Annotated in this window: 114 protein-coding genes and 1 pseudogene (1 of these 115 only partly in view); 75 read left to right on the plus strand and 40 right to left on the minus strand. The window is 65.1% G+C overall.

The features are described 5' to 3' along the window. Positions 1-273: 273 nt before the first annotated feature. Entirely contained in the window at positions 274-1,836 is a 1,563-nt protein-coding gene (locus GB927_RS29395; RefSeq protein WP_256120909.1) for a helicase HerA-like C-terminal domain-containing protein, read from the minus strand. 237 nt (positions 1,837-2,073) lie between these two features. Here GB927_RS29395 and GB927_RS29400 point away from each other — a divergent pair, with 237 nt between their 5' ends. After that, entirely contained in the window at positions 2,074-2,466 is a 393-nt protein-coding gene (locus tag GB927_RS29400; protein WP_256120779.1) for a hypothetical protein, read from the plus strand. 6 nt (positions 2,467-2,472) lie between these two features. On the opposite strand, the gene GB927_RS29405 is transcribed toward GB927_RS29400, so the two are convergent. From GB927_RS29405 to GB927_RS29420, 4 genes are all read right to left on the minus strand, one after another. After that, the gene (locus GB927_RS29405) at positions 2,473-3,633 is read right to left on the minus strand and encodes an MFS transporter (protein WP_256120780.1); all 1,161 of its coding nucleotides are present in this window, start codon (positions 3,631-3,633) and stop codon (positions 2,473-2,475) included. 73 nt (positions 3,634-3,706) lie between these two features. Continuing rightward, positions 3,707-4,594 (minus strand): serine hydrolase domain-containing protein, encoded by an 888-nt coding sequence (locus GB927_RS29410; RefSeq protein WP_256120781.1) that lies wholly within the window; start codon positions 4,592-4,594, stop codon positions 3,707-3,709. 98 nt (positions 4,595-4,692) lie between these two features. Beyond that, complete coding sequence (locus GB927_RS29415) at positions 4,693-5,526, minus strand: aldo/keto reductase (protein WP_256120782.1); 834 nt, start codon at positions 5,524-5,526, stop codon at positions 4,693-4,695. A gap of 29 nt (positions 5,527-5,555) precedes the next feature. Beyond that, entirely contained in the window at positions 5,556-6,749 is a 1,194-nt protein-coding gene (locus GB927_RS29420) for an MFS transporter (RefSeq protein ID WP_256120783.1), read from the minus strand. Between the two features lie 143 nt (positions 6,750-6,892). Here GB927_RS29420 and GB927_RS29425 point away from each other — a divergent pair, with 143 nt between their 5' ends. Next, positions 6,893-7,786: a LysR family transcriptional regulator gene (locus GB927_RS29425; RefSeq protein ID WP_256120784.1), complete on the plus strand. Its 894-nt coding sequence runs from the start codon at positions 6,893-6,895 to the stop codon at positions 7,784-7,786. 196 nt (positions 7,787-7,982) lie between these two features. On the opposite strand, the gene tam is transcribed toward GB927_RS29425, so the two are convergent. The 3 genes from tam to GB927_RS29440 all read right to left on the minus strand — a co-directional run bounded on the left by tam (position 7,983) and on the right by GB927_RS29440 (position 10,708). Next, positions 7,983-8,756, minus strand: a complete 774-nt coding sequence (tam, locus tag GB927_RS29430) for a trans-aconitate 2-methyltransferase (RefSeq protein ID WP_256120785.1) — start codon at positions 8,754-8,756, stop codon at positions 7,983-7,985. After that, entirely contained in the window at positions 8,757-9,407 is a 651-nt protein-coding gene (locus GB927_RS29435; protein ID WP_256120786.1) for a haloacid dehalogenase type II, read from the minus strand. Positions 9,408-9,667: 260 nt separating this feature from the next. Next, a complete protein-coding gene (locus GB927_RS29440) occupies positions 9,668-10,708 on the minus strand; it encodes a zinc-dependent alcohol dehydrogenase family protein (protein WP_256120787.1) in 1,041 nt (346 codons plus the stop codon). A gap of 183 nt (positions 10,709-10,891) precedes the next feature. Here GB927_RS29440 and GB927_RS29445 point away from each other — a divergent pair, with 183 nt between their 5' ends. After that, positions 10,892-11,776 carry a branched-chain amino acid aminotransferase gene (locus GB927_RS29445; protein ID WP_256120788.1) on the plus strand — a complete coding sequence of 295 codons (885 nt, stop codon included), beginning with the start codon at positions 10,892-10,894 and terminating at the stop codon, positions 11,774-11,776. Positions 11,777-11,793: 17 nt separating this feature from the next. On the opposite strand, the gene GB927_RS29450 is transcribed toward GB927_RS29445, so the two are convergent. Then, the gene (locus GB927_RS29450; protein ID WP_256120789.1) at positions 11,794-12,186 is read right to left on the minus strand and encodes a hypothetical protein; all 393 of its coding nucleotides are present in this window, start codon (positions 12,184-12,186) and stop codon (positions 11,794-11,796) included. Between the two features lie 269 nt (positions 12,187-12,455). Here GB927_RS29450 and GB927_RS29455 point away from each other — a divergent pair, with 269 nt between their 5' ends. The 3 genes from GB927_RS29455 (at position 12,456) to GB927_RS29465 (ending at position 13,728) form a co-directional block, all read left to right on the plus strand. Beyond that, positions 12,456-13,058 carry a superoxide dismutase gene (locus GB927_RS29455; protein WP_256120790.1) on the plus strand — a complete coding sequence of 201 codons (603 nt, stop codon included), beginning with the start codon at positions 12,456-12,458 and terminating at the stop codon, positions 13,056-13,058. A 107-nt stretch (positions 13,059-13,165) separates the two neighbouring features. Next, the gene (locus GB927_RS29460; protein ID WP_256120791.1) at positions 13,166-13,423 is read left to right on the plus strand and encodes a CopG family ribbon-helix-helix protein; all 258 of its coding nucleotides are present in this window, start codon (positions 13,166-13,168) and stop codon (positions 13,421-13,423) included. After that, positions 13,420-13,728, plus strand: a complete 309-nt coding sequence (locus GB927_RS29465; protein WP_256120792.1) for a type II toxin-antitoxin system RelE/ParE family toxin — start codon at positions 13,420-13,422, stop codon at positions 13,726-13,728. The genes GB927_RS29460 and GB927_RS29465 overlap by 4 nt, the downstream gene beginning before the upstream one ends. A 4-nt stretch (positions 13,729-13,732) precedes the next feature. On the opposite strand, the gene GB927_RS29470 is transcribed toward GB927_RS29465, so the two are convergent. After that, positions 13,733-14,431 (minus strand): helix-turn-helix transcriptional regulator, encoded by a 699-nt coding sequence (locus GB927_RS29470; RefSeq protein WP_256120793.1) that lies wholly within the window; start codon positions 14,429-14,431, stop codon positions 13,733-13,735. Between the two features lie 121 nt (positions 14,432-14,552). Between GB927_RS29470 and GB927_RS29475 the strand changes: the two genes are divergently transcribed. Then, on the plus strand, positions 14,553-15,188 hold the full coding sequence (locus GB927_RS29475) for a LysE family translocator (protein ID WP_256120794.1): 636 nt from the start codon (positions 14,553-14,555) through the stop codon (positions 15,186-15,188). Here GB927_RS29475 and GB927_RS29480 read toward each other — a convergent pair. After that, complete coding sequence (locus GB927_RS29480; RefSeq protein ID WP_256120795.1) at positions 15,157-16,329, minus strand: glycosyltransferase family 87 protein; 1,173 nt, start codon at positions 16,327-16,329, stop codon at positions 15,157-15,159. The genes GB927_RS29475 and GB927_RS29480 overlap by 32 nt on opposite strands. Positions 16,330-16,535: 206 nt before the next feature. On the opposite strand from GB927_RS29480, the gene GB927_RS29485 reads away from it, so the two are divergent. Beyond that, a complete protein-coding gene (locus GB927_RS29485; RefSeq protein ID WP_256120796.1) occupies positions 16,536-16,979 on the plus strand; it encodes a c-type cytochrome in 444 nt (147 codons plus the stop codon). 120 nt (positions 16,980-17,099) lie between these two features. Beyond that, on the plus strand, positions 17,100-18,008 hold the full coding sequence (locus tag GB927_RS29490; RefSeq protein ID WP_256120797.1) for a c-type cytochrome: 909 nt from the start codon (positions 17,100-17,102) through the stop codon (positions 18,006-18,008). Positions 18,009-18,040: 32 nt separating this feature from the next. On the opposite strand, the gene GB927_RS29495 is transcribed toward GB927_RS29490, so the two are convergent. From GB927_RS29495 to GB927_RS29520, 6 genes are all read right to left on the minus strand, one after another. Next, positions 18,041-18,625: a DJ-1/PfpI family protein gene (locus GB927_RS29495; protein WP_256120798.1), complete on the minus strand. Its 585-nt coding sequence runs from the start codon at positions 18,623-18,625 to the stop codon at positions 18,041-18,043. Positions 18,626-18,650: 25 nt separating this feature from the next. Further along, positions 18,651-19,151 carry a GNAT family N-acetyltransferase gene (locus GB927_RS29500; protein ID WP_256120799.1) on the minus strand — a complete coding sequence of 167 codons (501 nt, stop codon included), beginning with the start codon at positions 19,149-19,151 and terminating at the stop codon, positions 18,651-18,653. Between the two features lie 231 nt (positions 19,152-19,382). Beyond that, the gene (locus GB927_RS29505; RefSeq protein ID WP_256120800.1) at positions 19,383-19,838 is read right to left on the minus strand and encodes a hypothetical protein; all 456 of its coding nucleotides are present in this window, start codon (positions 19,836-19,838) and stop codon (positions 19,383-19,385) included. A gap of 68 nt (positions 19,839-19,906) precedes the next feature. Continuing rightward, positions 19,907-21,583 (minus strand): ABC transporter ATP-binding protein, encoded by a 1,677-nt coding sequence (locus GB927_RS29510; protein WP_256120801.1) that lies wholly within the window; start codon positions 21,581-21,583, stop codon positions 19,907-19,909. Positions 21,584-21,660: 77 nt separating this feature from the next. Then, a complete protein-coding gene (locus GB927_RS29515) occupies positions 21,661-23,994 on the minus strand; it encodes a glucose/quinate/shikimate family membrane-bound PQQ-dependent dehydrogenase (protein ID WP_256120802.1) in 2,334 nt (777 codons plus the stop codon). A gap of 151 nt (positions 23,995-24,145) precedes the next feature. Further along, complete coding sequence (locus tag GB927_RS29520) at positions 24,146-25,651, minus strand: protein adenylyltransferase SelO (RefSeq protein WP_256120803.1); 1,506 nt, start codon at positions 25,649-25,651, stop codon at positions 24,146-24,148. A gap of 147 nt (positions 25,652-25,798) precedes the next feature. Between GB927_RS29520 and GB927_RS29525 the strand changes: the two genes are divergently transcribed. Together GB927_RS29525 and GB927_RS29530 are read left to right on the plus strand one after the other, a co-directional pair. Continuing rightward, positions 25,799-26,275, plus strand: a complete 477-nt coding sequence (locus tag GB927_RS29525) for an invasion associated locus B family protein (RefSeq protein WP_256120804.1) — start codon at positions 25,799-25,801, stop codon at positions 26,273-26,275. 176 nt (positions 26,276-26,451) lie between these two features. Continuing rightward, positions 26,452-28,521, plus strand: coding sequence for a caspase family protein (locus GB927_RS29530; protein WP_256120805.1), 2,070 nt, complete (start codon positions 26,452-26,454; stop codon positions 28,519-28,521). A gap of 452 nt (positions 28,522-28,973) precedes the next feature. On the opposite strand, the gene GB927_RS29535 is transcribed toward GB927_RS29530, so the two are convergent. Together GB927_RS29535 and GB927_RS29540 are read right to left on the minus strand one after the other, a co-directional pair. After that, the gene (locus tag GB927_RS29535; RefSeq protein WP_256120806.1) at positions 28,974-31,067 is read right to left on the minus strand and encodes a S9 family peptidase; all 2,094 of its coding nucleotides are present in this window, start codon (positions 31,065-31,067) and stop codon (positions 28,974-28,976) included. An 86-nt stretch (positions 31,068-31,153) separates the two neighbouring features. After that, the gene (locus tag GB927_RS29540) at positions 31,154-32,284 is read right to left on the minus strand and encodes an AI-2E family transporter (RefSeq protein ID WP_256120807.1); all 1,131 of its coding nucleotides are present in this window, start codon (positions 32,282-32,284) and stop codon (positions 31,154-31,156) included. Positions 32,285-32,505: 221 nt separating this feature from the next. Between GB927_RS29540 and GB927_RS29545 the strand changes: the two genes are divergently transcribed. Next, positions 32,506-32,859, plus strand: coding sequence for a DUF930 domain-containing protein (locus tag GB927_RS29545; protein ID WP_256120910.1), 354 nt, complete (start codon positions 32,506-32,508; stop codon positions 32,857-32,859). On the opposite strand, the gene GB927_RS29550 is transcribed toward GB927_RS29545, so the two are convergent. Both GB927_RS29550 and GB927_RS29555 read right to left on the minus strand, forming a co-directional pair. Then, complete coding sequence (locus tag GB927_RS29550) at positions 32,850-33,494, minus strand: glutathione S-transferase family protein (protein ID WP_256120808.1); 645 nt, start codon at positions 33,492-33,494, stop codon at positions 32,850-32,852. The genes GB927_RS29545 and GB927_RS29550 overlap by 10 nt on opposite strands. A gap of 103 nt (positions 33,495-33,597) precedes the next feature. Next, complete coding sequence (locus GB927_RS29555; protein ID WP_256120911.1) at positions 33,598-34,467, minus strand: VOC family protein; 870 nt, start codon at positions 34,465-34,467, stop codon at positions 33,598-33,600. A 304-nt stretch (positions 34,468-34,771) separates the two neighbouring features. Here GB927_RS29555 and GB927_RS29560 point away from each other — a divergent pair, with 304 nt between their 5' ends. Continuing rightward, positions 34,772-35,092 carry a TraR/DksA family transcriptional regulator gene (locus GB927_RS29560; protein WP_256120912.1) on the plus strand — a complete coding sequence of 107 codons (321 nt, stop codon included), beginning with the start codon at positions 34,772-34,774 and terminating at the stop codon, positions 35,090-35,092. A 96-nt stretch (positions 35,093-35,188) separates the two neighbouring features. Beyond that, a complete protein-coding gene (gene trhA / locus GB927_RS29565) occupies positions 35,189-35,866 on the plus strand; it encodes a PAQR family membrane homeostasis protein TrhA (protein WP_256120809.1) in 678 nt (225 codons plus the stop codon). On the opposite strand, the gene GB927_RS29570 is transcribed toward trhA, so the two are convergent. Next, positions 35,867-36,367, minus strand: coding sequence for a hypothetical protein (locus GB927_RS29570; protein WP_256120810.1), 501 nt, complete (start codon positions 36,365-36,367; stop codon positions 35,867-35,869). A gap of 129 nt (positions 36,368-36,496) precedes the next feature. On the opposite strand from GB927_RS29570, the gene GB927_RS29575 reads away from it, so the two are divergent. Then, positions 36,497-37,000, plus strand: a complete 504-nt coding sequence (locus GB927_RS29575; protein ID WP_256120811.1) for a GNAT family N-acetyltransferase — start codon at positions 36,497-36,499, stop codon at positions 36,998-37,000. Here GB927_RS29575 and msrB read toward each other — a convergent pair whose 3' ends face one another. Then, positions 37,001-37,408, minus strand: a complete 408-nt coding sequence (gene msrB / locus GB927_RS29580) for a peptide-methionine (R)-S-oxide reductase MsrB (protein ID WP_256120812.1) — start codon at positions 37,406-37,408, stop codon at positions 37,001-37,003. A 117-nt stretch (positions 37,409-37,525) separates the two neighbouring features. Here msrB and GB927_RS29585 point away from each other — a divergent pair, with 117 nt between their 5' ends. The 12 genes from GB927_RS29585 to GB927_RS29640 all read left to right on the plus strand — a co-directional run bounded on the left by GB927_RS29585 (position 37,526) and on the right by GB927_RS29640 (position 46,633). Beyond that, positions 37,526-37,777: a type II toxin-antitoxin system VapB family antitoxin gene (locus GB927_RS29585; protein WP_256120813.1), complete on the plus strand. Its 252-nt coding sequence runs from the start codon at positions 37,526-37,528 to the stop codon at positions 37,775-37,777. Then, complete coding sequence (locus GB927_RS29590) at positions 37,774-38,169, plus strand: type II toxin-antitoxin system VapC family toxin (RefSeq protein ID WP_305112881.1); 396 nt, start codon at positions 37,774-37,776, stop codon at positions 38,167-38,169. Before GB927_RS29585 ends, GB927_RS29590 begins: the two co-directional genes overlap by 4 nt. Before the next feature lie 46 nt (positions 38,170-38,215). Continuing rightward, positions 38,216-40,540 (plus strand): putative monovalent cation/H+ antiporter subunit A, encoded by a 2,325-nt coding sequence (locus GB927_RS29595; RefSeq protein ID WP_256120814.1) that lies wholly within the window; start codon positions 38,216-38,218, stop codon positions 40,538-40,540. A gap of 208 nt (positions 40,541-40,748) precedes the next feature. After that, positions 40,749-41,168, plus strand: a complete 420-nt coding sequence (locus GB927_RS29600; protein ID WP_256120815.1) for a Na(+)/H(+) antiporter subunit B — start codon at positions 40,749-40,751, stop codon at positions 41,166-41,168. Further along, on the plus strand, positions 41,168-41,545 hold the full coding sequence (locus GB927_RS29605; RefSeq protein ID WP_256120816.1) for a Na+/H+ antiporter subunit C: 378 nt from the start codon (positions 41,168-41,170) through the stop codon (positions 41,543-41,545). Before GB927_RS29600 ends, GB927_RS29605 begins: the two co-directional genes overlap by 1 nt. Positions 41,546-41,562: 17 nt before the next feature. Beyond that, positions 41,563-43,104 (plus strand): Na+/H+ antiporter subunit D, encoded by a 1,542-nt coding sequence (locus tag GB927_RS29610; protein ID WP_256120817.1) that lies wholly within the window; start codon positions 41,563-41,565, stop codon positions 43,102-43,104. Next, positions 43,105-43,578, plus strand: a complete 474-nt coding sequence (locus GB927_RS29615) for a Na+/H+ antiporter subunit E (protein WP_256120818.1) — start codon at positions 43,105-43,107, stop codon at positions 43,576-43,578. Further along, positions 43,578-43,943, plus strand: coding sequence for a cation:proton antiporter (locus GB927_RS29620; RefSeq protein ID WP_256120819.1), 366 nt, complete (start codon positions 43,578-43,580; stop codon positions 43,941-43,943). The genes GB927_RS29615 and GB927_RS29620 overlap by 1 nt, the downstream gene beginning before the upstream one ends. Further along, entirely contained in the window at positions 43,943-44,299 is a 357-nt protein-coding gene (gene mnhG / locus GB927_RS29625; protein WP_256120820.1) for a monovalent cation/H(+) antiporter subunit G, read from the plus strand. Before GB927_RS29620 ends, mnhG begins: the two co-directional genes overlap by 1 nt. Positions 44,300-44,713: 414 nt before the next feature. Next, entirely contained in the window at positions 44,714-45,148 is a 435-nt protein-coding gene (locus GB927_RS29630) for a Ros/MucR family transcriptional regulator (protein ID WP_256120821.1), read from the plus strand. A 224-nt stretch (positions 45,149-45,372) separates the two neighbouring features. Continuing rightward, positions 45,373-45,843, plus strand: coding sequence for a helix-turn-helix domain-containing protein (locus tag GB927_RS29635; RefSeq protein ID WP_256120822.1), 471 nt, complete (start codon positions 45,373-45,375; stop codon positions 45,841-45,843). Further along, a complete protein-coding gene (locus GB927_RS29640) occupies positions 45,836-46,633 on the plus strand; it encodes a DUF6456 domain-containing protein (RefSeq protein ID WP_256120823.1) in 798 nt (265 codons plus the stop codon). Before GB927_RS29635 ends, GB927_RS29640 begins: the two co-directional genes overlap by 8 nt. A 98-nt stretch (positions 46,634-46,731) precedes the next feature. Here GB927_RS29640 and GB927_RS29645 read toward each other — a convergent pair whose 3' ends face one another. Further along, complete coding sequence (locus GB927_RS29645) at positions 46,732-47,151, minus strand: SufE family protein (protein WP_256120824.1); 420 nt, start codon at positions 47,149-47,151, stop codon at positions 46,732-46,734. Positions 47,152-47,305: 154 nt separating this feature from the next. Beyond that, positions 47,306-47,731 (minus strand): DUF5330 domain-containing protein, encoded by a 426-nt coding sequence (locus GB927_RS29650; RefSeq protein ID WP_256120825.1) that lies wholly within the window; start codon positions 47,729-47,731, stop codon positions 47,306-47,308. 508 nt (positions 47,732-48,239) lie between these two features. On the opposite strand from GB927_RS29650, the gene GB927_RS29655 reads away from it, so the two are divergent. The 6 genes from GB927_RS29655 to GB927_RS29680 all read left to right on the plus strand — a co-directional run bounded on the left by GB927_RS29655 (position 48,240) and on the right by GB927_RS29680 (position 54,433). Beyond that, positions 48,240-49,772 (plus strand): sensor histidine kinase, encoded by a 1,533-nt coding sequence (locus tag GB927_RS29655; protein WP_256120826.1) that lies wholly within the window; start codon positions 48,240-48,242, stop codon positions 49,770-49,772. Further along, the gene (locus tag GB927_RS29660) at positions 49,744-50,460 is read left to right on the plus strand and encodes a peptidoglycan-binding domain-containing protein (RefSeq protein ID WP_256120827.1); all 717 of its coding nucleotides are present in this window, start codon (positions 49,744-49,746) and stop codon (positions 50,458-50,460) included. Before GB927_RS29655 ends, GB927_RS29660 begins: the two co-directional genes overlap by 29 nt. A gap of 174 nt (positions 50,461-50,634) precedes the next feature. Continuing rightward, positions 50,635-52,038: a methyl-accepting chemotaxis protein gene (locus GB927_RS29665; RefSeq protein WP_305112913.1), complete on the plus strand. Its 1,404-nt coding sequence runs from the start codon at positions 50,635-50,637 to the stop codon at positions 52,036-52,038. A 44-nt stretch (positions 52,039-52,082) separates the two neighbouring features. Further along, positions 52,083-52,454, plus strand: coding sequence for a DUF1491 family protein (locus tag GB927_RS29670; protein ID WP_256120828.1), 372 nt, complete (start codon positions 52,083-52,085; stop codon positions 52,452-52,454). A 101-nt stretch (positions 52,455-52,555) separates the two neighbouring features. After that, the gene (locus GB927_RS29675; protein WP_256120829.1) at positions 52,556-54,202 is read left to right on the plus strand and encodes a calcium-binding protein; all 1,647 of its coding nucleotides are present in this window, start codon (positions 52,556-52,558) and stop codon (positions 54,200-54,202) included. A 99-nt stretch (positions 54,203-54,301) separates the two neighbouring features. Beyond that, positions 54,302-54,433, plus strand: a complete 132-nt coding sequence (locus tag GB927_RS29680; protein ID WP_256120830.1) for a hypothetical protein — start codon at positions 54,302-54,304, stop codon at positions 54,431-54,433. A gap of 8 nt (positions 54,434-54,441) precedes the next feature. Here GB927_RS29680 and GB927_RS29685 read toward each other — a convergent pair whose 3' ends face one another. Next, the gene (locus GB927_RS29685; RefSeq protein ID WP_256120831.1) at positions 54,442-55,356 is read right to left on the minus strand and encodes a hypothetical protein; all 915 of its coding nucleotides are present in this window, start codon (positions 55,354-55,356) and stop codon (positions 54,442-54,444) included. Between the two features lie 212 nt (positions 55,357-55,568). On the opposite strand from GB927_RS29685, the gene GB927_RS29690 reads away from it, so the two are divergent. The 3 genes from GB927_RS29690 (at position 55,569) to GB927_RS29700 (ending at position 57,312) form a co-directional block, all read left to right on the plus strand. Next, complete coding sequence (locus tag GB927_RS29690; protein ID WP_256120832.1) at positions 55,569-56,045, plus strand: YkgJ family cysteine cluster protein; 477 nt, start codon at positions 55,569-55,571, stop codon at positions 56,043-56,045. Positions 56,046-56,116: 71 nt separating this feature from the next. Next, on the plus strand, positions 56,117-56,650 hold the full coding sequence (locus GB927_RS29695) for a hypothetical protein (protein WP_256120833.1): 534 nt from the start codon (positions 56,117-56,119) through the stop codon (positions 56,648-56,650). Between the two features lie 473 nt (positions 56,651-57,123). Beyond that, entirely contained in the window at positions 57,124-57,312 is a 189-nt protein-coding gene (locus GB927_RS29700; RefSeq protein ID WP_256120834.1) for a hypothetical protein, read from the plus strand. 107 nt (positions 57,313-57,419) lie between these two features. On the opposite strand, the gene GB927_RS29705 is transcribed toward GB927_RS29700, so the two are convergent. From GB927_RS29705 to GB927_RS29715, 3 genes are all read right to left on the minus strand, one after another. Beyond that, a complete protein-coding gene (locus GB927_RS29705; RefSeq protein WP_256120835.1) occupies positions 57,420-57,971 on the minus strand; it encodes a DUF1254 domain-containing protein in 552 nt (183 codons plus the stop codon). Beyond that, positions 57,964-58,557, minus strand: a complete 594-nt coding sequence (locus tag GB927_RS29710; RefSeq protein WP_256120836.1) for a DUF1214 domain-containing protein — start codon at positions 58,555-58,557, stop codon at positions 57,964-57,966. Before GB927_RS29710 ends, GB927_RS29705 begins: the two co-directional genes overlap by 8 nt. Positions 58,558-58,646: 89 nt before the next feature. Further along, complete coding sequence (locus tag GB927_RS29715) at positions 58,647-60,818, minus strand: transglycosylase domain-containing protein (protein ID WP_256120837.1); 2,172 nt, start codon at positions 60,816-60,818, stop codon at positions 58,647-58,649. A 190-nt stretch (positions 60,819-61,008) separates the two neighbouring features. Here GB927_RS29715 and GB927_RS29720 point away from each other — a divergent pair, with 190 nt between their 5' ends. Further along, the gene (locus tag GB927_RS29720; protein ID WP_256120915.1) at positions 61,009-61,512 is read left to right on the plus strand and encodes a YcgN family cysteine cluster protein; all 504 of its coding nucleotides are present in this window, start codon (positions 61,009-61,011) and stop codon (positions 61,510-61,512) included. A 4-nt stretch (positions 61,513-61,516) separates the two neighbouring features. Here GB927_RS29720 and GB927_RS29725 read toward each other — a convergent pair whose 3' ends face one another. Continuing rightward, positions 61,517-61,849, minus strand: a complete 333-nt coding sequence (locus GB927_RS29725) for an MmcQ/YjbR family DNA-binding protein (protein ID WP_256120838.1) — start codon at positions 61,847-61,849, stop codon at positions 61,517-61,519. A 246-nt stretch (positions 61,850-62,095) separates the two neighbouring features. Between GB927_RS29725 and GB927_RS29730 the strand changes: the two genes are divergently transcribed. The 31 genes and pseudogenes from GB927_RS29730 (at position 62,096) to GB927_RS29880 (ending at position 92,011) form a co-directional block, all read left to right on the plus strand. After that, positions 62,096-62,647 (plus strand): hypothetical protein, encoded by a 552-nt coding sequence (locus tag GB927_RS29730; protein ID WP_256120839.1) that lies wholly within the window; start codon positions 62,096-62,098, stop codon positions 62,645-62,647. A 319-nt stretch (positions 62,648-62,966) separates the two neighbouring features. Then, a pseudogene (locus GB927_RS29735) lies at positions 62,967-64,166 on the plus strand (DNA-packaging protein); the annotation flags it as partial. Position 64,167: 1 nt separating this feature from the next. Further along, a complete protein-coding gene (locus GB927_RS29740; RefSeq protein ID WP_256120841.1) occupies positions 64,168-64,779 on the plus strand; it encodes a glycoside hydrolase family 19 protein in 612 nt (203 codons plus the stop codon). Positions 64,780-64,980: 201 nt separating this feature from the next. Next, entirely contained in the window at positions 64,981-66,120 is a 1,140-nt protein-coding gene (locus GB927_RS29745; protein WP_256120842.1) for a phage portal protein, read from the plus strand. Positions 66,121-66,540: 420 nt separating this feature from the next. Further along, positions 66,541-66,855, plus strand: a complete 315-nt coding sequence (locus GB927_RS29750) for a DUF6107 family protein (protein ID WP_256120843.1) — start codon at positions 66,541-66,543, stop codon at positions 66,853-66,855. A 120-nt stretch (positions 66,856-66,975) separates the two neighbouring features. Further along, the gene (locus tag GB927_RS29755) at positions 66,976-67,533 is read left to right on the plus strand and encodes an HK97 family phage prohead protease (RefSeq protein WP_256120844.1); all 558 of its coding nucleotides are present in this window, start codon (positions 66,976-66,978) and stop codon (positions 67,531-67,533) included. Between the two features lie 17 nt (positions 67,534-67,550). Continuing rightward, a complete protein-coding gene (locus GB927_RS29760) occupies positions 67,551-68,801 on the plus strand; it encodes a phage major capsid protein (protein ID WP_256120845.1) in 1,251 nt (416 codons plus the stop codon). Between the two features lie 195 nt (positions 68,802-68,996). Beyond that, positions 68,997-69,566: a head-tail connector protein gene (locus GB927_RS29765; protein ID WP_256120846.1), complete on the plus strand. Its 570-nt coding sequence runs from the start codon at positions 68,997-68,999 to the stop codon at positions 69,564-69,566. Further along, the gene (locus GB927_RS29770) at positions 69,566-69,904 is read left to right on the plus strand and encodes a phage head closure protein (protein WP_256120847.1); all 339 of its coding nucleotides are present in this window, start codon (positions 69,566-69,568) and stop codon (positions 69,902-69,904) included. The genes GB927_RS29765 and GB927_RS29770 overlap by 1 nt, the downstream gene beginning before the upstream one ends. Beyond that, entirely contained in the window at positions 69,901-70,308 is a 408-nt protein-coding gene (locus GB927_RS29775) for a DUF3168 domain-containing protein (RefSeq protein WP_256120848.1), read from the plus strand. Before GB927_RS29770 ends, GB927_RS29775 begins: the two co-directional genes overlap by 4 nt. Before the next feature lie 27 nt (positions 70,309-70,335). Continuing rightward, a complete protein-coding gene (locus tag GB927_RS29780; protein WP_256120849.1) occupies positions 70,336-70,743 on the plus strand; it encodes a phage major tail protein, TP901-1 family in 408 nt (135 codons plus the stop codon). After that, entirely contained in the window at positions 70,743-71,093 is a 351-nt protein-coding gene (locus GB927_RS29785; protein ID WP_256120850.1) for a gene transfer agent family protein, read from the plus strand. The genes GB927_RS29780 and GB927_RS29785 overlap by 1 nt, the downstream gene beginning before the upstream one ends. Continuing rightward, complete coding sequence (locus tag GB927_RS29790; protein ID WP_256120851.1) at positions 71,090-71,293, plus strand: rcc01693 family protein; 204 nt, start codon at positions 71,090-71,092, stop codon at positions 71,291-71,293. Before GB927_RS29785 ends, GB927_RS29790 begins: the two co-directional genes overlap by 4 nt. Before the next feature lie 3 nt (positions 71,294-71,296). Continuing rightward, positions 71,297-71,827: a phage tail tape measure protein gene (locus GB927_RS29795; RefSeq protein WP_256120852.1), complete on the plus strand. Its 531-nt coding sequence runs from the start codon at positions 71,297-71,299 to the stop codon at positions 71,825-71,827. A 40-nt stretch (positions 71,828-71,867) separates the two neighbouring features. Further along, the gene (locus tag GB927_RS29800) at positions 71,868-72,503 is read left to right on the plus strand and encodes a DUF2460 domain-containing protein (RefSeq protein ID WP_256120853.1); all 636 of its coding nucleotides are present in this window, start codon (positions 71,868-71,870) and stop codon (positions 72,501-72,503) included. Then, positions 72,500-73,384, plus strand: a complete 885-nt coding sequence (locus GB927_RS29805; RefSeq protein ID WP_256120854.1) for a phage/gene transfer agent baseplate hub protein — start codon at positions 72,500-72,502, stop codon at positions 73,382-73,384. The genes GB927_RS29800 and GB927_RS29805 overlap by 4 nt, the downstream gene beginning before the upstream one ends. Then, positions 73,377-73,817, plus strand: coding sequence for an NlpC/P60 family protein (locus GB927_RS29810; RefSeq protein ID WP_256120855.1), 441 nt, complete (start codon positions 73,377-73,379; stop codon positions 73,815-73,817). The genes GB927_RS29805 and GB927_RS29810 overlap by 8 nt, the downstream gene beginning before the upstream one ends. A gap of 3 nt (positions 73,818-73,820) precedes the next feature. Beyond that, on the plus strand, positions 73,821-77,660 hold the full coding sequence (locus GB927_RS29815) for a baseplate multidomain protein megatron (protein ID WP_256120856.1): 3,840 nt from the start codon (positions 73,821-73,823) through the stop codon (positions 77,658-77,660). Between the two features lie 16 nt (positions 77,661-77,676). Beyond that, complete coding sequence (locus GB927_RS29820) at positions 77,677-77,886, plus strand: hypothetical protein (protein ID WP_256120857.1); 210 nt, start codon at positions 77,677-77,679, stop codon at positions 77,884-77,886. A gap of 93 nt (positions 77,887-77,979) precedes the next feature. Then, positions 77,980-78,231: a hypothetical protein gene (locus GB927_RS29825; protein ID WP_256120858.1), complete on the plus strand. Its 252-nt coding sequence runs from the start codon at positions 77,980-77,982 to the stop codon at positions 78,229-78,231. A 47-nt stretch (positions 78,232-78,278) separates the two neighbouring features. Beyond that, complete coding sequence (locus GB927_RS29830) at positions 78,279-78,950, plus strand: response regulator transcription factor (protein WP_256120859.1); 672 nt, start codon at positions 78,279-78,281, stop codon at positions 78,948-78,950. After that, on the plus strand, positions 78,940-80,358 hold the full coding sequence (locus GB927_RS29835; protein ID WP_256120860.1) for an ATP-binding protein: 1,419 nt from the start codon (positions 78,940-78,942) through the stop codon (positions 80,356-80,358). The genes GB927_RS29830 and GB927_RS29835 overlap by 11 nt, the downstream gene beginning before the upstream one ends. Before the next feature lie 109 nt (positions 80,359-80,467). Next, the gene (locus tag GB927_RS29840) at positions 80,468-80,893 is read left to right on the plus strand and encodes an RT0821/Lpp0805 family surface protein (protein WP_256120916.1); all 426 of its coding nucleotides are present in this window, start codon (positions 80,468-80,470) and stop codon (positions 80,891-80,893) included. Between the two features lie 94 nt (positions 80,894-80,987). Continuing rightward, on the plus strand, positions 80,988-82,106 hold the full coding sequence (gene ccmI / locus GB927_RS29845) for a c-type cytochrome biogenesis protein CcmI (RefSeq protein WP_256120861.1): 1,119 nt from the start codon (positions 80,988-80,990) through the stop codon (positions 82,104-82,106). Further along, a complete protein-coding gene (ccmE, locus tag GB927_RS29850; RefSeq protein ID WP_256120862.1) occupies positions 82,103-82,552 on the plus strand; it encodes a cytochrome c maturation protein CcmE in 450 nt (149 codons plus the stop codon). The genes ccmI and ccmE overlap by 4 nt, the downstream gene beginning before the upstream one ends. Then, positions 82,549-84,534 carry a heme lyase CcmF/NrfE family subunit gene (locus GB927_RS29855; protein WP_256120863.1) on the plus strand — a complete coding sequence of 662 codons (1,986 nt, stop codon included), beginning with the start codon at positions 82,549-82,551 and terminating at the stop codon, positions 84,532-84,534. Before ccmE ends, GB927_RS29855 begins: the two co-directional genes overlap by 4 nt. Then, positions 84,531-84,989 (plus strand): cytochrome c-type biogenesis protein, encoded by a 459-nt coding sequence (locus GB927_RS29860; protein ID WP_256120864.1) that lies wholly within the window; start codon positions 84,531-84,533, stop codon positions 84,987-84,989. Before GB927_RS29855 ends, GB927_RS29860 begins: the two co-directional genes overlap by 4 nt. 226 nt (positions 84,990-85,215) lie before the next feature. Beyond that, complete coding sequence (locus tag GB927_RS29865; RefSeq protein WP_256120865.1) at positions 85,216-86,784, plus strand: Do family serine endopeptidase; 1,569 nt, start codon at positions 85,216-85,218, stop codon at positions 86,782-86,784. A 116-nt stretch (positions 86,785-86,900) separates the two neighbouring features. Then, positions 86,901-87,584: a response regulator transcription factor gene (locus GB927_RS29870; RefSeq protein WP_256120866.1), complete on the plus strand. Its 684-nt coding sequence runs from the start codon at positions 86,901-86,903 to the stop codon at positions 87,582-87,584. Positions 87,585-87,597: 13 nt separating this feature from the next. After that, positions 87,598-89,013, plus strand: a complete 1,416-nt coding sequence (locus GB927_RS29875; protein ID WP_256120917.1) for a sensor histidine kinase — start codon at positions 87,598-87,600, stop codon at positions 89,011-89,013. 49 nt (positions 89,014-89,062) lie between these two features. Then, positions 89,063-92,011 (plus strand): bifunctional [glutamine synthetase] adenylyltransferase/[glutamine synthetase]-adenylyl-L-tyrosine phosphorylase, encoded by a 2,949-nt coding sequence (locus GB927_RS29880; RefSeq protein ID WP_256120867.1) that lies wholly within the window; start codon positions 89,063-89,065, stop codon positions 92,009-92,011. Positions 92,012-92,023: 12 nt separating this feature from the next. Here GB927_RS29880 and GB927_RS29885 read toward each other — a convergent pair whose 3' ends face one another. Both GB927_RS29885 and GB927_RS29890 read right to left on the minus strand, forming a co-directional pair. Then, a complete protein-coding gene (locus GB927_RS29885; RefSeq protein ID WP_256120868.1) occupies positions 92,024-94,372 on the minus strand; it encodes a PAS domain-containing sensor histidine kinase in 2,349 nt (782 codons plus the stop codon). Between the two features lie 117 nt (positions 94,373-94,489). Further along, on the minus strand, positions 94,490-95,236 hold the full coding sequence (locus GB927_RS29890) for a helix-turn-helix transcriptional regulator (RefSeq protein ID WP_256120869.1): 747 nt from the start codon (positions 95,234-95,236) through the stop codon (positions 94,490-94,492). 75 nt (positions 95,237-95,311) lie between these two features. On the opposite strand from GB927_RS29890, the gene GB927_RS29895 reads away from it, so the two are divergent. After that, entirely contained in the window at positions 95,312-95,680 is a 369-nt protein-coding gene (locus GB927_RS29895) for a VOC family protein (RefSeq protein ID WP_256120870.1), read from the plus strand. A 102-nt stretch (positions 95,681-95,782) separates the two neighbouring features. On the opposite strand, the gene pepN is transcribed toward GB927_RS29895, so the two are convergent. Continuing rightward, entirely contained in the window at positions 95,783-98,428 is a 2,646-nt protein-coding gene (gene pepN, locus GB927_RS29900) for an aminopeptidase N (protein WP_256120871.1), read from the minus strand. Between the two features lie 331 nt (positions 98,429-98,759). Here pepN and GB927_RS29905 point away from each other — a divergent pair, with 331 nt between their 5' ends. Beyond that, positions 98,760-99,698, plus strand: coding sequence for a DMT family transporter (locus tag GB927_RS29905; protein ID WP_256120872.1), 939 nt, complete (start codon positions 98,760-98,762; stop codon positions 99,696-99,698). Here the strand turns inward: GB927_RS29905 and GB927_RS29910 are convergent. From GB927_RS29910 to GB927_RS29940, 7 genes are all read right to left on the minus strand, one after another. Beyond that, positions 99,689-100,975, minus strand: a complete 1,287-nt coding sequence (locus tag GB927_RS29910; RefSeq protein ID WP_256120873.1) for an MFS transporter — start codon at positions 100,973-100,975, stop codon at positions 99,689-99,691. The genes GB927_RS29905 and GB927_RS29910 overlap by 10 nt on opposite strands. Before the next feature lie 389 nt (positions 100,976-101,364). Next, positions 101,365-101,508, minus strand: a complete 144-nt coding sequence (locus GB927_RS29915) for a hypothetical protein (protein WP_256120874.1) — start codon at positions 101,506-101,508, stop codon at positions 101,365-101,367. 58 nt (positions 101,509-101,566) lie between these two features. Further along, positions 101,567-101,746, minus strand: a complete 180-nt coding sequence (locus GB927_RS29920) for a hypothetical protein (protein ID WP_256120875.1) — start codon at positions 101,744-101,746, stop codon at positions 101,567-101,569. A 210-nt stretch (positions 101,747-101,956) separates the two neighbouring features. Further along, positions 101,957-102,814 (minus strand): uracil-DNA glycosylase, encoded by an 858-nt coding sequence (locus tag GB927_RS29925; RefSeq protein WP_256120876.1) that lies wholly within the window; start codon positions 102,812-102,814, stop codon positions 101,957-101,959. Positions 102,815-102,859: 45 nt separating this feature from the next. Further along, on the minus strand, positions 102,860-104,152 hold the full coding sequence (locus GB927_RS29930; protein WP_256120878.1) for an Hsp70 family protein: 1,293 nt from the start codon (positions 104,150-104,152) through the stop codon (positions 102,860-102,862). 277 nt (positions 104,153-104,429) lie between these two features. Beyond that, entirely contained in the window at positions 104,430-105,218 is a 789-nt protein-coding gene (locus tag GB927_RS29935) for an SDR family oxidoreductase (RefSeq protein ID WP_256120879.1), read from the minus strand. Between the two features lie 24 nt (positions 105,219-105,242). Beyond that, positions 105,243-106,646, minus strand: coding sequence for an FAD-binding oxidoreductase (locus GB927_RS29940; RefSeq protein ID WP_256120880.1), 1,404 nt, complete (start codon positions 106,644-106,646; stop codon positions 105,243-105,245). Positions 106,647-106,924: 278 nt separating this feature from the next. On the opposite strand from GB927_RS29940, the gene GB927_RS29945 reads away from it, so the two are divergent. The 5 genes from GB927_RS29945 to GB927_RS29965 form a co-directional block, all read left to right on the plus strand. Beyond that, on the plus strand, positions 106,925-108,589 hold the full coding sequence (locus tag GB927_RS29945) for an electron transfer flavoprotein-ubiquinone oxidoreductase (protein ID WP_256120881.1): 1,665 nt from the start codon (positions 106,925-106,927) through the stop codon (positions 108,587-108,589). A gap of 86 nt (positions 108,590-108,675) precedes the next feature. Further along, positions 108,676-109,239, plus strand: coding sequence for a hypothetical protein (locus GB927_RS29950; RefSeq protein WP_256120882.1), 564 nt, complete (start codon positions 108,676-108,678; stop codon positions 109,237-109,239). 145 nt (positions 109,240-109,384) lie between these two features. Further along, a complete protein-coding gene (locus GB927_RS29955; protein ID WP_256120883.1) occupies positions 109,385-110,014 on the plus strand; it encodes a L,D-transpeptidase in 630 nt (209 codons plus the stop codon). A gap of 348 nt (positions 110,015-110,362) precedes the next feature. Next, positions 110,363-111,361 carry an ABC transporter substrate-binding protein gene (locus GB927_RS29960; RefSeq protein WP_256120884.1) on the plus strand — a complete coding sequence of 333 codons (999 nt, stop codon included), beginning with the start codon at positions 110,363-110,365 and terminating at the stop codon, positions 111,359-111,361. A gap of 148 nt (positions 111,362-111,509) precedes the next feature. Then, positions 111,510-111,639 carry the 5' portion of an ABC transporter permease gene (locus tag GB927_RS29965; RefSeq protein WP_256120885.1) on the plus strand. The gene runs 758 nt beyond the window's last position, so 130 of the gene's 888 nt are visible here — the first part of the coding sequence; the start codon lies at positions 111,510-111,512; its stop codon lies beyond the right edge, outside the window.

Here is a 111,639-nt window from a genome sequence, read left to right on the forward strand (position 1 = left end):
CCGCGACATGCTGGCCCGCTTCAACCGGAAAACAAAGCGCGCATCAAAGACACTCGAAATGCTCCAGATCACACTCGACATCTTCCTCGCAAGAAAACGCCTCGCGAGTCCAACATGAACACTCCCCTCAAGGGGGGGAGATCGGCAAGGGGCGGGAACATTGCCCAAATAACACCGTCGATGATGAGCGAAACGGTGCTCCATCCGATCTCCCCCCTTGAGGGGGAGATGCCCGGCAGGGCAGAGGGGGGTAACCTGGGCTCCAACCCAACCTTACCGCCGCAAACTCCCCAAAATCCCGCGCACCAGCGCCCGTCCAAGCGACGACGCCACAGTACGCGCGACGGACTTCATCGCCGCCTCCGCCACCGTCTCGCGCTGGTAGCCGGTGCGGCCCTTTGGCTGCTTCGGCGCGGACTGCGCCGCCGGTTCCTCGTCGCCGAAGCCGGGCAATGTCCAGCGGCTGCCGCCGGCGGGTTTTTCCTCGGGCTGGGCGTCCGCCTGTTCCTGTGCGGCAGCCGAATCGGCCGCCTTCTTGGCGCGGGCCATCAGGATTTCGTAGGCCGATTCGCGGTCGAAATCCTCGTCATAGAGGCCGGCGACGGGGCTGACCTTCATGATGTCCTGCCGCTCGGCCTCCGTCACCGGGCCAAGGCGCGAGGCCGGCGGGCGGATGAGCGTGCGCTCGACCATCGAGGGCGCGCCCTTGCCTTCGAGCGTCGAGACCAGCGCCTCGCCGGTGCCGAGATTGGTGATGACCTCGGCGCAGTTGAAATCGGGGTTCGGACGGAAGGTGTAGGCGGCGGTCTTCACTGCCTTCTGCTCGCGCGGCGTATAGGCGCGCAGCGCGTGCTGCACGCGGTTGCCGAGCTGGGCGAGCACCGTTTCCGGCACATCGAGCGGGTTCTGCGTGACGAAATAGACGCCCACGCCCTTGGAGCGGATGAGGCGCACGACCTGCTCGACACGCTCGGTCAGCACCTTCGGCGCATCGTTGAACAGCAGGTGCGCCTCGTCGAAGAAGAAGACGAGCTTGGGCTTGTCCGGATCGCCCACTTCCGGCAGCACCTCGAAGAGCTCCGACAGCATCCAGAGCAGGAAGGTGCCGTAGAGGCGCGGGTTCATCATCAGCTTGTCGGCGGCCAGCACCGAGATCGCGCCGCGCCCGTCATTGGTGGTGCGCATGATGTCGGAAATCTTCAGCGCCGGCTCGCCGAAGAACTGTTCGGCGCCCTGCTGCTCTAGGATCAGCAATTCGCGCTGGATCGAGCCGACGGAGGCCTTGGAGATGAAGCCGAACTGGTTGGAGAGCGTTGAGGCATTTTCGCCCATATAGTTGAGCAGCGCCTGGAAATCCTTGAGGTCGAGCAGCGGCAGGCCGCCCTGGTCGGCGATCTTGAAGGCGATGTTGATGACGCCTTCCTGCGCATCCGTGGCGTTCATCAGGCGCGAGAGCAAAAGCGGTCCCATCTCGGAGATGGTCGTGCGCACGCGGTGGCCCTTCTCGCCGTAGAGATCCCAGAAGATCACCGGGAATTCCTGGAACTCGTAAGGTGTCAGCCCGATCTGGTCGGCGCGCTTCTGGAGAAAATCCTTGGGCTCGCCGATCGCGCCGATGCCGGAAAGGTCACCCTTCACGTCGGCGCAGAACACCGGCACGCCGGCATTGGAAAAGCCTTCCGCGAGGATCTGCAAGGTCACCGTCTTGCCGGTGCCGGTGGCGCCCGTCACGAGGCCGTGGCGGTTGCCGAACTTCAGGTCAAGATATTCCGGCTTGTTGTTCGTATCGTCCGGCTTGCGGCTGGTGCCGATATAGAGCTTTCCGTCCTGAAGAATCGATTCCGTCACGTTGAAACTCCCTGAAGCCGTTCGACCCGGGTGGGGGCGGATTACCGCGCCATCCCAAGTTTTCATTGAATCGTCTCAGGCAGGTTATAAGGATAGTCCGGCACGGGAACAACACGCTTTCAAAGGGCTCCCCGCCTTGCCGTTGAAGGCCCGCGCGCCCGGCTTGAGTTTGCCGGAGAATTCATTTACCTTGACGTCAACGTCAATTCCCTCGGAGGGTTTTCCATGAACGAACTCGTCACCCGCGTTGCCGATGCCGTCGGCATCGATGCGGCTCTCGCTGAAAAGGCCATCGGCATGATGCTTGGCTTCCTGCAGCGCGAAGCGGCCGACGGCCCGGTCGCCCGCATGATCGAAAGCATTCCCGGCGCCTCCGAGCTCGTCGCCCAGTATAATGGCGAAGGCACCGGCGGCGGTGGCCTGCTCGGCGGGCTGATGAGCGCGATCGGCGGCGGCGGCGTCATGGGCCTCGGCCAGCAGCTGATGAGCGAAGGCCTGGGCATGGGCGAAATCACCGGCCTTGCCAAGGAAACCATGGCCGTTGCCCGCGAGCACGCCGGCGCCGACGTGGTCGACGAAGTCGTCGCCTCCGTGCCGGGCCTCAGCCAGTTCGTCTAAGAATTTCTAGAGCGAACGCCGCCGCGCGAACATCAGCGCGGCGGTGAACACCACGAGGATGAGGCCGACCGAGAGCGGTCCGGCCTTCGGGCCGCCGGCCTCCATGATCGCGCCGGTCATGCTCGATCCGGCACCGCTGCCGGCCGCATAGGCGAGCGCAAAGGCCGCACTTCCCGCCACCAGCATCGCGCCATTGTAGCGCTCCCCGAGCATGGTGAGCGCGCAGGTATAGAGCGAGAAGGCCGCCGTTCCCATCAGCGCGAAGACCGACAGGATAGCGAGTTCCGATTCCATCGACGGCAGGATGAGATAGCTCCCCGCCGCCACGCTGACGGCGACCATGGCGACACGCTCGCGCGGCAGGCGATCGAGCAGCATGCCGATGAAGGGCTGGGCGATCGCCGTCGGCAGCGCCAGCACGGTCACGCTGATCGCGGCAAACGCTTCCGTGTGCCCCATCTTCACGAAATAGACCGGCATGGCGGAGATCGCCGCGATATCGGCAAAGCCGAAGACGAAGACCATGCCGACCAGCAGCGGTGCGGCCCGGAAGAAGCGGAAGACGTCGCCGGTCGATGACGGCTCCGGCACCGTGCGGGTGGAGAACATCAGCATGGCGGTGGCGAAGGCGACGATCGCCAGATAGACGGCCGTCAGCGCGAAGCCGAAGCCGCCCTCGCTGCCGAGCAGCGGAATGGCAAGCGGCCCTGCGGCAAAACCGGCGCACATGCCGGCGCCATAGATGCCGGAGACGCGGCCGCGCAGCCGGTCCGGGCAGGCGGCGTTCAGCCACGCCTCGCCGAGCATGAAGATGAGGCTCGCGAAGAAGCCGAGCAGGAAGCGCGCGACGAACCACACCGCAAAGGAATCGAAGGCGGCAAAGGTTGCGAGGCAGAACGAGCAGCCGATAAGGCTTGCGACGATCAGCCGGTCGGCCCGCCAGCGCGCGGTGAGGCTGCCGAGCAGCAGCGTCGAGGCGGCGAGGCCGCCGGCAAAGGCGAGCGCATTGACACCGATCAGCGCCGGCGAAAAGCCGCGCGCCTCCAGCGTCAGCGAGATCAGTGGATAGGTGAGCCCCTGCGCCACGGAAAAGGCGGTGACGCCGAGAATGACGGCGGCAATGGCCGGCCAATCCGGCGCGAAGACGGTGGGGGACGAGGACGACATGGAGGGCTCCCTGCGCCACATTTCGGCGCGCACTCTCCATATCGGATCGGACCCCTGATTGGGAAGGGGTGGCTCAGCCGATCACGCGCAGCAGCGCGCGCAGGATTTCGCCCATGCGGGCATGGATGATGCCGTTGCGCACATCCGCCGCGCGGTGCACCACGACGAGATCGAGCGCCGCGATGACGATGATATATTGCCCGCCGGCACCGCTGGCGTAGAAGATCGGGACGTCGATGCTGAGGCTGTCACCCAGCGCATTCGCCTCCGCCGTCCACCAGAGATAACCGTAGCCGCGCCCGCCGCCGAGGGCGCTCCACGCCGTGGTGCTGTCCTCTACCCATTGTTCGGGCACGATCCGGCGCTGTTCCCAGAGGCCGCGCTTGAGGAAGAGGTGGCCGATGCGGGCAAGGTCGCGGTCCGACAGGCGCATCTTGTAGACCGGATGAAGCGATTCCGGGCCGGGAACATCGAAAATGTCCTCCGCCGCAAAATCCTGCATCTCCAGCGGTTCAGCGACGAGTTTTTGGAAGGCCTCGGCAAGCGTGCGGCCGGTCTCCTGCCGGTAGATCGTGCCGAGCACGTTGAAATCCCAGTTGTTGTAGTACCAGAACGTGCCGGGTGGGTGGCTGCCGCGCGCGGGCCTTCCCGGCTCCATGCCGTAGACGCAAGGGTGGTAGATGCCGGAGCGAGATTTCAGCAGGTCCGCGATTGTCGCCTGTTTCTCCTCCGGCGTCAGCGGCGAGAGGTCGTCGATGCCGAGGTCTTCGAGCGTGGCATCGAGGTCGATTTCGCCCGCTTCGATGGCGATGCCGTATAGGATGCCGATCAGCGATTTGCGGACCGAAGCGACGCTGGAGCGGTGGGCATGATGGCCGCGCTCGAAGACCACGCGGCCATTGCGGACGGCAAGCAGCGCCGTCGAGCCGCCCGCGGCGAGCAGGGCATCGAGATCGTCCAACAGGGCCTCCTCGCGGGTGGAGAATCGGAGGCCAAGTCTGGCATTTCCGGGCATGAAAATCTCCCGCGGCCTGAACCGCGGGAGAGGGTTTTGGGCGATCAGGCCGCCTGGTCCCAGGCAGGCGCAAGGCCATCCGGGCTGACGATGCGGCCGTCCGGGCGGGCGAGCCCGTGGATGCGCGCCATCTCGTCGGGCGTCAGCGCGAAGTCGAAGATCGCGAGGTTCTCGGCAAGCCGGCCTTCCGTCGCGGTCTTGGTCAGTGCCACGACATCAGGCTGCTGGATCAGCCAGCGCAGCACGACCTGCGCCGCCGATTTGTGATGCGCCGCGCCGATCTCCTTCAGCACCGCCTCCTTCGGCACCTTGCCGTCCGCCATGGCGTAATAGGCGGTCAGCGCCATGCTGTTGGTCGCGGCCGCCTCCAGCACCTTCGTCTGGTCGAGATAAGGATGGTACTCGACCTGATTGGTGGCGAGCGGTGCGGCACTGAGGCGAACGGCATCGGCCATCAGCGTGCTGTTGAAGTTGCTGACGCCGATATGTTTCGCCAGGCCACGTTCGCGCACGGCATTCAGTTCGCCGATCTGGTCTGCGAGCGGCACGGCATCGTTCGGCCAGTGCAGCAGCAGGAGGTCGACATGGTCGGTCCTGAGCTTGGCGAGGCTTTCCTCAACGGAGGCGGCGAACTTGTCCTTGCCGTAATTCGCCACCCAGACCTTGGTGGTGAGGAAGATTTCGGAGCGGGCGACGCCGGATGTCTGGATGGCCTCGCCGACGGCCGCCTCGTTTTCATAGATCTGCGCGGTATCGACATGGCGGAAGCCGGTGGCGAGCGCCTTCGGCAGGATGGAGAGGACTTCGGCTTCCGGCATGCGGAAGGTGCCGAAGCCGAGCTGGGGAATATTTGCGCCATGGGCGTTGACGGTTTTCATGGAGATTTCCTTTCGAGTGGGCAAAAATTTCAGGCCGGCTGGCAGGCGGCGTCGGGTTGGCGGCTTTCGCGCCGGTCGAGTGCGCCGCTGGCAAGCGTCAGGCCGAGAGCGGCGGCGACCAGGATGGCGCCGACCCAGGGCGTGGCGCCGAGGCCGAGCGACGAGGCGACGACCAGCCCGCCGATCCAGGCACCGGCGGCGATGCCGAGGTTGAAGGCGGCGATGTTGAGCGCCGAGGCGACGTCGACGGCGGCCGGGCGGTGACGCTTGGCGATATCGACCACGTAGAGCTGGAGGCCCGGCACGGTGGCGAAGGACAGGAAGCCGAGCGCGGCAAGCGTGACCAGCGCCAGCACCGGCGAGGGCGCGGTGAAGGTGAGCGCTACCAGCACGATGGCCTGGGCCACGAAGAGCACGGCGAGCGCCTTCACCGGATCACGGTCCGCCACCTTGCCGCCGACGATATTGCCGAAGGCGATGGCCGCGCCATAGAGCACGAGCACGAGGCTGACCGTGTTGGCGCTGAAGCCTGTGATGTCCTGAAGCAGCGGCGAGAGGAAGGTGAAGGTGACGAAGGTGCCGCCATAACCGAGCGCCGTCATGGCGAAGACGATGAGCAGGCGGCCGGAGCCGAGCACCCGCACCTGTTCCAGAAGGCCCGCCGGCTTTTCCCGGCGAAGGTTCGAGGGCAGCAGCAGCGCGATGGCGGCAAAGGCGACGAGGCCAAGGGCGGCAACGGCCCAGAAGGTGGCGCGCCAGCCAAAAGTCTGGCCGATGAAGGTGCCGAGCGGCACGCCGGTGACGATGGCGACGGTCAGGCCCATGAACATCATGGCGATGGCGGAAGCCCGGCGGTCCGGCGCGACGAGATCGGCGGCAATGGTGGCGCCGACGGAGAAGAACACGCCGTGCGCGAAGGCGGAGAGCACGCGGCCGGCAAGCAGCATGCCGTAGCTCGGCGCGAGTGCTGCCAGCACGTTGCCGGCGATGAACAGGCCCATGAGGCCGATCAGCAGTGGCTTGCGGCCGAGTTTTCCGGTGAGCGCTGTCAGGATCGGTGCGCCAAAAGTGACGCCGAGCGCGTAGACGGAGACGATGAGGCCGGCGAGCGGCAGGGTGATGTCGAGGTCGGTCGCGACCGTCGGCAGGAGGCCGACGATGACGAATTCGGTGGTGCCGATCGCGTAGGCCGCGACGGTCAGGGCAAAGAGGGCGAGTGGCATGGCGGTTCCCTGCGCGCGGTCTTGGGTCCGCGCGGCTTGGCTGGGTTGCGATGTTGGTTCGGGGAGGAATATGGGGCAAAGCCACTTGCCCGTTAATGAGGCATAGTGGATAAGCATATGTGAATTGGATTCAAAGGCGGGACATGGACAACCGGGCCGGCGAAATGGAGGTCTTCGTGCTGGCGGCGGAGCTGAAAAGCTTTTCCGCCGCGGGGCGAAAACTGCGCCTGTCGCCCTCGGCGATCAGCAAGCTCGTCACCCGAATCGAGGATCGGCTCGGCGCGCGCCTCATCGTGCGCACGACGCGGCGGCTGGAGCTGACGCCGGAAGGCGAGGTCTATCTCGGACGCGCACGCGCCATCCTCGCGGAGATCGCCGAGACGGAGCGCATCGTGGCGGAAGGGGCACGCGTGGTGCCGCGCGGCGCGCTGCGGGTGAATGCCTCGGTCGGCTTCGGTGAGCGTTACATCCTGCCGCTGGTGCCGGATTTCCTGGCGCTCTATCCGGAAATCGAGCTCGACCTGACGCTGACCGACGGCGTCATTGACGTGATCGGCGAACGCACCGACGTCGCCATCCGCTCCGGCCCGTTGCGCGATTCCTCGCTGAAGGCGCGAAAACTGCTGGAAAGCGGCAAGGCCGTCATCGCCGCCCCGGCGTACCTCGAAAAGTATGGCACGCCGCAGCACCCCGCCGATCTCGCGTCCCACAATTGCCTGCGCTTCAACTTCCGCCGCAGCATGGACGACTGGCCCTTCCTGTCGGCGGATGGCCAGACCGTGGAGGCCTACGACATTACCGGCAACATGCTGGTCTCCAGCGGCGCCATCCAGCGCGAGCTCTGCCTCGACGGCGTCGGTCTCGCCCGCATCGGCCGCTTCCATATCGAGCCGGATATCGTGTCCGGCCGTCTGGTGCCGGTGCTCGAAGCTTTCAACCCCGGCGACATCGAGGTCGTCCACGCCGTCTTCGCCGGCCACGAGCACCTCGCGGCGCGCATAAGGGCGTTCATCGATTTTCTGGTGGAGAAGATTTGAGGGGGCAGCGCCGTCGCACCCCCCTCTGCCCTGCCGGGCATCTCCCCCTCAAGGGGGGAGATTGGCAAGAGGCAAGCACATTGCACACCTTGCAACGTCACTGATGAGCGAAACGATGCTCCATCCGATCTCCCCCCTTGAGGGGGAGATGCCCGGCAGGGCAGAGGGGGGTGTTTCTGGCGCAGACGCCAGACGGTTACTTCTTCACCGCCACAATAAAAAGCCGCGGAAACCGCAACAGTCGCCGGCCGTCTGCCATTGGCGCATAGGCCTTGGCGATGCGACCCTCGTAGTCGGCGAGGAAGCCGTTGCGCTCCTCGGCGGGGATGTAGTCGAGATAGGGGCGCAGGCCCGTGCTCTTGACCCATTCGACGATCGCGCCCGCATCCGCCATCGGGTGGTTGTAGGCAGTGTGCCAGACGTCGACGCGGGCCGCCTTGGGGCCGAGCGCATCCATATAGGCGGCGGGGGCGGGGAGCGGGTTTCGCCGTGGCGTGCCGCCGGCGAAATGGCTGCGCCAGGGGTCGGAAAACGCACTTTCCTCCATCAGCATATGCGACGGTTCGGAAAGATTGTCCGGCATCTGCACGGCGAGCACGCCGCCGGGGCGCAGCCCGTCCATCAGGGTCGTCAGGACCGCCACATGATCGGGCAGCCACTGGAACACGGCATTGGCGAAGAGCAGGGCGGCCGGTTCGGGCGGCCGCCATTTCGCGAGGTCGCATTCGACGAAATCGACGCCCGGCAACCGCTCGCGCGCCGCCCGCAACATGTCCGCCGCATTGTCGACGCCGCGCACGCCGCGGCCGCGAAAGCGCTCCACCAGCAGCTCCGTCGAATTGCCAGGGCCGCAGCCGAGGTCGTAGACCGTGCCGGCGACGAGATCGGCCGGCACCTGGTTGAGGAGGTCGCGGGCGGGCCGCGTGCGTTCGTCTTCGAATTTCAGGTATTGTGCCGCGGACCAGGCCATTCAGAGACTTTCGAGCGAGCGCAGGATCAGCGCCGGGCCGAGGTCGAAATACTCGTCCGGCATGTCGTTGCGGTTGATCCAGACGGTGCGGAAGCCGAATTTCGTGGCGCCGGCAATGTCCCAGCGGTTGGAGGACTGGAAGGAGACGGCATCCGGATAGAGCCGGTAATTCGTCGTCACGAGATCGTAGACGGCGGGCGCCGTCTTGTAGGTCTTCAGCGCGTCGACGGAAAAGATGTCGTCGATGACGGTGTCGAGCGCGGCATTCTTCACCGCGGAGGCCAGCATGGCGGGCGAACCGTTGGAGAGGATGGCGATATGCGCGCCGCGGCTTTTCAGCGCCTTCAGCACGGCCGGCACTTCCGGGTAGCAGTCGAGTTTCCAGTAGGCATCGAGCAGCTTCTGACGCAGCGCCGGATCGACGCCGCCGATGCGCTTGAACGTGAAGTCGAGTGCCTGTTCGGTGAGCTGCCAGAAATCGGCGTAAGAGCCCATCAGCGCCCGCGTCCAGGAATATTCGAGCTGCTTGGCGCGCCAGACCTCGGAAAAGCTCTGGTAGTTCGGCCCCACATCGCCCGCATGGCGGCGCACCGCCGCATGCACGTCGAACAACGTGCCATAGGCGTCGAAGACATAGGCGGCATGGGCCATGGGCGGCGATTCCTTGTCAGCATTCTCACCGGCGATTGGCTGTCATCCGCTGGTGAATGTCAATTGTGCAGCTTGCCCCTCATCCGCCTGCCGGCACCTTCTCCCCGCAAGCGGGGCGAAGGGAAGGATGCGCCGTTTTCCCCAAACGGCAAGCGCCAGACTTGGGGAGAAGCCTATCCACATGTCCCTTCGCCCCGCTTGCGGGGAGAAGGTCGCGGCAGCGGGATGAGGGGCTTTGCGAGGCCCGGCCGCACAATCCCTCAAAACCGCGTAATCACGCTGATCCCCAGATCCGTCGCCTTGTCCATCGCCATCAGCGCCGGCACCGCTTCGTCGAGGTTGATATGGCGGCCGATGAGTTTTTGCGGGGCGAGCTTGCCGCCGGCGATCATCGCCAGCATGGCGTCGTAGCGCCAGGCCTGCATGCCGTGGCTGCCGTAGATCTCCAGCTCGTGGCCGATGACCTGCGCCATCGGGATCTGCGGCGTCGCATGGTCGGCCAGCATCAGGCCGACCTGCACATGCCGCCCGCGCCGGCGCAGGTTCTTGATCGAATTGAAGCAGGTAACGGGCGAGCCCAGCGCATCGACCGAGGCATGTGCACCCCCGCCGGTGATCTCGCGCACCGCCTCCGCCACGTCGGCGACGTCACGCGCATTGACGGTCGCGACGGCGCCCATCTGGCGCGCGAATGCCAGCTTCTCGTCGGAAATGTCGATGGCGATGGGGTTGGCGCCGAGGGCTGCGGCAATCATGATCGCCGAGAGCCCCACGCCGCCGCAGCCATGCACCGCCACCCATTCGCCGCCCGTCACCCGCGCCTGGTCGACGATGGCGCGAAACGAGGTGGCGAAGCGGCAGCCGAGGCTTGCGGCCGTCGCATAGTCGATGGTTTCGGGCAGGTGCACGAGATTGTGGTCGGCATAGTCGATCGCGACATATTCGGCAAAGGAGCCCCAATGGGTGAAGCCCGGCTGGAATTGCTCCTCGCAGATCTGCTGGTTGCCCGAGCGGCACTCGCCGCAATGCCCGCAGCCGGAAACGAAGGGCACCGTGACCCGCTCGCCCGCGCGAAACCGGCTGACCGCGCTCCCCTTCGCCACCACGCGGCCCGCAAGCTCGTGGCCCGGCACATGCGGCAGGCGGATATCCGGATCGTGCCCCATCCAGCCATGCCAGTCGCTGCGGCAAAGCCCGGTCGCCTCCACCTGGATCACCACGCCGCCCGGAGTCGGCGTCGGATCCGGCAGGGTGCGGATCTCCGGTGTCGCCTCGAAGGCCTCGTAATACATCGCGCGCATGTCTGTTCTCCCTTTATGTTTGTATCGCACGCGTCCCGCGGGCTCTCAACCGGGTGACCCATGACAAGCCCTGATACATTCATTCAACATCTTGAATGGACAAGTGCCGCGCGCTGTCGGAAGGCATTTGCGACTTGACCGGCCCGCCCGGTCGGGCCTTGATGGGCGAAAAGGAGTAGAAAAATGCCAGTCGATACCGCACCCCGCTCGACGACCTGGACCTTCGTGGATGGCGAATGGATTTCGGGCAACCCGCCGCTCATCGGCCCCACCTCGCATGCCATGTGGCTCGGCTCGACCGTCTTCGACGGCGCGCGCTGGTTCGACGACATCGCGCCGGACCTTGATCTCCATTGCCAGCGCGTCAACCGCTCCGCCGAAGCGCTCGGCCTCAGGGCCGCCGTCGGCGCCGATGAGATCGAGGCGCTCGCCTGGGAGGGCGTGCAAAAATTCGACGGCAAGACGGCGATCTACATCAAGCCGATGTACTGGGCCGAGCACGGCTCCCCGACCAGCGTCGTGGCGCCGGATCCGGACTCGACCCGCTTCGCGCTCTGCCTGTTCGAAGCCTCGATGGGCGACCCGAAGGCGGCGTCCTCGCTCACGCTCTCGCCCTTCCGCCGCCCGACGGTCGAATGCATGCCGACGGATGCCAAGGCCGGCTGCCTCTATCCCAACAATGCCCGCATGCTGGTGGAGGCCCGCAAGCGCGGCTTCGACAATGCGCTGGTGCGCGACATGCTGGGCAATGTCGCCGAAACCGCCTCGTCCAACATCTTCATGGTGCGCGACGGCGTCGTCTTCACGCCGGCCGCCAACCGCACCTTCCTTGCCGGCATCACGCGCAGCCGCGTCATTGGCCTCCTGAAGGACGCAGGCTTCGAGGTGGTGGAAACCACGCTGACGCTCGCGGACTTCGAGACGGCCGACGAGATCTTCACCTCCGGCAACTATTCCAAGGTGGTGCCGGTGACGCGGCTCGACGACCGCAATCTCCAGCCCGGCCCGATCACCGCCAAGGCCCGCGACCTCTATTTCGACTGGGCGCATTCGAACGGCGACGCATAATGGAGTGAAGGGACAGGCTATTCCTGTCCCGTCTCGTCCACGGTCTTGTTGTCGCCCGTCGCCGCGCGTTCCGCCGCGGCGGCCTCGCGCTCGCTCTCGCGCACCACGTGCAGGAACTCGGCGGCGATGGCGGGTGTCACCTGCACCGTCTTCTTCTGCTTGTCATAGACGCAGACATAGGTGACCTGGCTCTTCGATTCCGGCGACAGGCCCTCGATCGCGGCGATGCCGAAGGATTCGGTGCCCGTCGGCTCGACGAAGACCGTCGGCGTGCCGAGCGCTTCCGGCAGGCTCGCCACGCAGCTCTTCTCCACATCGGCGCGGAATTCCTCCCAGGCATCCGGGGACGAGGCGTGGGCGGCGGACGCGGCGAGCGAGAGGACGAGGGCGGTAAGCGGAAGGACGCGCATGGGATGCTCCGGATTGGTGGGTGTCGGACAAAATGTCCCGAATCGGTTTTCGTTCCGCTTCGTCATTGATCTGACACGGAAAACCGGAAGGATTTTGTCCGATGTCAGGAAAATTTGGAACTTGGGCGGTTGCCTCTGCCGATTGCCGCTCCTATGTTCCGCTCACGGATTTCATTGAAAAAAATTTCCGTCGCCAGAGCAGTTCCAGCAAAAGTGCGGAACGCGGTTTTGCGTTCGGAATTGCGTCTAAACAAAGAGGAGACACCACGATGGCTTTCGAACTTCCGCCGCTTCCCTATGATTACGATGCGCTTGCGCCCTTCATGTCGCGCGAGACGCTCGAATATCACCATGACAAGCACCACAAGGCCTATGTCGACAACGGCAACAAGCTGGCGGAGGAAGCGGGCCTCGCGGACCTCTCCCTCGAAGAGATCGTCAAGAAGTCCTACGGCACCAACCAGGGCCTCTTCAACAATGCCGGCCAGCACTACAACCACGTCCATTTCTGGAAGTGGCTGAAGAAGGGCGGCGGCGGCAAGAGCCTGCCGGGCGCGCTGCAGACCGCGATCGACACCGATCTTGGCGGCTATGACAAGTTCAAGGCCGATTTCATCGCCGCCGGCACCACGCAATTCGGCTCCGGCTGGGCCTGGCTCTCCGTCAAGGACGGCAAGCTCGCCATCTCCAAGACCCCGAACGGCGAAAACCCGCTGGTTCACGGCGCAGAGCCGATCCTCGGCGTCGATGTCTGGGAACACTCCTATTACATCGACTACCGCAACGCCCGCCCGAAATACCTCGAAGCCTTCGTCGACAGCCTGATCAACTGGGACTACGTCCTGGAGCGCTACGAAGCCGCGACGAAGTAAGCCGCTTCGGCTTTTTCGAGTTTGTGGAAACCCCGGTCGGAAGCGGCCGGGGTTTTTCTTTGGAAGGCAATGTGCTAGCTTGTACACAACCAAGCACAGGTGATTACATGAGTAGCACGACGATGACGATCCGCGTCAGCGCGGACCTCAAGGAAAAGCTCGACAGGTTGGCGAAGGATACACGGCGCAGCCGATCCTTCCTCGCGGCCGAGGCGGTCTCCGCCTATGTTGCCCGCGAGCTTGCGATTGTCGATGGCGTCAATCAAGGCCTGGAGGACGTGCGCAGCGGGCGGACGGTTTCGCATGAAGACGCCATGTCCGATCTCAATTCCATCATCGATGCAGCTGAGCGCGATCGCCCGTGAAACGACCCGTTCGTTGGTCGCATTCCGCCATTGAAGACCTCAAGGAGCAGGTTCGCCATATCGCCCGGGATGATCCTGCAGCAGCCCGCGCCGTCGCAGGCCGGATCGACTCGGCCGCCATTCTCCTGGGGGAGCGGCCGATCGGGCGGCTCGGCCGGGTTGGCGGGACATATGAGAAGTCGGTGAGCGGGCTTCCCTATGTCATCGCCTATTGTATCGAGGTTGTGGATGGACGCGAGGCGCTCTTCATCCTTCGCGTCATTCACACGGCGCGTGATTGGCCTGCCGAAAAGTGGCCGGAATAGCCCCTTACCCCACCCCCCGCTGGTTCTCTGCCCAGCCTGAAATCCACGCCTGCCTCAGCCTGTCGCCCTCGCCGGGGAAATGCGCGCCCGTTGCCTCGCAGGCTTCCACGCGGTCGGCGCGGAAGTTGCGGATGGCTTTGCGCAATTCGCACCAGGCGACGATGTTGGCCGTCTCGGAATAGTAGATGAGCGCGATGGGGCGGATCGTGCGTTCGGTGGCGCGGGCATATTCGTCGCGATAGTCGATCACCAGCTTTTCCTCGTCGCGGATGGCGCGGCGCACGGTGGCGAGGTCGATGCCCTCCGGCTGGGGCCGCGTCGTGCCCCAGGCGTGCAGCGCGCGGGCCGAAAGCGTCTGGCGCAGCGGCGGCGGCACGGCACCGGCGATCTTGTCGCCGACGCGGCGGGCGGCGGCGCGCAGCTCCGTATCGCCGGTACGCTCCAGCAGTGCCAGCGCCAGCACCACCGCCTCCGTCTCCTCGATGGAGAACATCAGCGGCGGCAGGTCGAAGCCGGGGCGCAGGATATAGCCGATGCCGCGCTCGCCCTCGACCGGCACGCGCATGGCCTGAAGGGCGGCGATATCGCGGTAGATCGAGCGCACCGTCACCTCCAGCCGCTCGGCGATCTCGGCTCCGGTAACGGGCTTGCGGGCAAGCCGCAGGATCTGGATGATCTCGAAGAGCCGCGAGGCCTTGCGCATGGTCGTCTCCATTACAACTGACACATCCCTGTCAGTTGGCCTTCGTTATAGCACGCTTCAAGCGCTTGAAACAAAAGGAAGCACGGCGCTTCCGAGCGGTTTATGATAACGGACAACTGACATGACCTACAGCGAAAACCTCTGGCTCTTCTTCCTGCTCGTCTCCGGCATCATCATCGTGCCGGGCATGGACATGGTCTTCGTGCTCGCAAGCTCGCTTTCCGGCGGGCGCAAGGCCGGCTTGTCGGCGACCTTCGGCATCATGGCCGGCGGGCTCGTGCACACGCTCTATGCGGCGCTCGGCGTCGGCATGCTGCTGCATTTCGCGCCGAACCTGTTCAATATCCTGCTGGTGCTGGGTGCCGCCTATGTCGCCTGGATCGGCTGGCAGCTCTTCCGATCGTCGATCACCATCGATGCCGTCGACAGCCTCGACCGGCGGGGCATGCTGACCCGCTTCCGCCAGGGCGCGCTGACGAGCCTGATGAACCCGAAGGCTTATCTCTTCATGCTCGCCGTCTTCCCGCAGTTCCTGCGCCCGGAATTCGGCCCGCTGTGGCGGCAGGCGACGGTCATGCTGCTGATGATCTGGGTGACGCAGCTGGCGGTCTATGGCGGGCTGGCGCTTGCCGCGGCCCGCAGCCGCGACGCACTGATCGGCAGCCCTGCGGCCACCCGCTTCATTGGCCGTGCGGCGGGCGTGCTGCTGGTGGCGATCGCGGCATTCACATTGTGGCGGGGCTGGGGCGCCTTGTGAGACGCGGCAGCGCGCCGTCACGGCCGAGAAGGCCGAGCCAGGTCGCGAGGATGACGACGGGCGCGACCGGCCAGCCGAGGAGGCTGAGGAGGGGCATGACCAGCGGCACGCAGGCGAGGCAAAACAAGGCGAAACGCAAGGCGAGGGACGACGGCCTGAGATCCATCCAGAGCACGGCGGCTGCGACGAGCGCCACAAGATCGTAGCTCGCCAGATAGGGCATGACCATCGCCGTGGCAAAGACCGTGCTCGCCGCGCGCGCCTCCGGCTGGTCGAGCCGCAGAAGGCTGTAACCGAAGAGGACGAGCGCCAGCACCGCGAAGGGCAGGTGGACCGCGAAGGCCATCGACGCGTCAAAATCCAGGCTGCGGATCGCACCGAAGACGGTGGGCATCATATGGAGGAACAGGCCCGTCAGTTCCTTCATCACATGCACTTGGTAAGGCGTGACATAGTGGAAGAACCCCGCCCAGGCCTCGATGCCGAACAGGGAGACCGAGAGCAGGAAGAGGGCCAGCGCCGTCACGACGGCGCTGGCAATGGCTGGCCACCGGCGCTCCCACAGCAAGAGCAGGGGAAGCAGCACGCCGAGCTGCGGCTTCACCGTCAAAAGCCCGAAGCAGATGCCCGCCAGCACCGGCCGGCTGTCGCGCAGCGCAAGCCCGGCGATCAGCAGCGCGCCGAGCAGGAAGCCGTTCTGCACAACGAAGGCGTTCGTAAGCGCGACCGGCAGCAAAAGGAGAAGCTGCCATCCTTTCATCTGCCGGGCGGCAAGGTGCAGTGCGCCGCACAGCAGGAGAAAGGTTACGAGGAGGAAGAGGATGAGGGCGAACTTGTAGGTGAAAAGCCCCAGCGGCAGCATCAGCAGCAGGTAATGCGGCGGATAGCTCCAGGCGCGCCAGGGATAATCGGCGCCAAAAAACGAGCGCAGATGCGCGAGATAGCTCTCATGCGGGCCGAAGACGTCGAGCGCGCGGCCTTCCAGCGCCAGCCGCGCCGCCATCCAGTAATTGGCGAAATCCTTGTCCGTCCATTGCAATGTCAGCGTGCCGGGGTCGATTGCCAGCATCACGACAAAGACCGCGCCGACGATCGTGGCGAGAAGGGCGACGGAAAACAGGGGGGAGGCGGCTTTTCGCATGCGGGACCCCTCGGGGCGACACTTGCGAAAAACCTGCCATGCCGAGGTTAAGGAACGCTTCATGTAGCAGCGGCAGGCGGGCGCTTTCGCGACAGGTTCCATCAAAAAGATTTTACTGTCTGGAATCGTTCAAAATGCAATCATGCTCATGCATCGTTAAACCGGCGGCGCGGAAACAACCGGCCGCCAGCAATCGGGAGAACTTGATGAAGTTCAGGACATTGGCGGCCGCGGCCGTGCTTGCGGCCATCGGCGCCGGCGCGGTCATCGCGGCGGACGAACCGCAGGTCGTGCGCCAGGGCATGATGAAGAGTGTGGGCGGTGCCATGGGCGCGCTCGCCGGCATTGCCAAGGGCGAGAAGCCCTATGACGCGGAGATCGTCAAGGCATCGCTGACCACGATCAGCGAAGTCGGCAAGGCTTTCCCGGACCAGTTCCCGGCCGGCTCCGAGACGGGCCATGAAACCGAAGCCAGCCCGAAGATCTGGGAAGCGATGGACGACTTCAAGGCCAAGTCGCTGAAGCTCGGAACGGATGCCGACACGGTGCTCGCCAGCATGCCTGCCGACCAGGCGGGCGTGGGTGCCGCCCTCGGCACGATCGGTCCGAATTGCGGCGGCTGTCATGAGGTCTACCGCGTTAAGAAATAGGCGCGGTAGGCCGGCTCCACCCCAGAAAAACAAGCACTGTCCCGGCCTCCGTCCGGGGCGGTGCGTTGACGTTTCGATCCGCAAGGACAGGATCGCGCAGGCGGCGAGAGGGAATGGCTCATGGCACTGAAAAAACTCCTCGGCGGGATCGTCGTGCTGGGCGCGCTCGGCGCGGGCGCCTTTGTCTTCCTCACGGCGCCCGAGCGGCTGCCGGCGGAGACCTGGGCTGCGGCGGGCGAACCGGATCTCGCGAACGGTGAGCGCATCTTCCATGCCGGCGGCTGTTCGAGCTGTCATGCGGCACCGGGGGCGGCGGACGACCAGAAGCTGGTGCTGGCCGGCGGGCTGGCGCTGAAGAGCCCCTTCGGCACCTTCCACGCGCCGAACATTTCACCGGACGAGACGGCAGGCATCGGGGCGTGGACGCTCTCGGAATTCGGCGACGCCATGAAGCGCGGCACCGGCCGCGACGGCGAACATCTCTATCCGTCCTTCCCCTACGCCTCCTATGCGCGCATGACGGTGAAGGACATCAACGACCTCTATGGCTACCTCAAGACCCTGCCGAAGAGCACGAATGTCGCGCCCGGGCATGAGCTGCCGTTCCCGTTCAACATCCGCCTGGCGCTCGGCGGCTGGAAGTTCCTCTACCTGAACGAGGCGCCGCGCGTCGAACTGGCGAATGCCGACGAGACGGTCAAGCGCGGCCAGTATCTCGTCGAAGGCCCCGGCCATTGCGGCGAATGCCACACTCCGCGCGACATGCTGGGCGGGCTGAAGACCGACCAGTGGCTGGCGGGCGGGCCGAACCCGGAAGGCGAGGGGCGCGTGCCCAACATCACGCCGGCCGAGGGCGGCTTCGGCAGCTGGAGCGCCGGCGACATCGCCAACTACCTCGAAACCGGCTTCACCCCCGACTTCGACAGTGTCGGCGGCGCCATGGTTTCGGTGCAGAAGAACATGGCGCAACTGCCCAAGGAAGACCGCGACGCCATCGCCGCCTATCTGAAGGCGATCCCCGTGCGGTGAGGGCAGAGGGGGGAGCGGCGAGGTTCGTCGGATCAGGCCGGTGCCTTTTTATGTTCATCGCCGTACATGCCGAGATAGCCGAACAGTTCGTCCGAGCCGAGGCCGATGGCGTTGAGGATTTCGCGGGCAAAGCTGACGGGTGCGGCACCCGAGGCGGTGATGACGCCGCGGTCGCGCACGGCCTGCGGCTGGTTGCGGTAGAGCGCTTCGCCCCGATAGGCGGGGCCGACCTGCTTCATCTGCCCGGAAAAATTGCCGGTATGGGCACGATCGTCGAGCAGGCCGAGGCGGGCGAGTTCCAGCGTGGCGTCGCAGATCCCGGCGACGGGCTTGCCGGCGGCCATGAAACGCCCGACCGGAGCCGATAGGTCGGGCGCGGCATCCGATTGCCAGATCGTGCCGCCGCAGAGCACCAGCACGTCGAAACCGTCGGGCGAAACCGCTTCTACCGCCCCGGCTGAACTGATGGAGACGCCGCCGAGCGAGGTGACGCCGGCGCCGCCGGGCGTCAGCACCACGGTTTCCGCCCCGCAGTCGCCGCGCGCCGTCGCCATCAGCAGCCCGCATTCCCAGTCGGCGTAACCCTCCGTCAGAACGATTGCCAGTCGCTTCGCCATGATGGCCTCCTCTTGTTTCGGCGCTTCAGCCCAGCGCCTGTACGTAGCGCATGCCGGTGACCGGGCCGGCGCGGAAATTCATCTGCTCGTAGAAGCGGTGCGCGCCGAAATTGCCGGTCGCGGCGCTCACGGAAAGGTAGCCGCAGCCGGCAATGCGGGCGTGCTCGCGGGCGCGGGAAACGAGGTGGCGGCCGATGCCGTGGCCGCGATTGTCCTTGCGCACGAAGATCTGGTGCAGCTCCATGCCGCGCAGGCCTTCCAGCGCGCGGTAGAGCGGAACGAGCAGTGCGTAGCCGATCAGCCGTCCGCCGGCTTCGGCCACAAGGGCCGTGACCCAGGGATTGTTGCCGAACAGGTCGCGGTCGAGATCGGCGGCGGAGATCCTGGCGGTGTCGCCGTGGCATTCGGCATGCAGCGCGATCATGTCGAGGATCTGCTGCAGGTCGCCCGGGCGCGCGGCGCGGATGGTCAGCATCGGCGGGCGTTCGAGGGCATTCGGTTCAAGCTTGATGACGGTATTGTGCATTTCGGGCTCCTTCGGTTTTCTGCCATCAGGTGCCTTAGAAACAACAAAGCCGCCTGACGGCGGCTTGTTGACATGATCAATCAGCCGCTCCTTATCGGAACAGCCAAAAATACGTTGCGGCGATGTGCGTGCTCTTGATCATGGACGCGATATTCTCCGTTTCGCGCCGTTTGTCAATTGGTCCACTGCAAGAAACATGCGGGACAAAATGGGGATGAAAGCGGAGACTGGTCAGGCCTCCGCTTCCTCCGTGCCGGCGGCGGCTTGCCCTGCCGCCGTGCCTGCCTGCGGGTTCTCGTCGATGCCGAGCTGTTGCTTCATGGCGCGGCGGATCTCTTCCTCGATCGCGTCGCGCGCTTCCGGCGGAAGGGCCGCGAGGCTCTCTTCCGTCAGGCCCATCTCCTCCAGCATTTCCTTGCGCAGGCGCTCGGCCGGCGTCATTTTGGAAAGCTCCATGAATTCGGCGACGAGGCCGTCGCTGCCGTCCTCGGCCTTGTCGAGCTTCGCCTGCGTCAGCCACAGAGCATTGGCAAAGCCGGAAGAGATCGGCGCGGTGGGGCTGACGGTGGGGATATTGCGGGCCGAGGAACCGCCGCCACCCATGCCGCTGTAGAGGCTGTCGTCGCTCGTCGGGGTGCGCGGCTTGCCGAGCGTGTAGGCGGAAAGCATGCTGCCGTCGATCTTCATGCAAATGGTTCCCTGAAACAACTTTAGGGAACCCTAGCGGTTGCAGCTTTTGCGAGACTTGCCGGTCCTTACACCTCACTCTCGACGCGGCCCGCGCCGAGCCGCACGACATGATCGGCAGGCGCGATGACGTTTTTGCGGTGGGTGACGGCAAGGATGGTGACGTCGCCGGCAAGGCCCCGGATATGCTGCATGATTCCCGCCTCCGTCGCCTCGTCCAGCGCCGAACTCGCCTCGTCGAGGAACAGGAATTCCGGATCGGCATAGAGCGCGCGGGCAATGGCGATGCGCTGCCGCTCGCCGCCCGAAAGCTTCATGCCGCGCTCGCCGACCATCGTCGCAAAACCCTCCGGCAGGCCCTCGATGAAGGGCAGAATCGCCGCTTTTTCGGCGGCGCGCTTCAGCCGCGTCTCGTCCATCGCGCGGCCGAGCACGATGTTGACGGCGAGCGTATCGTTGAGCAGCACCGCCTCCTGCGGCACGATGCCGACCGCGCCATACCAGTCGCGCTGGGAGACACGGTCGAGATCGACGCCATCGACGGTGATGCGGCCAGAGGCGGGGCGGATCGATTTCAGGACGAGGCGCAGCAGCGTCGATTTGCCGGAGCCGGTCTCGCCGACGAGATAGGTGATGCGGCCGCGCTCGGCGGCAAAGCTGATATTCTCGACGCCGCGGCCGTTTTCATGGGCGTAGGAGACGTCCTCGAAGGCGAGTCGGCCCTCGCCGGACGAGAAGCCGCCGGTGGTCGCCGCATCCGGTTCCTCGGGTGCTGCCCAGATGCGGGCGAGTGGCAGCAGGTTGGCGCGGGCGCGCACCACGTCGTCGATTGCATGGCCGATCATCTCGAAGGGCTGGTTGAGCTGCAAAAGCAGCGTGTTGAACAGCACGACGTCGCCGACGCTGAACTCGCCGGCCCGGTAGCGCGGCAGGAGCAGCAGGAAGGTGACGACGAACTGCACGGCAAGCCCCGCGCCCATCAGCGACGAATAGCCGATGCGCCGGCGGCAGAAGGTGATCCAGTTGTCGCGCTCCTCTCCGGCCTTTTCGGAAAACCGCGCCCGCATCCAGCCATGGCTGCCGAAATGGCGCAGCGTCTCCATCGCCGTCATGGCATTGCCGACGAATTTCGCGTTCTCCTGGGCGGCCTTGATCGCCTCGTCGAGATATTTGCGCGTGCGGTGGTTGGCAACGGCGGTGAGCGTGATGAAGGCGCCGCCATAGGCGAGAACGATCAGCACGACTTCGAGGTTGATCGTCGCGCCAAGCATGACGAGGGCGAGCGCAATCTGGGTGGCGCCGGGAATGAACACGATGAGGGCGAGCTGCACGAGCGTCATCATCGCGCCTTCGCCGCGCTGCCCGGCGCTCTCGATCTCGGCGGGATTGTGCTCGGTGAAGAAGGCGGCGCTCTTCTTCAGCAGCCGTTCGAAGAGGCTCGTGCTGGCGATGAAGCTGAGGTTCTGCGCGCTCATGAAGGAGAGGTACTGCACCATGTTCTGAAGCGCGGCGGATGCGCCGATCAGCAAGGCATAGAGCACGAATCCCGCCGCCAGCATCTCGGCGAAGCGGTCGGCCGTCAAGGTGTCGACGAGGCGGGAGAACAGATAGGGCGCGGCGACGGAAGAGATCGCCGAGAGGAAGACGATCGCCGCGACGAGCGCCAGCAGGCCGCGCGAGGAACGCCAGTAATTGACCAGAACATGTTTCACCGGCGCGGCGATCAGCCGCCAGTCGTCCTTCATGGGCGAACCTCCAGGGGAGCGTAGAAAGGCCGGCGCGGGGAGGCAACCCGCGCCTGCTGAAGCAGACCGACAGGTTGTTACGGCAGCGTATAGGCGATGACGTAGTCGCCGGGCTTGGTGCCGACGGAGCCGTGGCCGCCGGCGACGATCAGGACATATTGCTTCTGGCCGACCGTGTAGGTCATCGGCGTCGCCTGGCCGCCGGCGGGAAGCCGGGCTTCCCAGAGCTGGTTGCCGCTCGTCACGTCATAGGCGCGCAGATAGTCGTCGACCGCGGCACCGAGGAAGGCGATGCCGCCCTTGGTGATGATCGGGCCGCCGATGCCGGGCACGCCGACCTTGAAGGGCAGCGGCAGCGGCGTCATGTCCATGACCGTGCCGTTCTTGTGCTTGTAGGCGATCTTGCCGGTGGCAAGGTCGGCACCCGCGACATAGCCCCATGGCGGCGCCTGGCAGGGAATGCCGAGCGGCCCGAGGAACGGCCCCATGAAGACGCCGTAGGGGGCGCCGTCATTGCGGTTGAGGCCCTGTTCGGAACCTTTCTCGTCCTGTCCCTTCGGCGGGATCTGGTCACGCGGAACGAGGCGGGAGGTGAAGGCGAGGTAGGTCGGCATGCCGAACATCACCTGCCGCTCCGGATCCACCGCGACGGAGCCCCAGTTGAACGTGCCGAAATTGCCGGGATAGACGATCGTGCCTTCCAGCGACGGCGGCGTGTAGCGGCCTTCGTATTTCATCGACAGGAAGTCGATGCGGCACGCCAACTGGTCGAACATGGTGATGCCCCACATGTTCTTCTCGGTCAGCGGCGGGGGCGAGAAGGTGAGGTCGGAGATCGGCTGGGTGGGCGCGGTGAAATCCTCCGGGATGGCGCCGGTGGGCGCCGGAATTTCCTTGACCCCGATGATCGGCTCGCCGGTGCGCCGGTCGAGCACGTAGATGTCGCCCTGCTTGGTCGGGCCGACGAGGGCGGGGATGGTGGCGCCCTCGCGGGTGATGTCGATCAGCGCCGGCTGGGCCGGCACGTCCATGTCCCAGAGGTCGTGGTGCACCGTCTGGCGCACCCAGCGAACGGCCCCGCTCTTGATGTCGAGCGCGACGATGGAGGACGAATACTTCTCGACATGCTCGCTGCGGCCCATGCCGAGCTGGTCGGGCACGCGGTTGCCGAGCGGGATATAGACCAGGCCGAGCGCCTCGTCATAGCTGAAGACCGACCAGGAATTCGGCGAGTTGACGGTATAGACCTGGCCTTCCGGCAGCGGCGTCGTGACGTCCGGATTGCCGGAATCCCAGTTCCAGACGAGCGCGCCGGAATTGACGTCGAAGGCGCGGATCACGCCTGATTGCGACTGGGTCGAATAGTTGTCGTTGACCGCGCCGCCGATGATGATCTTGCCGTCGGTGATCACCGGTGGCGAGGTGGAATAGTAGTAGCCGGCCGGGTTGAAGGGCATGCCCTGTTCGAGCTGCAGCACGCCGTTCTGGGCGAAGCTGGTGCAGACATCGCCGGTGGCCGCGTCGAGCGCGATCAGGCGGGCGTCCGAGGTGGGCAGGTAGACGCGGGTGGCGCAGGTCGTGCCGGCGGTGGCGGCGGGGTCGGCATAATAGGTCACGCCGCGGCAGGTCTGGTGCTGGCGGTCCGGGTTCATGCCGGAGTTGGAATCATATTTCCACTTCTCCTTGCCGGTCGCGGCATCGAGCGCGATCGCCCAATTGTGCGGCGTGCACATGTACAGCGTGTCGCCCACCTTCAGCGGCGTCACCTGGTAGGTCGTCTCGCCGACGTCGTCGGGCAGCTTCACGTCGCCGGTCTGGTATTGCCAGGCGACCTTGAGCGTCGAAACATTGTCCGTGTTGATCTGGTCGAGCGGCGAATAGCGCTGACCATATTGCGTGCGGCCATACTGGTGCCATTCGCCGGCCGGCACGTTGCCGCCGAGTGCGGGCGTGGCGTTGACGATATCGGTCGGCAGGTCGCCGGCCATGTCATGCGGGTCCTGCGTCAGCGAAAAGCCGGCAACGCCGATCGCGACGAGCACGGCGACCGCGAGCGGCAGGGCGGAGGCGGCATAGCTTGTGCCGGTGGGGCTGGCAAAACCGAGCGGCCGGCGGATGGCGGGCAGCATCAGCCACAGGCCGAGCAGCACGATGACGCCGCCGCGCGGCCCAAGCTGCCACCAGTCGAAGCCGACTTCCCAGATGCCCCAGCCGAGCGAGCCGAGAATGATCAGCGCATAGAGCCACAGCGCCGCACTGGAGCGGCGCACAAGCAGGATGGCAGTGACGATGAAGGCAATGCCGGTGACGAGGTAATAGGGGCTGCCGCCGAGCGACAGCAGCCACCCGCCTCCGCCCGTCAGCACCAATCCGATGATGGCGAAGAGGGCGGCGGTCAGCGTGAGCAACATGGCAGTCTCCGTTAGCGATGCCGGCCGGGGGAGGAGGGGGCCGACATGACGTCCGGCTCAAGGAGGGACGTGGGAGAAATTAGGGCGGAGCCGGGATGCTTCAATGCTGCCGCATTTCTAGTTTTTGCGCAATCTCTACTTGTAAAGCGCCTCACGTTCCGCAGAAGGTTGCCGTGATCTCCTCGCCGGGCCTTGGCGGCTCGGCATAGGCGGCGAAGGCCGGCTGGTCCTCGTAGGGCCTGGCAAGCAGGTCGTTCAGCGCCTCGAACAGCGAGAAATCGCCATGGTCGATCGCCGCATTCAGCGCCTCCTCGACCTTGTGGTTGCGCGGAATGAAGGCCGGGTTGAGCTTGCGCATGGCGGCTGCGCGGGTCTGCGGCGCGGTGGCATCCTGCGACAACCGGTCGCGCCAGGCGGCAAGCCAGGGCGTCAGCGCATTCGGATCTTCGAAGAGTTCGCCGAGTGCGGCATCCGCCGCACTGTCCTCGGCCGCATCGGCGAGGCGCCGGAAGGCGAGCGTATAGTCGGCCTTCTGTTCGTAGAGGATCACGAGAAGGTCGCGGATCAGCGCCTGGTCGACATCCTGCTCCTCGCTGCCGAGGCCGGTCTTGGCGCGGATCACCGCCTTCCAGTGCTCCTGGAACCGCTCCATGAAGCGGGTAACGGCGGCGTTTGCCGCTTCCAGCGCCTTGTCCTCGTTCTCGTCGAGGATCGCCAGCATCGCTTCGGCGAGCCGTGCGATGTTCCACTGGCCGATCGCCGGCTGGTTGCCGAAGGCGTAGCGCCCGTGCTGGTCGATCGAGGAGTAGACGGTGCGCGGATCGTAGCGGTCCATGAAGGCGCAGGGGCCAAAGTCGATCGTCTCGCCCGAAATCGTCATGTTGTCCGTGTTCATCACGCCATGGATGAAGCCGACGCCGAGCCATTTGGCGATCAGCGCCGCCTGCCGGTCCGCCACCGCATCGAGCAGCGCGAGATAGGGTTTTTCGGCGCCCTTCAGGTCCGGATAGTGCCGGTCGATGACATGGTCGGCGAGCACGCGCACGTTCTCGGTCTCGCCGCGCGCCGCAAAGAACTGGAAGGTGCCGACGCGGATATGGCTGGCGGCCACACGGGTGAAGACGGCGCCCGGCAGCACCCGGTCACGATAGACCGCCTGGCCGGTGGCGACGGCGGCGAGCGCCCGCGTCGTCGGGATGCCGAGCGCATGCATGGCCTCGCTGATGATATATTCGCGCAGCACCGGCCCGAGCGCGGCCCGCCCGTCGCCGCGGCGCGAATAGGGCGTCTGGCCGGCGCCCTTCAGCTGAATATCGCGGCGCCTGCCGTTGCGGTCGATCACCTCGGCAAGCAGGATGGCACGGCCATCGCCGAGCCGCGGCACGAACCGGCCGAACTGGTGGCCGGCATAGGCCATGGCGAGCGGCAGCCCGCCGGGCAGGGGCACGTTGCCGGAGAAATAGCCCGCGCCATGCCGCTCCAGCGCATCGGCGTCAAGGCCGAGTTCCTGGGCCAGCGCCCGGTTGAACTTGATCACCTGCGGCGCTTCCACCGGTGTCGGATCGACGGGCGCGAAAAAGATGTCCGGTAGGCGCGCATAGCTGTTGTCGAAGGCGAATGCCTTGCCCATGGGCTTTGGGTTGCTTGCCTCGTTCATGACATCCTCGTCCGGCTTTTTTCTCGTTTTCTATAGGTAGCGACTGGCGACAGGAATGAAAGGGTCTGTCCGCTTGTCGCCCTTTGGGCGGGGTGCTACCGTCGCGGGTGGAATTTGCCCGTCCGCCAATTTGGGGGTTTTGACAGGATGCGTTATCTCGCTCTCGTTTTCCTCTTCCCGTCGCTCGCCTTCGCCCAAACCTGCGACCCCTGGAGCGCCGGCATGTCGGAGGAGGAAGAGGGGCGCATCATGATGGCCTCCGTCTGCCAGGCGGCCGGCGGCGAGACCTATGATCTCTTCCTGAAATGCGGCGCGGAAAGCGAGCTTTCTCTGCGCTTCCTCGTGCAGGCGGCGGATTTTCCGCCGGGCGACGGGCCGGAGTTTCTAAGCCCGCTGCGCCTCACCGTCGATGGCGAGGCCTTCGACGGTGAGGCGCACCACGAGGCGATGGACAACGCCATGGTCAGCGATTTCCCGATCAAGGGGCCGCTCGTCGCGCGCCTCAAGGCCGGCAAGACGCTCACTGTCGCCTATCCCGAAACGAAACTGCCGCCGGTCGACTTCCCGCTCAAGGGATCGAAGGCGGCGATCGACACGCTGGTGGCCGCCTGCACCGGCTCCTGACGGCACATCCCCGTTTTGTCCCGCCGGGCTCTTGCGGGCCGGGCGAAGATCGAATTTCATAACCCACTGAATAAGCAGGCGGTGTCGTCCGTCCCTTTCTTCAGCATGTAATGGGTGAGCGAATTTCCGGTTGCCGGCGTACCGGCCGCCTCGGTCATGTCCTCAGGGAGGGTATCGTGCAGCGGACTATCCATCGGTTGATCGGGGCGCTTGCCGCCTGTCTCTTTCTCCTCGCAGCGCCTGCGGCCTTCGCCGCCGAACGCTACGCGCTCATCATCGGCAATGCGGAATACGAGGATGCCGAGCCGCTGGAAAACCCGCTGAACGACGTCGACCTTGTCGGCGAGGCGCTGGAGCGGGCGGATTTCTCCGTGACGCGCGTCACCGATGCCGATCATCTCGGCATGCTCTCGGCGCTCAACAACTTCACCCGGGTGGCCGAGAAGGTCGAAAACCCGGTGCTCTTCGTCTATTTCTCCGGTTATGCCGTGCAGATCGACGGCGACAACTACCTGCTGCCGACCGACGCCTCGGGCCGCACGCTGACGGGCCTGCGCAATCGCTCGCTCGTCGTCTCCGAGGTCACCGCGACGCTGCGCAAGCTCGGCACCGGCCTCAAGGTCGTGCTGTTCGACGCCGCGCATGACAACCCCTTCGTGCTGCTGCGCGACATCCAGGACGGCCTTGCCGAGCCGAAGAATGCCGACGGCATCCACTATGCCTATGCGTCGGCGCCCGGCACGACCTACGACTACGAGGGCACGCCGATCAGCCCCTTCGCCTCCGCCTTCGTCGATGCGATCAGCATTCCCGGCATCGTGCTGGAGGACGCCTTCCGCAAGGTCGGCGAGATCGTCAAGGAGCGCAGCAAGGGCAAGCAGGAGACCTGGCAGAGCGACGCCGACTACGGCAAGTTCGCGCTGAGCGCCAAGGACGCCAAGGTCGACGAGGCGGAAATCGCCTTCTACGAATTCGCTTCGCTCGCCGACAACCGCGAGGCCTATGACCGCTACCTCAGCCGCTATCCGGAAGGCGCCTTCGCCTATATCGCCCAGCGCAAGATCGACCTGCTCGGCCGCCGCTTCGAAGGCGACCACGAGGATACCGGCGAGATGCCCATCCTCTCGGTGTCCAACGACCGGCACGATCCCTGCGGCCGGCTCGAATTCGGCGGCAACCAGCGCGACCGCCGCCTGTCCGACGTCTACAAGGACGGCCAGCTGGTGCTGATCGATTTCAGCTTCTGGTATCCGCCGGAAAAATGCGACTACCTCTCCTTTTTCTCCACCGTCTATTCGCATGAGCGCCTGCGCAACATCATCACCTCGGCCAGCATTCCCGAGCGCCAGATCTATGTGGCGACCGAGGATGACCTGAGCCCTAGCGAGGAGCGCGCGATCTACGACTATTTCGACGAGGACCGCCGCGGCTATTCGCAGTCGCTGATGTTCCGTGCGATCAACGAGGAGCGCCGCCACGGGCTCGGCATTGCAGTGAAGACGCCGGACGACAACGCCCGTGAATATGTCGACGAGGTGGAATGCGGCGACGGCTGCCTGCGCTTCCGCGGCCTCGTTCGCTTCCGTGACAACAGCGTGCGCTCGCTGGAGGACTACGAGTTCGAATTCGTCGACGTGCGCCGCCTCGGCTTCTACGACAAGTACCGCGATGCGCTGCGCGACTTCCCGCACGACGAACACGCGTCGAACGACAGCGCAAGCCACGACACCAAGACGGACAGCTACGACAGCGCCTCGAGCCACGAGACGAAGACGGATGCCTATGGCGAAAGCTCTTCGTCGAGCCACGACGACGGCTACGGTTCGGATGCCGACCCGTACCGGTCGTCGCGTTCGGTCGGCGGCTGGGACATCGTCGCGGACTTCTCCGACGATCGCCGCTTCCTGAACTGCCGCGCCATCCGCCGCAGCGGCGATGACCGCTACGCCGCCTTCCGCTGGTACGACGACGGCCACGTCACCTTCGGCTTCCAGGACACGTCCTACGACTATGCCGACGACTACACGAAGGACGCCAAATACTGGATCGACGACGGCCAGGGCTATGACATCCATGGCAAATCCTACGGCCAACGCGAAATCGCCTACGACCTCGGCAAGGACCGCTCGGTCATCGACGCCCTGAAACGCGGCAACCACATCCGGATCGGGGATGTGGAGACAAGCCTGAAGGGTTCGAGCGCGATGCTGAACGACTTGCAGGAATGTGTGGGGGCGTTCCGGTAGGCGCGCTCAGTGCAGCAGCGCAAAGGCAGAGAAAAAGCCGGCACTAAGGCCGGCTCAAAAGTCTCGATGGTGCCACCGACTATTGGCGTTTAACGGCCGCCTGCTCTAATCTATTCCGGTTACGCGGTACTCAAGCGTATCCGGTGTCTTGAAGCGCTATCCACAATCTCTTTGTTCTCGTCCAGTGCAACAGCGGTAAGATAGGCAAGCAATGACATGCCATCTTGGCGCGAAAGATGCTGAACGAGTTCAAGAAGATAGCGGATTTGGTCTTGGTGACGACGCATTTTCTATCCCTTGTGGTGTGCGACGCAACGACCATCCAGAGTTTTAAAAGCGCTTTCAATCCCCAATTCTACTATGTCTTTTTACATAACCGCAGAGTCTCCCGCCGTGACAGGAGGGCAATGACGCCTGAGTTGTGCCTCGGGTAATTCAGGGAAAAACGAATCCTACATCTTCCCCGCAACCTTGATCGCAAACGCATACTCGAACGCGATCTCCTCCAGTCGCTGGAAGCGACCCGACGCGCCGCCGTGGCCCGCGCCCATGTTGGTCTTGAGGAGGATGGGCTCGCTGCCGGTGGTCTTTTCGCGCAGCTTGGCGACCCATTTGGTGGGCTCCCAATAGGTGACGCGGGGGTCGGTGAGGCCGGAGAGCGCGAGTATAGCGGGGTAGGGTTTCGCCTCGACATTGTCGTAGGGCGAGTAGCTGGCCATCAGCTGGTAGAAATCCCTGCTGTCGATCGGGTTGCCCCATTCGGGCCATTCCGGCGGCGTCAGCGGCAGGGTGTCGTCGAGCATGGTGTTGAGCACGTCGACGAAGGGCACGGCGGCGATGATGCCGCCGAATTTTTCCGGCGCCATGTTGGCGATGGCCCCCATCAGCATGCCGCCGGCCGAGCCGCCCTCGGCGACGATCTTCGCGTAGGACGTGAACTTCTCTTGATTCAGATAGTCGGCAGCGGCGATGAAGTCCTTGAACGTATTGGTCTTCCTGTCCATCTTGCCGTTTTCGTACCAGGCGAAACCCTTGTCCTTGCCGCCGCGGATATGGGCGATGGCATAGACGAAGCCGCGGTCGACGAGCGACAGGCAATTGGTGTTGAAGGACGCCGGGATGGTGATACCGTAGGCGCCGTAGCCGTAGAGCAGGCAGGGCGCGGAGCCGTCGAGCGGCGTATCCTTGCGGTAGAGCAGGGTGACCGGCACCTGCTCACCGTCGAAGGCTGGGGCGAAGACGCGGCGGGTAATATAGTCGTCCGGATTGTGGCCGGAGGGCACTTCCTGGGTCTTCAGAAGCGTGCGCTCGCGCGTCGCCATATTGTAGTCGAAGAGCTGCGAGGGCGTCGTCATCGAGGAATAGGAGAAGCGGATGACATCCGTGTCATATTCCGCAGCTCCCGAAAGGCCGAGCGAATAGGCTTCCTCCGCAAAGGCGATGGCGTGTTCCTCGCCGGTCTTACGGTCGCGCACGACGATGCGCGGCAGGCCTTCGTGACGCTCCAGCCAAATGAGGTGGCGGGCATAGGCCATGTGGTTGAGGATCAGCGTGCCGGCGCGATGCGGCACGACCTCGCTCCAGTTCTCGCGGCCCGGCGCCGTCACCGGCGTCTGCATGATCTTGAAGTCCTTGGCGCCGTCGGCATTGGTCAGGATGTAGAAGACGTCCCCGCCCTCCGTCATCGAATATTCGAGCCCCGTCTGGCGCGGCGTCACGATGACGGGCGTCGCGAGCAGATCCTTGGTCGAGAGCAGGCGGTATTCGCTCGTCTCGTGGTCATGGATGTCGATATAGATGTAATCGTCGATCAGCGAGCCGCCGACCGACATGAAGAAGCCCGCATCCTTCTCCTCGTAGACCAGCCGGTCGTTCTCCTGGCGCTCGCCGAGGATGTGGTGGAAGATCTTCGAGGGGCGGTGGTTCTCGTCGAGCGCGGTATAGAAGAAGCTCTTCGCATCCGGCGCCCAGACGCCGTCGCCGCCGGTGTTGTCGAGCGTGTCGGAACGGTCCTCGCCGGTCGCAAGATCGCGCACGCGCAGCGTGAAATATTCCGAGCCCTTGTCGTCATAACCCCAGATGCCGAGCGAATGGTCGGTCGAATGGCTGATGCCGGCAAGCCGGAAATAGTCCTTGCCGGAGGCCTCCTTGTCGCCGTCGAGCAGGAGCTTGCGGTCGCCGCCCTCGCGCGGTTCGCGGAAGTAGCGCGGCTGCTCGCCGCCGGTGACGTAGGACGTTCCATAGGCGAAGGGACCGTCCTTCATCGGCACGGAACTGTCGTCCTCCTTGATGCGGCCGCGCATCTCGGCAAACAGCACCTTTTGCAGCGCTTCCGTGTCGGCCATCGCCGCCGTCATATAGGCGTTCTCCGCTTCCAGATGGGTGCGGATCTCCGGCTGGAGGATCGTGGGATCCTTGAACATCGCCTGCCAGTTCTCGTCGCGGAACCAGGCATAATCGTCGGTGCGGGTGATGCCGTGACGGGTATCGGAGAGCGGCTTCTTGGCGGCGACGGGGGCGGCGGGCAGGTTTTGGAAGACGGACACGGTTTCACTCCGGCAAATCGCTAGGCGGGATCAAACAGATAGAGACCCCCGGCGCCGGCATCAATGCGGCTGGCGGAACTTTCTGGTCAACCCGGCAGGTTGCGCTTGTTCGCCTTGCGCTTGGCGGGGCGCAGTTCGTCGGCGATGGTCATGCCGATGATCGAGAGCGGCAGGGCCAGCATGGCGCCGGCGGCGCCCCACATCCAGGTCCAGAAGATGATGGCGGTGAAGATGATGAAGGCGTTGACCTCCAGCCGCTTGCCCATCACCGCCGGCATGACGAGGTTTTCCATGGCGAGGTGCACCAGGAAGAAGGCCAGCGCCGGCATCAGGCCCATCATCAACGTCTCGTGCGTCAGCACGCCGGCTGTGGCGAGCGCGATGGTCATCAGCGTCACGCCGAGGAAGGGCACGAAGGAGGACAGGAACGCGAAAAGCCCCCACAGCGCCGGCATGGCGAGCCCGCCGCCCCAGGTGATCAGCGCGGTGACCACGCCGAGTGCGCCATAGACGAGGGCGGCGGTCGCGAAATAATAGCCGAGCGCGCTGTCGATGGCGTTCATGATGCGAATGGTGGTGAGCCGCTGGCCGCGGCGCGGGAAGGCCATGATGATCATCTGCCGAAGCTTCAGGCGTGCCGAGAGGAAGAGCACGAGGGCGGCAAAGAAGATCATGCCCTGCAGGAGGGCGGGGGTGAGGCTTGAGGACAGGATGCCGAGAATGCTGCCGGTGTTCTCCAGCACCTTCTCCATCGTCATTCCGCCGCTCTGAAAGGTTTCGTGGCTGATGTTCAGCCAGCCAAGGCGGGAAAACAGCGGCGTGATGCGGTCATAAGCGCCGCGCACGAGATCCGGCGCATTGGCGGCGAGCTGGGTGATCGGGTCGGCGAGTAGACCCACCAGGAAGAACAGGCCAAGCCCGAACAGGCCGGCCAGCAGCAGCGCGGTCGGCAGCGGCGGGATGCCGAACTCGTTCAACTTTTCCGCGGCGACGCCGAAGATGAGACCAGTCACCACGGCGAGACACAGCGGAATGAGGATCGGCGCCATCAGATAGACGACGGCCATCGCCATGATCGCGAAGATGCCGATCGCCGCCCAGGCGGCGGCAATGTCGAGGCCGTAACGGCGCGGGGCGTCTTCCCGAAGGTTCTTTTCGAGATCGATGCTGCCCCGCAAGAGCCGCCGTTCAGCCGGTTTTCCTAGAATTTCGTGCATGGTGCGTTCCCCGATCCGCGCCTGAAACGCCCGGGCAAGGTGGAAGTTCCATAAGAGGTCGCTTGAAACCGCTGGTGGGTTGTCATGTGTCGTGAAATGGCCATATTGCCCGCCGACCCCGAATTGAAGCGTCGCAAATGACGAGACCAAGAGGAGGCAGACAGGTGAAACGGCAGGCAATCGGGCTTCAAATCGCCCTTTGCACCCTGGTTCTTGCGCCGATGGCGGCATCGCCGGCTTTGGCGATCGATGCCCGGCTGCGCAGCCAGCTCGAAAAGCTGACGCCGGAAGAGCGGCTGGAACAGCGCTGCGACATGGAGGCGATGGACCAGATCGGCGACGGGAAGGGCGGCTTTCGCCCGGACAAGGTGATCGCTTACGCGTTCGGCGACCCGAAGCTCGACGGCACCACCATCAAGACGCGCGGCGCGGTGTTCCGCAGCAAGGGCGAGTGGTATCGGCTGTCCTACAAATGCGAGGCGAGCGCCGACCGGCTGGAGGTCCACGCCTTCAAGTACAAGGTCGGCGACGTGGTGCCGCACGAGGACTGGGCGGCGCATTATCTCTACGACTGAGGGTCGGCCTGCGCGAAATGCGCCATCTGGCCGTCATGGGCGCGCTTGAAGGCAGGGCGCGCGCAGATCCGCTCGACATAGGATTTCAGCGCGGGGAAATCGCCGGCCGCCTTGACCTTCGGCACGCGAAGCACGTCGGCCATCAGCAGATCGGCGACGGTAAACCGTCCGGCGGCGAGCCATTCGCGCTCCGCCAGCACCGCCTCCAGATGTGTCAGGCGCTGGAGCACCCAGCCTTCGAGCGGGTTTTCCGCGCCCTTGGAAAGGCCGATGAACCACCAGGGCACCGTCACCATCTCGATGGAATTGAGCGCCGCAATCGTCCATTCCAGCGTTTCCGCCTCGCCCTTGCGGTCGCGGGGCATCAGTGTTTCGCTTTTCCGGGCGAGATAGAGAAGACAGGCGCCGCTTTCGAAGACATTGATATCGCCGTCCTCCAGGAACGGCACCTGGCCGAACGGCTGGCGGGCAAAATGCTCCGCGCCGCGGTGGTGGAACGAGACGGAGCGGACGTCATAGTCGAGGCCCGCTTCTTCGCAGGCCCAGCGCAGCCGGAGGTCGCGAACAAAACCGCGCGGACCGGATTTGCCGCCCGGCACCCAGTCATATGTCCAGATCGTCAATGGCTCGGTCATGCTGCCTCTCCCTTAGCTGTGCCCAAAATCGACGAAAACGGCGTTTAAAGCAAAACACCGTTTTCACCGATCTGGTTCCGGAAAGGCAAGGCTATGCTGTCGTTCAGGCCGAGAGCTTGAGGCCGATGCCCCAGGGATCGACGAGAGAAACCGTGTCGCCGGAGCGCGTGGTGGCGATCGCCAGTTCGTCGAGCTTCTTCAGGGCACCGCCCAGTTTCGCCGGATCGTTGAAGCGGATCGTGTAGTCGGCAAGGCCGGTCATGCCCGCCTGGCGCTTCGGCTGGCCGCTCGAATTCCAGACATTTGCCGCGACATGATGGTGATACTTGCCGGTGGCGAAGAAGCTCGCGCCCGGATAGGTCGTCATGATGTCGAGGCCCAGCACGTCGTGGAAGAAGGCGTTCGCTTCGGGGATGTTCGAGACCTGGAGGTGGATATGGCCGATCACCGTGCCGTTTTCCTGGCCCGTCCAGCCATCCTTCGGCGCCTCGTCGTAGAGCGCCTGCAAGTCGAGCCGGTGCGTCGCCATCTTCACCGTGCCATCGGCAATGTAGGTCCATTCGGCGCGATCACGGTCGCGGTAGATCTCGATGCCGTTGCCTTCGGGATCGTCGAGATAGATCGCCTCGCTGACGAGGTGGTCCGAGGCGCCGGTGAGCGGCACGTTGTTTTGCGCAGCATGCGCCAGCCAGCGGCCGAGCTCCTTGCGGTTCGGCACGAGGAAGGCGGTGTGGAAGAGGCCCGGCGCATTGCGCGGCGCGCGCGCGGCATTGCTGCCCGTCGTCAGCGTCAGGAGCGGCCGGCCGGCGACGCCGAGCGTTTCGCCCGAGGCGGATGTTTCGAGAACCGTCAGGCCCATCGCCTGCTGGTAGAAGGCCGACACCATCGGCAGGTCGATGACCGTCAGGTGCGAATGGTCGACGAAGGCCGGCATGGCGACGGCGTGGTTCGGCTGGGTGGTGGTGTCGGTCATGGTGGCGGTCTCCGCGCGAATGGGGCCGGCCTTGCTTGCGGCGATGCCCGCGGCGGCAGCGCCGAGGAATGTCCGTCTGTCGAGGTCCGTCATGGTCTGTTTCCCGTTTCGGTTTCCCCTGGAAACCGTTCTGTTGGAGCGGACTATGACGGAAGGACTGCGTTCACGAAAGCCGGCGGTTCGGCAATTTACTGTCAACGTGGCGTTGACGATGCCGTTCGGGAATTTGATTCCGATCAATGCCGTTTCCCCGGCGCGATGCCAATTTCGGCACCGGTTGAAACCAACGGAGACCGGTATCGTGATGGACCTGGCGCAGTACAAGGACATTCTTCTCACCCGCAAGCGCGAGCTCCAGGGCCGGCTCGACAGGATCGAGAAGGACCTCGACACGCTGAAGAGCGGCGACAGCGCCGACCGTGCCATCGAACGCGAGAACGACGAGGTGCTGGAGGAATTCGGCACGAACGGCCTCAGGGAAATCGGCGCGATCGATGCAGCGCTCGACCGCTTTGCCGCCGGCACGTTCGGCACCTGCGCCAAATGCGGCGCGCCGATTTCGCCCGCGCGCTTGGCGGCGGTGCCGCATGCGGCGCTGTGCGAGGCCTGCATCGCCGAGCGGTGAAAAGGGCCTCCCCGTCACGCGGCAAAGTCACGCGGCAAATTTTTGTGATCCGCAGGCGCTTGCCCGTCCGTGCCAAACCCGCCACCATGGCGGAGGATGAATGCAGGACCAGCCGCAGTGGAAATCAAGGGCGTCAAGTGGAACTATGACCGGTACGAGGTGATCGCCGACGGCATCGTGCATGGTGTCGGCGTGGTCTTCGCGCTGATCGGCGTGACAGCCCTGATCTTCTATGCGACGGTCTGGGCCTCCAGCGGGCAACTTGCGGCGGCCTGGGTCTACGGCGTCGGCCTCGTGCTCGCGCTCGCCACGTCCTTCGCCTACAATCTCTGGCCCGTCTCGAAGGTGAAGTGGCACCTGCGCCGCTTCGACCATTCGGCGATCTTCGTGCTGATCGCCGCCACCTATACGCCCTTCCTCCAGCGTGGCATCGACGAACCGTTTCTCGCCGGCATGCTCGTCTTCATGTGGGTCATGGCGGTGGCGGGCGTGGTGCTGAAATTCTTCTTTCCCGGCCGCTACGACCGGCTGGCGATCCTCATCTATCTCGGCATGGGCTGGAGCGGCGTCTTCGCCGCCGGTCCGCTCACGACGCACCTCTCGGCCGCCACGCTGATCCTGATCGTCGTCGGCGGCGTGCTCTATTCGGCCGGCGTCGTCTTCCACGTCTGGGAAAAGCTGCGCTTCCAGAACGCCATCTGGCACGGCTTCGTCGTGGCCGCCGCCGCCGTGCACTATTCGGCCGTCGTCACCAGCGTCGTCTCCGGCATCTGATCACTGCGCCGCAGGGGCCGTCCCTTGCGCATTCGTGCAGCCTTCCGCCGGATGCAGCGATTTCACCAGTCGCCCGACGAGCGGCGAAATCTCCGCCTTCATCGACTGCGGATAGTCCAGCACGAAGGTGGCGACCGCGTCGTCGCAGAGCGCAATGACCCGGTGGTAAAGGATGGAATCGACGAGCGTGCCGGATAGGCTTGCCCAGCCCGCCGTCTGCCGGTCGTAGCTGAGATCCCAGCCTTCCTGCTGGTAGGTGGTGCGCCGGTCGGCGACCTCCTCCTCGAACGGGCCGGCCGTCAGGTAATGCGCCCAGACGCGCAGCTCCGCATCGCCATTCTTGTAGGTCCGCCCATCGCCATTGTCGGCCTCCTGGACGAGCGTGAAGCCCGGCGGGATTTCGACCGCAAAGCCGTAGCGCGCATTGACATAGGGCTCCCATTCCGCGGCAAGGGCGGAGGCGGGCAGGAGCAGAAGGAAGAGAAAGAGGAAGCGTTGCACGTTCGATTACTCGCTGTGGACGTGATAAGCATAACGGACAAAGGCGGGCGTTTCATCGCCGAGCCGGCAATCAGGCTGGACAGGTTTCCCGCTCCTCCTGTAAGCCATGCAGGCAAAGCCGGGGGGACTATGGACATTACGATACGCGACGCCGCGGAGGCTGACCTCCCCGGCATTCTGGATATCTACAACGATGCCGTCGCCAACACCACGGCGATCTGGAACGAGGCCGAGGTCGACCTCGCCAATCGCAAGGCGTGGTTTGCCGCGCGGCGCGAGCAGGGCTTCCCGATCCTCGTCGCCGTGCGCGGCCGGCAGGTCGTCGGCTACGCCTCCTACGGCGACTGGCGTGCCTTCGACGGCTTCCGCCACACGGTCGAACATTCCGTCTATGTGCGCGGCGACGCACGCGGCACGGGCACCGGAAAACGCCTGATGAAGGCGCTGGTCGACCGGGCGAGCTTCAACGGCATCCATGTCATGGTGGGCTGTATCGAGGCGGAGAACGCCGCCTCGATCAAACTGCACGAAAAGCTCGGTTTCCGCACCGTCGGGCGCTTCAGCGAGGTCGGCATCAAGTTCGGCCGCTGGCTGGACCTGACCTGTATGGAACTGAAAGTCCCCAAGCGTTAATTAATCGGGATCAAAGCTGAGCGCGACCCCGTTCATGCAATAGCGCAGGCCCGTCGGCGGCGGACCGTCCGGGAAGACGTGGCCGAGATGGGCGTCGCAATCCGTGCAGCGGATTTCCGTGCGCGTCATGCCATAGGAATGGTCCGAATGGTCGGCGACCGCGCCGGGCTCGATCGGCTGGTAGAAACTCGGCCAGCCGGTGCCGGAGTTGTATTTCGTTTCCGACCGGTAGAGCGCCCTGTTGCAACAGATGCAGCGATAGGTGCCCTTCTTCGACAGATCGAAATCGGGGCTGGAAAAGGCCCGCTCCGTGCCGTGTTCGCGCGTGATGCGGAACTGTTCCGGCGTCAGGATCTGCCGCCACTCTTCCTTCGTCTTGTTGACCTTCAATGTCGTCGTGTCGCTCATGGCGTCCTCCTGTTGCCCCATAGATAGGACGCGAATTGCGGCAAGACAATTGGGGACGCCACTTGAATCAGATCGACTTTCCTCCTATCCTCCTTCTCAAAAGGAATGGAGGAAAGTATGCCTTTGAATATCAAGGACGAGGAGGCGCATGCACTCGCCCGCAAGCTCGCCGAAGCGACGGGTGAAAGCCTGACGCAGGCGGTCAAGACCTCCCTTGAGGAACGGTTGGCGCGTGTGCGCCATCTCAACGTGCCGCGGCTCGCCGACCAGCTCGACCGCATCGCGCTCGACTGCGCAAGCCTGCCGTTGCTCGACCCGCGCACGCCGGACGAAATCCTAGGCTACGATGAAAGCGGCCTGCCGCGATGATCGTTCTGGATACCTCGGCGCTGGTCGCCATCCTGAACGACGAACCGGAGCGGCGGGCCTTCAACGAGGCGATCGAGCGCGCATCCGCCCGCATCATGAGCGCCGCAACGCTGCTCGAAGCCAAAATGGTGCTGTTCGCCCGCTATGGCGCCAGCGGTGCCAATGCACTCGACGCCTTCCTGCTGCGCGCCGGCGTGCGCATCGAGCCGGTCACGGCGCAACAGGCTGAGCTTGCCTTCGATGCGTTTCGGCGCTTCGGTCGCGGCACCGGCCATGCCGCGCACCTGAACTATGGTGATTGCTTTTCCTATGCGTTGGCGCGTGAAAACGCCGCGCCCTTGCTGTTCAAGGGTGGTGATTTCGCCCATACCGACGTAGAAACGGCGCTGTGACATATTTTGACAACGACGGGCGAAGCCCGCGCAGGAAGGACGGGGGATGACACCAGACACGATGGGCCTGACCTTCCTTGCCTTCTGTCTGCCGTTTCTCGGCGCGCTCGTCGCGCCGGCCCTGACAAGGGTGCTCGGCCACAATGCCGCCTGGCCGCTGGCGCTCATCCCGCTCGCCATATTCTTCCATTTCCTAGGCTTCAATGTGGAGGTCGCGCGCGGAGAGGTGGTGACCGGCGGTTATGCCTGGGTGCCGGCCTACAATGTCAGCTTCTCCTGGCTGATCGACGGCCTGTCGCTCGCCTTCCTGCTGTTGATCTCCGGCATCGGCACGCTGATCGTGCTCTATTCCGGCGGTTATCTGAAGGGCCATAGACACCAGGGCCGGTTCTTCTCCTTCATCTTGATGTTCATGGGCTCGATGCTCGGCCTCGTCGCCTCCGACAGCTTTCTGATGCTCTTCATCTTCTGGGAGCTGACCTCGATCACCTCCTTCCTGCTGATCGGCTTCGATCATGCGCGCGAGGCCTCGCGCCGTGCCGCCTTGCAGGCGCTGATCGTGACGGGCGGCGGCGGGCTGTTCTTGCTGGCGGGGCTGCTGCTCATCTGGAACGTCACGGATGTGACGCAGCTCTCGCTGCTGATGTCCTTCGGCGCGGAGGTGCGGGCGAGCCCGTTCTACCTGTCGATCCTGTTCCTCATTCTCGGCGGCGCCTTCACCAAGTCGGCGCAGTTCCCGTTCCATTTCTGGCTGCCGAACGCCATGGAGGCGCCGACCCCGGTCTCCGCCTACCTGCATTCCGCCACCATGGTGAAGGCCGGCGTCTATCTCCTGATGCGGCTCAATCCCGTCATGGGCGATACCGCCGCCTGGGAGACGATCCTGCCGGCTTTCGGCGGGCTCACCCTGCTGGTCGGCGCCGTGCTCGCCATCCGCCAGACAGACCTCAAGCTGATGCTCGCCTATACGACGGTCGCCTCGCTCGGCCTGCTGGTCATGCTGACGGGTTTCGGCTCTGAGCATGCGGTGGCCGCTGCCGCGCTCTATCTGGTGGCGCATTCGCTGTTCAAGGGCGCTCTCTTCATGGTCGCCGGCCTGGTCGACCACGAGACCGGCACGCGCGACATCACCAAGCTCGGCGGTCTGCGGCGCGCCATGCCCGTCACCTTCCTTGCGGCCGTGCTGGCAGCGCTCTCGATGGGCGGCCTGCCGCCGTTCTTCGGCTTCCTCGCCAAGGAAGAAGTCTATGCCGCGCTCGCCGGCGGTAATATCCGGGCGATCGCCTACACGGCCGCCGCCATCATCGGCAACGGCCTGATGTTCGCCATTGCCTTCGCGGTGGCGCTGAAACCCTTCCTCGGGCCGCCCGTCGAGACGCCGAAACATGCCCATGAGGGACCGGTGCTGCTATGGATCGGCCCGATGCTGCTGGCGGTCAAAGGGCTGGTCATCGGCCTCTTCTCGGCCACCGCCCATGTGTTGCTGACCTCGCCGCTTGCCTCCGCCATTGCCGGCAAGCCGGAGACGATCACCATTTCCGCCATGCCGCATTTCGGCGTGGCCTTCGTGCTGTCGCTCGTCACTATCGCGGTCGGTACTCTGGTCTTCCTCTCGTTGGACAAGGTGCGAACGGCGGTGGACGGCCTCATCGAGGATATCGGCTGGGGGCCGGACAAAGGCTTCGACCAGGCGATGCGCGGCCTCGTGCGCCTGTCGTCCGCCGTCAGCCGCCTGACCCAGCCGGGGCTCATGGAAATCTACATGACGGCGACCTTTGTCGTCATTGCGCTGGCGCTGCTGGTGCCGCCATTCGTCTATGGCGAATGGCCGCGCCTGCCGGTCTGGCCGGCCAATTTGCCCTTCCATGAACTGGCCGTCATGGTGCTCGCGGTCGTCGGCATCGGCGCGGTGCTGGCGGCGGAAAACCGCCTGACGGCCATCGTCGCGCTCGGCATCCAGGGCTTTTGCGTCGCCGTGCTCTTCCTGCTCTTCGGCGCGCCGGACCTCGCCTTCACCCAGTTCATGATCGAGACTCTGTCGGTCGTCATCCTCGCGCTGGTCATGACCCGGTTGAAGCTGACGCCGCGCGACCACCGGCCGCTGCGCGAAAAAATCCCGGATGCCGTGATCGCCATCGCCTGCGGCCTCGGCTTCTCGCTCTATCTTTTGAAGGTCACGCAGGGTCGTTTCGACACCGCGCTCACCGATTTCTTCAACCTCTATTCCAAGACGATTGCGCACGGTGCCAATGTGGTGAACGTCATCATCGTCGATTTCCGCGGCACGGATACGCTGGGCGAGATTGCGGTTGTGATGGTGACGGGGCTGGCGATCCTTTCGATCGTGCGCATTCGCAAAGGGAGGGCATGATGTTGGGAGAGTGTGGCCACCCCCCTCTGGCCTGCTGGCCATCTCCCCCTCAGGGGGGGAGATCGGCAAGCGGAACGGACATTGCTCCTATCCAAACGCTTGTGCTTGGCGGGACGGCGCTCCATCGATCTCCCCCCTTGAGGGGGAGATGGCCGGCAGGCCAGAGGGGGGTATACAGCCCTTCGGCGCCCACTGCGGAGCGATGCCCATGAACACCCTCATCTTCCGCACCGTCGCCCCCTTCCTCACCGCTCTCATGGTGCTCTTCTCGCTCTTCGTGCTGCTGCGCGGTCATAACGAGCCGGGCGGCGGCTTCATCGGCGGGCTGATCGCGGTGTCGGCCTTCGCGATCTACGGCATCGCCAACGGTGTCGCGGCGGTGCGCCAGGCGCTGTGGTTCCACCCGATGGCGATTGCGGCCTTCGGGCTGTTCATTGCCTGTATCGCCGGCCTGCTGTCCTTCGTCTTCGCCGTGCCCTTCATGACCGGGCTGTGGGTCTATCCGACGATCCTCGGCGTCGAGATCCCGTTGTCCAGCGTCATGCTGTTCGATGCCGGTGTTTACCTCGTCGTGGTCGGCTCAATCACCTCGATCGCACTGGCGCTTGAAGCGGAGGATGATGTCTGATGGAGCTCCTGTTCGTCATCCTGATCGGCCTGTTCTTCGCCGCCGCCGTTTACCTGATGCTGTCGAAATTCCTGGTGCGCGTGCTGCTCGGCGTCGTGCTGCTCGGCAATGCCGTCAACCTCTCGCTCTTCACCAATGGCCGTATCCTGCGCGACGTGCCGCCGATCATTCCGGCTGGCCACGACGTGCCGGCGACGCTCACCGCCAATCCGCTGCCGCAGGCGCTCATCCTGACGGCGATCGTCATTTCCTTCTCCTTCTTCGCCTTCCTGCTGGTGCTCGTCTACCGCGCCTATCAGGATCTCGGCACGGACAACGCCAACGAGATGCGTGTCGCCGAGCCGGAAAATGATCCCCTCCCGCCTGCCGGCTACTGACAGGAACCGCCCCGCCAATGGCCGTAAGCCCCGCCGATCTCTCCGCAGCCTTCGTCATGACCCCGGTCGCGCCCGCCGACTGGCTGGTCGTGCTGCCGCCCGCCTGGTGCATCCTGGCCGGCGCCGTGCTCCTGATGCTGCGCAAATCCGTCCGCCTGCAGGCGATGATCGCCATTCCGGCACTCGCCATTCTGGTCCTTGTCGATGCGCTGCTGCTGGTGCATGTCTCGCAGAACGGTCCCGTCACCATGGTGATGGGCCGCTGGCTGCCGCCCTTCGGCATCGCGTTCACCGCAGATCTGACGGGCGTGCTCTTCGCGTTGGCTGGTGCCGTCGTGGCGCTGGCCGGCAGCGTGCACGCGCTCTCCGATATCGACGGCACGGGCCGGCGCTATGGCTTCTACCCGTTCCTGCTCCTGCTGATGGCGGGCGTCTCCGGCGCGTTCCTGACGGGCGACATCTTCAATCTCTATGTCTGGTTCGAGGTGCTGCTGATCTCGTCCTTCGGCCTCATCGTGCTCGGCTCGGAAGCCCGCCAGATCGACGGCGCGATCAAATACGCCTTCCTCAATCTCGTCGCGACGACGCTCTTCCTCATCGCCACCGGCTATCTCTACGGCATCTTCGGCACGCTCAACATGGCGGATATCGCCGTGAAAGCCGCCGCCGGCCGCGCCGACCTGCCGCTGATGACGCTTGCCACCCTTTATCTCGTCGCCTTCGGCATGAAAGCCGCCGCCTTCCCGGTGAATTTCTGGCTGCCGGCCTCCTACCACACGCCGCGCGTCGTGGTGTCGGCGCTGTTTGCCGGCCTTTTGACCAAGGTCGGCATTTATGCGCTGCTGCGCACGCTGATCATGCTGTTTCCGATCGAGCGCGAGGAGCTGAGCGTTGTCATCGCGCTTGCCGGTGTCGCGACCATGCTTGTCGGCGCGCTCGGCGCCCTCGGCCAGAGCGATATCCGCCGGCTGCTCGGTTATGTCGTCATTTCCGGCATCGGCGTCATGCTGGTGGGGCTTTCGCTCGGCAGCCCCGGCGGCGTCGGCGGCGCGATCTTCTATGCGCTGCATTCCATGGTGGTGATGACGGCGCTCTACATGGTGGCGGGCCTTGCCGGGCGCCTTGCCGGCACGTTCGATCTCAACCGGCTCGGCGGGCTGCACACCCGCTCTGCGCTGTTTTCCACGCTGTCGCTGGTACTGTTCTTCGCCGTCTCCGGCCTGCCGCCGTTTTCAGGGTTCTGGCCGAAGGTCATGGTGGCGAAGGCGGCCATGGATATTGGTGCCTGGTGGCTGGTGGCCGCGGTCTTCCTCACCGGCTTCCTCACCACCATCGCGCTCGGCCGCGTCTTCGCGCTCGCCTATTGGCGCCCGGCGGGCGAGGCGCTGCCGGACGCGGCCATCCCGGCCAGCGCGCTGCTGCCGCTCGTGGCGCTCACGGCGCTGACGGTCGGATTCGGCCTGTTCCCGAACGCGCTGCTCGCGACCATCCAGCACGCCGCGCAGGGCCTTGCCGATCCGCGCGCCTATATCGGTTCCGTCTTTCCGGGGGTGAACTAGATGCGGCCCGCTGTCATTATTGCCGTGTTCACCGCCTTCTGGCTCGCCGTTTCCGGCAGTTTCACGATCCCGAACCTGTTGCTCGGCATCGCCGCCAGCGCGCTCTCGCTGGTGCTCATACGCGGCCGCGCCCGCTCCGAAGGCCGGCGTCTCCGGCCCTTGAAAGTCCTGTCGCTGCTGGTGCTGTTCATCAAGGAACTGGCGTTGTCCGCCTGGAAGGTCGCCATCTTGGTGGCCAGCCCGAAGATGGCGCTGAAGCCCGGCATCTTCGCCTTTCCGCTGACGGTGGACCGGGATTTCGAGATCACGCTGCTCGCCAACCTCATCACGCTGACGCCGGGCACGCTGTCCGTCGATGTTTCAGAGGACCGGCGCGTGCTCTATGTACATGCGCTCGACTGCTCCGATCCGGTCGGCACGCGGCGCGATATTGCCAACGGCTTCGAGAAGAAGATCATGGAGGCCTTCCGCTGATGGGCACCGAGACCGTCATCTCCATCGCATCCACTATCGCGCTGTTTCTGATGTGCGCCGCCTTCTTCCTGACCGCCTGGCGCATCATCAAGGGGCCGACGCTGCCGGACCGGATCATCGCGCTCGACATGCTGGTGGCGATCGCCATCGGCTTCATCGCCGTCATCGCCATCCGTACCGGCTTCAACCTTTATATCGACATCGCCATCGCGCTAGGCCTCGTCGGTTTTCTCGCCACCGTCGCCTTCGCGCGCTTCATCCTGAGTCAGGGCATGCAGCCGGGCGAGGCGGGCTCACCGGATGGCGAGGTTTCGCGCAAGGGCTTGCGGCACGCCAAGCCCGGCAAGGCGAGGAGGGCGCGCTGATGCTGGATCTCGTTCTCGCCCTCATCGTCGCCGTCATGCTGGTCGCCGGCGGTATCTTCACCTTCCTGGCGGCCCTCGGCCTCGTGCGCCTGCCGGATGTCTACACGCGCATGCACGCCGCCTCGAAGGCGGGCACCGTCGGCTCGGGGCTCATGCTGCTCGCGGCCGGCATGCATTCGCTCGATGTGGCGATCTTCACGCGGGCGCTGGCGGGCTTCGTGTTCTTCGTGCTGACGGCGCCGGTCGCCGCCCATCTCGTCGCCAAGGCAGCGCATGGCGCAGGCTATCGCCTGACGCGCCACACGGTGATCGATGAAATGCGCGACGCACGCGAGCGGGCGGGAAAGAAGCGTTGACAAACGGTTGAAAGGACGACCCTTAAAATTTGTAGTATCTGCTAATTTTCTTGGGGATGATTTCTATATTAAAAGCTCTCGTTTTATTTCTGCAAAATAATACTGGACATTGAATTGAAGAATGATATCTCAGACCAAGTAAAGTATTCGGGTTGATTTAGCTTGCGCATGGTTTTCCTGTCTAGGTTGAGTTCGTGCGGTATTCATGCCGATTCGGTATATGCGCCGGCAAGAGCTTCTGCGTGATGGATGGCCGCCGTAGTAGAAAGTTATATTGACGGAAATGTCCCGTTTTCGGCGGGGTGAGCATTATTCTGCCATATGATCGCCCGACAAGCACGCTTTGCCGCAAATTTGATGTCCAGGCCGATGGATAGGGCCATCGACCTTCGTTTTGTCCGACAGGAGAAAGAAATGACCGAAACAACCCTTGGCGCCGGCTCCAATCTGCTCGTGGAACTGACTGCCGATATCGTCGCCGCCTATGTCGGCAACCATGTCGTGCCGGTTTCCGAGCTGCCGGGCCTGATCGCCGACGTGCATGCTGCGCTCAACAACACGACGCAGCCGGTTGCCGCCGTCGAAGCGCCTGTGGTCGCCGAAAAGCCGAAGCCGCCGGTGCCGGTGCGCAAGTCCGTGCAGAACGACTACATCATCTGCCTGGAAGACGGCCAGAAGTTCAAGTCGCTGAAGCGCCACCTGATGACCCACTACGGCATGACCCCGGAAGAATACCGCGAAAAGTGGGACCTGCCGGCCGATTACCCGATGGTCGCCCCGGCCTATGCCGAAGCGCGCTCGCGCCTCGCCAAGGAAATGGGCCTCGGCCAGCGCCGCAAGGGCAAATAAGCACCGCATTGTCGATGAGATTGCAAAGCCGGAGCCGCGAGGCCCCGGCTTTTTGCGTATTGGAGCCTCGTCGCCCCATCGCGGAGGAATAAATCCCTAGATCGGGGATGTATGTCGCAAATTTATTAAGAAATTCAATGCGTGGTTGTGGCTGAAGGCTTCATTCATCCCCGCCTGTCCTCTAGGGTGTATGAATAAATTCCTATAAACAGGAGTGGCCAGTCATGCACCAGTTCATCGTTCCCCAGCGGCGCCCGTCTCCCGAGACGCAATCCTTCCCCGGTCCGGCACCGGAAAACAAGAGTACAGGCGCTGGTCAGGGGGTGCCGCGCGCCCGAAAGGCCCTGCGTGAGCCGACGGTTCCCGCCGTGCCGCCCGGTATCGCCTGCCGGATCGTGCGCCAACTGGTGCTGGAGATGACCGCCGTTGCCAGCGACCGGCCGCTCTGGCGCCGCGACAGCCGGCGCTCCACCTGCCATGTGCGCCAGATCGCCATGTATGTCTGCCACGTCGTGCTCAGCCTCTCGCTCTCCGATATCGGCGCCGCCTATGGCCGCGACCGCACGACGGTCGGCCATGCCTGCAACGTGGTGGAGGATCGCCGCGACGACATGGCCTTCGACGCCTTCGTCTCGGCGATCGAACGCGTCGTGCTTTCGGTCTTCGGTCCGGCGGGGATCGGCAGCCATGAGTGAGGGGGCACGGAAGGTTGCCGATGATCTCGCGAGGCTCCTCCGCTTCGTGCTGGCGGCGGGTGACGTGGCCGTCGCCGACGGCGACGTGCTGGTGGCCGGCGACGGGCGCAGGCAGCCGCTGTCGCCGACCGTGCTGGCGCAAGCGCTGCGGCTCGGCCTCGTCAGCCGTACCGGCGACAAGCTTACGGCGATGCCAGAGGCGCGCGCCCACTTGAAACGTCGGCTCTGCGATGCGGAGACGCCCTTTGCCGGCCAGCACCGCGACATGGAGGCGGTGGTGGTGATGCGCGACGGGGCGCGGGAGAAGGCCTTTGCCAACCGGCTCGAATCGCCGCTCGCGTCTCTCGCACGGCTGAAGGAGAAGACCGGCGATGCCTACCTGCCGGAAAATGCCATCGCCGCCGGCGAGCGGCTGCACGCCGATTTCACCCGCGGCGGCCTCCAGCCGCGTTTGACCATGTCCTGGGAGCCCCGCGTCGCCAGCCGCCAGAAGGGCGAGGCGGGCGCCGGGCGCGAACTGACCGACACGGCGCTCGCCGCCCGCCTGCGCGTCGCCCGCGCCATCGAGGCGATCGGTCCGGAGCTTTCCGGCGTGGCGCTGGATGTCTGCTGCTTCATGAAGGGGCTGGAGATGGTGGAGCGCGAACGGCAATGGCCGGCCCGCTCGGCCAAGCTGATGCTGCGGGCTTCGCTGATGGCGCTTGCGCGGCATTATGCGCCTGCGGCACCCGCTGCGCGGCGGGCGCATATGTGGGGGGCGGAGGGGTATCGGCCGGAGATTTCGGGGTGAGGGTATCTATTGGGGAATGAGACGTTCCAGCAATTCAATCTCCCCCTTGTGGGGGAGATCAGTGGGAGTTTGCCGCGCCGTTTCGAAGATGACGGCCGTTAAGCCGCCACCCGCACCGCCGCCTCTTCGCGGATGCGCTTCACCATCGAGCGCAGCCCATTCGCCCGCTGCGACGACAGGTGCTCCACCAGCCCGATCTCGTTGAACGTATCGATCGCATCCAGCGCCGCGATCTCCGAGGCGTGTTTGCCGGAATAGATGGCGAGCACGATGGCGACGAGGCCGCGCACGATATGGGCGTCCGAATCGCCCTCGAAGGTCATCACCGGATCGGCGCCGTCGTCCGTATGGCTGACGAGCCAGACCTGGCTGGCGCAGCCCTGCACCTTGTTGACGGCCGTGCGCTTCTCCTCCGCAAGGTCCGGCAGCGCCTTGCCGAGTTCGATGACATAGCGGTAGCGGTCCTCCCATTCCTCAAGGTAGGCGAAGTCGTCGATGATCTGTTGAAGCGTGGCCATGTCGGTTCCGTTCGCGGCTTTGGCTTTCATATAGGGGAGGTGGCTGCTAATTTGAACCGGAATCGATCCGCACAAAAAGAAACGCCGCATGGAACGGGTCCATACGGCGGTTGCAGGGGCAACGAGTCAGGCAGGCAGAAACGTAAAAGGCGCGTCAGCTCTTGTGGTCGGGGCGGCGCGTCGGGATGGCGATGGTGCCGGTGATCACCTCGTCGTCGGCGTCGATGGCGGCGACATCCGGCAGCGGCTGGTCGAGTGCTTCCTTGGCGACCGGATCGGCCTTGGCGGTCGCGGTGCCCTCTTCGGCAAACTGGGTATCGAGGAACTGGTAGGCGATGCGGGCGCCTTCGCGGGCCCGGTGGCCGAGGGCGACGAAGGTTTCAGCACCCTTCTCGCAGACGTCCGGCTTTTCCAGGCACATGGCGGTGACATAGTGCAGCGCCTCGCTTGCGGCATTGAAGGTATCGCCGATCTCGACGCTCGGACCCTTCTCCAGCTTCGCGGAGGATTCCGCGTCGATGAAGGGGAGCAGGACGAGAACCATGGAGAACCAGAACGTTCCCTTGATCAGAAACCACATCGCTTGCCATCCTTGTTATAGGGCCTCGGCTCTTTGCGGCCTTCGGCTTTCGTGTTGGTCCTTGGCGAACCGTTGATGCGAGAATAGGGGCCGGAAGGAAATTCCCCTTTTCAGGAATCACTCAGGTTTTGCCCAGATTTAAGTAAAATGCGACCTATCGGCAGCTTTACCGGCATTTGAGGCAGATTTTAGCGATTGCCGTTAAGGATGATGGCGGAGAGTACTGGCGGTGCGCCCCGGAATGCCGGGAAGGGGCGTTCCGCGATCTTGCCCCAGAGGTTAATACGAACAGAAAAATGCCGCAAAATGAGGCGCTTACGCCCCGTTAACCACGCCGGACGAATGGCCGGTGGATTGCCCCGAAATGGGACTTTTCGGGCTTTTCGGACCCTTTCAGGCCCCTGTCGTTTATTCTTTCCTTAAGTCGCCGATGCGATTTTGGGCTCACACAAAAGAACATAAACGGCAGGGTTTTGCATTGCGCCAATTGATCACCATCGCTGACAGAATGGCCGCCCGCCTGGGCGCCGTTGCGGGCGTTGCTGGCGTGCATGCCGCCGATGAACGCCCGTCCGCTTCCCTGCGCGCGACGACGCTCGCCCTTCTGGCCGCCGTCCCCGGCCTGCCGCTCGCCTTTTCCGCCGTCATGCCCGCCTCCACGGCGCTGCCGGCCGGCGTGGCGCTGGTGGGTGCCGGCGCGCTGCTTGCCGCCGCCGCGACCTCCGCCTGGCCGGTGAAGCCGATCCAGCCGAAGGTAACGCAGATTGACGACGCGCCTGTTACAGAGCCGGCGCCGACCTCTCCTTATGATCTCTTCGCCGGCCTCGTGACGCTGCACGATGCGCGCGGTTTCGTCACCGCCGTGCATGGCCGCGACCGCGCCGACATGCTGGCCTGGATGCGCGACCCGATGGGCCGCGGCTATCTCGACCAGATCCACGTTTCCGACCGCCTCGGCTTCATCGCCGCCATCGACCGACTTCGCCAGGGCGGCGTGCGCGAGACGGTGGACGTGCGCATCGACCGCCCGCGCATGCAGGCGGATGCCGAACAGTTCACGCATATGCGCGTGGAAATGACGGCGCTGTGCGGCGCGGATGGCGCGCTTGCCGCCGTCGTCGCCCAGTCGCGCGATGTGTCCGACGAGGCCGTGCTGCGCACCGAAAGCGCGCGCAAGACGGCGCAGGCCGAATCGGCGAACGATGCCAAGACCCGCTTCCTGGCGGCTGTCAGCCATGAGCTGCGCACGCCGCTCAACGCCATCCTCGGCTTCTCCGACATCCTGACCGGCGAATATTTCGGCAAGCTGGAAAACGACCGCCAGCGCGAATATGTGGCGCTGATCCACCAGTCGGGTTCGCACCTGCTGTCGGTGGTCAACACCATGCTGGACGTCTCGAAGATCGAGGCCGGCCGCTACGAGCTGCTGACGGAACCTTTCATCGTCGCCGATAGCGTCAAGGCGTGTGAGCAGATGCTCGGCCTCCAGGCGCGCGAAAAGGGCATCAAGCTGACGAGCCGCGTGCCGCGCGCCATCGGCGAGGCGGTGGCCGACCAGCGGGCGATCCAGCAGATCCTCATCAACCTTGTCGGCAATGCGATCAAGTTCACCGATCGCGGCGGCGTCGTCACCATCGATGCGGCGCGCGAGGGCAAGGACCTGCTCTTGACCGTCAGCGATACCGGCATCGGCATTCCGGCCGACAAGCTCGCGCTGATCGGCCAGCCCTTCATGCAGGTGCAGAACGAGTATACCCGCAAATACGAGGGCACCGGCCTCGGCCTTTCGCTGGTCAAGGGTCTGGTCGCACTGCATGGCGGCAGCTTTATCATCCAGAGCCGGCCGGGCGAGGGCACGGTCATCACCATCCGCGTGCCGGCGGACGGCTCCGGCGTGGCGCGCGAAGGCGACCCGCGGCCGACCACGGCATCCACCGTCGATTTCCCGCCGCGCCTTGCGGCTGCCATTGAGACCGTTTACGAGCCGTCGCTGGATGGCAAGGACACGAACGATGAACGCGCACGTCAGAAGACAGCCTGAGCGGCGGCCGCAAGGCCAGGCCCGCAAGGGCCGATCCGGCACCCGCGCCGAGCCGCAGCGCAGGCCCAATATCGTCATCACCGGGCTCGCAGCACTCGGCGGCCTTGCCGCGCGCCATCCCAGCACCGTGGGCGGCACCTGCGCCTTCCTCGTGGTCTTCTCCTTCGTGGCGGCCAATGCGCTGTGGTATCAGCCGGGTGGCCATCCGGCACCTTTCCTGAAGATGCGCTCCGCCGACAATTCGCTGGGCTTCACCGCCACCAAGCCGGAACCACACGACGTGACGACCTTCGTCATCGAGCGCGAGGGCGAAGAGCAGGACCTGCCGGAGGTCACCGACGTGACGCCCGCCGAGCGGCCGTTCGACGAGGTGGCGAAGGTCATCGAGAACAAGCCCGTGCGCACGCAGGCCGAGGAAGAGGTCGACCCGGTCGCCGCCGCGATCATGGAGGCGGAAGCCGATCCGGGCGTCACCTCCGCGGTGGCAAAGCCGGTGCCGAGCGAACTGGTGATGAAGATCCAGAAGGGTCTCAGCAACATCGCCTATACGGATATCGCCGTGGACGGGCTGATCGGCGAGAAGACGCGCACGGCCATCCGCCACTTCGAGAAGCATTACCGACTGCCAGTGACCGGCGAGCCTAACGAGCAGGTGCTCGCCAAGCTGAAAGACATCGGCGCGCTCTGAGCTTTCTTGTTTTTCGCAATGCGGGAATGCGACCAAAGTCGTACGCCTACGACAGGCTTTCCCGTAAAGCATCTATTAACCATGTCTGCCGGATGATCCTTCGATAATCTGGAGGATCGTCGAGCCATGTCCAACGCTGCCCTGCGTGAGACTGCGCATAACCTGGAAGAGGACATGCCGGAGCCGCAGGCGGATGCCAAAGTGCTGCGGCGCGTCGTGGGGGCGCTCGCCGCCGAGGCGTCGGACCTCGGCCTGCACCTCGTCGATATTGCCGGCTCCATTCAGGACACGGCTACGCAATCGCGCGAGCACGCGACGCTCTTCACGCGGCTGACACAATCGGCAACGGCGATCGCCAGCGCCAATGGCGGCATCGCCCGCGCGCTGGGCGAGACGGACCAGTTGGCCGCCAGCGCCCGAAAGGTGCTGGGCGAGCAGGCGGTGCAGCTTGACGGCTCGATTGCCGCCATCGACCATATGGTGACGGCCTCCAACGAGATCGGCACGGAGATTTCCGCCTTTGCCGTGGCGCTCGCCGATGTCGGGCGGCTGGCGGATGCGATCGGCACGATTGCGCGGCAGACCAACCTTTTGGCGCTCAATGCGGCCATCGAGGCGGCGCGGGCGGGCGATGCCGGCAAGGGTTTTGCCGTGGTGGCGGCGGAGGTGCGGGCGCTGTCGCTCGAAACATCGAATACGACCGCCTCCATCCAGAAGACATTGCAGGAACTGCGCGCGCGCATCGACCGGCTGGAAGCGGCCGGCGAGGGCGCGCGTGTTTCCGCCGAGGGCGTCAAGGCGACGGCCTCCGACGTGCAGGGCTCGTTTGCCGGCGTGGAAGAGGTGATGTCGAAGATCCTCGACAGCGCCTCCTCGCTTGCGGCGACGACCGGCGCGGTGGACAAGGAATGCAGTGAGTTCGCCCGGTCGATCGGCGCGGCGTCGGCGGAGATCATCCGCTCGAACGCCGTACTGCAGGGCGCCTCCGGCAAGGTCGGCGAGGTGGTGACGATCTCCGAGCGCATCATCCAGGCGACGGCGAGTGCCGGCATCGAGACGCCGGACAGTCCCTATATCAACCTCGTGCAGACGCTTGCCGACGAGGTCTCCGCACGCTTTTCCGCGGCCGTGCTGAGCGGCGAGATCGGCATGGAGGCGCTGTTCGACCGGCAGTACAGGCCGATTGCCGGCAGCGACCCGGTGCAGATGATGACGCGCTTTACCGATTTCACCGATCGCGTGCTGCCGGCCATCCAGGAACCCGCGGTGGCGACGGACGAGCGCATCGCCTTCTGCGCGGCGATCGACGACCAGGGCTACCTGCCGACGCACAACCGAAAATTCTCCGAGCCGCAGCGCCCGGGCGATCCCGCCTGGAACACCGCCAACTGCCGAAACCGCCGCATCTTCAACGACCGCGTCGGCCTCGCCGCCGGCCGCAACAAGGAACCTTTCCTCGTCCAGACCTACCGCCGCGACATGGGCGGCGGACAATTCGTGCTGATGAAGGACATTTCCGCGCCCATCACGGTCAATGGGCGGCACTGGGGCGGGTTGCGGTTGGCGATCCGGGTTTAGATCTCGCGATTGCCCCGCGGCTTCGCGCCGTGTAAGCCGCCACCATGCGTCTTCGCTCCGACATCTTCGTTTCCGCCCTGATGCGCCGCGTCTTTGCCCGTGGTGATTTTGCGGCTGTCGAGGTGAAGGGGGCGGAGGAGGCGGGCGCTGTGTTCGTGCGGCAGATGTTTCGCGACGGGCGGGAAAGCCTGCATGCGCCGGCGCCGCAGAGTTTCTTCGAGGCGGACGAGACGGGAATGCGGCTGTTCGAGACGCGGCTGGCGGGGGTCGAGGCGCAGGTCGTGGCCAAGGCGATTGCGCGGGAGCGGCGTTTCGATGGCGATCTTTGGGTGATTTCGATCGAGACGGACACGCTTGGCGACCTGATCGATTTTGCGGCGGCCGTGCCGAAGGATGACGGGTTCTTCCGGCGTTAACCCTGTGGCCATGGGACGCGCGCAATTGCCCTGTTTTAAACGGATTTTTCGCCGAAGAGGCGCTAGGACGAGACCACGTCAATGATGGACGCCTGATTGCCATGAGCAAATACGACATTCTGGTCGACATGACGTCGGCGCTCACCGCCCGCGAGGCCAACAGCCAGTGGATCGTTGCGCCCGGCGTTTCGATTTCCACGACTGCCACGGCAGTCGATGCCGGCGGGGCCTTTGCCGGGCGCACGCTGGTGGTCGATGGCACGGTGAATTCTTCTGCGGGCAATGCGGTGGTGTTTGGTGCGGCCGCGCTTGGCGCCAATGCCGGCACCGTGGCGATCAAGGCGGATGGGGTGATCTCGGCGGCACTCGTCGGGCTGAGTGCGGCCGGCGGCGGGTTCGTGTTTTCCAACCAGGGCACGCTTTCGGGCGGCACGGCGGCGGGCGTTTTCAGCGGGGCGGGGCTCAACCTCACCAATCGCGGCTCGGTGCTGTCGTCCGGTGGCACGGGTATCAAGGCGACCGGCAGCGATGCGCTCGTCACCAACCATGGCACGGTGAAGAGTGCGGGCGATGCGGTGACCGTGTCGGGCACCAAGGCGATCATCACCAATTACGGTTTCATCCAGTCGACGGCGGATGACGGGATCAGGAGCATTAGCGCGACGGCGATCGTCACCAACAGCGGCACCATCGATGCCAGGCTCGACGCGGTGACCGTGACGGGCGCCGGCGGGGTCGTGACCAACAACGGCAAGATCGTCTCGCGCGCCGACGAGGGCGTGGTGATCACCGGTTCGGGCGCTGTGATGGCGAACAACGGTACGATCTCGGCCGTCAAGGATGGCGTGCGGCTCGATGGCGCGAAGGTCAATTTCGCCAATCACAAAGCGATCACTTCGACCTCGGGCGACGCCATCGATGTCGGCGGCGCCTATGCGCAGGTGATGAACAACGGCACGCTGAAGGGTGCCTCGGGCATCCATATCGATGGTGCCGGTGCGACGCTGACGAACAATGGCTCGGTGACGGCGACCACCGGGATTGCGGTCGCACTTCTCGGCAAGGGCACGAACAGTTTCGGCAACAACGGCACGCTGAAGGCGGGCGACCTGGCGCTGAAGGGCGGTAACGGCGTCGAGGTCGTCATCAACAACGGCACGATCCGCGGCGATGTCGATCTCGGCGCGGGCAACGACACGTTTGATACGCGTGGCGGCAAGGTTTTTGGCACGGTTGCGGGCGGCAAGGGCAACGACACCTATCTCGTAGCCGATGCCAAGCTGAAGCTCGTCGAGAAGGTGGGCGGCGGCACGGACACGGTGCAGTCCACCGTGAGCTATACGCTGGGCGCCAATCTCGAAAAGCTCATCCTGCTCGGCACGGCGGGCATCAGCGGCACGGGCAACGCTCTATCGAACGTCATCATCGGCAACAGCGGCGGCAACACGCTCTCCGGCGGGGCCGGCAACGATATTCTCGACGGCGGCAAGGGCAATGACGCGCTGACCGGCGGGTCCGGGGCGGATGTCTTCATCTTCTCCAAGGGCCGCGACACGGTGACGGATTTCAAGCCGGGCACCGACCGCGTCGATCTCTCGCATGTCGCCGCCATCACCGGCTTTTCCGACCTGATGAAGAGCCATGCCGTGCAGAGCGGCGACGACGTTACGATCCGCGCGGGCAGTGACGTGCTGGTGCTGAAACATGTCGATCTGTCGGATCTCCACAAGGGCGATTTCCTGTTCTGAGATCCTGTTCCCGCGGGAACATCGCGCGCGGCTCCATCATGGGAAAAGGGAGACACACAGGCAGCGGCCTGTGCCGAACCCCCTCAGGAGGAACGCCCCATGTTTATCGTGCTGCCTGCCCTTGCACTGCTGATTTCGGGAATGTTCGTCGCGACCACGCTGGCCGCCCTCTCCGCCGAGCGCAACGAAAGTGCTGCGGTCCGCGTGCCGGCCAAGCGCCGGGTATTTTAATCTATTGATCAGCCGGCGGCGCGCTGCCGACCGGTTTCGGAGGACCTGTCATGGTGATCCTGCCCGTTCGACTGCGCGTCGTCAACGTTGGCCGCCTTCGGCACGCCATCGCCATTCGTATAGCTGTCCGCCCGCTGCCAGCTCTCGACCCTGAGGGTCGCCTCGGCCGGATCTAGCGCCCAGAGCATCAGTTCGGCGCTGCCGCTCGCCAGGTGCGGGTAAATGCATGTGAGCACGAAAACGGTATCCGCGCTGGGCATGTCCAGCGCCACCAGCGTTTCGGCAAGCTGCCGCCCGGAGACATCGAGAAGGATGCGCTCGGAGAGCCACTGGCTGGAGCCGAGCGCGTCGGCGAGCGTCACGGCCAGCATGCCGACTTCGCCGGCGCGGGCAAAACGCACGAGAAGCGCCTGGTGCACCTCGCTTGCCGGCTCAAGCCTGGCGGGCGCCTCGACCGCGGGCGTCGCGGCGCGCACGAGGGCGCGCAACTCTTCCCGGATCCGCTCTTCCCGGCCCAGCCTTGCGGCCTCTTCCAGCGAAGCCTCGCGGTCTTCGCCGGTACGGCGGCTGGCATGGTCCTGGTGGCTTCCGACCAGCGCCTCGATCATGACGGGCGAAAGATTGTCGCGCCGGCCGATGGCGCGGGCATGTTCCGGGCCCGTCGCGCGCAGGATGCGCATCAGCGTGACGTCGGGAATGGCTTTTGCGCCCATGAGGAAGATCGCTGCCACGCCGATCGGCTGCGACGCGATGAAGAGGGCGGTCTCGTCGGGGATCTGCGGGCAGCGCGAAAGGGCGGCGACGGCCTGGCGGCGCGCCTCCTCCGTGGAAGCATTATAGAGCGGCTCGAACAGCTCGCCGAACTGGTGCAGATCGGAGCGCGACGGAAAACGCAGGCTCTCGAAGCTGGAAACCGTGGCCATCAGAACGATGTCCTTCGGCCGCCCTGCCTGCGGTCTCTCCAGTTCGCGAAACCTGTCCGCCACAAAACACCTGCTAAAGTCCCCGGAACGGCAGCCCCTTGCCGTCTCCACAATCGTTCATGAAAAGTAGAGGAAAAGCGTTAGCAACGCGTTAACCTTGCTCGCGCGGAAACCGCAATGTTTACAAGAGACTGCCGTCTGGGTTGCCGTTGGTGCCGCGGCGTTTGCGTGCCGGATCGGGACGCGCCCTTCTGGTCGGGCCGGCGGCGTGCTATCGCTCGGCCATGACCACCTCCACGCCAATCGTCGCCGGTCGATCCTGCGGAACCTGCACGCTCTGTTGCCGCCTGCCGGAGATCGATGAATTCGACAAGCCGGCGGATGCCTGGTGCAAACATTGCGTCGCGGGGCAAGGCTGTTCGATCTATGCCGCGCGACCCTCGGTCTGCCGGGATTTTCTCTGTCTGTGGATGACGAGGGAGGATCTCGGCGCGGAGTGGGAGCCGGCGCGCTCCCACCTGATGATCTACGGGCAGGGGCCGCAGATCACGGTGCTCGCCGATCCCGACCAGCCGGACCTTTGGCGGCGCGAGCCCTATCATGGGCAATTGAAGGCGTGGGCGGGGGAAATGGCGCCGGCGGGCGGCTATGTCATCGTGTTCTGGCGCGATGAAGTGCACAAGATCTGACGGCGAGATTCCATTCGATATCGGGCATGGACATGGTATCGTCCGCACCTCGGCGACGAGGGGCTGGCGCTATGAAGATCTGGCAATGCGCGATGTTTTCGACCCTGTTCGCATGGTCCCCGCAGCCGTGCCTGGCCGAGGCGTGGGAACTGGCCCAGGTCGATACGGCGCCGGTCGACACTCTGCACAAGAACCGCACGCCCGGAGGCAGCCCGCCGACCGGCAGCGCTTTGCCCGAAGCCGGCGCGAAAACGGTCGACGCGGCCGACATGCCACGCACGGTCGACGAGATGCTGTTGCGGCTTTTGGCGATGAACATCACCTATAGCGTGCCGGAAAGCCAGCTACGGGAATGGCTGGCGAACGCGGAATACACGCCCTATCCGGCGGTCGCGGCGGGGCTGGTCAGCCTATTGCAGGGGCGGCGGCTGAAAAACCCGCTCGACCTGGATGTCATTGTTTATGATTATGAAAGTTCGCCGGGCGCGCAGTCCCCGCGCAGGAACGAGGATGTCGATCAGGCCATCCTGACCGCCGCCGTTCTCAAGGGCTACAACGCCCGCCACGCCACCTCGGCGACCGCGCTTTCCGAGATCATCGAATAAGCAGGTCCGCCCGGCCGTTTCTCTTCACAGGTGCAGCCGGTTTTTTACGACGGGACCGGCCGATTTGGGAACAGGGGTCACGCTGTTCCATGCGGAACAGCACGATGCAGGGCGATGGCATAGGATTAACAGCATGTTAACCCGATAGTCGCTAGTTTTAGGGACATGGATCGGCTCGTCTATTGCGATGGACGTGTTATGATTCGATCATGTGAACGGTGGATACCCCGAAGGTGCCACCGTTCCGCGAGGGAAAGGTGCGATGGTCCGGATACCGGGCGGTCACCAGACAAATTCCCGTGAATGGGAAACTTCTGGACCCGTATCGCCGTTTTCTTCCCGTAAGCGACAGGGACGACATCGACTCATGTCGCAGCCGGGGTGACGGAACCGGATGCACCGGCCCGTAAAACGGGCAGGGTGAGAATGTAGAAGTGCTTCATCCGTCTCGGTTCTTCTTTTTGGAGGCGAGAATGGCAGACGTAGTACGATTGAAGGAATGGCTCGCGCGAACACCAAGACGCGACACCATTCGCCGCGAGGCTCCGGCCCAGATACTGCTTTTTACCGGCGTGCGTTATGAGCGCCTGACACCGGCCATGCTCGCTGCGCGCAGCAAGGCGGGCAAACACGGCGCCCCTGACACGGCCCGCCGGCCCTAAACCTTTCCCGTCGCCGCTGGAGCGGCGACTGGCGTGCGCGTGCGGCCGCAGCGCATTGTCTATCGCGGGTAAACCGCGTCCCGTCGCTCGTCGTCGAGCGCGCTTTCCTATTGTTCCGCCGTGAAGGGTTCGCAGCTTGCATCCGCGAGGAAGGCGGTTGCTGCTTCCTGCCGGCTTTCGGTGGGCACGAAGATGCGCAGCACGGCGTAACCTTCCTCACCGCGCATTTCCACCAGGATCGACTGTTCCAGCTCGGCCGGCACGGCCTTGCGGATGGCGATGAGCTGGATGGGGGTGGCGATCAGCGTGTCGAGCGCGCCCGAGACCGAGGTGCGGTCGTTCATGCTGAACACCTCGTTGGACGCCCCGTCATAGACCGCGAGCGACCAGAAGGGCACGTCACCATCGGCAAACAGCCGGATGGGACCGTTTTCGACGGAAAAGGCGCAGACGGCGGTCTTCATGGCCGGGTCGTCGTTGATCGGCGCCAGCGTATCGCCGGAATTCGCCAGCGGGAAGAAGCGGTTCGGTTCGCCAAAGGTCTGCACGCGCGTATAGGCATCGCGGCCGGTGAAGCTCGGCAGCGAAAGGATGATGACGATGTGCAGCAGCGCAGCACCCACCAGGCCGATGGCGATGGCATAGACGAAACTACGCATCGGCGCAGTCCAGCCGGGTGATGCCCGGCATGGCAAGGTCGATGACGCCGGAGCTGCCGGCGGTCGGCGTGTCGAGCAGCGTCATGACCAGCAGGAACGGTGCCTTGCCCTCCGGAACCGCCAGCCAGTTGCCGGGTGTCGCCGCGGAGGCGATGCGGATGGCGAAACTGCTGTCGGGCGTGCGCAGCACCGACCAGGCGTTGATGCCGACCGGCAGGCCGGGGCGGCTGCCGGCGAGCGGGTTGCCGTTGGTATCGGCCGCATGCAGCGTCCACAGGCGGGCGGGGGGCGTGATGCCCTCTATTTCGTAGCGGCAGTTTTCGACCAGCGTGCGCCCGCCGCTATCGGTGGCGGCGGTGAAGGTGAGGCCTTCCGCGCCGCCGAGCAGCAGCTTGCCGTCGCGGGCGCGGTGCGCCTTGGCATAGGGGTCGGCATCGACCGTCTGGGCGGTCGGGAAGGCCGTCCACGGCCCGAGCGCGATGGCGCCGAAGCCGACGGTCGCGCGCAGCGCATAGATCGAACTCAGGATGCCGAGCCCGAAGGCGACGGCGAGCGCTGTGGCGATGACGAGGGGCGTGCGGAACAAGGGCGAAGCGGCTTTGCGTCCGGAATTGCGTCGAAACGAAGAGATAGAGCGTTTTTGCGATTCGGAGAAACGCGGAAACGCTCTATCCGTTACTCTGTCCGGTTGGCGCCGGTGCCGTCAAGCGCGGCCACGCGGCCATCGGCCTTCAGGGGCTTGGCCTCGTTGAACTGGCGGGCGACATCCTTCAGGAGCTTTGTGACGTCGGTGGAGAGCGAACGCGGGCGAACGAGGGCGGGAAGCGCGTTCTCATCGGTCGAGGTGGCGGCGACTTCGCTTGCCTTCTTGCCATCCGGCAGCGGGTTCTCAATGCCGGGGATGGGACGCAGCTCGATGCCCTGGTGGGCATAGTCCATCAGGCGCTTGAAGGTCATGGCGGGGAGCGAGCCGCCGGTCATGTTGTTGGTCGAGGTATAGTCGTCGTTGCCGAACCAGACGGCGGTCGTGTAATTGCCGGTGAAGCCGACATACCAGGCGTCGCGATAGGCCTGCGTCGTGCCCGTCTTGCCGCCCGAAACGATGCCGCGGTCGAGCGCGCCGCGCCGCGCCGTGCCGCTCACTGGAATGGTGACGAGGATGCGGTTCATCGACGAATCCGCCTGTTCGGAAAGGACGTGTTTTGCCGGCGGTTCGTCGCGGCCGAAATCGTAAAGGATGTCGCCGTCGTAATTGATCATCTGGCTGATGCCGTGGCGGCGCGACTGGAGGCCGCCGGCGGGGAAGACCGCATAGGCCGTCGCCTGGTCGAGCACGGTCACTTCCGAGGTGCCGAGCGGCATGGTCTTGTCGGTCCGGATCGGCGTCTCGACGCCCATTGCCTTCGCCATTTCCGCGATGCGCTTGGTGCCGAGCTTGTCCTTGGCAAGGCGGACGGGAACGGTGTTGATGGACTTCGCCATGGCGGTCATCAGCGTCATGCGGCCGGCATAGGAGCGGCCATAGTTCTGCGGCGACCAGCCGCCCCAGCTGATCGGCGCGTCGACGATGGTCGTTTCCGGCGTCATGCCGGATTCCATCGCGGCGGCGTAGGTATAGGCCTTGAAGGACGAACCCGGCTGGCGCAATGCCCTCGTGGCGCGGTTGAACTGGCTTTCGCCATAGTCCCGGCCGCCGACCATGGCGCGCACGGCGCCGCCGTTCTCGATCATCACCATGGCGCCCTGCTTGACGCGGTAGCTCTCGCCGTACTGGCGCAGCCCGCTTTCCACAGCCTCTTCGGCGGCGGCCTGCAGGCCCATGTCGATGGTGGTGCGCACGATCAGCGAATGCTGGGCGAAGGGTTTTGCGATGCGCTGCACCTCCTCGAAGGCCCAGTCGAGGAAGAAATCGGGCGCCGTCTTCTCGTTGCGGTCGATGATGGTGGCGGGGTTGCGCCGCGCGGCGATCACCTGGCCCTCGGTCATCAATCCACCCTGCACGAGGTTGGTCAGCACCTCGTTGGCGCGCGCACGGGCGGCCGGCAGGTTGATATGCGGGGCGTAGCGGGCGGGCGCCTTGAACAGGCCGGCGAGCATGGCGGACTCGGCGAGGTTCACGTCGGTGACGTTCTTGCCGAAATAGAACTGTGCCGCCGCGGCCGCGCCAAACGTGCCGCCGCCCATATAGGCGCGGTCGAGATAGAGGCGCAGGATTTCCTTCTTGGAGAGGTTGGCTTCCAGCCACAGGGCGAGGAAGGCCTCCTTGATCTTGCGCTCGATGGTGCGCTCGTTCGAGAGGAACAGGTTTTTCGCCAGCTGCTGGGTGAGCGTCGAGCCGCCCTGCACGACGCCGCCGGCGCGCGCGTTCTCGTTCATGGCGCGGGCGAGGCCCAGGAAATCGATGCCGAAATGGCTGAAGAAGCGGCGGTCTTCCGTCGCCAGCACCGCCTTGATCAGGTGGTCCGGCAATTCGTCGATGGGTACGGAATCCTCGTGGATGATGCCGCGATGGCCGATCTCGTTGCCGTAGCGGTCGAGGAAGGTGACGGCGAAGTCGCTTTGCGCGCGCCAGTTGCCCGTCGTCTCCTCGAAGGCGGGCAGCGCCAGGGCGAGAAGCAGCACGAAGCCGGCCGTGCCGAGGTTCATGCCTTCGCCGGCGACCTCGAAGACCGCCTTCTTCCAGCCCTTGGCGTGGAAGCGGCGGGAGAAGATGGTGATCTCCTCCCAGATTTCGGCCAGGCGAAAACCGGCGTTCCAGACCGTGGAATCGATCCAGGAATCAAGGCGCAGGAAGAAGTGCCGCTTGCGGCGGCGCGATTTTGGGGGCTTCTGGCTGTCGTCTTCCACGTTTCGCTTACCTTTGCCGGCGGATGCGGGCCGCAGCCTGCCCGCCTCTGGTTAACGTCCTGTGACCACCGGTTTATTCAGGCACGATAGCAGTCTTTTGAGGCGAGCAGAACGGGATTTGCGCGAAAGGGTTAGCAGCCGCGCTCTTGACCTTTGGCCGCAAGGGGTTCAGGGGTCGGGCATGACGAAGATGAAGCACAGGGGCGCCGCCGCGCCGGCCGAGGCCGGAAATGCGGACGTGCTGCCGTTCTGGAAGACGAAGACGCTCGCCGAAATGAACGACGTGGAGTGGGAAAGCCTCTGCGACGGCTGCGGCCTCTGTTGTCTCAACAAGCTAGAAGACTGGGAAACAGCCGAGATTGCCTGGACCTCGATCCGCTGCGTGCTGCTCGATGGCGAAAGCTGTCGCTGCTCGGACTACGAGAACCGGCAGGCGACCGTGCCCGACTGCATCCGCCTGACGGTGGAGAGCGTCTCGGAAATCTCGTGGTTGCCGCCGACCTGCGGCTACCGCCTCGTGCGCGACGGCGAAGACCTTTATTGGTGGCACCCGCTGGTCTCCGGCGATCCCGAGACCGTGCACCAGGCCGGCATTTCCGCCCGCGGCCGCACGGTGAGCGAGGAGGGCCTCGATGTCGAGGACTACGAGGACTACCTCGTGACCTGGCCGCTGGAAGTGGGCAGGGGGAACTAGTCTCTCAGCTCAGGCTTGCCGCGACGAGCTTCTTCGGCGCCACGTTGCGCCAGGCAGTGCCGATCAAGTCGCGAACCCGCTCGTCATCCGCGCCGTCGAAATAGACCGACGTCCAGCCCTTGAGCCCCCAGCCGCCCGGCACCGGCGCGCAAAGCCCCGGATCGGTCTCGACCACCATCGCCTGCTGGCCCGGCGTGAGCTTCAAGACGGCCCGGCCGGCCTGCGGCAGCGACATGAAGATCTTCTCGCCCACCCGGAAGTCCCGCTTCCCGAAATGAGCACTCTCCCGCGCCTCCGGCATGCCGAGCGCGATAGCGATGAGATCGTCGGATGTCATGGGGGGAGGGTAGCATTGTTTGAGGGCGCGTAAAAGTTTTTGGATAAAATAGGAAAATAGTCCTTGACGGCGTCACGGTGGTTTGATAGGGTTATGGCATAGTCGGAAAGGTGCGGGCGGAGAGTTCGCAGGGCTTTTCGGAGGCTGGATGGTTTGGCGGTTTTCGCCCGCGGCCGGCTTGATGGGAATTTATTGACAGGCGCTCGTTCCAATCGGACCGGGCGCCTTTTCATTTTCGGGTGTGCGATGGACAGCGGTTTGACGGTGGATCTCGGGCTTTTCGGCATCGCGCCGGAGATGGCGGTTTATGACGGGCTGGCGGGGCGGCGGGCGGATCTTGCGGGCGGCGCGGCGCCGGTGCTCGATATCAAGGCGGAAGCGCCGCTCGATCCGTTTCTCGACATGCAGGCAATGCTTCTGGAAATGACGAAGGAGCTGCGCGAGCGGTTCCAGCGCTTCCAGAGCCAGCGGGCCTTTGCCGAGCGGGATGCCGATGCCGCCGAGGACGAGGCTTCGCGCAAGCTGGCGCAGACCGATGCCAAGGCGGCGATCGAGGCCGTGTCGCTGATCGTGCGCACCCTAGAAAAGATAGACAGCCTGCAGCGCACGCTCATCAACGAGCGGGCCGAGGCGGAAGCGGCGCTGGGTGAGCCGGATGACGGCGAGGCGCTGGCGGCGGAGTTCGACCGGCTGGTGGAAGAGCGCGTGAAGGACCGGTTGAATGCCGCAAGGGAAGACTGGATGCGGGAAAGCGGGGCTGGCGGCGATGCTCCCGCGCGGGCGGAAAGCGGGCCGTAGGGACCGGCTCGCCCTTCGGGCGGCCGGGCGGAAGATCGATGCGGATATGACGGCGGCGGCAGCGGACTTGCGGATGATCGAGGAAGAACGGGCGCGGATGGCTTTTCGGATTGCTGCCGATGGGCTGGATGCGGGGCTTGGGCGGCGGGGCGAGACGGTCGAGACTGTGCATTGCCCCTCATCCCCCTGCCGGGACCTTCTCCCCGCAGGCGGGGAGAAGGGGGGCGAGGAAGCGCCTTGTTTCCAAGCTGCTACCGATGGGGATGCTGGCGGGCCGGATGGCGATCGCCAGCCCCGGTTTCGCAGCCGGGAGGAATCCCGAAAATGGTACTTTCAATCGCGCCTGGCCCAGATGCCGCCCAAGGGCGACTGGCGGGTCTGGCTGCTGATGGGCGGGCGTGGCTCCGGCAAGACGCGGGCGGGTGCGGAATGGGTGCATGCGATGGCTTTGGCGCGGCCGGACAGCCGCATCGCGCTGGTGGCCGAAACGCTCGGCGATGCGCGCGAGGTGATGATCGACGGCGTCTCCGGCATCTGCCGGATCGCCGGGCGGTCGCGGCCGGAATTCGAGGCCTCGCGCCGGCGGCTCGTCTGGCCGAACGGGTCGATCGGGCAGATCTTTTCGTCGGAAGACCCGGAAAGCCTGCGCGGGCCGCAGTTTCATCTCGCCTGGTGCGACGAGCTCGGCAAATGGAAACATGCGCAGGAGACCTGGGACATGCTGCAATTCGGCCTGCGTCTCGGCGACGATCCGCGCGTGCTGGTGACGACGACGCCGCGGCCGGTGCCGCTTTTGCGGGCGCTGGCGGCTGACCCAAAGACGGCGGTCCGGCGCATCCGTACGGAAGACAATGCCAGAAATCTTTCGCCGCGCTTTCTCGATGCCATGGCCGACCGCTATGGCGGCACGCGGCTTGGGCGTCAGGAACTGGATGGCGAACTAATCACCGACCGCGCGGATGCGCTGTGGAGCCGGGCGCGGCTGGAGGCGATCCGGCTGCGCAATCCGGGGCCGCTGTCGCGCATCGTCGTGGCGGTGGATCCGCCGGCGACAGCGTCTGCGGCGTCGGTCTGCGGCATTGTGGTTGCGGGCCTGGATGGCAGCGGGCGGGCGGTGGTGCTGGCGGATTGTTCGGTGACGGGCGCAAGCCCGGCGGGCTGGGCGGTCGCGGTGGTGCGGGCCTTTCGGCGCTTCGATGCGGACCGGGTGGTTGCGGAAGTCAACCAAGGCGGCGACATGGTGACGGCGATGCTGCGAAGCGTTGACGCCAACCTTCCGGTCGCGACGGTGCGGGCGACGCGCGGCAAATTTTTGCGGGCGGAGCCGGTGGCAGCGCTCTACGAGCAGGGGCGAGTGGCGCATGCGGGTGCCTTTGGGGAGCTGGAAGACCAGATGTGTGATTTCGGGCCGGACGGCTTGTCCGCCGGCCGCTCGCCGGATCGGCTGGATGCGCTTGTCTGGGCGCTGACGGCGCTGGTGCTCGACCGGCTGGGCGAACCGCGGGTGCGAGGGGTTTGAGATGGTGATCGATCGCAAGGCGTTTTTCGACCATGTGCGTGGGCCGCTTTATGGCGGCCGGCTGGGGCATGGGCAGGTCGCGGGTCTGACGGCGCTGCTCGACCGGTTCGAGCAGGGCGGCGAGACGCGCGACCGGCGGTTTCTCGCCTATATGCTCGCGACCGCGCATCACGAGACGGGCGGGCGCCTGCAGCCGGTGCGCGAGACCTTTGCCGCGACGGACGCCGCGGCGATCGGCGTGCTCGACCGGGCCTATGCTGACGGGCGGCTGCCGCAGGTCTCAGCACTCTATTGGCGGCGGGACGCGGACGGGAAAAGCTGGCTCGGGCGCGGGCTCGTGCAGATCACGCACCGGCGCAACTATGAGCGCCTGGCGGAACTGACCGGCATCGACCTCGTCGCGCGGCCGGAGCGTGCGATGGAGATGGCGACCTCCGTCGAAATCCTCTTCGTCGGCATGCTGCGCGGCGCCTTCACGGGGCGACGGCTTGCGGATCATTTTGCAGCCGGACGGGCCGACTGGGTGGGCGCGCGGCGCATCATCAACGGGCTCGACCGGGCCGAGCGGGTGGCGGGGTATGGGCAGGCGTTTTTTGTGGCGTTGGCTGGGTAGCGGCGGCGGGTGCCGCGTGGATCCTCGGGTCGAGCCCGAGGATGACGGAGAGGAGGAGAGGCCTCTGCTTCCCTGAACGATGCGGCATGTCGAACCCTGGCGATGACATCCGCGCTCTCTTCTTTCGTCATCCTCGGGCTCGACCCGAGGGTCCACACGGCACCGCCGCATCATTGGCAAAATCAAACAACCGAGGGCATCATGAAGCTACCATCCTTCCTTTCGCGGCGGCCAAGGGCGGCGGCGGAGACCAAGGCGTCGGGCTTTTTCGCGCTGACGGCCGAGGGCCGGGCGCATTGGTCGAGCCGTAGCTATGCGTCGCTGTCGCGCGAGGGGTTCATGAAGAACCCGGTGGCGCACCGCGCGGTGCGGATGATCGCGGAGGCGGCGGCCTCGGTGCCCTGGCTTGCCTATGCGGGCGAAGCGGAGCAGCCAGACGAACCGATGCTGGCGCTGATCGCCCGGCCGAACGGGCGCATGGCGGGCACGGATTTCTTCGAGACGCTCTATGGGCACCTGATGCTCTCCGGCAATGCCTTCGTCGAGGGCGTGCGGGTGGGCGATGAACTGCGCGAACTGCATCTCCTGCGGCCGGACCGGATGCGCGTGATCGAGGGGCGGGACGGGTGGCCGGAGGCTTATGAATACCGGGCGGGCAGCCATGTGCGCCGCCATATGGCGGGCGAGGGGCAGGCGATCCTGCATCTTCGGCTGTTCCATCCGCTCGACGACCAGGTGGGCTTTGCGCCGCTGGAGGCGGCCTCCATGGCACTCGACCTCTCCAATGCGGCGGCGATCTGGAACAAGGCCTTGCTCGACAATTCGGCGCGGCCTTCCGGCGCGCTCGTCTACCAGCCGAAGGAGGGCGGCAATCTGACGCCAGACCAGTACGACCGGCTGAAGAGCGAGCTGGAGGAAGGCTATTCCGGCCCGGCGCGCGCCGGGCGGCCGATGCTGCTGGAAGGCGGGCTCGACTGGAAGGCGATGGGACTTTCGCCGCGCGAGATGGATTTCGTGGAAGCGAAGAACGGGGCCGCGCGCGACATCGCCCTCGCCTTCGGCGTGCCGCCCATGCTGGTCGGCATTCCGGGGGATGCGACCTATGCCAACTACCAAGAGGCCAACCGTGCCTTCTGGCGGTTGACCGTGCTGCCGCTGGTGCAGCGGACCGCGGCGTCTTTTGCGGCCTGGTTCTCCGAGGATGGGGAGACGGCGCTGCGGCTGGTGCCGGATCTCGACCAGGTCAGCGGGCTTGCGGCGGAGCGCTCGGAGCTTTGGGCGCGCGTGGGGGCGGCGGCGTTTTTGACGGACGAGGAGAAGCGGCGGGCTGTGGGGTATTGATGGGTGGGCGGTTGCCGCTTCACCCCCCTCTGCCCTGCCGGGCATCTCCCCCTCAAGGGGGGAGATTGAATCGCGGCTACGTTCCACCCATCGCTACCGTCGCAAATTAAGCAATGCGCGTGCGTCCAGCGAATCTCCCCCCTTGAGGGGGAAGATGCCCGGCAGGGCAGAGGGGGCGCGCCACATGCCGTTGCCTACCTGTTCTGAGAACAAAAACAACGGCTTGTCGCGGGAAGATGAATCTCCGTGCCGACGACTGGATTCACACCGTAAAGGCGTTGAATCGGCTTTTGAACAAAGTGCTGCAAGGGATTCAAAAGACTCAGCGTTTTCCATCGCCTGACTCTGCGCGAGGCAGGACGCTTTCGGCCGCCTGTGGCCGTATCGCTTGGATTTCATAATAAACTGAAAGGCTTAACAATGGCTGACATCGGAAACGATGGCGGGCTGTGGACGGCTCGTCTGGTTGGGGCTTCGGCGGGTGCTGCCGTTTCGCTCATTTATTTGCTGCCGAAAAGCCGTCGCGAGGCGGGTTGCCGGTTTTTCACCGGGCTTGCCTGCGGGCTCGTATTTGGCGGGCCGGCGGGGCTTTGGATCGCGGTTCGGCTTGGCATCGCGACCTATCTCGGGCCGGCGGAGGTGCTGCTGACCGGGTCGGCGGCGGCGAGCCTTTCGGCCTGGTGGGGGCTCGGCGTGCTGGCGCGCGTGGCGGAGCGGATGAAGGGCGGCGAATAGGGAGTAGCGAAGAGCGAACAGCGAATTGCGCCATTCGCCACTGAAACGGGCGCCTTCTCTATTCGCTACTCCCTATTCGCTATTCGCCTCCATTCGATTTCCAAATCATCGGAGAAACCAATGATCACCGACGACCTGCCGGTCTGGCGGACGAAGAAATATGCCGATCTGACGCTTGCCGGCGTCGCCAGTGACGGGGTGTTTTCCGGCTATGCGAGCCTGTTCGGCGAGGTGGACCTGGGCAAGGACGCGATTGCGCCCGGCGCCTTCGTGCGCTCGCTGGAGAAACGCGGGCCTGCCGGCGTGCGCATGCTGTTCCAGCATGATCCGGCCGAGCCGCTCGGGCGCTGGCGCACCATCCGCGAGGATGCGCGCGGGCTCTATGTCGAGGGTGTGCTTTCGCCCGGCGTGGCCCGCGCCCGCGAGGTGCTGCACCTCATGAAATCCGGCGCGCTGGATGGCCTTTCCATCGGCTTCCAGACGGTGCGCTCGAAGACCGACCGGGCAAGCGGCGTGCGCCGCATCCTGGAGGCGGACCTTTGGGAAATCTCGATCGTCACCTTTCCCATGCTGCCTTCGGCGCGGGTGTCGAACGTGAAGAATGCGCGGTGGTTCCGCGACGGGGAAACGGAGCTCGTTCGCATCATGCGCCGGGCGGCCCGGATGATGAAACGCTAACAACTGAAGAGGTAGACATGACGGAGATCCACAAGACCGCGCCGGAAATCAAGGCCGTGCCGGAAACGATGACCGCCGCCTTCGACGACTTCATGGAGGCCTTCGAGGCCTTCAAGGAGACCAACGACCGCCGGCTCGGCGAGATCGAGCAGAAACTGACGGCCGACGTGGTGACGCGCGACAAGGTGGACCGCATCAACCGCGCGATCGACGAGCAGAAGCGCGTGCTTGACCATCTCGCGCTGAAGAAGGCGCGACCGGCGCTCGGCGGCAGCGGCGAGGGCAGCCTGGAAGCGGCCGAGCACAAGGCGGCCTTCTCCGCCTATATGCGCCGGGGCGACGAGAATGCGCTGCGGGCGCTGGAGGGCAAGGCCATGTCGGTCGGCTCGGCGGCCGATGGCGGTTATCTCGTGCCGCCGGAGACGGATACGGAGATCGGCCGCAGGCTTTCCGCCGCCTCGCCGATCCGTGCGCTGGCCACCGTGCGCCAGGTTTCGGGTTCGGTGCTGAAGAAGCCGTTTGCCACCTCCGGCATGGCGGCCGGCTGGGTGGCGGAGACGGCCGCGCGGCCGCAGACCGGCAATGCGCAGCTCGCCGAGCTCTCCTTCCCGACCATGGAACTCTACGCCATGCCGGCGGCAACGGCGGCGCTGCTCGACGATGCGGCGGTGGATGTCGAGGGCTGGATCGCCTCCGAGGTAGATATCGTCTTCGCCGAGCAGGAGGGCACCGCCTTCGTCTCCGGCGACGGCACCAACAAGCCGAAGGGTTTTCTGAGCTACACCAATGTCGCCGATGCGAGCTGGAGCTGGGGCAATATCGGCTATATCGCGACGGGTGCGGCGGGCGCCTTCAAGGCGAGCAATCCCTCCGACACGCTGTTCGACACGGTCTATTCGCTGAAGGCGGGGCACCGGCAGAACGGCACCTTCGTGATGAACCGCAAGACGCAAGGCACGATCCGCAAGTTCAAGGATACGGACGGCAACTATCTCTGGCGCCCGCCGGCCTCCGCCGGCCAGGCGGCCTCGCTGCTGGGCTTCGCCATCGCGGAGGCCGAGGACATGCCGGATGTAGCGGCCGACAGCTTTGCGATCGCCTTCGGCGACTTCCGCTCCGGCTATCTCGTCGTCGATCGCACGGGGGTGCGCGTGCTGCGTGATCCGTACTCGGCCAAGCCCTATGTGCTGTTCTACACGACCAAGCGCGTGGGCGGCGGGGTGCAGAATTTCGAGGCGATCAAGCTGGTGAAGTTCGCGGCGAGCTGAGCGACGTCATCCAATAGCGCCGTCATGGTCGGGCTTGACCCGACCATCCACCCGCCGTCGCATGGCTGTGGATCCTCGGGTCAAGCCCGAGGATGACGGAGAGAGTGCACCGGCGGTCGTCCCCTGACGCCGGTGCTGGCGGGCGCGGTTTCCTCCCGGCCGCGCCCGCCGTTCCTCCAGACCGGACAGGACCCCATGACCATTGCCGAACTGATGCCGCCGGCCGCGGAGCCGATCACGCTTGCCGAGGTGAAGGCGCATCTGCGCCTCGATACCTCCGACGAAGACACCCTGCTTGCCGGCCTGATGCGGGCTGCGCGGGAACACCTGGAGGGACAGACGGGGCTGGCGCTGATCGCCCGCACCTTTCGCCTCTATCTCGACGACTGGCCGGAGGCCCGGGTGATTCAGATTGCCAGGGGGCCGGTGCAAACCATTGAAACGGTGACGGTTTACGACGCTGCCGGTGCGCCGGTCGAGGTCGATGCGGCCGGCTATGTGCTGGATGGCACGGCGCGGCCGGCGCGGCTGGTGCTGCCTGTGCGGCCGGCGACGGAACGGGCGCTGAACGGCATCGAGATCGATTTAATCGCCGGCTTCGGCGAGAGCGGCGCGGAGGTGCCGGACACGCTGAAGCGGGCGCTGCTGCTGCATGTCGCGGCGATGTACGAGCTGCGCGGCGTGCTTTCGCTTGAAGACCAGCCCGGCGCGGTGCCGCAGGGCTACGACCGGCTTGTCGCGCCCTATGCCATGCGGAGGCTCTGATGGCCTTCGACGGAACCATCGATCCGGGCGCCTTCACGGCGCGGCTGGTGCTGGAACAGCCGGTGGAAGTGCCGGACGGGCAAGGGGGCGTGGAGCGCACGTTTTCGGCGCTGGCGACACTCTGGGCGCGCATCGAGCCGACCGTCGCGAAGGCGGACGAGGCGGCGGGAACGCTGCCGGTGACGGTGACGCATCGCATCTGGATGCGGCGGCGCGAAAACCTGGCGGGCGGCATGCGGCTGCGCAAGGGCGCGCGGCTTTTTGCCATCCGCGCCTTCCGCGATCCGGATGAGACCGGGCGCTACACGCTTGTCGACTGCGAGGAGATCAAGCCATGAGCGCGGCATCGGCCCTGCAGAAGGCGATTTTTGCCCGGCTTTCGGGCGACACGGCGCTGACGGCGCTGGTCGGCGCGAACGGCATCACGGACCGGCGGCTCGCCGAGCCGGCCTCGCCGCTGGTGGTGATCGCCGGTATCGACAGCGCAGACCATTCTACGGCGAGCGAGACGGGCGAGGAACACACCGTGACGCTGGAGGCCTGGTCGGAGGCGGCCGGACACCGGCAGGTGCAGGCGATCGCGGCGGCGGTGCGCGCGGCGGTCGACGATGCGGCACTCACGCTCACCGGGCATCACCTCGTGCTGCTGTTTCATCGCGACACGCGGCTCAGGCGCGACGGAAAATCCCGCTTTCACCGTGCGGAAATGCGCTTCCGGGCGGTGACGGAACCGGACGCTTAACCCCATTTTTCGAAGAGGAACCTTGCCATGGTGGCACAGAAGGGGCGGGACCTGCTGCTCAAGATCGACAACGGCGCGGGTTTTGCGACGGTTGCGGGGCTGCGCTCCAAACGTTTGTCGTTCAATGCGCAGCTTGTCGACGTGACGGACGCGGAATCGGCGGGGCGCTGGCGCGAGCTTCTGGGCGGTGCCGGCGTGCAGCGCGCGGCTGTCAGCGGCAGCGGGATTTTCAAGGACCAGGCGTCGGATGCGACGGTGCGCTCGCTGTTCTTCGGCAGCACGATCGTCCACTGGCAGGTGGTCATTCCGGACTTTGGCACGGTCGAGGGGCCGTTCCAGATCGCGGCGCTGGAATATTCCGGCGCGCATGATGGCGAGATCGTCTTCGAGATCGCGCTCGAATCGGCCGGCGTGCTGACCTTCGGGGCGCTCTGATGGGCGCGCGGGCGAACCGGCATCGCGGCGAGATCGAGGCCGTTTTCGACGGCGAGCGGCGGGTGTTGTGCCTGACGCTGGGGGCGCTTGCCGAGCTGGAGACGGCCTTTGCCGTCGACAGCCTGACGGGGCTGGCCGAGCGTTTTTCCTCCGGGCGGCTGAAGGCGGACGACCTGATCCGCATCATCGCAGCCGGGCTGCGCGGCGGCGGCAATCTCTTCAGCGATGAGGACGTGGCGGCGATGGCGGTGGCGGACGGGCTTGCGGGTTTTGCGCGCATTGCTGCGGAGTTGCTGCAGGCGACGTTTGGCGCCGGTACCGAAAACCCTCCGGGGCCGCATCCGGCATGAATGGCGAGAGGGCCGCCTTCCCCTGGGAGGCGGTGCTTCACGCCGGGCTCTGCCGCATGCGGCTTTCCGCGAAGGACTTTTGGGCGATGACGCCGCGCGAGCTCGGCTTTGCGCTAGGCGTGCTGCGGCCTTTGCCGGCGGTGCCGGGGCGCCAGGCGCTCGCGGCGCTGATGCAGGCCTTTCCCGACAACAAGGAGTGAACCATGGCGGACGACAATCCTCTCTCCGGCACGCTGGACGATGCCGGCGCGCTTTCGACGATCTTCGACGACCTGGAGGCGCGCTCGCGCTCCTTCGGATTGGCGCTGACGAGCGCGCTGAAGGGCGCCGTCGTGGACGGCAAGGGGCTGGAAAGCGTGCTGCGCGGGCTGGCGCTGCGCATGAGCGATATCGCACTTTCCGTCGGGCTGAAGCCGCTGGAGGGGCTGTTGTCCTCCGGGCTTTCCGGCCTGCTTGGCGGGGCGACGCCCTTTGCCAAGGGCGGCGTGGTGTCCGCGCCCACCTATTTCGGCAGCGGCGGCGGCCTGGGGATGATGGGCGAGGCGGGGGCGGAGGCGATCCTGCCGCTGAAGCGCGGGCCGGACGGGGCGCTGGGCGTGGCGACGGAGGGCGGCGGCGGGGCGCGGATCGTCTTCAACGTGACGGCGCAGGATGCGGCGAGTTTTCGCAAATCCGAAGGGCAGATTGCGGCGATGCTGACCCGTGCGGTGGGGCGGGGGCAGCGGAGTTTGTGAGCGGAAATGAGGGGCAGGCCCCGCAGGCGAGGATAGAGACATGGCAGGATTTCATGAGGTGCGGTTTCCGCTGCGGGTGGCGCTGGGCACCAGCGGCGGGCCGGTGCGGCGGACGGATATCGTCAGCCTGTCCAACGGGCGGGAGAACCGCAACCGGCGCTGGCAGGATGCCCGGCGGCGTTACGATGCGGGATCGGGCGTGCGCTCGGTCGAGGATCTTTATGCGGTGCTCGCCTTTTTCGAGGCGCGGGCGGGGCAGTTTTACGGGTTTCGCTTTCATGATCCGGTGGACCACAAGTCCTGCGCGCCGGGCGGAACGGTCAGCGCGAGCGACCAGCAGATCGGCAGCGGCGATGGAGTGACGGCGGCGTTTCAGCTGGTCAAGCGTTATGCGGATGCGGGTGGCGAGACGGTGCGGACCATCGACAAGCCGGTGGCGGGTACGGTGGTGGTCTCCGTTGCCGGCGGTATCCGGCCGGCGGGCGATTATACGGTGAATTCCGCGACGGGGGTGGTGACCTTCAAGCCGGGGAAAATCCCGGCTTCGGGCGTGATCCGGGCCGGCTACGAATTCGACGTGCCGGTGCGGTTTGATACGGACCGCATCGATATCGACCTGGCGCAGTTCAATGCCGGGCGCATTCCTTCCATTCCGCTTCTGGAGATCAAGCCATGAGGACGATCCCGAGCGGGCTTCAGGCGCATCTCGACGGGGAGGTGACGACGCTCTGTCATGCCTGGCGGGTGACGCGGCGCGACGGCGTGGTGATGGGCTTTACCGATCATGACCGTGATCTTTCGTTCAGTGGGCTCGCTTATCTGGCGGCGAGCGGTTTCGAGGCGAGCGAGGCGGAGGACGGCAACGGGCTTTCCGCCGAGGGCGGCGATGTTTCGGGCGGGTTTTCGGCGGATGCGGTTCGCGCGGAAGACCTTTCGGCGGGGCGGTATGACGGGGCCAAGGTCGAGGTCTATACGGTCAACTGGCAGGACTCGTCGCAGCGGCTGCTGCTGCGCACGGCCGAGCTTGGCGAGGTGCGGCGCGAGGGCGGGCTTTTTCGCGTGGAATTGCGGCGGCTGACGCATCGGCTGGACCAGGTGCATGGGCGCATCTACGGGCATCGCTGCGATGCGGTGCTGGGCGACAGCCGCTGCGGCAAGGATGTTTCGACCTCGGCATTCCGGGCGACCGCGACTGTGATCGCGGTGCTGGACGACATGCGGCTGCGGGTGAGCGGGCTTTCGGGTTTTTCCGACCGGTTCTTTCGTTATGGCGTGCTGACCTTCACCAGCGGCGCGGCCGAGGGGCTGACGGCGGATATCGAGGACCAGCGCAAGGCGGGCGGGGAGCTGACCTTCTGGCAGCCGGTGCCGGCGGGCGTCGCGGTCGGCGATACGATGTTGGTGACGGCGGGGTGCGACAAGCGCTTTTCCACCTGCAAGGCGAAGTTTGCCAATGCGCTGAATTTCCGCGGTTTTCCGCATATGCCGGGCAGTGACTTCACCTATGGCTATGCGGATGGCGAAACGGTGCATGACGGGAGGCCGCTTTATGAGTGAGGCTTTGGCAGAACGCGTCGTTGCCGTGGCGAGCGGCTTCATCGGCACTCCGTATCGCCACCAGGGATCGCTGAAGGGCGTCGGGTGCGACTGCCTGGGGCTGATCCGCGGCGTCTGGCGGGAGCTTTATGGGGCGGAGCCGGAGGTGCCGGGGCCTTATGCGGCGGACTGGGCGGAGCGGGCGGGGGAGGAGCGGCTGCTCGCCGCGGCGGCGCGGCATTGTGGCGGCGTGCTTCCGGTTTCGGCGCTTCGGCCGGGGGATCTTCTCATTTTTCGCTGGCGAGCGGGGGTGGCGGCGAAACATGCCGGCATCGCGGCGCCCGATGAGCGTTTCATTCATGCCTACGAGCAGGGAGCGGTAATCGAATCGCCGCTCGTGCCTTCCTGGCGACGGCGCATTGCCGGCGTCTTCCGCTTTCCGGAGATTGGCTGAGCCATGGCGACACTTCTTTTCCAGGCGGCAGGCGCCGCGCTCGGCGGGATTTTTGGACCGTTCGGCGCGATCCTTGGGCGCGCGGTGGGCGCGCTTGCGGGATCGGCCGTCGACCGCTCGCTGATCAACGGCATGACGACAATTTCCGGCGCGCGGCTGAACGACGGGCGCGTACCGGGCGCTGAAGAGGGCACGGCGATGAGCCGCGTCTACGGCACCGCGCGTGTCGGCGGCACGTTGCTGTGGGCGACGCGGTTCGAGGAGGAGGTTTCCGTCGAGCGCACCGGGGGCAAGGCGACGGGGCCGCGGGTCGAGACCTATAGTTACTTTGCGAATTTCGCGGTTGGGGTGTGCGAGGGGCCGATTGCCGGCATCCGGCGTGTGTTTGCGGACGGGCGGGAGATCGACCTGACGGGTATCGAGATGCGCGTGCATCGCGGCACGGCGACCCAGGCGCCCGATCCGTTGATCGAGGCGAAACAAGGGGCGGGCAATACGCCGGCCTATCGGGGGCTTGCCTATGTCGTCTTCGAGCGGCTGCCGCTCGACATGTTCGGCAACCGCATTCCGATCCTGCAATTCGAGGTGCTGCGGCCGGTGGGTTCGCTGGAAAGCAAGATCCGGGCGGTGACGGTCATTCCGGGGTCGAGCGAGCATGGTTATGATCCGCGGCTTGTGACGGAAAAGATCGCGTCCGGCAAGGGACGCAACATCAACCGCAACACGCTGGTTGCGGCGACCGACTGGGTGGCGTCGATCGATGAGTTGCAGGCGCTTTGCCCCAATCTTGAGCGGGTGGGGCTCGTGGTCGCCTGGTTCGGCACGGACCTGAGGGCCGGGCAGTGCCGCATCGTGCCAGGCGTGGAGGTTTCCGCGCGGCAGGACGAGAGCCGGCCTTGGGTGGTTTCCGGCATTCCGCGCGACGAGGCCTATGTCGTCACGCGCGTCAACGACCGGCCGGCCTATGGCGGCACGCCGTCGGATGCGAGCGTGATCGCGGCGATCCGGGACCTGAAGGCGCGCGGCATCGAGGTCTATCTCTATCCATTCCTGATGATGGACGTGCCGATCGACAACGACCTGCCCGATCCTTATGGCGAGGCGCAGCAGGCGCCCTATCCCTGGCGCGGGCGCATCACCTGCCATCCGCCCTCGACCAACAAGACGGCGTCGGCGCGAGCGCAGGTCGAGGCCTTTGTCGGCAATGCGGGAGCCGGCGACTTTGCCGTTTCGGGCGAGGAGATCACCGGGCCGCTCGGCGACGAGGGGTTTCGCCGGCTGGTGCTGCATTATGCGCTGCTGGCGGAAGCGGCGGGCGGGGTGGACGGGTTCCTGATCGGCTCGGAAATGCGGGGCTTGAGCTGGCTTCGCGACGGCAGCGGGGACTTTCCCTTCGTCGAGGCGCTGGTCGATCTGGCGGCGGATGTGCGGGCGATTGTTGGCAGCAGCACGAAGATCACCTATGCGGCGGACTGGAGCGAATATTTCGGACATCAGCCGGGCGATGGCAGCGGCGAGGTGCGCTTTCACCTCGATCCGCTCTGGGCGTCCCCGGCCATCGATGCTGTTGGCATCGACAATTACATGCCGCTTTCCGACTGGCAGGATGCCGACACGCTTGCCGGCAATCCGGACGGTTTTCGCCATTCGGAGGACATGGCGGCGATGCGGGCGATGATCGCCTCCGGCGAGGGGTTCGACTGGTATTATCCCGATATGGACGCGCGCCGGGCGCGCGAGCGGGCGCCGATCTCCGACGGCATGGCGGGCAAGCCCTGGGTGTTCCGCTACAAGGACCTCGAAAACTGGTGGGGCAACCGGCATTACGAGCGCGGCCCCGGCGGCGCGGAATTGCCGGGCCACACGGCCTGGGTGCCGCGCTCCAAGCCGATCTGGTTCACCGAACTCGGCTGCCCCGCCACCGACAAGGGGGCGAACCAGCCGAATGTCTTCGTCGATCCGAAAAGCTCGGAAAATGCGCTGCCCTATCATTCCGGCGGCGCGCGCAACGATGCGGTGCAGCGGCGCTTCCTCGATGCGCACCATGGCTGGTGGCAGGGCAGCGGGCCGGAAGCGGGCATGGTCGATCCTGACCATATCTTCATCTGGACCTGGGACGCGCGGCCCTATCCGGCCTTTCCGGAGGATACGGCGCTGTGGTCGGACGGGCTCAACTGGCAGCGCGGGCACTGGTTGAATGCGCGGCTGGGGGCAGGCACGATTGCGGATGTGATTGCCGCCGTGCTGAAGGATCACGGATTTATGGATTTCGACGTCTCGGGTGTCGCGGGCGATCTCTCGGGCTTCGTACAGGCGGACCAGACGTCGGCGCGCGGGCTGATCGAGCCGCTGATGGAGGCCTTTCAGATCGATGCGCTGGAGGCGAACGGCAAGCTCGTGTTCCGTTCAAGGCTGAAATCGGCGCTGTTGCCGGCTGAGCTTACAATCCTCGCCGAGCGGCCGGATGAGGCGCTGTTCGAGGAGAGCCGCGGGCATATCAGCGATTTTGCCGGCGAGGCGATCCTCGACCATTTCGACGGGGCGGGCAGCTATTCGCGGGTGACGGCGCGCTCGCGCCGCATGGCGGGCGGAAACGATCGCGTGCTGCGGCTGGCGCTGCCGGCGGTGCTGCATGCGGGAGCTGCTGCGGCAAGCGTCGAGACGGCGCTGCGCGACCAGCGGGCGGGGCAGCGGCGGGTGACGTTTCGTCTGCCGCCGACGGCGCTTGCCGTGACGCCGGGCGATATCGTGCGGCTCGCCGATGGACCCGAGGGGCGGTTCCTGATTACGGGCATTACCGATGGGCTGGTGCGCGAGGTGGAGGCGCGGGCGATTGCGGCGGGGGAAAGCCCGGCGCCGCTGCTCATCGAGGGTGCGAGCCGTCCTTCGAGCGGGGCGGGGCCGGGCGATGCGTTTACGCCGGAGGTGGTGTTCCTCGATTTGCCGATCCTGGGTTCCGGGACGGCGCAGGATTTTGCGCGGGTTGCGGCCTATGCGCAGCCCTGGCGCTCCATGGTCGTGTCGAGTTCCGAGGGCAGTGAAGGGTTTCGCAGCCGCGTGCGGCTGGAGCGGCCGGCGCGGATCGGGCGGCTGGTCGATCCGCTTGCCGTCGGTGTCGTCGGGCGGTTCGATCCGGGTCGGGCGGTGGTGCTGGATCTTGCGGGTGGCGGGCTTGCCTCGGCGGAGACGCTTGCCATGCTGAACGGCGCCAACCGTATTGCGGTTCGCGGTGGAAACGGGGCTTGGGAGATTGTCGGCTTTACCGGGGCGAGCGAGATTGCGCCTGGGCGCTGGCGGTTGACCGGTCTGTTGCGGGCGCTTCATGGCACCGATGATGCGATGGTTTCCGGTCATGCGGCCGGTGCCGTTGTCGTGGTGCTGGACGATGCGGTCCGGCCGCTTGGGCTGGATGTCGAGGAGGTGGGGCGGCTTTCCAACTGGCTTGTCGAGGCGGTCGGCGGTTCGGGCGGGCAGGCGGGGCCGTTTGCCTTTGCCGGCGGCGAGCGGGCGCTGACGCCGCTGGCGCCGGTGCATCTGCGCGGCCGGCGCGGGGCGGACGGCGTGGTGCGGCTATCCTGGGTTCGGCGCGGGCGGATCGATTCGGACACCTGGCTTGCCGCAGAAATTCCGCTCGACGAGCCGAGCGAGGCCTATCGCCTCGATATCCTCTCCGGTGAGACGCTGGTGCGCCGCGTCGAGACCGCGGTTCCTGCCTTCACCTACGCCGCCCTCACGGAACTTGCCGATTTCGGGGCGCCGCAGACGACCATGAGCATTCGCGTGCGCCAGCTTGGCCGCGCGGTGCCGCTCGGCCTGCCGGCGCGCGCCACCATCACCCTTTGAACGAAAGGAAAAAGCGATGAACGACGATCTGAAGGCCTGGTATCAGTCGCGCACCGTCTGGGGTGCGCTGATTGCGATTCTCGCCTCGCTCGCCCATGTGGCGGGCGTCGAGGTGACGGCGGGCGACGAGGGGGAATTGGCGGATCTCGTGGTGTCGGCGGTCGGCACGATCGGCGGCCTGATCGCGCTTTACGGGCGGATTTCGGCGCGCCGGCGGGTGCGGTGACGGCGGCCGGATCGTCCACAGGGCATTCATTTGCCATTCAGCGAGGATCGTTTATTGCTTGCATCACAATGATCCGCACCTGAAAGTATGTTCATGGCATCGCCACTTCTCATAACCGCGCTTGCGGCCAGCCTGCTCCTTCCGGGGCCCGTCGAGACGGGAACCGCGCGGGATGTCGTTGCGGTGGCCGGCGATTGCAGCGCCGCTGCGGCGCAGGTGGTGGAGCAGACCGGAGGCGAGCTTCTCTCGGCGCAGCCGAAGGGCGACACCTGCGTGGTGACGGTGCTTGTGCCCGGCAAGGGCAATGCCCGGCCGCGCAAGGTGACCGTGCGCGTACCGATGTAAGGCCTCCAAAAGCCTTTCGCGATGGAATGAGATAGGAAAGAGGCCGAATGCGCATCCTGGTGGTCGAGGACGACGTCAACCTGAGCCGGCAGCTCAGCGAAGCCCTGAAGGAATCCGGCTACGTGGTGGACCAGGCCTTCGACGGCGAGGAAGGCCACTATCTCGGCGATACCGAGCCCTATGACGCCATCATCCTCGATATCGGTCTGCCGGAAATGGACGGTATAACCGTTCTCGAAAAGTGGCGCGCCGACGGGAAAACCATGCCCGTCCTCATCCTCACCGCCCGCGACCGCTGGAGCGACAAGGTCTCTGGCATCGATGCTGGCGCCGACGACTATGTCGCGAAACCCTTCCATGTCGAGGAAGTCCTCGCCCGAATTCGCGCGCTGATCCGCCGGGCGGCGGGGCATGCGAGCCCGGACATCGTCTGCGGGCCGGTGCGGCTCGACACCAAGGGCTCCAAGGCGACGGTCAATGGCGAGACGCTGAAACTGACCTCGCATGAATACCGGCTGCTCTCCTACCTCATGCACCATATGGGCGAGGTGGTGTCGCGCACGGAGCTGGTTGAGCACATGTACGACCAGGATTTCGATCGCGATTCTAACACGATCGAGGTTTTCGTCGGGCGCCTGCGCAAGAAGATCGGCGTCGACCTGATCGAGACCGTGCGCGGCCTCGGCTACCGGATGCAAGCCCCCGCCAATGGCAAATAACGCCAGGCGCTCCCGCTCGCTCACCTTCCGCGTTCTGCTTCTCGCATCGCTCTGGGCGGCGGTCGCCCTCATCGTGATTGCCGTCGTCATCTCGACGCTCTACCGCCAGAGCGCGGAGAAGAGTTTTCGCGATCTTCTGCGCGCTCAGCTCTACAACGTCATCAATTCCGTATCGACGGACGAGAACACACGGCTTTCCGGCGCGCCGCAGCTCGGCGACCTGCGCTTCTTCCAGCCGCAATCGGGCTGGTACTGGATCGTCGAGCCGATCGGCGGGGCACTGGCGACGGAGACGCTGACCTCCTCCTCGCTTGGCATCGGCAGCATACCGATCCCCGATACGGACAGCATTCCCTTCGATACGCGCTACGAGCGTTTTTACACGACCATCGATTCCTTCGGGAACGAGGTGGAAGTGGGGGAGACGGAAGTGGTGCTGGACGACGAGGGGCGCACGGCGCGCTTTCGCGTGGTCGGCAATCGCGACGTGCTGGAGGCCGATATCGACGACTTTTCCGGCAGCCTCTACCTGGCGCTTGCCGGTTTCGGTTTCGGCAGCCTGCTGCTTAACGCGGCGGCGATCCTCATCGGCCTGAAACCGCTCGACCGGGCGCGCAAGGCGCTTGAGAAGATCCGGGCCGGCGAGAGCGAACAGCTCGACGGTGATTTTCCCCGTGAAATCCTGCCCTTGGCAAGCGAAATAAATGCGTTGATTGACAGCAACCATCGCATCGTCGAGCGAGCGCGTATGCAGGTCGGCAACCTTGCCCATTCGCTGAAGACGCCGATTGCCGTACTGCTCAACGAGTCGCGTCTTCTGGCCGCCCCCCAAGGCGATCTCGTGCGCACTCAGGCGGAAGCCATGCAGGGCCAGGTTCAATCCTATCTAAACCGCGCGCGCATTGCAGCGCAGCGCGAATCGGTGCTCGCCCGCACGGAGGCGCTGACGGTGCTGGAACGGTTAGTGCGTGTGATGCGCCGCCTCAACGTCGACACGCAGTTTCCACTCGACGTCGATCCGCCCGGCCTCGTGCTGGCGATGGAGCAGCAGGACGTCGAGGAAACCGTCGGTAATCTGCTTGAAAACGCGGCGCGTTATGCCCGCACCACGGTCGCGATCCGGGCCTCGGTTGCGCCGGCGGAGGTGCGCGGTAGCGACGATGCGCGCAAGAGCTGGATCGTCATCGAGGTGGAGGATGACGGGCCGGGGCTGGAGCCGGGCGAGATCCGCGAGGCGATGAAGCGCGGCAAGCGGCTCGATGAAAGCAAGCCGGGCACCGGGCTCGGCCTTTCGATCGTCAGCGAGATTGCGTCGGAGTACCAGGGAACCTTCGGGCTTTCGCGGGGTTCCGGCGGCGGTTTGCTGGCGCGCCTGGTGTTGCCGGCTGTCACAAAGGATGTTGCCTGAGGCGGCGGACAATGCAACAAGGGAGGGGCTCGCGAATATGAGGATCGCGGGATGGACGAATTGCCGGGCGGCGTGCCGCCCCATGCGTGAAGAGAGACGGTTCCAGCGGATGAAGACGGGTTTGCGCGGCGCCTTTTTCCCTTTCCTTCTGGCAGCAGCGACGGTTTCGGGATGCACGACCACATCGGGTGGCAAGACGCAGACCGGCGACACGGTGCCGGCGGGCGCGGGCGTGTACATCACCGCGCTGCAGGGCGGGCTCGTCAGCCGCAATGCCGCAGCCGGACTTTCCAAGGCCGACATGCAGCGGGCGCTCGAAGCGGAATACCGCGCGCTTGAAGCCGCACCCGGCGGACAGCCGGTCGTTTGGCAGGGCAAGGGCGTCAGCGGATCGGTGGTGGCGGCAGCGCCCTACCAGGTCGGCTCGCAGAACTGCCGGCAGTACAGCCACACGCTGACCGTCGACGGCCGCGATACCGCGACGCGCGGTGCGGCCTGCCGCAATGCGGACGGGGCGTGGACGCCGCTTTCCTGACAAAGCTTCGACGGTTGCGGCGAAACGCCTCAAATTTGCGTCATTGTTCCCTGGGGAATTGGAAACGCCGGCGCGTTCCAGTATTTGATCTGTCATGCTTTTCTGGATTCTTGTCGCCATCCTGACGGCCGCAGTCGCCGCCATCCTGCTCCTTCCCCTGCTGCGCCGCCCCGTGGTGGCCGCGGGCGACGACAGCCATGACGTGGAAGTCTATCGCGACCAGCTGGAAGAATTGAAGCGCGATCAGGCGACGGGCCTCATCGGCGCGACCGAGGCGGAGCTTGCGCGCGCGGAAGTGGCGCGCCGGCTGATCGCCGCCAGCAAGGCCGAGGCGAAGGGCCGGGCAAGCCCGGCCGAGCGCCGAAACCTGATGGCGCAGGTCTTCGTGATCGTGATGCTGCCCGCCATCGGGCTCTGTCTTTACATCGCGGGCGGGCGGCCGGATCTTCCGGCCCAGCCGCTCGCAGAGCGCCTGGCAAATCCCGGCAACGACATCAACATGCTGATCGCGCGCGCCGAAAACCATCTGGCGCGCAATCCGCAGGATGGGGCGGGGTGGGACCTGCTGGCGCCGATCTATTATCGCGGCGGGCGCATGGAGGATGCGGCGAATGCCTTCTCCCAGGCGATCCGCCTGCTGGGCGCCAGCCCCGAGCGGCTGGACGGTCATGCGGAAACGCTGATTGCGCTTGCGAACGGCATCGTGACCGCCGAGGCGCGCGTGCAGCTCGAACAATCGCTGAAGCTGAAGGCGGACAATCCGCGCGCAAAATATTACCTCGCGCTGGCGCTGGAGCAGGAAGGCAAGAAGCCGGAAGCCCGCGCCGCCTTCGAGGCTTTGGCGAAGGAAGCGCCGGCGGATGCGCCGTGGCTGCCGCTGGTCAACCGGCACATCGCATCCCTGGGGGAAAACCAGCTCGGCAATCCGACGGCGGAGGACGTCGCGGCGGCCGAGGGCATGGCGACGGGCGACCGGCAGCAGATGATCGCCGGCATGGTCGAAAGCCTTGCGTCGAAACTTCAGGAAAATCCCGACAATTTCGAAGGATGGATGCGCATCATCCGTTCCTATGTTGTGCTGGATCAAAGGCCGAAGGCGGAGGCTGCTCTACAGACGGCGCTCAAAACCTTCCCGGCGGCGAGCGAGAACGGCAAACAGCTTCTGGCGCTGGCCAAGGACCTATCGATTTCGGCTGAGGGCGGCGGACAATGACACGCAAACAGAAACGCTTGGCGGTGATCGGCGGCGGGGTGGCCTTCCTGGTCGCGGCGGTGCTGCTCGTCATGTTCGCCTTCAGCCAGTCGATCGCCTATTTTTATGTGCCGGGCGATCTCGCCAAGGCCAATGTGCCGCCCGGCACGCGCATCCGGCTCGGCGGCCTCGTCGAAAACGGCACAGTGAAGCGCGGCGAGGGCTCGACCATCACCTTCACGGTGACGGACACGCTCTCCACGGTGCCGGTGACCTATACCGGCATCCTGCCCGACCTGTTTCGCGAGGGGCAGGGCGTGGTGGCGGAAGGCGCCTTCGGCACGGACGGGCTTTTCGTCGCCGACACGGTGCTCGCCAAGCATGACGAGACCTATATGCCCAAGGACGTGGCGGACCGGCTGAAGGCGCAGGGCGTGGAACTCTCCGGCAAGGAAACGATCAAATGATCATCGAGCTTGGACACTATGCCCTGGTTCTGGCGCTGGCGACGGTGATCGTCCAGTCCGTGCTGCCGCTGATCGGCACCATCCGGGGCGACCGTTCGCTGATGGCGGTGGCGCCTGCCGCGGCCCTTGCCGGTTTCCTGCTGGTGCTCTTCTCCTTCTCGGTGCTGACCTTCGCCTATGTTGTCTCCGATTTTTCGGTGGCGAATGTCTGGGAGAATTCGCATTCGCTGAAACCGATGATCTACAAGATCTCCGGCGTGTGGGGGAACCATGAGGGTTCGATGCTGCTCTGGCTGCTCATCCTCGTCTTCTTCAGCGCGCTGGTCGCCACCTTCGGCGCCAACCTGCCGGAGCGGCTGCGCGCCAACGTCTTGGCGGTGCAGGGCCTGATCTCTACGGCGTTTGCGCTGTTCATCCTGCTGACGTCCAATCCTTTTCTGCGGCTTTCGCCGGCGCCGGCCGAGGGTAAGGACCTCAATCCGGTGCTGCAGGATATCGGCCTCGCCATCCATCCGCCGCTGCTCTATCTCGGTTATGTCGGCTTCTCCGTCTGTTTCTCCTTCGCCATTGCGGCGTTGATCGACGGGCGGATCGATGCCGCCTGGGCGCGCTGGGTGCGGCCGTGGACGCTCGCCGCCTGGAGCTTCCTGACCGCCGGCATCGCGATGGGCTCCTACTGGGCCTATTATGAACTCGGCTGGGGCGGCTGGTGGTTCTGGGATCCGGTGGAGAACGCATCCTTCATTCCCTGGCTTGCCGGCACGGCGCTGCTGCACTCCGCGCTTGTCATGGAAAAGCGCGAGGCGCTGAAGATCTGGACGGTGCTGCTCGCCATCCTCACCTTCTCCATGTCGCTGCTCGGCACCTTCCTCGTGCGCTCCGGCGTGCTCACCTCGGTGCATGCCTTTGCGACCGATCCGACGCGCGGCGTGTTCATTCTCGCCATCCTCGTCTTCTTCATCGGCGGCGCGCTGTCGCTCTTCGCCTTCCGGGCCGCGACGCTGAAGGCCGGCGGGCTTTTCGCGCCGATTTCGCGCGAGGGCGCGCTCGTCCTCAACAACCTGATCCTGACGACCGCGGCGGCAACCGTTTTGACCGGCACGCTCTATCCGCTGGTGCTGGAAGCGCTGACGGGCGAGAAAATCTCTGTCGGCCCGCCCTTCTTCAACCTGACCTTCGGCCTCCTGATGCTGCCGCTGCTGCTGGCGGTGCCGTTCGGGCCGCTGCTCGCCTGGAAGCGCGGTGATGTGCTTGCGGCCGGGCAACGGCTGTTTGCTGCGGTCGGTGTCGGGTTGCTGCTGGCGGCTGCGGTGGTCTATGCGCAGAACGGCGGGCCTCTGCTGGCCTATTTCGGGCTTGCCATCGGCTTCTACATGATCGCCGGGGCGATCACCGATCTGTGGCTGCGCGCCGGTCTCGGCAAGGTGACGCGCAATGTCGCGTTCCGCCGCTTCATGGGCCTGCCGGGCTCGGCTTTCGGGGCCGCACTCGCCCATATGGGTGTCGGCGTCATGGTGATCGGCGTCATCGCGGTGACGGCCTTCGAGACGGAACATGTTGTGGAAATGAAGCCGGGCATGCAGGTCGAGGCGGGCGGCTACGTGCTGACCTTCGACGGCATGCGGCGCGGGCAGGGGCCGAACTATTCCGAAGAATCCGGCCACTTCACGGTGGCGCGTAGCGGCGTGACGGTGACCGATGTCTGGTCCTCCAAGCGCCTTTATACCGCACGCCGCATGCCGACGACGGAGGCGGGCATCCGCACCTTCGGCTTCAGCCAGCTCTATGTGTCGCTCGGCGATGCGATGGCGGATGGCGGCATCGTCGTGCGCGTCTGGTGGAAGCCGATGATCCTGTGCATCTGGCTCGGCGCGCTGATCATGATGGCGGGCGGTGTCGTTTCGCTGTGCGACCGGCGCCTGCGCGTCGGCGCGCCGCAGAAGGTGCGCAAGGTGAAGCCGGCGCTGGAGGCGGCGGAATGATGCGCCGCCTGCTGCTTGCCGCAGCGTTCCTGCTCGCGGCATTCCCGGCCTTTGCCGTCAATCCGGACGAAGTGCTTGCTGATCCGGCGTTGGAGGCGCGCGCGCGGGCACTGTCGTCCCAGCTTCGCTGCATGGTCTGCCAGAACCAGTCGATCGACGATTCGAATGCCGAGCTCGCCCGCGACCTGCGCCTTCTCGTGCGCGAGCGGCTGAAGGACGGCGACAGCGACGAGGCGGTGATCAACTATGTCGTCTCGCGCTATGGCGAATTCGTGCTTTTGAACCCGCGCCTGCGCGGCGAGACGCTGCTGCTCTGGGGCGCGCCGATCGTGCTGTTCATCGCGGGGGCGGCGGCGATGGTGCTGTTCGTGCGCAAGCGCGGCGGCAAGCCGACCGGTACGCCGCTTTCCGAGGCGGAAAAGGCCGAGCTCGAACGCGCACTCAAGCGCGACTAGAGCATTTCCGCTTTTCTTCGAATCGCGAAAACGCTCTACCTCTTTTTTTCGCGCAGTTCCGGACGCAAAACCGCGTTCCGCACTTTTGCTGGAATTGCTTTGACCCGGAATTCTCCAACATTACGAAAAATTCATGCTGCGGATAGTGCGCCGTAATGTGCGCGAGCCTATCTCTTCTCCATCGGCTGCCGAACGCGGCCATGAAGTAAGAGAAAAGGTGCAAAGAATGTCCAAGATTTCAGCATTCCGTCCCAACCTCAAGACCGTACTGAAGACGACCACCGTCGCCGGACTTGCGGCCGTTATGCTCGCGACCGGCATTCCCGCGCGTGTTACCGAGAGTTTTGCAGAGGCCGTTTCCGTCCAGGCGCCGCAGGTTGCGAGCTTCGCCGACGTCGTCCAGGCCGTCTCGCCGGCCGTGGTTTCCGTTCGCGTCCAGTCCGACATCAAGCCGGCTTCCGATGAGGGCGGCAACAACTTCAGCTTCAACTTCGGCGGTCGCGATCTTGATGAACTGCCGGACAATCATCCGCTGAAACGCTTCTTCCGCGAGTTCGGCGGCCAGGACGGCTTCCGCGGCGACCGCGGCCCGGATCGCCGCTTCGGCGATCGCCGTGACCGCAAGCCGCACCTGCGCCCGACCTCGCAGGGTTCCGGCTTCTTCATCTCCGAAGACGGCTACATCGTCACCAACAATCACGTCGTCAACGACGGTTCGGCCTTCACCGTCGTCATGAACGACGGTACCGAACTCGATGCCAAGCTGATCGGCAAGGACAGCCGCACCGACCTCGCCGTGCTGAAGGTCGACGACAAGGACAAGCGCAAGTTCACCTATGTGAGCTTCGCCGATGACAGCCAGATCCGCGTCGGCGACTGGGTCGTCGCTGTCGGCAACCCGTTCGGCCTCGGCGGTACGGTAACGGCCGGCATCATCTCGGCCCGCGGCCGCGATATCGGCTCCGGTCCCTATGACGACTACCTCCAGGTGGACGCCGCCGTGAACCGCGGCAATTCGGGCGGCCCGACCTTCAACCTCAACGGCCAGGTCGTCGGCATCAACACCGCGATCTTCTCGCCGTCGGGCGGCAATGTCGGCATCGCCTTCGCCATTCCGGCGTCCGTCGCCAAGGGCGTCGTCGCCGACCTGATGAAGGACGGCAAGGTCGACCGCGGCTGGCTCGGCGTGCAGATCCAGCCGGTGAGCCGCGACATCGCCGACTCGCTCGGCCTGGCGGACGCCGCCGGTGCCCTCGTTGTCGAACCGCAGACGGACTCGCCCGGCGCCAAGGCCGGCATCCAGAAGGGTGACGTGATCACGGCGCTCGATGGCGAGCCGGTCAAGGACCCGCGTGACCTCGCCCGCCGCGTCGCCGACATGTCGCCCGGCACCAAGGTCGACGTTTCGGTCTGGCGTGACGGCAAGGCGCAGAACGTCTCGGTCGAGATCGGCACGCTTGCCGGCGAGCAGATCCAGGCCGCGACGGGCACCACCGAGGAAGCCGAACCGGAAGCCCCCGCCAGCGAGCAGGCGCTTGCCGATCTCGGCATCACGGTCACCCCGGACGACAAGGGCCTGACGGTCTCCGCCGTCGACCCGGACTCCGACGCCAGCGACCGCGGCCTGAAGGAAGGCGACCGCATCACCTCCGTCAACAACCAGGCCGTGAAGTCTGCCGACGACGTGGTGAAGGTCATCAACAACGCCCGCAAGGACGGCCGCTCCAAGGCGCTGTTCCAGGTCGAGACCAATGATGGCAGCCGCTTCCTGGCGCTGCCGATCGACCAGGGCTGACCGGCTCCGTCAACTCGATCCACGGCGCCGCGAAATCGCAAGGTTTCGCGGCGCTGCCGCATCGGGGTTTCGCGCGTCTAGCCAAGTCCCGCTGAACATGCTGTAAGGTCCGGACGATGAAGATATTGATTGTGGAAGACGATCTGGAGGCGGCCGCCTATCTCTCGAAGGCCTTTCGCGAGGCGGGCATCGTGCTTGACCATGCGAGCGACGGCGAAAGCGGCCTCTTCCTCGCCACCGAAAACAGCTATGACGTGCTGGTCATCGACCGCATGCTGCCGCGCCGTGACGGCCTGTCGGTGATCTCCGAGCTGCGCCGCCGCAACATCCACACGCCCGTGCTCATCCTCTCCGCACTCGGCCAGGTCGACGACCGGGTGACCGGGCTTCGCGCCGGCGGCGACGATTACCTGCCGAAACCCTACGCCTTCAGCGAGCTTCTCGCCCGTGTCGAAGTGCTCGGCCGCCGCAAGGGCACGCCGGAGCAGGACATGGTTTACCGCGTTGGGGACCTGGAGCTCGACCGGCTCTCCCACACCGTCAAGCGCGCCGGCAAGGAGATCCTGCTCCAGCCGCGCGAATTCCGCCTGCTCGAATATCTGATGAAGAATGCCGGCCAGGTCGTGACGCGCACCATGCTGCTGGAAAACGTCTGGGACTATCATTTCGACCCGCAGACCAATGTCATCGACGTTCATGTCTCGCGGCTGCGCTCGAAGATCGAGAAGGATTTCGACCAGCCGCTGCTGCGCACGGTGCGTGGCGCCGGATACATGATGAAGGACGAGGCGGTGGGCTGACCTCATGCATCGAATGCTCGGCCGGCTGACCGCTCTCTACCGTACGACCGCGGTGCGCCTTTCCGCGGTCTATCTGCTGCTGTTTGCCACTTGCGCGGCCTTCCTCGTCTTCTACGTCTCCTCCATGTCGGAAAACCTGCTGCAGCAGCAGATGCGCGAGGCGGTGGCGCAGGAGACCGAACAGATCGAGCGTGTCTTTGACAACAATGGCATGAACGGCCTGTTGCGCACGCTGGAGCGGCGCTCGCGCCAGCCGGGCGCCAATCTCTACGTCATCGCCAGCCCGACGGGCGAGGTGCTGGCCGGCAACGTGGCCTCGCTGCAACCGGGCGTGCTCGACACCGAGGGCTGGACGGAAACGCCGTTCCGCTACCAGCGCTACCAGGAGGAGGCGCGCGGCAACAACCGCCCGATGGCCTATGCGCAGGTGAGCGTGCTGTCCAACGGGCTTCGCGTGCTCGTCGGCCGCGACCTTGGCGAGCCGGAGAATTTCCGCAACCTGGTGCGCCAGGCGCTGATGGTGGCGCTCGGCGTCATGGGCGTCGGCGCGCTTGCCATCTGGTATCTCATCGGCCGCAATGCGCTGAAGCGCATGGATCGCATGTCCGGCGCCAGCCAGCGCATCATGGCGGGTGACCTCTCGCAGCGCCTGCCGACGAGCGGTTCCGGCGACGAGTTCGACCGCCTGTCCGAATCGCTCAACACCATGCTCGGCCGCATCGAGAAGCTGAACGAGGGCCTGAAGCAGGTCTCCGACAACATCGCGCACGACCTGAAGACGCCGCTGACGCGGCTGCGCAACAAGGCGGAGGCGGCCCTTGCCGGCGGCGAGAAGACCGATCACCGCACGGCGCTGGAGGAGATGATCACTGAATCCGACCAGCTTATCCGCACCTTCAATGCGCTGCTGATGATCTCCCGCGTCGAGGCCGGCCAGGCGCCGGCGGAAATGAGCGCGATCGACATCAGCGGCATCGCGCACGATAGCGCCGAGCTTTACGAGCCGGTGGCCGAGGATTGCGGGCTCAAGCTCGTGACGGAGATTGCCGACGGTATCGAGATCAAGGGCAACCGCGAACTCGTCGGCCAGGCGCTCGGCAACCTCATCGACAATGCGGTGAAATATGCCGAGGGCAGCGGCGGCGAACCGGAAATCCGCATTTCGCTTGCGCTTCGGGAGGGTGACGTCGTGCTCTCCGTTGCCGACGGCGGCCCCGGCGTGCCGGAAGACAAGCGCGACGACGTGGTAAAGCGCTTCGTGCGCCTCGATGCCAGCCGCTCCAAGCCCGGCACAGGCCTCGGCCTGTCCTTGGCCGTCGCCGTCATGGAGATGCATCACGGCCGGCTGGAGCTCGATTCCACCCATCCGGAGCGGGAAAACAATCGGGGGCTGACGGTCCGCATGGTTTTCCCCGTCGTTGCGGACTGATACAGCTCGTCGGCAACGAGCGAGCAAAAGCTCTTGCCGAGGAGACATCATGAGCGCAACGGAAACGACGCGGTTTTCCGATCTTTCGACGAGCCCGATCCGGCCCTTGAGCCAGGCGGAGGTCAAGTCGGTGCTCTCCGATCTCAAGGATTGGGGCAGGGACCACGCCGCCATCGCCAAGCTCCTCGGTGAGGAGGGGCCGCTCAAGGACTTCATCGTCGCGGCCTTTTCCCTCTCGCCCTATCTGCGCGACACCGCGCGCATCGACCCCGGCCTGCTCGTCCGCGCGCTCGAAGAGCCGATCCTGCCCGCCATCGACGCCGCGATCGATCGTGCGCGAAACGCCTGGCAGCCGGCCGGCGAGGTGACGGAAGCCGTGCTGATGACCCGGCTGCGCGTCGCCAAGCGCGAGGTCGCCTTCCTCACCGCGCTCGCTGATCTTGCCCGGATTTTTGACGCGCGCCGAACCACTGCGCTGCTGACCGACCTCGCGACCGCCGCGACCTCCGCCGCCATCGACCACCTCCTCCTGTCGGCGCATGACAGCGGCAAGCTGAAGCTGCCCGATCCCGCGCATCCGAGCGACAGATCGGGCCTCATCGTGCTCGGCATGGGCAAGCTCGGCGCCTCGGAACTCAACTATTCCTCCGATATCGACCTCGTCATCTTCTTCGATCCGATGGCGCAGATCGCGGTCGATGCAAACGAGGCCGTCGAGACCTTTTCCCGTCTCGTGCGCCGGCTGATCCGCATCATGCAGGAGCGCACCGGCGACGGTTATGTCTTCCGTACCGACCTGCGTCTCCGGCCTGATCCGGGCGCAACGCCGCTTGCCATCTCGGTCGATTCGGCCATGCTCTATTACGAGGGCAGGGGGCAGAATTGGGAGCGCGCCGCCTTCATCAAGGCGCGGCCGATCGCCGGCGACATCAAGGCCGGCGAGGCCTTCCTGAAAGACCTCGTGCCCTTCGTCTTCCGCAAATATCTCGATTATGCGGCGATTGCCGACATCCATTCGATCAAGCGGCAGATCCATGTGCACAAGGGCCATGGAGAGATCGCGGTGAAGGGCCACAACGTCAAGCTCGGCCGCGGCGGCATCCGCGAGATCGAGTTTTTCGTGCAGACCCAGCAGCTGATCGCCGGCGGTCGCGTGCCGGCGCTCAGGCTGCGCGCCACCGAGCCGATGCTTTCGGAACTGGCGAAGGCCAACTGGATCGACGAGGCGACGGCCGGCGAACTGACCGAAGCCTACTGGTTCCTGCGCGATGTCGAGCACCGAATCCAGATGGTCCGCGACGAGCAGACCCATCTTCTGCCGGAAACGGAAGCCGAGCTGAAGCGCATCGCCTTCATGCTGGGTTTCGAGGATACGGCCGGCTTTTCCGCAAAACTCGTCTCGGTGCTGAAGACCGTCGAGCGGCGTTATGCGGCGCTGTTCGAGCAGGAGGCAAAACTCTCGTCGGAGACCGGCAATCTCGTCTTCACCGGCCAGAAGGACGATCCGGATACGCTGGACACGCTGAAGCGCCTCGGCTTCGAGCGCCCCGCCGACATTTCCCGCACCATCCGCACCTGGCATTACGGCCGCTACCGCGCCACGCAGTCGGTGGAGGCGCGCGAGCGGCTGACGGAGCTGACGCCGCAGCTGCTCAGCGTCTTCGGCGAGAGCAAGCGGGCGGACGAGGCGCTGCTGCGCTTCGACAGTTTCATTTCCGGCCTGCCGGCGGGCATCCAGCTGTTCTCGCTGCTCGGCAACAATCCCGCCCTGCTGTCCCTCATCGTCAACATCATGTCGTCGGCGCCGCGGCTTGCCGAGGTGATTGCCGCCAAGCCCCATGTCTTCGACGGCATGCTCGACCCGAGCCTGCTTGCCGAGCTGCCGACGCGCGCCTACCTTTCCGAGCGCATCGATGGTTTCGTTTCCGGCGCCCGGCATTATGAGGAAATCCTCGACCGCCTGCGCATCATCGCCGCCGAACAGCGCTTCCTGATCGGCATCCGGCTCCTCACCGGCGCCATCACCGGCAGGCAGGCCGCCCGCGCCTTGACCCATGTGGCGGACCTCATCGTCGCCGCCGCCCTGAAGGCCGTGCTGGAGGAGATCGAGGCGGCGCATGGCAAATTCCCCGGCGGGCGCGTGGCGCTGGTCGGCATGGGCAAGCTCGGCAGCTTCGAGCTGACCGCCGGCTCCGATATCGACCTCATCCTGCTCTACGACCACGACGGCGACGCGTTCGAATCGGACGGCGCCAAGCCGCTCGACAACATCAAATATTTCACCCGCATCACGCAGCGGCTGATCGCGGCGCTCTCCGCCCCGACCGCCGAAGGCGTGCTCTACGAGGTCGACATGCGGCTGCGCCCCTCCGGCAACAAGGGCCCGGTCGCCACCCGCATCACCTCCTTTGCCAAATACCAGATGGAGGAGGCGTGGACCTGGGAGCACATGGCGCTGACGCGCGCCCGCGTGCTTTCGGGCGACGAGAGCCTCGCGGCAGAGGCGCAGGCGATTTTTGGCTCCGTGCTCGGGCGCAAGCGCGAGGTCGGCAAGATCGCCAAGGACGTCGCCGAAATGCGCACGCTCATCGATCAGGAAAAGCCGCCAAAGGACATCTGGGACCTGAAGCTCATCGCCGGCGGGCTGATCGACATCGAGTTCATCGCCCAGTTCCTGGCGCTCGTGGCGCCGGCGAAGGGGGCGGCCCAGCCGGACAAGGTGCTGCCGACGGCCGATGCGCTGGCGCTGCTCGGTGCCGAGATGATGGACCCGAACGACCTCGATACGGTGCAGAAGGCGCTGACGCTCTACACGGAGATCTCGCAGATCGTCCGTCTCTGCATCGACGGCGGCTTCGACCCCAAGGAAGCCCCGGCCGGCCTCATCGACCTCGTCTGCCGCGCCGGAGACTGCCCGGACCTGCGCACGCTGGAAGCCGAAATCCGGCGGCTGTCCAAAGCGGTGCGCAAGATCTTTCAGGCGACGGTCAAGGGCTGACCGTCGCGGTCTTCACGCCGCCACGAGATGCAGTGCTGCGAGGCGTTCCCGGTCGGGAATGCGCACGGAGATGATGGTGCCCTTGCCTTCCAGCGAGCGGATGCGCATGGCGCCGCCGTGCAGGTGGGCGAGGGAGCGGGAGATGGCGAGGCCGAGGCCGGAGCCGCCCTTGCTCTTGGCGTACTGGCTCTGCACCTGCTCGAAGGGCTGGCCGATCTTCTGGAGGGCGGATTTCGGGATGCCGATGCCGGTATCGGCGATGGTGAGCGTTACCGCGCCATCCACCCGGCGCGCCCGCACTTCCACCTCGCCGCCGGCATTGGTGAACTTCATGGCGTTCGACAGCAGGTTCAGCAGGATCTGCTTCATGGCGCGTCGATCGGCGACCGTCAGCAGATTGTCCGGATAGGCCTGGCGCACCTGAATCTGCTTCTTCTCCGCCTGCAACATGGTGAGACGCAGGGTCTCCTCGATCAGCGGCGCGAGGTCGATCGTCTCGCAGCTGACGCGCATATGGCCGGCTTCGATCTTGGACATGTCGAGGATATCGCTGATGACGTTCAGGAGATGCTTGCCGCTTTCGTGGATGTCGCGGGAATATTCGCGGTACTTGTCCGAGCCGATCGGGCCGAACATCTGGTTTTGCAGGATTTCGGAAAAGCCGAGGATGGCGTTGAGCGGCGTGCGCAGCTCATGCGACATGTTGGCGAGGAATTCGGACTTGGCGCGGTTCGCCGCCTCGGCGCGCTCCTTTTCCGCCTGGTAATTGGCGTTGGCGACGGAGAGCTCCGACTTCTGTCGCTCCAGCTTGGCGCGGGAGGCCGAAAGGTCGCCGATGGTCGCCATCAGCCGGCGCTCGGATTCGCGCAGCCGCACCTGGTGGCGCTTCATCATGGTGATGTCCGTGCCGACGGAGACGAGGCCGCCGTCGCGGGTGCGCCGCTCGTTGATCTGCAGCCAGCGCTCGTCGGCAAGCTGCACCTCGCTGGTCTGCGACGCGCCGGTGCCGTCCGCATCGGCGATGCGCCGCTCGATGACCGGGCGGGCGGCCGCGGCATGCACCGCCGCGCGTTCCGTGCCGGGCACCAGCACGTCGTCGGGAAGGCCGTAGGCCTGCTGGTAATGCGCGTTGCACATGACGAGCCGGTCGCTCTTGTCCCACAGCACGAAGGCTTCCGAGGTGCATTCGATGGCGTCGGCCAGCCGCTGGTCGGCTTCCTGGTAGCGCTGGGCGAGCCGGTGCTGTTCGGTCACGTCCATTGCGATGCCGATCATATGCATGCGACCGGAGGCCATGCGAATGAGCTGGGCGCGGGCGCGCAGCCAAACGTAATGCCCCTCGGCATGGCGCATGCGGAACACCTGGTCGACCTGCTTGGCCTCGCCGCGGGCGACGGCGCGCGCGACCTGGTAGATGCCGTCGTCGTCGGGGTGCATCAGGCGCGCCGCATCGCCGAAGGACAGCACGCTGTCGCGCGCCGGCATGCCGAGCATTTCATACATCGAGCGCGACCAGAACAGCCGCCGGCTGGTGAGGTCGAAATCCCACAGGCCGCAACGGCCACGGGCAAGCGCGGTCTCGACGCGCAGGTTGGATTCCGCGAAGATCGCGTCCGCATCACGGGCGCGCTTCGCCTGGATATAATAGGCGTAGAGGATGACGAGCAGGATCGCCGAAATGCCGGAGAACAGCGTGACGTTCAGCGCCACCTCGTCGCGCCAGAACACCGCGAGCTGCCCCAGCGGATTGGCGACGATGATGAAGCCGCCCTTCTTGGGCATCTGCACGAGCGAGGCGTAATATTCCTCGCCGCCGATGCGGGCACGGAAGACGCCGGCCTGCTCGCCGAAATACTGGCTGGCCGCTAGCTCGGGCGAGAAGCGCGCGAGCGACTGGCCGACATACTGCGCCGCCGCAAGCGAAGCGCCGAAGACGTGGCCCTTCTCCTCGACGAAGAGCACCAGCCCGCCGGGCTGCATGCGGTCCTGCGGCAGGTTGAGGGTGAGCGCCGCCTCGACCGCCATGCGGTCGGACTTCGCCAGGCTGTCGGCCATGCGGCCGGAGAAGACGGCGCCGACAGCCAGGGCCGTCAGCGAGGTCGTGTCGCGTACGCTCGTGTCCATCCGGTCGTGCTCGACCAGGATGCCGACCATGCGCGAGATGGCCACCACGAACAGGAATGCGATGATCAGGATCGGTATCGACCGCTTCAGCACGGGCTCGGCCCGTGTCAGATGCCGTGCGGCAGGTCCGGCGAATATCTTCGCCTGTCCCGTCAGTTCATCTTCCCAGGCCGCCATTCCCGGAAATTTGAGACGAGTCCACCCGCCGGCTGCGCGTCCTCGTTGCGCGTCCGCCATAGTCTTAAACCTTGTACCTTTTCGTGATTCGGCGCGCCGCTCGCCCGAATCTACCCTAATGAATCAATTGTGATTCCGCTTGTCCAGAGGAAAGGGTTAAAGTTTTTTAACCATTTCTTATGGTTGGGATTTTGCATTTGCCGAAGGAGTGTCCGTGCCGGCTTCGGCTCCGATCGGACGACGCGGACCGGCCTCCGTCTCCTTCCATTCCTTCAGCATCGCCGCGCGCCGGCGCGGAAAACGCTCTTCAAGCATGGCGAGCGCCAGCATGCGTTCCGTGCGAAAATGCCGGTAGCCCTGCCGCGATTCGCACCAGGCAACCAGCATCCGCGTGTCCTCGAAATAGCCGAGCGCCACGGGCCAGATGGTTCGCTCCGAAAGCGCGCCGACACTGTCTGCATAGGAGAGCCGCAGCTTCCGCTCCCGCCGGATCGCCGTGCGGATCAGGGCAAGATCGACGACTTCGCTGTCGACGATGCGCCGCGGCCCGACCAGCAGCGCCGTACTCTCCAACTCCTCGCGCAATTCCGCCGGCAGCACCGCGGAAATCTTGGCAAGGGCGTCCGTCGCGGCCTTCGTCACGGGGGCGTCGGCGAATTTCTGCACCCAGCGGAAGCCGAGCATCAAGGCTTCCAGTTCGCCCTGCGAGAACATCAGCGGCGGGAGCATGAAGCCGGGGCGCAGGATGTAGCCGACGCCGGGTTCTCCCTCGATATCCGCGCCCTGCGCCTGTAGCGAGGCGATGTCGCGGTAGAGCGTCCGGATGCTGATGCCGAGTTCGCCGGCAAGCGTGGCACCGCTCACCGTATGGCGGTGGCGTCTCAGGATCTGGAGGAGAGCGAGCAGTCTTTCGGATCGGGCCATGGCAACATACTGCCAGTTTTTGGCAGCGGTGTCGCCTAAAGATCATCCCGTCAACGCAAACAAAGGACGATCCCCATGACGGCTCCCAATCTCCTCATTCTCTATGTCGAAGACGCGGCAGCAAGCGGACTGTTTTACGAAAAGCTGTTTGCCCATGCGCCCGTGGCGCAGTCTCCGGGCTTTGTCGCATTCCGGTTCGAGAACGGCCTTGGCCTCGGCCTGTGGTCGACCAGTTCCTCGGAATTCGTCTCCTCGGGCACCGGGCACCGCAGCGAAATCGCCATCGTCGCGGAAGACAACGCGTCCATCGACCGGCTTCACGACGAATGGCGCGCGGCCGATGTCGCGATCGAGCAGCCACCGTTCAACGCCGTCTTCGGCCGCACCTTCGTCGCGCTCGATCCAGATGGCCATCGCATCCGCGTCTGCCCGCCGGCCAATTAACCGAGGAGACTAGAACAATTCCGGTAAATCCGGAATTGTTCTAGGGTATTGTTTTACCGCATTATCCGACGCCGAAGCGATTCCGCTTCGGCTGGAAATGCTCTAGCCCTTCAGCATGCGCTCCACGATGTCCGACACGTCGGACGACAGCTTTTCGCCCGCGGCAATGCTGCGCAGCGCGTTGCGGGCGTGGTCGGAGCGCACTTCCTCCAGCGCGCGCCACGAGCGCATGGAGGTGAGAATGCGGGCGGCGAGCTGCGGGTTCTTCGGGTCGATTTCCAGAATCTGCTCGGCGAGGAACCGGTAGCCTGCGCCGTCCGCCCTGTTGAAGCCGGTCGGGTTGGAGAAGGCAAAGGTGCCGACGAGCGCACGCATGCGGTTCGGGTTCGTCTTGTTGAAAAGCGGGCTTTCCATCAGTGCCTTAACGCGCTCCAGCGCGCCATCGCCCGGAATGGTCGACTGGATGGAGAACCACTTGTCGATGACCAGCGCATTGTCGGCAAAGCGCGCGCGGAAAGTTTCGAGCGCTGCCGCCGTCTCCGGCGCATCGGGGAAACGGTGGGCGAGCACGGTGAGTGCCGCGCTGAGGTCCGTCATGTTGTCGGCCGCCGCGAAAGCGCCCACGGCGCGGGCCGGCGTGCCGTCGGCGACGGCGAGATAGGCAAGTGCCGCATTGCGCAGCGCCCGGTGGCCGGCGCCTTCCGCGTCCGGCGTGAAGGCACCTTCGATGCGGTGGCGCTCGAAGAGGTCTGCAAAGACGGCGGGGTTGCGATTCGCCACGAAAGCGAGCACGGCCTCGCGGCCGGTGCGGATGGCGTCAGGATCGTTGTTGCTGCCGAGCTCGCGCGCGATGTCGGATTCGGACGGCAAGGCGAGCGCCTGCGCCCGGAAAGCGGGCTCCAGGGTTTCGTCGCCGGCAATGGCGATCAGCGTGTCGGCAAGAACCGGGTTCGTCTCGACCGACGTGCCGGCGCGCGCCTTGCGCGCCGCGTCCACGAGGTTGGGAAGCGCCAGGTCGTTCAGCGCCTGCCAGCGGGCGAAGAGATCGCTGTCATGGCGTGCAATATGGGCGAGGTCGGCCGGAGCCTGCTCGAAATGCAGGTTGATCGGCGCCGAAAAACTGCGGTTGAGCGAAACGACCGGACGCGAGGTAACGCCGGAGAAGGTCACCGTCTGGCGGCGCTCCTTCAGGTGCAGCACGTCGCCGGTCACCTCGGCGCCGCTGGTGGCGGGCGTCACCTCCGAGCCGTCGGCGGAGATCAGGCCGAAGCGCAGCGGAATGTGCATCGGCTCTTTCGTGCTCTGGCCGGGCGTCGGCGGGATCATCTGTTCCAGCGACAGCGTGAATTCGCCCTTGCCCTGGTCGTAGCTCGACGAGACGCTGACCAGCGGCGTGCCGGCCTGGTGATACCAGAGCGAGAACTGCGTGAGGTCGACGCCGTTCGCCTCCTCGAAGCATTTGACGAAATCCTCGATCGTCGCGGCATCGCCGTCATGACGCTCGAAATAGAGGTCCATGCCCTTCTTGAAACCGTCCCGGCCGACGATGGTCGCGATCATGCGCGTCACCTCGGAGCCCTTTTCGTAGACGGTCGTCGTATAGAAGTTGTTGATTTCGCGGTATTTCGTCGGGCGTACCGGATGGGCCAGCGGACCTGCATCCTCGGGAAACTGCTCCGACTTCAGGTGCCGCACCTCGGCGATGCGTTTTACCGCGCGCGAGCGCTGGTCGGCGGAGAATTCGTGGTCGCGATAGACCGTCAGGCCTTCCTTCAGGCACAGCTGGAACCAGTCGCGGCAGGTGACGCGGTTGCCGGTCCAGTTGTGGAAATATTCGTGCGCGATGATCGCCTCGATATTCGCATAGTCCTGGTCGGTCGCGATTTCCGGGTCGGCGAGCACGTATTTGTCGTTGAAGACGTTGAGCCCCTTGTTCTCCATGGCGCCCATGTTGAAGTCGGAGACGGCGACGATCATGAAGATGTCGAGGTCGTATTCGCGGCCGAACACCTCTTCGTCCCATTTCATCGAGCGCTTCAGCGCGTCCATCGCATAGGCCGCGCGCGGCTCCTTGCCATGCTCGACATAGATCTTCAGCGTCACCTCGCGGCCGGACAGCGTGGTGAACGTGTCTTCCACGACGCCGAGATCGCCGGCGACCAGCGCGAAGAGGTATGAGGGCTTGGGATGCGGATCGAACCAGGCGGCGAAATGCTTGCCTTCGCCGTAACCCGCACCGCCCAGGAAATTGCCGTTGGACAAGAGCAGCGGGCAGCTCGCCTTGTCGGCGATGATGTTGACCGTGTAGACCGCCAGCACGTCCGGCCGGTCGGGGAAATAGGTGATGCGGCGGAAACCTTCCGCCTCACACTGGGTGCAGTAGACACCGTTCGTGCGGTAGAGGCCCATCAGCTGGGTGTTCGCCTCCGGATTGATCATCGTGGTGATGGTGATCTCGAAGGGCTCCGTCGCCGGCAGGTCGCGGATCGTCAGGCTATCCGGCGTCGCGTCGTAGCGTGCGGCGTCCAGCTCCATCTGGTCGAACAGCAGGCCGGTCATGACGAGCTCGTCGCCGTCGAGAACCAGCGGTGCGGCAAGATCGGCGCCTTCGCGGCGATGGAAGATCAGTCGCGCCTCGACCTTCGTCTCCGTCGGATCCAGTTCGAAGGTCAAATCGACGCGCTCGAGAACAAAGTCGGTCTGGCGATAATCTGCCAGATGAATGATCCGGCCGTTCTCTGTCCGCATGGATATGTCCTGCATTTTTGCCGTCCGGCCCGTAAAGTTCTGTGCAACGCTACGGGCTACAAGGACGGTCTGCCCCCAGTTCCATGGATAGATATGCTTATTCGCTTAACATCTCATTTCCAGCCGACCCCCATTCACAATTTTGTGCCTTGTTGGCACAGAAGGTCCACTGGCGCCGGATCGCCCGGTTCCGATCAAAAATATCCGCGACGCATCACCAGAATTGATCCCATCCGGCGGCCAATCCCGCTAGACTTGCAATCCTCTGTATCGGTTCTCCGGTCTTTCTCAACGCCTGATGCCACGGCCAGCCGGTCGTGACGAGTTCCCCATGGACATGCCATACCCAAACCCCATGCGGGGCATTTTCCTCAAGGTTACCTCCGTGGTGATCTTTCTCTGCATGTCCACGCTCATCAAGGCGGCCGGCAAGGATCTTCCGGCCGGGCAGATCACCTTCCTGCGCTCCGCCTTTGCCATGGTGCCGATCATCGTCTTTCTTGCGGCACAGGGCCAGTTGCGCGGCGCGTTTCGCACCAATGACATTTTCGGCCATTTCAAGCGCGGGATCATCGGCATCCTGTCCATGGGCTTCGGCTTTTACGGCCTGGTGCACCTGCCGCTGCCGGAATCGATCGCGCTCGGTTATGCGCTGCCGCTCGTCACCGTGGTCATCGCCGCCGTCTTCCTCAAGGAGAAGGTCGGCATCTATCGCTGGTCAGCCGTTCTCGTCGGGCTGGTGGGTGTGGCCATCATCAGCTGGCCGCGCCTGACGCTGTTTCGCGATGGCGGCTTCGGCTCGTCGGAGGCGATGGGCGCGCTGGCCATGCTGGCCTTCGCCGTGCTCGGCTCCATCGCCATGGTGCTGGTGCGCAAGCTGGTGCAGACCGAACGCACGCCGACCATCGTGCTCTATTTCTCGCTGTTCGCCTCGATCTTCTCGCTCGGCACGTTGCCGTTCGGCTGGACCGAGCTGAGCTGGCAGGCGCTCGGCCTGATGGCGCTTGCCGGCTTCTGCGGCGGCATCGCGCAGATCATGCTGACGCAGAGCTACCGTTATGCGGATGTCTCGACGATTGCGCCGTTCGAATATACCTCGATCGTGCTCGGCCTGATCATCGGCTATTTCCTGTTCGGCGACGTGCCAACCGGCACCATGCTGACCGGCACCGCCATCGTCGTCGTTGCCGGCATCTTCGTCATCCTGCGCGAGCACCAGCTCGACCTGAAGCGCCGCGCGGCGCTGAAACACCAGACCCCTCAGGGCTGACGCCAGTCCGGCGTGGTCGTGTCCTCCAGGCGCTCCTCCGTCACCGCATCCGGCTGGAGAGCGCCGGCGGCGGCGTCCGCACCCAATGGCTGCGCGGTCATCGCCTGGAAATCCGTCTTGGCGACCAGGCCGTCATTGGCCTCGCGCCGGCTGATGCGCCAGGCGGCATAGGCGCAGTAAAGCAGGAAATAGACTGCCAGCACGACGAAGAGGGAGCCCGGCCCGAAGCGATCCATGATCGGCCCGACCATCAGCGGCCCGGAAATCGTGCCGACGCCATAGACGATCATCATGCCGGAAGAGACCTCGACATATTCGTCCGGCTGCGCGCGGTCGTTGGCATGCGCGACGTTGAGCGCATAGATCGGGAAGATCACCGAGCCGACGAAGGCTGCGACGATATAGAGCAGCACCGGCGATCCGCCGGCAACGAAAGCCATGGCAAGGCAGGACAGCGTGCCGACAAGGCCGCAGGCGACCATGACGAGGCGGCGGTCCATGCGGTCCGAGGCGCGGCCGATCGGGATTTGCGCGATGGCGCTGCCGAGCAGCACGCAGGCGAGCAGCGTGGCGCCCTCGGCCGTCGAAAGGCCGATGCGCTGGGTGAACACACCGCCGAGGTTCAGCCAGGCGCCGGAGAGCGCACCGGCGAGGAACGCGCCGATCACGGCAACCGGTGAGCGCCGGTAGAGTTTTGCCACATCGAACCGCGCCTGCGTCGGCGGTGCGGGCAGCGGCGAGGAGGTGAGCGCGGTCGGCAGCAGCGCGACGGAGAAGATGATGCCGCAGAGAATGAAGAGCGAGGTGTTGGACGGGTCGCCGAGCGGCACCAGATATTGCCCGCCGATCGTGCCGACCATGGTGGTGATCAGGTAGACGGAAAAGATCGAGCCGCGGTTCTCATTGGTCACCCGCTCGTTCAGCCAGCTCTCGATGATGAGATAGCTGCCGGAAATGGCAAAACCCGACATGGCACGAAACAGCATCCAGGCGCGCCAGTCGACGACGAGCGCGCAAAGCAGGATGCCGATGGCGAGCAGCGTGATCAGCGCCACGAAAACGCGCACATGGCCGACTAGCAGCACGAATTTCGGCGTGACGATGCAGGAGAGCGTGAAACCGATCGTGTAGCCGGTGGCGATCATCGAGATCGTCTGCGTCGACCATCCCTCCGCGACCGCGCGCACCGGCACGACATAACTTTGCAGCCCGAAGGCCACCATCATCAGCAGGGTGGACAGCATCAGGCTGAGAATGGAGACGAGGCTCGCCAGCATGGGGGGCTCCGCAGGAGTGGCGCCGCGCGGCGCGTTCAATGTGCGAGTGTCGCTCTATTGCGGACGCGTTGCGCTGTCCACTGCGACAGCGGCTGACGTAAAAAACAGGAAGATCGTCGGGAGGTTCAGGAGGGGAGAGAATTCCCGGCACGGTTGTGCTAAAGGGAACTGTAGAGGCAAAAGCCTCGGCGCAATGAAAGGAGGTGAGACGATTGAAAATCCGGCTTACGCTGACGATCAGGTTCAGGACTTGGCGGTTCACCCTGACCATCAGCTAAGAAAACGGAGATCGGGCTTCAGCCCGGTCTCCACCGGAGGAAAGTCGTCTCACCTCCTCACGAGGGAAACATTACCATAGCGCCGGTGGCTTTCAAAGCCATGGCCGGCCGTCAGTTGGGCAGGAAGGCCTTGAGCGGATCGCGGCGCTGCGCCGCATCGCGCGGCAGCGAGGCCAGCACGGAATATTCCCGGGCGGCGTTCACGGCGGCGCGGATGTCGGCGATGTCGGACATCAACTTGCGAAAGGCGGCCATGGTTTGCTCCTGGGTTCGGGTTGCATCGGGCGGCGCCGTCTGGCGCAGCACCCGCGTATCAGCGCTGGATGAACTCGGAGAAGAGCTGAACGGGGCGGTTGATACGGGCGAAGCCGGTGGCCGTGAGCTGCTCGTTGGCCGGGGCAGCGATGCCGCCGAAACCATGGCCGGCACGAAGACCGGAGTGGCGGAGCGTCTCGAAGCTCGAATGGATGGGCCGAAAGCGGGCGGCGGTCATAGGTCTGTTCCTTAAATCCTGTCCTCCCGTGCTCTTATATTGCGCCGCAACATGAATTTTGCAATGCGACATTCTGCCCGGCAGATATGTGCAATTCGCATGGCTGCTGAAACAATTTGTTCATGCTTGAGGCAGAATCGCGACCCATTGTGGGACGGCGCACAGGTGCTGATTGCCAAGCCATTGAAAAGACTGAGGGAGGCTGTCTATCTAGCCGCTGAGCCCTGCACGAAAAGCGAGCAGATCCTGCCAGGCAAGGCGCTTGCTGATCGGCGCTGTCGCCAGATCCTGCGGGTGCAAAGTCGCAAAAGCCGGGATATTTCGGCCAGAAATCGTGATCTCCCGCCATTCGCCGCGCAATTGGTGGATCGTATCGTTGGAGCGGAACAGGAATCGCGCGGCAAAATTGCCGAGCACGAGCAGGTGATTCGGCTCGGCGAGCGCGATCTGCCGCTCGATGAAGGGACGGCATATATCCGCCTCGCGCTGCGACGGCGGCCGGTTGCCGGGCGGGCGCCAGGGCACGACATTGGTGATGAGCAGGTCGGCGCGGGCGAGCCCGATGCCGGCGAGCATGCGGTCGAGCATCGCGCCCTGCCGGCCGGAGAACGGCTGGCCGTCGCGGTCGTCCTCGGCATTCGGCATGGCGCCTATGACCATGACGGCGGGTTTGGCCTTGCCCTCGGCGAAGACGAGGCAGCGGGCGCTGGTCTTGAGGTTGCAGCCGTTGAAGGCCTCCATCGCTGTGCGCAGCTCATCGAGCGAGCGTGCGCTGCTGGCGGCAAGCTCGGCCTCCGCCACCGCCTGGCTGTCCGGGATGGCGACATTCGTCAGGGGGGCGGCGGCCGCAGGGCGCGGCTGTTCCTGCCGCGCGGGCGCCCGGGCCGGTGCTTGCGGCACGGGCGCTGCCTCGCGCTGCGGGACTACGCCGCGCGTAGCGCGCATCGCCTCGAATTCGGCGATGCGATCGACCGCCTCTTCTTCCAACAGCCATTCCACGCCGGAATCCGCATAGAAATGCAGGAGCGATCGAAGCTGGTCGGGGTTGAGGTCTCGCGCGGTGTTCATGCCCTGCACCTTAGCGAAGCGAACCCGGCGAGGAAAGCGTCGCGCTCACGCCGCCCATTCGGCGACGTCGTCGCTTTCGCCGATCAGCGCCAGGCCGTGGGCGATGGAGAGCAGTTCGCCGCCGCTCTCGATCTTGGTTTCATCAAAACGGCGGGTGAAGATGCGCCGCACGGCCGGCACGAAGGAGGTGCCGCCGGTCAAAAACACCTTGTCGATGGCATCAGGCGCGGTGTTGGTCTTCTCCAGCACCTCGTCGAGCGCACCTTCGATGCGGGCGAGGTCGGGTGCAATCCACTCTTCAAAATCGGCGCGCCTGACCGTCTTGTGGCCGGCGCTGCCGAGCGACGAGAAATGGAATTCCGCCTCGTCGGCGCCGGAAAGCGCCATCTTGGTCGCGGAAATTGCCTGATAGAGCGGATAGCCCTCGTCATGCTCGACAAGGTCGATGAAGAGCTCCAGCTTTTCCGGCTCGATCGCCGAGCGGACCAGCGACTTGAGATCGGTGAATTCCCGCGTCGTCTTGAAGATCGAAAGCTGGTTCCAGCGGGCGAAGTTGGCGTAGTAGCCGGAGGGCACTTCCAGGAGCTTGTCGAAGCTCTTGAAATAGGTGCCCTTGCCGATTTCCGGCGCCACGAGATGGCTGATCATCCTCGAATCGAAATGGTCGCCCGCAATGCCGACACCCGAATGGCCGATCGGCGTTGCCGACAACTGGCCTGCCTTGCGCTCGAAGCGGATCAGCGAATAGTCCGTCGTGCCGCCGCCGAAATCCGCGACCAGCACGGTGGCATCGCTCTTCAGCGTCTGCGCGAAATAATAGGCGGCCGCGACGGGCTCGTAGACATAGTGGATTTCCGGGAAGCCGAGCCGGGTCAGCGCCGCATTGTAGCGTTCGAGCGCCAGCGCCGGGTCCGGGCTTGCGCCGGCAAACTGGACCGGCCGCCCGGCAATCACCCGCGACACGTCCCCCGGCCATTCGTCGCCCGCATAGGTTTTCAGCCGGCGCAGGAAGATTTCCATCAAGTCGTCGAAGGCGTGCCGGCGTGCGAAGATCAGCGTGCCCTGGAACAGCGCGCTCGCCGCAAAAGTCTTGATCGATTGCAGGAAGCGGCAGTCGCCGGGATTGTCGATGAACTGGCGGATCGCCGCCTGTCCCGCCTCGACCTTCAACGCCTGCGCGCCGACCACCGGGTCCTTCATGAAGGAGAGCGCCGTGCGCATCGTGTCGGTAACGCCGACGCTGCTGGTGAAGGTCATGGACTGCGTGTCGCTGCCGCCCGTCGAAAGCGCCATGACCGTGTTCGTGGTGCCGAAATCAAGCCCGAGTGCCCGTGCCATCGCCGTGCCCCTATGATCGTCGAATTGTCTTGAAGCGAGGCGTGAAGCCCGCGCGCGAAAAGGGCGCGTCAGCGCGCGCCCGGAATTGGGAGAGGGCGCCAGATGGCACAGGCCGGCGCCGATGGCAAGCGCTTAGGACCAATCGCCACTCAATCCATGCCGGCCTGCAAATGGCGATCTTCCGCGCTTCCGGTGCTCACGTACCGAAAGTACGCTGTGCTCCGGACCACGGAAACTCACCATTTTCGGCACGGCCTGAACTGAATGGCGATTGGCCCTAGACTGAGCGCGCCGCTCCGCCGTCGCAGCGCACGAGGCTGCCGGTGACATAGCTTGCCGGCGCGCTGCACAGGAAGGCGGCGGTGGCCGCGAATTCCTCCACCGTGCCGTAGCGCCGGGCGGGAATGGCCTTTTCCGAGGCCGCGCGCACGTCGTCCACGCTCTTGCCGCTGCGTTCGGCGGCCGCGGCGTCCAGGCTCTTCAAGCGGTCGGTCATGATGCTGCCGGGCAGCAGCATGTTGCTGGTGATGCCGTGTTGCGCAACTTCCGTCGCCAGTGTTTTCGACCAGCCGGCAAGCGCCGGGCGCAGCGTGTTGGAAAGCGCGAGGCCGGAGATCGGCTCGATGACGCCGGAGGAGGCGACCGTCAGGATGCGGCCCCAGCCTTGCTGCTTCATGCCGGGCAGCAGCCGGTTGGTGAGGGTGATGATCCTCAGCACCATGGAATTGAAGTAGGTGGCGAGTTTTTCCTCGCTCATGTCCTCGGTCGAGCCCGGCGTCGGCCCGCCGGAATTGTTGACGAGGATATCCACGCCGCCCAACTTGTCGGCAACGCCTTTCACGATGGTCTCGACAAAGCCCTCGTCGCCGAGATCCGCCTGCACCCAGTCCGCGCGGCCCAAACCGTCCGCATTGATCGCGTCACAATTCGCCTGAAGCGTCTCGGCGCTGCGGCCGCAGAGCAGCACATGCGCGCCCTCGCGGGCGAGCGCCACGGCGATGCCCTTGCCGAGGCCGCGGGAGGAGGCGAGGATGAGGGCGCGTTTGCCGGCGATGCCGAGGTCCATGGCGATGTCTCCTAGTGCTGGGGCTCAGTCGGCGCGGTAGGGCACCTTGCCCGGATTGAACAGGTTTTTCGGGTCGAGCGCCGCCTTGATCGCCTGCGCCACCGCACGGCGGGCGGGGTTGCCATAGATCAGATAGGCACGGCGCTTCTCGGTTCCCACCCCGTGCTCGGCGGAAAAACTGCCGCCGAATTCCGCAACGCCCGTATAGACCGCATCCTCGATCGGCGCCTTCAGCGCCCGAGCCGTGACGCCCTCGCCGATGACGGAAAGGTGCAGGTTGCCGTCCGCGATATGGCCGTAGACATAGGCGTCGAAGCCGGGGTCGATGGCGTTCAGCCGCGCCCGCAGGCCGGCGACATAGTCGTCGAGCGAACCGGGTGGCACCGAGACGTCGTAGGAGGGGGCGGCGGGAAAATGCCGGTACATGAAGTCGCCGTCCTCGCGCAGCGCCCAGAAGCGGCGCGCCTGGTCGAGCGAGGCGGCGACGATGCCGCTCGTCAGCCCGTGTTCCTCCCAGAGCGCCGCGAGACCTTCTTCCAGCGCCTCGCGCGCCTGCTCTTCGCTTTCGGCGGAAACCTCCATCAGCAGGATCGCCGGCGTGTCGTCCTCCAGCCAGCCGAGGTCGAAACCTTTGTCGCCCGCGCTGTCGCGCAGGTAGCGCTGCCACATCAGTTCCGCGCCTTCGAGCTGCAAGGCCGGCTGGGCGCGGAAATGCGCGATGAGCGCGAGCGCGGAATTCGCATCGCGCAGGCCGACGAGCGCCGTGGCACGCATCGGGTTGAAACTTTCGAGTTTCAGCACCGCACGGGTGACAAAACCGTAGGCGCCTTCCGAGCCGATGAGGAGCTGCTTGATGTCCGGCCCGGCGCTCACCTTCAGCACGCGCGTCAGGTCGCTGAACAGCGTGCCGTCCGGCATGACGGCCTCGATGCCGAGCACCTGGTGGCGCATCACCCCGTTGCGGAAGGCCAGGATGCCGCCGGCATTGGTGGCGATCATGCCGCCGATCGTCGCACTGCCGCGCGCCGCAAGGTCGATGCCGGGAATGAGGCCGACCTCGGCCGTCGCCTCCTGAAGCGCCTGCAAGGTGACGCCGGCGCCGACGGTGACGGTGCGGGCGAGGGGATCGATCGCCTCGATGCGGTTGAGCCGCGCGGTGGAGAGAATCAGTTCGCCCGGCCGGCTGATGCCGCCGCCGACAAGCCCGGTGCGGCCACCCTGCGGCACGATCGGCACGTCGTTTTCGAGGCACCAGCGCACCACCGCGGCGGCGGCCTCCGGCGTTGCCGGCTCGGCCAGGGCGCCAGCGCCAAAATTGTCGCGATGCTCGCCGGGATGCCGGTTCGCCAGCCGCTCGCTTCCGACAAGGTGAAGAGCCTCGCCGAAATCGTTCAAGTCGCGTTGCAGCGATCGGATAATCTCGGTCATGGCACGGGTCCCTCTGGCCTGGTGGCTGGCCGCAAATGCCTAGTCGGATGGTGATCCGGAATCAAGCGAGCACGGGCGCGCGGGAGCGACAATCGATTGACGTTTACGTTAAAGTCAATAAACTTCCGGCCCTGTCATGAAGTCATGCGCAAATGCAGGGAAAGTCTGTCGCAGAACGGCTCGACAAGGCTTGCGTCATTTGCCATGACAGGTGCCGACATGAGGCCGACCCGAGGGAATACCGTGGCTTTTGATGGGTTGCGGGGTGGAGAAGACGGATGAGCGAAGAAATGGAACTCCCCGAACGCGAGAGCATGGAATTCGACGTCGTGATCGTCGGCGCAGGCCCGGCGGGCCTGGCAGCGGCGATCCGGCTGAAACAGGTCAATCCCGACCTCACCGTCGTCGTGCTCGAAAAGGGCTCGGAAGTCGGCGCGCATATTCTTTCCGGCGCCGTCGTCGATCCGATCGGCATCGACCGCCTGCTGCCCGATTGGCGCAAGGATGACAGCCATCCCTTCAAGACCGAGGTGACGGACGACCATTTCCTGCTGCTCGGCCCGGCCGGCTCCGTGCGCCTGCCGAACTTCGCCATGCCGCCGCTGATGAACAACCACGGCAACTACATCGTCTCGCTCGGCAATGTCTGTCGCTGGCTGGCGACGAAGGCGGAAGAACTCGGCGTCGAGATCTATCCCGGCTTTGCCGCCACCGAAGTACTCTACAATGACCAGGGTGCCGTGATCGGCGTCGCCACCGGCGACATGGGCATCGAGCGCAACGGCGAGCCCGGCCCGAACTATACCCGCGGCATGGAACTGCTCGGCAAATACACGCTGATCGGCGAAGGCGTGCGCGGCTCGCTCGCCAAGCAGCTCATTTCCAAATTCGATCTCCAGAAGGATCGCGAACCCCAGAAGTTCGGCATCGGCCTGAAGGAACTCTGGCAGGTCAAGCCGGAGAACCACAGGCCCGGCCTGGTGCAGCACTCCTTCGGCTGGCCGCTCGGCATGAAGACCGGCGGCGGGTCCTTCCTCTATCACCTGGAAGACAACCTCGTCGCCGTTGGCTTCGTGGTACACCTCAACTACAAGAACCCCTATCTCTTCCCCTTCGAGGAATTCCAGCGCTTCAAGACGCATCCGGCCATTCGCGGCACCTTCGAGGGCGGCAAGCGGCTTTCCTACGGCGCGCGCGCCATCACCGAGGGCGGCTACCAGTCGGTGCCGAAACTGTCCTTCCCGGGCGGCGCGCTGATCGGCTGCTCGGCCGGCTTCGTCAACGTGCCGCGCATCAAGGGCAGCCACAATGCGGTGCTGTCGGGCATCCTCGCCGCCGAAAAACTGGCGGATGCCATCGCCCATGGCCGCGCCAATGACGAGCCGATCGAGATCGAGCAGGGCTGGCGCGACAGCGCCATCGGCTCGGACCTGCGCAAAGTCAGGAACGTCAAGCCGCTGTGGTCGAAACTCGGCACGGCGCTGGGCGTGGCGCTGGGCGGCCTCGACATGTGGACGAACACGCTGTTCGGCGGCTCGATTTTCGGCACGCTGAAACATGGCAAGACGGATGCGCAGTCGCTCGAACCGGCGGCAAAACACAAGCGCATCGACTATCCGAAGCCGGACGGTGTCCTCACCTTCGACCGCCTCTCCTCGGTGTTCCTGTCGAACACCAATCACGAGGAAGACCAGCCGGTCCATCTGCAGGTGAAGAACCCGGAATTGCAGAAGACCTCGGAACTCGACGTCTATGCCGGCCCGTCGACGCGCTACTGTCCCGCCGGGGTCTACGAATGGGTGGAGAAGGACGGCAAGGACGTGTTCGTCATCAACGCGCAGAACTGCGTGCACTGCAAGACCTGCGACATCAAGGACCCCAACCAGAACATAAACTGGGTGCCGCCGCAGGGCGGTGAGGGGCCGGTTTATCCGAATATGTGATGCGGACGCGAGTCAAAAGCCAACGGGCCTCCCTGCTTGGTCTACTCCGGACCGGGGAGTTGGGGCCTCTCAAGCTTGGCCTCAGCATGATGGCGGTCTCCAATCTCTTGGGACCTCCCACTTGGTGGATGGAAGGAGGGAGCGATGATGCGCACGTTCCTCTCCTGTGGGGATATGGCCGTTATCTGGAGGTGCTTTTCAATCCGGCGCAGCCATATGAAGTCATATCGATAAAGCTGACGGCACTGCCACCAAGTGGCGCCTCATATTTTCGTGGCGGAAAGATTGCCGTTTCTGCGGATGGTTTTGCAGAGGGAATGCGCTTGTCCGATTTTCTGCGCAAACCGATATGGCAATCGAGCGAACATATCTCCATCGGTGTGTGCGAGCCTGTTAGCTCCTACCCTGTTATCGACATCTGCACCACGAAGGTCCGTCTTGTTTGGTGCATGTCGACGGTAGGGGAGGACGCATTTGAAAAGCAAGTAGAAGCCGGTATGTCTGACGCCGTCCTCACCAGGAGCCGTGATGTTCTGTCAGATGGCTTCTTCGGCATACGCTCAACGGCTCGTCCTCGCGAAGACCGCTTTCCCTCCGATGGTTTTGCCGATTTCTCTCGCGATGAATATCTCGCGCGAGTAGGGGATTGACTGTGTAAGCGCCAATGGAGCGACTGCCCTTTTCTTGCCACGCACCTTAACATCGCCTGCAACCGCAGCGCGCCGCTTAACCGTCGATTAACCATAACGGCATAATTCTCAGCCCCGAGGATCATATATTCAAGGGGCTTTAACCATGTCGATTTCCCGCCGCGGATTTTTGCTCGGCGCATCCGCATTGCTCGCCGGCTGCGCGACGAACGGAGGCAGCGATCGCGCCAATTACGGTGACCGGCTGGACGAGCAGCACCCGCTGAAGGCGATGCCGCTCGACAAGATCAAGCCGGAGCTTCGCCGCCAGGAAGTCGCCTATGACACGCGCCATGCGGCCGGCACCATCGTCGTCGATACGCCGGAACGCCGCCTCTATTACGTGCTCGGCAATGGCCGCGCGATGCGCTACGGAATCGGCGTCGGGCGGCAGGGCTATTCGCTCGCCGGCGGTGCCATTATCGGCCGCAAGGCGGAATGGCCGACCTGGACGCCGACGCCGAACATGATCCGCCGCGATCCGGGCAAGAACCGGAAATATGCCGGCGGCGTGCCCGGCGGCCTCAACAACCCGCTCGGCGCCCGCGCCATCTACCTCTACCAGGGCGGCAACGACACCATGTTCCGTATCCACGGCACCAACCAGCCGTGGTCGATCGGCCAGGCCATGTCGAGCGGCTGCGTGCGCATGCTCAACCATGACGTGATCGATCTTTACCAGCGCGTGGCGGTCGGCGGCCGCGTGCATGTCATCCAGGGCCGCCGCGAGGCCTGATCTTGCCCCATGTCGCAACTGGAGCAGGCCGGCACATGCCGGCCTTTTCGTTTTGCGGTTTGAAAAAGCTGAATTGTATCATACCATTGCCCGCGTGATCCCCGGCCCGGACAAAGTCGGGCGGGTCTCGAAGAATTGACCCCTCCATGACGCATAGAGGTCAATGGCAGACGCATTCGTACCGGCATTCGACCGCGTAGCTGCAAAAGTCGAGGATGCGGTATCGTGAACATGCAGGGCTTTCGGCCGGCCTGTCCACGATAGCCCGCAGAAGATCACGGGCCCGACGCCGGCGGTGCAGCGGGCCCTTGTCGGCACAATGACACCGCCGAAAATGAGGGAACGGATATGAAACATCTTCTTGCTTCCACCTGCCTCGTCGCTGGCCTGCTTGCCATGACGGGTGCGGCGCGCGCCGAATGCGGCGACGTGACCATCGCCAGCATGAACTGGCAGAGCGCCGAGGTTCTCGCCGCACTCGACAAGTTCATCCTCACCGAAGGTTACGGCTGCAACGCCGAAGTCATCGTCGGCGACACCGTGCCGACCATCACCTCGATGATCGAGAAGGGCGAGCCGGACCTGGCGCCGGAAGGCTGGGTCGACCTGCTGCCGGACGTCGTCAACCGCGGCATCGAGGAAGGCAAGCTGATCGGCGCGGCGACCGCGCTGTCCGATGGTGCCGTGCAGGGCTGGTGGGTGCCGAAATACATCGTCGACGCCAACCCGGACATCAAGACGATCGAGGATGCGCTGAAGCATCCGGAACTGTTCCCGGATCCGGAAGACAAGGCCAAGGGGTCCGTGCACAACGGCCCGCAGGGCTGGGGCGGCACGGTCGTAACCGGCCAGCTCTACAAGGCCTATGGCGGCGAAGGCGCGAACTTCACGCTGGTCGACACGGGTTCGGCCGCCGGCCTCGATGGCTCGATCGCCAAGGCCTACGAGCGCAAGGAAGGCTGGGTCGGCTATTACTGGGCGCCGACGGCCCTTCTCGGCAAGTACGAGATGGTGAAGCTCGAGCATGGCGTTCCCTACGACGCCGCCGAGTGGAAGCGCTGCAACACGGTCGCCGATTGCGCAGACCCGAAGAAGAACGACTGGCCGAAGGACAAGGTCCAGACGCTGGTGACGAAGACCTTCTCCGAGCGCGCCGGCGCCGATGTCATGGGCTACCTGAACAAGCGTTCGTGGAGCAACGACACGGTCAACAAGCTGATGGCCTGGATGACCGACAACCAGGCGAGCGGCGACGATGGCGCCAAGCACTTCCTGGAAGAGAACGAAGCCCTCTGGAAGGACTGGGTCTCGCCGGACGCCGCCGAAAAGATCAAGGCTGCTCTCTGATCACTCCATCGGGCGGCGCGTCCTCGGGCGCGCCGCCCTTCGTTTTAGCGCATGTCACTGGCGCAAATCGATGCGCACATCCCGGCGACATGCATCAGGGTTGGCTTAAAGACCGGCACAGATTGGTCAAAGCCGGAAGGGGTTCGACATGGAATGGTTCACGAAATTTCCCACGATGGACGCGGACACCCTTCGCGACCTCAAGAAGTTGATCGATGAGGGTTTTCGCGGCTTCACCCGCGCCTATGGCGACGGCATCGAATCGATCTTCGAGCCGC

This window comes from Shinella lacus, assembly GCF_010994755.1.
Lineage (GTDB): Bacteria > Pseudomonadota > Alphaproteobacteria > Rhizobiales > Rhizobiaceae > Shinella > Shinella lacus.

Coding starts and splice junctions, on each gene's coding strand:
- GB927_RS29480 (WP_256120795.1), bottom strand. CDS start 16,329: ATGCGAAAAGCCGCCTCCCCCCTGTTTTCCGTCGCCCTTCTCGCCACG.
- GB927_RS29790 (WP_256120851.1), top strand. CDS start 71,090: ATGAATGGCGAGAGGGCCGCCTTCCCCTGGGAGGCGGTGCTTCACGCC.
- GB927_RS29525 (WP_256120804.1), top strand. CDS start 25,799: ATGCGTTATCTCGCTCTCGTTTTCCTCTTCCCGTCGCTCGCCTTCGCC.
- GB927_RS29785 (WP_256120850.1), top strand. CDS start 70,743: ATGGGCGCGCGGGCGAACCGGCATCGCGGCGAGATCGAGGCCGTTTTC.
- GB927_RS29620 (WP_256120819.1), top strand. CDS start 43,578: ATGGGCACCGAGACCGTCATCTCCATCGCATCCACTATCGCGCTGTTT.
- GB927_RS29585 (WP_256120813.1), top strand. CDS start 37,526: ATGCCTTTGAATATCAAGGACGAGGAGGCGCATGCACTCGCCCGCAAG.
- GB927_RS29600 (WP_256120815.1), top strand. CDS start 40,749: ATGAACACCCTCATCTTCCGCACCGTCGCCCCCTTCCTCACCGCTCTC.
- trhA (WP_256120809.1), top strand. CDS start 35,189: ATGAATGCAGGACCAGCCGCAGTGGAAATCAAGGGCGTCAAGTGGAAC.
- GB927_RS29605 (WP_256120816.1), top strand. CDS start 41,168: ATGGAGCTCCTGTTCGTCATCCTGATCGGCCTGTTCTTCGCCGCCGCC.
- GB927_RS29420 (WP_256120783.1), bottom strand. CDS start 6,749: ATGCCACTCGCCCTCTTTGCCCTGACCGTCGCGGCCTACGCGATCGGC.
- GB927_RS29670 (WP_256120828.1), top strand. CDS start 52,083: ATGCGTCTTCGCTCCGACATCTTCGTTTCCGCCCTGATGCGCCGCGTC.
- GB927_RS29475 (WP_256120794.1), top strand. CDS start 14,553: ATGACCTACAGCGAAAACCTCTGGCTCTTCTTCCTGCTCGTCTCCGGC.
- GB927_RS29460 (WP_256120791.1), top strand. CDS start 13,166: ATGAGTAGCACGACGATGACGATCCGCGTCAGCGCGGACCTCAAGGAA.
- GB927_RS29495 (WP_256120798.1), bottom strand. CDS start 18,625: ATGGCGAAGCGACTGGCAATCGTTCTGACGGAGGGTTACGCCGACTGG.
- GB927_RS29425 (WP_256120784.1), top strand. CDS start 6,893: ATGGACAACCGGGCCGGCGAAATGGAGGTCTTCGTGCTGGCGGCGGAG.
- GB927_RS29665 (WP_305112913.1), top strand. CDS start 50,635: ATGCCGGAGCCGCAGGCGGATGCCAAAGTGCTGCGGCGCGTCGTGGGG.
- GB927_RS29725 (WP_256120838.1), bottom strand. CDS start 61,849: ATGACATCCGACGATCTCATCGCTATCGCGCTCGGCATGCCGGAGGCG.
- GB927_RS29955 (WP_256120883.1), top strand. CDS start 109,385: ATGTCGATTTCCCGCCGCGGATTTTTGCTCGGCGCATCCGCATTGCTC.
- GB927_RS29645 (WP_256120824.1), bottom strand. CDS start 47,151: ATGGCCACGCTTCAACAGATCATCGACGACTTCGCCTACCTTGAGGAA.
- GB927_RS29415 (WP_256120782.1), bottom strand. CDS start 5,526: ATGAAAACCGTCAACGCCCATGGCGCAAATATTCCCCAGCTCGGCTTC.
- tam (WP_256120785.1), bottom strand. CDS start 8,756: ATGGCCTGGTCCGCGGCACAATACCTGAAATTCGAAGACGAACGCACG.
- GB927_RS29610 (WP_256120817.1), top strand. CDS start 41,563: ATGGCCGTAAGCCCCGCCGATCTCTCCGCAGCCTTCGTCATGACCCCG.
- GB927_RS29660 (WP_256120827.1), top strand. CDS start 49,744: ATGAACGCGCACGTCAGAAGACAGCCTGAGCGGCGGCCGCAAGGCCAG.
- GB927_RS29515 (WP_256120802.1), bottom strand. CDS start 23,994: ATGTTGCTCACGCTGACCGCCGCCCTCTTCGCCATCATCGGATTGGTG.
- GB927_RS29805 (WP_256120854.1), top strand. CDS start 72,500: ATGAGGACGATCCCGAGCGGGCTTCAGGCGCATCTCGACGGGGAGGTG.
- GB927_RS29750 (WP_256120843.1), top strand. CDS start 66,541: ATGGCTGACATCGGAAACGATGGCGGGCTGTGGACGGCTCGTCTGGTT.
- GB927_RS29560 (WP_256120912.1), top strand. CDS start 34,772: ATGGACCTGGCGCAGTACAAGGACATTCTTCTCACCCGCAAGCGCGAG.
- GB927_RS29865 (WP_256120865.1), top strand. CDS start 85,216: ATGTCCAAGATTTCAGCATTCCGTCCCAACCTCAAGACCGTACTGAAG.
- GB927_RS29825 (WP_256120858.1), top strand. CDS start 77,980: ATGGCATCGCCACTTCTCATAACCGCGCTTGCGGCCAGCCTGCTCCTT.
- GB927_RS29590 (WP_305112881.1), top strand. CDS start 37,774: ATGATCGTTCTGGATACCTCGGCGCTGGTCGCCATCCTGAACGACGAA.
- ccmI (WP_256120861.1), top strand. CDS start 80,988: ATGCTTTTCTGGATTCTTGTCGCCATCCTGACGGCCGCAGTCGCCGCC.
- GB927_RS29630 (WP_256120821.1), top strand. CDS start 44,714: ATGACCGAAACAACCCTTGGCGCCGGCTCCAATCTGCTCGTGGAACTG.
- GB927_RS29840 (WP_256120916.1), top strand. CDS start 80,468: ATGAAGACGGGTTTGCGCGGCGCCTTTTTCCCTTTCCTTCTGGCAGCA.
- GB927_RS29810 (WP_256120855.1), top strand. CDS start 73,377: ATGAGTGAGGCTTTGGCAGAACGCGTCGTTGCCGTGGCGAGCGGCTTC.
- GB927_RS29925 (WP_256120876.1), bottom strand. CDS start 102,814: ATGAACACCGCGCGAGACCTCAACCCCGACCAGCTTCGATCGCTCCTG.
- GB927_RS29915 (WP_256120874.1), bottom strand. CDS start 101,508: ATGGCCGCCTTTCGCAAGTTGATGTCCGACATCGCCGACATCCGCGCC.
- GB927_RS29920 (WP_256120875.1), bottom strand. CDS start 101,746: ATGACCGCCGCCCGCTTTCGGCCCATCCATTCGAGCTTCGAGACGCTC.
- GB927_RS29935 (WP_256120879.1), bottom strand. CDS start 105,218: ATGGACCTCGGCATCGCCGGCAAACGCGCCCTCATCCTCGCCTCCTCC.
- GB927_RS29815 (WP_256120856.1), top strand. CDS start 73,821: ATGGCGACACTTCTTTTCCAGGCGGCAGGCGCCGCGCTCGGCGGGATT.
- GB927_RS29720 (WP_256120915.1), top strand. CDS start 61,009: ATGAAGCACAGGGGCGCCGCCGCGCCGGCCGAGGCCGGAAATGCGGAC.
- GB927_RS29510 (WP_256120801.1), bottom strand. CDS start 21,583: ATGAAGGACGACTGGCGGCTGATCGCCGCGCCGGTGAAACATGTTCTG.
- GB927_RS29890 (WP_256120869.1), bottom strand. CDS start 95,236: ATGGCCCGATCCGAAAGACTGCTCGCTCTCCTCCAGATCCTGAGACGC.
- GB927_RS29950 (WP_256120882.1), top strand. CDS start 108,676: ATGATGGCGGTCTCCAATCTCTTGGGACCTCCCACTTGGTGGATGGAA.
- GB927_RS29490 (WP_256120797.1), top strand. CDS start 17,100: ATGGCACTGAAAAAACTCCTCGGCGGGATCGTCGTGCTGGGCGCGCTC.
- GB927_RS29540 (WP_256120807.1), bottom strand. CDS start 32,284: ATGCACGAAATTCTAGGAAAACCGGCTGAACGGCGGCTCTTGCGGGGC.
- GB927_RS29855 (WP_256120863.1), top strand. CDS start 82,549: ATGATCATCGAGCTTGGACACTATGCCCTGGTTCTGGCGCTGGCGACG.
- GB927_RS29685 (WP_256120831.1), bottom strand. CDS start 55,356: ATGGCCACGGTTTCCAGCTTCGAGAGCCTGCGTTTTCCGTCGCGCTCC.
- GB927_RS29595 (WP_256120814.1), top strand. CDS start 38,216: ATGACACCAGACACGATGGGCCTGACCTTCCTTGCCTTCTGTCTGCCG.
- GB927_RS29705 (WP_256120835.1), bottom strand. CDS start 57,971: ATGCGTAGTTTCGTCTATGCCATCGCCATCGGCCTGGTGGGTGCTGCG.
- GB927_RS29730 (WP_256120839.1), top strand. CDS start 62,096: ATGGACAGCGGTTTGACGGTGGATCTCGGGCTTTTCGGCATCGCGCCG.
- GB927_RS29820 (WP_256120857.1), top strand. CDS start 77,677: ATGAACGACGATCTGAAGGCCTGGTATCAGTCGCGCACCGTCTGGGGT.
- GB927_RS29945 (WP_256120881.1), top strand. CDS start 106,925: ATGAGCGAAGAAATGGAACTCCCCGAACGCGAGAGCATGGAATTCGAC.
- GB927_RS29405 (WP_256120780.1), bottom strand. CDS start 3,633: ATGTCGTCCTCGTCCCCCACCGTCTTCGCGCCGGATTGGCCGGCCATT.
- GB927_RS29745 (WP_256120842.1), top strand. CDS start 64,981: ATGAAGCTACCATCCTTCCTTTCGCGGCGGCCAAGGGCGGCGGCGGAG.
- GB927_RS29650 (WP_256120825.1), bottom strand. CDS start 47,731: ATGTGGTTTCTGATCAAGGGAACGTTCTGGTTCTCCATGGTTCTCGTC.
- GB927_RS29760 (WP_256120845.1), top strand. CDS start 67,551: ATGACGGAGATCCACAAGACCGCGCCGGAAATCAAGGCCGTGCCGGAA.
- GB927_RS29740 (WP_256120841.1), top strand. CDS start 64,168: ATGGTGATCGATCGCAAGGCGTTTTTCGACCATGTGCGTGGGCCGCTT.
- GB927_RS29795 (WP_256120852.1), top strand. CDS start 71,297: ATGGCGGACGACAATCCTCTCTCCGGCACGCTGGACGATGCCGGCGCG.
- GB927_RS29470 (WP_256120793.1), bottom strand. CDS start 14,431: ATGCGCAAGGCCTCGCGGCTCTTCGAGATCATCCAGATCCTGCGGCTT.
- GB927_RS29775 (WP_256120848.1), top strand. CDS start 69,901: ATGAGCGCGGCATCGGCCCTGCAGAAGGCGATTTTTGCCCGGCTTTCG.
- GB927_RS29545 (WP_256120910.1), top strand. CDS start 32,506: ATGGCGGCATCGCCGGCTTTGGCGATCGATGCCCGGCTGCGCAGCCAG.
- GB927_RS29770 (WP_256120847.1), top strand. CDS start 69,566: ATGGCCTTCGACGGAACCATCGATCCGGGCGCCTTCACGGCGCGGCTG.
- GB927_RS29755 (WP_256120844.1), top strand. CDS start 66,976: ATGATCACCGACGACCTGCCGGTCTGGCGGACGAAGAAATATGCCGAT.
- pepN (WP_256120871.1), bottom strand. CDS start 98,428: ATGCGGACAGAGAACGGCCGGATCATTCATCTGGCAGATTATCGCCAG.
- msrB (WP_256120812.1), bottom strand. CDS start 37,408: ATGAGCGACACGACGACATTGAAGGTCAACAAGACGAAGGAAGAGTGG.
- GB927_RS29655 (WP_256120826.1), top strand. CDS start 48,240: ATGGCCGCCCGCCTGGGCGCCGTTGCGGGCGTTGCTGGCGTGCATGCC.
- mnhG (WP_256120820.1), top strand. CDS start 43,943: ATGCTGGATCTCGTTCTCGCCCTCATCGTCGCCGTCATGCTGGTCGCC.
- GB927_RS29960 (WP_256120884.1), top strand. CDS start 110,363: ATGAAACATCTTCTTGCTTCCACCTGCCTCGTCGCTGGCCTGCTTGCC.
- GB927_RS29835 (WP_256120860.1), top strand. CDS start 78,940: ATGGCAAATAACGCCAGGCGCTCCCGCTCGCTCACCTTCCGCGTTCTG.
- GB927_RS29500 (WP_256120799.1), bottom strand. CDS start 19,151: ATGCACAATACCGTCATCAAGCTTGAACCGAATGCCCTCGAACGCCCG.
- GB927_RS29445 (WP_256120788.1), top strand. CDS start 10,892: ATGCCAGTCGATACCGCACCCCGCTCGACGACCTGGACCTTCGTGGAT.
- GB927_RS29400 (WP_256120779.1), top strand. CDS start 2,074: ATGAACGAACTCGTCACCCGCGTTGCCGATGCCGTCGGCATCGATGCG.
- GB927_RS29440 (WP_256120787.1), bottom strand. CDS start 10,708: ATGCGCGCGATGTATTACGAGGCCTTCGAGGCGACACCGGAGATCCGC.
- GB927_RS29455 (WP_256120790.1), top strand. CDS start 12,456: ATGGCTTTCGAACTTCCGCCGCTTCCCTATGATTACGATGCGCTTGCG.
- GB927_RS29615 (WP_256120818.1), top strand. CDS start 43,105: ATGCGGCCCGCTGTCATTATTGCCGTGTTCACCGCCTTCTGGCTCGCC.
- GB927_RS29905 (WP_256120872.1), top strand. CDS start 98,760: ATGGACATGCCATACCCAAACCCCATGCGGGGCATTTTCCTCAAGGTT.
- GB927_RS29765 (WP_256120846.1), top strand. CDS start 68,997: ATGACCATTGCCGAACTGATGCCGCCGGCCGCGGAGCCGATCACGCTT.
- GB927_RS29520 (WP_256120803.1), bottom strand. CDS start 25,651: ATGAACGAGGCAAGCAACCCAAAGCCCATGGGCAAGGCATTCGCCTTC.
- GB927_RS29875 (WP_256120917.1), top strand. CDS start 87,598: ATGCTCGGCCGGCTGACCGCTCTCTACCGTACGACCGCGGTGCGCCTT.
- GB927_RS29635 (WP_256120822.1), top strand. CDS start 45,373: ATGCACCAGTTCATCGTTCCCCAGCGGCGCCCGTCTCCCGAGACGCAA.
- GB927_RS29880 (WP_256120867.1), top strand. CDS start 89,063: ATGAGCGCAACGGAAACGACGCGGTTTTCCGATCTTTCGACGAGCCCG.
- GB927_RS29830 (WP_256120859.1), top strand. CDS start 78,279: ATGCGCATCCTGGTGGTCGAGGACGACGTCAACCTGAGCCGGCAGCTC.
- GB927_RS29940 (WP_256120880.1), bottom strand. CDS start 106,646: ATGACCGAGATTATCCGATCGCTGCAACGCGACTTGAACGATTTCGGC.
- GB927_RS29550 (WP_256120808.1), bottom strand. CDS start 33,494: ATGACCGAGCCATTGACGATCTGGACATATGACTGGGTGCCGGGCGGC.
- ccmE (WP_256120862.1), top strand. CDS start 82,103: ATGACACGCAAACAGAAACGCTTGGCGGTGATCGGCGGCGGGGTGGCC.
- GB927_RS29930 (WP_256120878.1), bottom strand. CDS start 104,152: ATGGCACGGGCACTCGGGCTTGATTTCGGCACCACGAACACGGTCATG.
- GB927_RS29450 (WP_256120789.1), bottom strand. CDS start 12,186: ATGCGCGTCCTTCCGCTTACCGCCCTCGTCCTCTCGCTCGCCGCGTCC.
- GB927_RS29505 (WP_256120800.1), bottom strand. CDS start 19,838: ATGAAGATCGACGGCAGCATGCTTTCCGCCTACACGCTCGGCAAGCCG.
- GB927_RS29910 (WP_256120873.1), bottom strand. CDS start 100,975: ATGCTGGCGAGCCTCGTCTCCATTCTCAGCCTGATGCTGTCCACCCTG.
- GB927_RS29885 (WP_256120868.1), bottom strand. CDS start 94,372: ATGGCGGACGCGCAACGAGGACGCGCAGCCGGCGGGTGGACTCGTCTC.
- GB927_RS29675 (WP_256120829.1), top strand. CDS start 52,556: ATGAGCAAATACGACATTCTGGTCGACATGACGTCGGCGCTCACCGCC.
- GB927_RS29485 (WP_256120796.1), top strand. CDS start 16,536: ATGAAGTTCAGGACATTGGCGGCCGCGGCCGTGCTTGCGGCCATCGGC.
- GB927_RS29555 (WP_256120911.1), bottom strand. CDS start 34,467: ATGACCGACACCACCACCCAGCCGAACCACGCCGTCGCCATGCCGGCC.
- GB927_RS29680 (WP_256120830.1), top strand. CDS start 54,302: ATGTTTATCGTGCTGCCTGCCCTTGCACTGCTGATTTCGGGAATGTTC.
- GB927_RS29435 (WP_256120786.1), bottom strand. CDS start 9,407: ATGGCCCATGCCGCCTATGTCTTCGACGCCTATGGCACGTTGTTCGAC.
- GB927_RS29895 (WP_256120870.1), top strand. CDS start 95,312: ATGACGGCTCCCAATCTCCTCATTCTCTATGTCGAAGACGCGGCAGCA.
- GB927_RS29640 (WP_256120823.1), top strand. CDS start 45,836: ATGAGTGAGGGGGCACGGAAGGTTGCCGATGATCTCGCGAGGCTCCTC.
- GB927_RS29800 (WP_256120853.1), top strand. CDS start 71,868: ATGGCAGGATTTCATGAGGTGCGGTTTCCGCTGCGGGTGGCGCTGGGC.
- GB927_RS29870 (WP_256120866.1), top strand. CDS start 86,901: ATGAAGATATTGATTGTGGAAGACGATCTGGAGGCGGCCGCCTATCTC.
- GB927_RS29780 (WP_256120849.1), top strand. CDS start 70,336: ATGGTGGCACAGAAGGGGCGGGACCTGCTGCTCAAGATCGACAACGGC.
- GB927_RS29695 (WP_256120833.1), top strand. CDS start 56,117: ATGAAGATCTGGCAATGCGCGATGTTTTCGACCCTGTTCGCATGGTCC.
- GB927_RS29700 (WP_256120834.1), top strand. CDS start 57,124: ATGGCAGACGTAGTACGATTGAAGGAATGGCTCGCGCGAACACCAAGA.
- GB927_RS29575 (WP_256120811.1), top strand. CDS start 36,497: ATGGACATTACGATACGCGACGCCGCGGAGGCTGACCTCCCCGGCATT.
- GB927_RS29860 (WP_256120864.1), top strand. CDS start 84,531: ATGATGCGCCGCCTGCTGCTTGCCGCAGCGTTCCTGCTCGCGGCATTC.